Consider the following 113,346-nt stretch of genomic DNA (forward strand, 5'->3'; position numbering starts at 1 on the left):
CGCATTAGGCTGCTTTCGCGCCAGCTCCTGGGCTTCCAGCTTCTTCACCTGCCTGCTGACGGTGGTGTAGTCGCGCCCAAGGCTGTCCGCCAGTTCAACGACCCCGACGGGTCCCCTGCGCCCGACGGCCACCAGTAGCGGAAAGAGAGTCCGATCGAGCTGGACCTCGGCCGCCTGCAGTATCTGCTCATCGCGCATCGGTTGGTTCATCACGCTGATGATATCGAGCAGCGCGCCGTGGAAGTCGCTAATGTCGTAATTATTATGTGCATCTTGCATATATTAGTTAACCGAGTATAGTGCCGTTAGCTGATATGTGCATTTTACACATAACTATCCCAGAGGGGGAGAAGACAATGAAAGCAGCCGTGGTTTTTGACCTGCAGCAGGTGCCGGTTTGGTCCGATTTTAGCGATCCGCGCGCCGGTGAGAGTGAGGCGTTAGTCAAGGTTCGCGCCGCCGCCATCAGTCATGTGGTGAAAGGCCGGGCCTCCGGCAAACATTATAGTTTCGATGGTCGTCTGCCTTTTGTCCCGGGTATTGATGGCGCCGGCGTACTACCCGACGGGCGGCGCGTCTATTTCGCCTTCCCCGCCGCGCCCTGGGGCAGTATGGCGCAGTGGGCTCCCGTCGCCCTAAACCACTGTCTGCCGCTGCCGGATGAACTGGACGATATCACTGCCGCCGCAATGGCTAATCCGGGTATGTCGGCCTGGGCGGCGCTGGTCAAGCGCGGCGGGTTGAAAGCGGGCGAAACCGTATTGATCAACGGCGCCACGGGCAGCGCCGGTCAGCTGGCGGTGCAAATCGCCCGCTTTCTGGGCGCCAGAAAAGTGATAGCCTGCGGGCGAAACGGGGAGAAACTGGCCGCGCTCGAAGCCGATGCGATCGTGAACTTAAGTCAGGATGAGGCGAGCCTGCGGGCGCAGTTTGCCGAACTGGCGGCGCAGCAGATTGATGTCGTCGTCGATTATCTGTGGGGACGTAGCGCCGAACTTTTGCTGCCAGCGCTGGCAAAGCACAGCCCGGGAAATGCGCCGGTACGTTTTATTCAGGTCGGTTCCCTTTCCGCCGCCGATATCGCGCTCAGCGGCGCGGTACTGCGCTCCGCGCCGCTGCAGCTGATGGGCAGCGGTATTGGCAGCCTTTCAGTGTCCCAGCTGCTGGCCGCTACCGGGGAAATGCTGCAGGCTGCCGTTACTGGCGGGTTTACCATCGCCACCACTCCCCGGCCGCTTCGCGAGGTCGCCGCGGCATGGCCGCAGGATAACAGCCAGAAGCGCACCGTTTTTATCGTCGATTAAAAAAAACGCTTCCGCACAAAAGTTGGGGTTGATATCTTAAATGAGAAATATTATCTTTCTCATTACCGAGTAGTTGAGTAAACAACTCAGGTATTCGGTACGACATTGCTCACATTGCTTCCAGTATTTTTGCCCGCACTTGTGCGGGCTTTTTTTATGGCTGCCGACACTCTCTGCGCACCAGCTGCCTTAGCCAGCGATGCGCTAATTCATGCTCCTGGCGAGGATGCCACATTTGTGACACCGTTATCTCCGGCGTGCTCACCGGGAGGGGAAAACCGATCATCTCTTTTCCCGCCGCGCTCTGCAGGCAGGAGGCCGGGACAACGGCGATAAGTTCAGCATCCCGGGCAACGGCCAGCGCGGCGGAAAACGCAGGCACCACCGCGGCAATTCTGCGGCTCATTCCATATGTCGCCAGCGCTTCATCAACCGGCCCGCGGATCGCCCCGCGACGGGAGGCTATGACGTGCCCTACGGAAACAAATTGTTCTCGCGACAGTTCGGCAAAGGCGGCTAACGGGTGGTTTTTTGCCAGTGCGGCGACAAAGCGATCGCGAAACAGCGCCTGCAGGCGGATCTCAGGCCCCATGTTTTCCAGTACGCCAATTTCCAGGTCCACCCGCCCCTCGCGTAAAAATCGGGCATCTTTCTCCGGCTTCGCGACAAACTCGAGCGTCACGCCCGGCGCTTCTCGTGCGACAGCGTTCACCAGCGCCGGACCAAAAACGTCTATAAATCCCTCATTGGTACGTAACGTAAATCGCTTCTCAAGGGTCGATAAACTCAGCGGCGCAGGCGAAGCGTTGAGCACCGCGCGCATCTCAGTGACGACGTTTTTTGCCCGCGCCTGCAGACTTTCCGCATGGGGAGTCAGCACCATTTTTCGCCCGGCCCTGACCAGTAGCGGGTCGCCGGTTACCTGCCGTAAGCGCGCCAGCGCGCGGCTCATCGCCGACGCGCTAAGCTCAAGCCGCTTTGCCGCCCCGGCAACGCTCTTCTCGCTCAACAGTACATCCAGCGCAGTCAGTAAATTAAAATCGGGATCGGTCATCTTTTCTCCACTCCGGGATAGGGCGTCTGATGCACTTTATTATTGCAAATGCTGCGCCTTCCGCCTGCTACAGCACCGGCCTATATTTATCCCATCATTTATTTACGCCGGAGTGATACCCATGGCCGCTTCCACTAAAACAGTATTGATCGCGGGCGCTTCACGCGGGCTTGGGCACGCCATGGCTGAACAGTTTCTGCTGCATGGCTGGCAGGTCATCGGCACCGTGCGCGATCTCTCGCAAACCACGCCGCTGCATCATCTGGCCCGGGCGTATCCTGGACGGGTTCGTATTGAGGCGCTGGATATTTGTGATAATGACGGGATCGCGGCGCTGCGCGAAACGCTTAGCGATAACGTACTGGATATGCTGTTCGTCAACGCGGGCACCACCAACCGCGATCCGACACAAACCATCGGCGAAATCGCGACGGAAGAGTTTATTCATGTCATGTTGACCAACGCGCTCGCGCCGATGCGGGTAATAGAAAGCCTGCAAGATGTCGTGTTGCCGCAGGGGCTGATTGGCGTTATGTCTTCAGGACAAGGCAGTTTGAGCAATAATACCGGCGGACAGCGCGAGCTGTATCGCGGGAGTAAAGCCGCGCTGAATATGTTTATGCGCAGTTTTGCCGCCCGCCCTGCCTGCGTATCGCATCCCCTGGTGGTCATGGCGCCGGGCTGGATCCGCACGGCCCTCGGCGGCGAGAATGCCCCACTCACCATTGCCGAGACCATCCCCTCGCTGGTGAACGTCCTGCTGGAAAAACAAAACCGCCCCGGATTAGAGTATCTGGATTATCGAGGATGTCGCGTGCCGTGGTGATAAGTCTATGCGTATTGACGGCCTGCAGACGGGTTCATGGCAGTCAATTTTGGCTTTTTACGCTATTACCCCCGATGACGGGGAGTTTCCGCGCCCGTTGCGTATGGTGTGGGCTCGGCATGCGTTTTTCTGGTCGTTCCTGAGCTAAAGCCCGGCAGGAGTGATATTATTCAGGCCAGAAAATGCAGGCACAACGTCAATCGGGGAGCGATTTATGCACGAGGAAGTACCACTGAAATATTACGACATTGCGGATGAGTATTCGACCGAGTCCGCTGAGCCCGTCAGCGAGTCGGAACGCGATCCTCTGGCGCGCTATTTCCAGCTGTTGATTACTCGCCTGATGAATAACGAAGAAATCAGCGAGCAAGCGCAGGGAGAGATGGCCGTACAAGCGGGCATCGATCGCCAGCGCATTGATGATATCGCGGTATTTCTGAATAAATGGGGTAATGAGTAGCCGTTACTGCAGCCGCTCCGGGGGAGGCTTAAGCAAATCCGCCACGCGTCAGAAAGCGTAATAAAGCTGGTCATTGCGACCAGCTTTATCCGGGACTTTAGAACCGGTATCCCGCAGAGAACATAAACACCCACGGATCCAGACGAATACTGTCGTGCTGCTGCGCGCCCGCCAGCTTATAGTTGGCGGTGGTGTCGATATCCATGTACCACACCGACATGTTAATCAGCCAGTCGCGGTTAATCAGATAGTCCATCCCCACCTGCCCTGCCGCTCCCCAGGAGTCTTTCAGGCTCAGGTCAGAGATACCGGTTTTTTTACCCGTATCGTTCACGCTCTCATCGAAGAAGGTCGTGTAGTTGATACCCGCGCCAATGTAAGGACGCAGTTTGCTGCTCGAATCGCCAAAGTACCACTGCGCCATTAACGTCGGCGGTAAATGGTGAACGGTCGCAATATTGCCGGTTGCCGCGGTCCCGACTTTATGCCGGAACGGCGTGGCGGCCAGCAGTTCAACGCCTATGTTATCGGTTGCCATATAGGTGAATGTCAGACCCAGTTGCGTATTGTTGCTGACGTTAAAGCCCCCCAGGCTGCCTAACGTACCGCCCGCGCCTTCGGTCGGCCTGACCGTGGCCGAACCCGCGCGAATAAAAAATTCACCGGCTTCATGCGCCCAGACGCTGCTGCCGGAAAGACTGCTCAGAATAACAACCGCCGCTGCTAACTTTTTCATACCCACTTCCTCATTATGGTTATTCAGCGCAAGAATATACATACAAAGAGGTATGTTTGATCCAACATAGATCACATTAAGTCGGCAAATTTAACATTTATTGATCCAGATTAATTTTCACTTTCTCAATACAATCAGTGATAAGCGTGTGGTATCAAGTTTCTTCCATTATGGTCCTCCAGACAGCGCTTCGCTGATTTCCTCTTCTATTTACAAAGATATACTTAGCGCGCAGCAGCAGAGACTGCTACCCAGCCGCGATTTGCGGTACAATCGCCGGCTAGTTAACACCTGCAATACTCAAGGAGAATGCATGTCTATCACGGCAAAGTCCGTCTACCGTGACACCGGGAACTTTTTCCGCAATCAGTTCGTTACTATCCTACTGATTGCGCTGCTATGCGCGTTCATTACGGTAGTACTTGGCCATGCCTTTTCACCCAGTGAAGAACAGCTGTCGATATTAAGCCAGGGCGATAGCCTGGCGGGTAGCGGCGGGCTGTTTGAACTGGTTCAGAGCATGACGCCTGAGCAGCAGCAAATCCTGCTGCGAGCCTCCGCGGCCTCCACTTTCTCCGGTCTTGTAGGCAACGCCATCCTTGCCGGCGGCGTTCTGCTCATGATTCAAATGATCTCCGCCGGTCAGCGGGTCAGCGCCCTTCGCGCGATCGGCGCTTCCGCGCCGGTGCTGCCAAAGCTGCTGCTGCTGATCCTGCTGACGACGTTTATCGTGCAGATGGGGATGATGCTGGTGGTGGTGCCTGGCGTCCTGCTGGCTATCGTGCTCTCTTTCGCACCGGTTATGCTGGTGCAGGATAAAATCGGCATTTTCAGCGCCATGCGTGGCAGTATGCGTCTGGCCTGGGCCAACGTGCGTCTGGTGGCGCCGGCGATTATCGGCTGGCTGCTGGCGAAAACGCTGCTGCTGCTGTTTGCATCGAGCTTCGCGGTCCTGACGCCGAACGTTGGCGCGGTGGTAATAAATACCCTCAGTAATCTGATCTCTGCATTGTTGCTGATCTATTTATTCCGCTTGTATATGCTTATTCGCAACTAACTTAATCCGGGGCGGGCTATTTCTGCCCCGATCTGAACGACGGAATCGATGTATGAAGCAGTTTCTGGATTTTTTACCGCTGGTAGTCTTCTTCGCATTCTACAAGCTATATGATATTTACGCCGCGACAACCGCGCTGATTATCGCCACCGCCATCGTGCTGATCTACAGCTGGGTACGCTATCGCAAAGTCGAAAAAATGGCGCTCATTACCTTCGTCCTGGTCGCCGTATTCGGCGGATTGACTATCTTCTTCCATAACGACGAGTTTATTAAATGGAAGGTAACGGTTATCTACGTGCTGTTCGCCAGCGCGCTGCTGTTTAGCCAGTGGGTGATGAAAAAACCGCTGATCCAGCGCATGCTGGGGAAAGAGCTGACGCTGCCGCAGCAGGTGTGGTCGCGGCTCAATCTGGCCTGGGCGGTATTTTTTATTCTTTGCGGGCTGGCGAATATCTACATCGCTTTCTGGCTGCCGCAGAATATCTGGGTCAACTTCAAGGTCTTCGGCCTGACCGCGCTGACGCTGGTCTTCACCCTGCTGAGCGGCGTTTATATCTATCGCCATATGCCGCAGGACGACAATCACTAAGCTGCCATTCTCCCGGCACGCAGCTCTGCGTGCCGTCTCCCCCCTTGATCTACTGTTATGCTCTCTGAACAGGATTAAAAAACCGTTTTCTTCATGATATCTGCCGGATCACGGAAAGTTGCGGCAAATGTGAGGATTTTGTGGAGATTAACGCAGTGTTATTGTAATGATAATTATTATCATTGATATTCTCGATCTCAATTTCACCCGCTTTTATAGGGATATTTATCATGAGACCGCAGAAACAGCACATAACCACTCCCCTCGCTCTGGCCATCGCAGGCTTGTTCAGTCCGGCTGGCTTTGCCGAAGAAGTGGAGCAGGATACCGAAACCATGGTGGTACGGGGAACCGCCGAAGAGGCGCTGAAGCAGCAGCCGGGCGTCTCGATCATCACCGCGGAAGATATCGCCAAAGATCCGCCGGTTAACGACCTCTCAGAAATTATTCGTAAAATGCCCGGCGTAAACCTGACCGGCAACAGCGCCAGCGGCAGCCGCGGCAACAATCGTCAAATAGATATTCGCGGTATGGGGCCGGAAAACACGCTGATCCTTATTGATGGCGTGCCCGTCACTTCCCGCAATTCTGTGCGCTATAGCTGGCGCGGCGAGCGCGATACCCGCGGCGACAGCAACTGGGTGCCGCCGGAAATGGTGGAACGCATTGAAGTTCTGCGCGGCCCTGCCGCAGCGCGCTACGGCTCAGGCGCCGCGGGCGGCGTGGTCAATATCATCACCAAACGCCCCACCAACGACTGGCACGGCTCGCTCTCGCTCTATACCAATCAGCCGGAAAATAACAAAGAAGGCTCCACTAACCGGGCTAATTTCAACCTCAACGGACCGCTGGCCGGGGATGCCCTGACCATGCGTTTATACGGCAACATTAACAAAACCGAACCCGACGCCTGGGATATTAACCGCGCGCAAAATGGATCTTATGCCGCGGGCCGCGAAGGTGTGCGCAACAAAGATATTAACGCCCTGCTGTCGTGGAAAGTCACGCCGCAGCAGATTATCGATTTTAGCTACGCCTATAGCCGGCAGGGCAATATCTATGCCGGCGATACCCAGTATAGCAACAGTAATATGAGCCCCAATGGCCTGGTGGATACCCTCTACGGTCAGGAAACAAACCGGATGTATCGACAGACCTGGGGGCTGACCTATAACGGGATCTGGGACTGGGGCCAGTCGAAGGCGGGCGTCTACTACGAAAAAACCAACAATACCCGCCTGCAGGAGGGTACTACCGGTCGCGTGGAAGGGATGATCAATAGCGATGTTTATGACACCAGCCGCCTGGAGTCGTGGCGCTCAACCGCCGAGGTGAATCTCCCCTTCAACTGGCTCGCTGAACAGACCCTGACGCTGGGCATGGAGTGGAATCGCGATGAGCTGAACGATCCGGCGTCCATGCAGGCCACCACCACCACGGATGCGCTCCCCGGGGTGTCCGGCGATCCTTCACAACGCAGCCCCAAGAACAGCGCCACGCTGACCGGTATCTATCTCGAAGACAATATTGAGGCAACGCCGGGCACCAATATTATCCCGGGTCTGCGCTTCGACTACCATAACGACTTCGGCAGCAACTGGAGCCCGAGTCTGAACCTGTCGCAGGATCTGGGGGATATGTTTAAGGTCAAAGCAGGTATTGCCCGCGAGTTTAAAGCGCCGAATCTGTATCAGTCGAGCGAAGGCTACCTGCTTTCTACGCGCGGAAACGGCTGCCCGATAAGTATTGCCGATGGCAACTGCTATCTTTTGGGTAACCCGGATCTCGACCCGGAAATCAGTATCAATAAAGAGATTGGTCTTGAGTTTAATCTCAACGGTTACAACGCTGGCGTCACCTGGTTCCGCAACGATTACAAAAACAAGATTGTCTCCGGCACCGAGGTGCTGGGTAATACCGCCAGCGGAGCGAATATCCTGCAGTGGGAGAACGGCGGGAAAGCGGTCGTCGAAGGCCTTGAAGGCACGCTGCTGGTTCCGGTTATTGCCGATACGCTCAGCTGGCGCACCAACGCCACTTATATGATCAAATCGGAAAACAAAGATACCGGAAACCCGCTGTCCGTAATTCCGAAATACACCATCAATACCCTGCTTGACTGGCAGGTGACCAGTAAGTTTTCGGCGAACGTCAACTGGACCCTGTACGGTCGGCAGAAACCGCGCGAATATGCGGAAATTCGTAATGAAAACGGGGTGCTGGCCACCAATGAAGTTGGATCTTATTCCGTGGTGGGTATCGGCGGCAACTATCAGCTAATGAAAGATCTGCGCCTGAACGCCGGGATTAGCAACCTGTTCGATAAGCAAATTTATCGTGAAAACGAAGGGGCTTCGACCTATAACGAACCAGGCCGCGCCTACTACGCTGGCGTCACGATCTCCTTCTGACCCTTCACGCCCGCTATCGCGGGCGTATTCCCTATTCTCTCGACGCCATTTTCATAGTAGCATCGCGCCTGATCATCTTTGACTAGTACAGAGTATAGAATGACAACAACAGATCTTGCGCCGAAGGGCGAATTGGTTTTACGCACCCTGGCGATGCCGGCGGACACCAACGCTAACGGCGATATTTTCGGCGGCTGGCTGATGTCGCAGATGGATATTGGCGGCGCCATTATGGCCAAAGAGATTGCCCACGGCCGCGTCGTGACCGTCCGCGTCGACGGCATGACCTTTTTACGCCCGGTGGCGGTTGGCGATGTCGTATGCTGCTACGCCAACTGCGTGAAGCGCGGCAACACGTCGATAACCATTAATATGGAAGTGTGGGTCAAGAAAGTATCGTCTGAGCCTATCGGCCAGCGCTATAAAGCGACCGAAGCGCTGTTTATCTACGTCGCGGTGGATAATCAGGGCAAGCCTCGCGCCCTGCCCGCCCTGTAATGCAGCCGGCCCGGCACAACCGGGCCGATCGTTTACAGAAAACCGAGTAAAGAGAAGAAGAAGTAGCCCAGTACAATAATGACCACCGGCAAAACGTAAAGCGGAAAATACTGCACCAGGATGGTATGACGCGGCACCACCACGCGTTCGGAGATTTGCTCGCGCGTCAGCCCTTCGGCCCCTTTCGCCTGCTCCAGAATCAGCTGATCCTCCACGCCTTCGCGCAGAAATTTCGCCTGGCGCCCCATCCGCGCCCCGGACGCCTGCAGCGCCATGCCGACAAACACCAGAATATAGATGACCCAGAAGCCAATGTTCATACCGTGCTTAAAGTCCGGCAGCGGCGAGTTGTACCAGAAGAAATTGAGGAACGGCGTATTAAAACGCATCATCTCAATCATCACATGAGCGAAGTCCATCATCACCGCGTCAATGCCCGGTTTTTTCTCACTGTGCTCGTACATAAACTTCAGCACGGAAATCAGCGTCGAGATAACCGCCGGGATAAATACCACCCACCCCAAAATACGTTTAAGTACTGCAACGCGTCCAGCTTGTTGATACGTCATGGGTTCCCCTTGTTAAGACGCCTATCCACTCTAAGTCTACCTTCGTCGGCGAATTTCGCCCAATAATGCGCGGTATGATATACCATGAGTGCCGATTCGTTATCTATTTACGCTACAAGGAGAGGGACTTATGTCAGCCAGGCGCCAGATTCACGCCGCGATTTTTGATATGGATGGTTTACTGATTGATTCCGAGCCGCTGTGGGATAAAGCAGAGCTGGAGGTGATGGCAAGCCTGGGGGTGGATATCAGACGCCGCCATGAAATGCCGGATATTCTGGGGCTACGCATCGATTTAGTCGTCGACCTGTGGTTTGCCCAGCAGCCGTGGAAAGGCCCGGATCGCGCGGAAGTCACCGCGCGGATCATCAATCGCGCCATCCAGCTGGTGGAAGAAGCGCGTCCGCTTCTCCCCGGCGCGCGCCAGGCGGTGGCATTGTGCAAAGCCCAGGGGCTAAAAATCGGCCTCGCGTCGGCATCGCCGCTGCGGATGCTGGAAAAAGTCCTCACCATGTTTGAACTGCGCGACCAGTTTGACGCCCTCGCTTCCGCCGAAATGCTGCCGTTCAGCAAACCGCATCCGCAGGTGTATCTGAACTGCGCCGCCAGTCTTGGCGTCAGCCCAATGAACTGCGTGGCGCTGGAAGACTCGGTCAACGGTATGATTGCCAGCAAAGCAGCGCGGATGCGGTCTATCGTGGTACCGGAAGCGGAAAACAGCCGCGACCCGCGCTTCGTGCTGGCTGACGTGAAGCTTGCTACGCTTGAGTCCCTCACGCCGGGCGACCTGCTCGGTTAATCCTGCCGGTGATGATGGGAGAGCGGCATCATCCCATCCTCACAAAAATAAAACACCGTTTCATTTTTAATTGTTTTTTCCTCTTCCGCCCTCTATGCTTATCTCAACGGCGTTATTTGACGCATGAAATCAGCATACAGAGGTGCATATGGTACTGAACGCCTTTGACCTTGCGGGCAAGGTCGCCATCGTGACGGGTTGTGATACCGGGCTGGGCCAGGGAATGACGTTAGGCCTTGCGCAGGCCGGGTGCGATATCGTCGGCGTGAATCGCCGGATCCCCCATGAAACCGCAGAAAAGGTCCAGGCGCTGGGCCGCCGCTTTACCGCTATCCAGGCCGATCTGAGCCGGCAGGATGAGATTGAAGACATAGTGACTCAGGCCGTGGCCGCCATGGGCCGGATCGATATTCTGGTCAACAATGCGGGAACCATCCGTCGCGCCGATGCGCTCTCCTTTAGCGAAAAGGACTGGGACGACGTGATGAATCTGAATCTGAAGTCGGTGTTCTTCCTTTCGCAGGCGGTCGCCCGGCAGTTTATCCAGCAGGGTGACGGCGGGAAAATCGTGAACATTGCCTCAATGCTCTCGTTTCAGGGCGGTATTCGGGTGCCATCCTACACCGCGTCAAAAAGCGGCGTACTGGGCATTACCCGCCTGATGGCCAACGAATGGGCCGGGCATCGCATCAACGTTAACGCGATTGCGCCGGGGTATATGGCGACCAATAATACCCAACAGCTGCGCGATGACGCCGAGCGTAGCAAAGCGATCCTCGACCGTATTCCGGCCGGGCGCTGGGGGGTTGCGGATGATCTCCAGGGGCCGGTCGTCTTCCTCGCCTCCAGGGCGGCGGATTACATCAGCGGCTATACCCTGGCGGTGGATGGCGGCTGGCTGGCGCGCTGATGATTTTGTGACAAAGAGTTACACCGTCACCTCTTTCGCACACTGTATAAAAACCCTATACTGTATGAATTGACAGTTTAGGGTTTTTATCATGACGGCGGAAGGCCACCTCCTCTTTTCTATCGCCTGCGCGGTATTTGCGAAAAATGCGGAATTAACGCCCGTGCTGGCCCAGGGCGACTGGTGGCATATTGTTCCTTCCGCCATCCTGACCTGTCTGCTGCCGGATATCGATCACCCGAAGTCATTTCTCGGCCAGCGCTTAAGCTGGATATCAAAACCGATAGCGCGCGCCTTCGGCCATCGCGGCTTCACCCATAGCCTGCTGGTGGTTTTTGGCGCGGTCGCGATTTTCTCATTGAAAGTGCCGGAAAGCTGGATAGTTCCGGCAGATGCGGTTCAGGGTCTGGTTCTGGGCTATCTCAGCCATATTCTCGCCGACATGCTCACCCCAGCGGGCGTTCCGCTGCTCTGGCCCTGCCGCTGGCGTTTTCGTCTGCCCCTCCTCGCGCCGCGCAAGGGCAACCAGCTGGAGCGCGCGCTGTGCATGGCGCTGTTCATCTATGCCGTGTGGATGCCGCAAAACGTTGCCGAAAACAGCGCCGTTCGCTGGTCATCGGATATGATTAATTCGCTGCAAACTACCTTTAATCGCTTTATTAGCCACCAGTCTGGGCGATAAACCAGCGAATTAATCAATTAGTTATAATCAATTCCATTTGAATATAAGTAACGAATTACGCCTTCTGCTACCCTTGCCGTCATAAGAGTTGGTTATTGACCAACCCGGTTATAAAAGTTATCAGGAGAACGGGGATGAACTTTCCATTAATAGCGAACGTTGTCGTGTTCGCGGTTTTACTGTTGGCGCTGGCCCAAACCCGGCATAAACAGTGGAGCCTCGCTAAAAAAGTGCTGGTCGGTCTGGTTATCGGCGTGGTTTTCGGCCTGGCGCTACAGCTTATCTATGGTTCCGACAGCCAGGTGCTGAAGGACTCTATCCAGTGGTTCAATATCGTCGGTAACGGCTATGTTCAGCTGCTACAGATGATCGTCATGCCGCTGGTTTTCGCCTCGATTTTGAGCGCGGTGGCCCGTCTGCACAATGCTTCGCAGCTGGGTAAAATCAGCTTCCTCAGCATCGGTACCCTGCTGTTCACTACGCTGATTGCGGCGCTGGTCGGGGTACTGGTGACCAATATGTTTGGCCTCACCGCCGAAGGTCTGGTTCAGGGCAGCGCGGAAACCGCCCGCCTCAACGCCATTCAGAGCAACTACGCCGGTAAAGTCGCGGACCTGAGCGTCCCGCAGCTGATCCTCTCTTTTGTGCCGAAAAACCCGTTTGCCGATCTGACCGGCGCGAACCCGACATCGATTATCAGCGTCGTTATCTTCGCTGCGTTCCTCGGCGTCGCGGCGCTGAAGCTGCTGAAAGATGACGTAGCGAAAGGCCAGCGCGTACTCACCGCCATCGACACGCTGCAGAGCTGGGTGATGAAGCTGGTACGCCTGGTGATGCAGTTAACGCCGTACGGCGTACTAGCGCTGATGACCAAGGTGGTTGCGGGCTCTAACCTGCAGGACATCATCAAGCTCGGCAGCTTCGTTATCGCCTCTTATATTGGTCTGGGCATCATGTTCGTGGTGCACGGTCTGCTGCTGGCGGTGAACGGCGTGAGCCCGCTGAAGTACTTCCGTAAAGTCTGGCCGGTGCTGACCTTCGCCTTTACCAGCCGCTCCAGCGCCGCGTCGATTCCGCTGAACGTGGAAGCGCAAACGCGTCGTCTGGGCGTGCCGGAGTCTATCGCCAGCTTCTCCGCCTCGTTCGGCGCCACCATCGGCCAGAACGGCTGCGCGGGTCTTTATCCGGCGATGCTGGCGGTAATGGTCGCGCCAACCGTCGGTATCAACCCGCTCGATCCGCTGTGGATTGCAACGCTGGTAGGCATCGTGACCGTCAGCTCCGCCGGCGTCGCGGGCGTAGGCGGCGGCGCGACCTTTGCCGCCCTGATCGTCCTGCCAGCGATGGGCCTGCCTGTCACGCTGGTGGCGCTGCTGATCTCGGTGGAGCCGCTCATCGATATGGGCCGTACCGCGCTGAACGTGAGCGGGTCTATGACCGCCGGTACCCTGACCAGCCAGTGGCTGCGTCAAACCGATAAAACTATTCTCGATAGCGAAGAAGATGCCGAGCTGGCGCACCGCTAAGCTGATGCCATCTTCAGGTTATCAAAACAAAAAACCGCTGAAATATCAGCGGTTTTTTTATTTCCCCTGCAGCCTCAGTCGTCAATTTCGCCTTCCTGCCTCATTTGCGTCGCCCAGCGCTGCGCCGCTTCCGGCACGTTAAACGGTGGGGAACGGCGAAAGTGTTCATCGATCAGCACAAAGGCAACGTACTTACCCCGCAGAGCCCAGACGTCGCGAAAACCATCCATTTTGACGGCGTGTTCCGGCGGCGCAGGCTCCACTCGAGGCACGTAGCTAATGACCTGACGATTTTGTTGGCGAAGTGGTTTCATCACAAATAAATTCACTAAACACAACGGGAAACGGAAACCCTTATCATAGCCGAAAGCGCCCCCTTTCGTCGCCCCCTGCTTGCGGCCCTTTAGTAGCAAAACTCTTATAAAAATATGTTCTTGAAATGATGTTCTACAATTAGAAGGGTTTTGGTTTAGCAATGACCATTTTCAGTAATGAAAGCAGGAGCACGCAATGTCTGATAAACACCCTAACCCACAACCCCATCAATCACCGGTTCACGATGACCGGGAAGCAAAACCTGGTCTGGATGCCCTGGCCCCCGAAGACCAGAACTGGCGGCCCACGCCGCATCCCACCGCCCCAGGCGAAGAGCCGACCGCGCCGGGCAGTATGAAAGCCCCGGATACGCACAGCGAAAAGCTTGATGCCCTCGAAAAGCATCGCAAAGGCGGTGAGGATTTTGCCCTCACCACCAACCAGGGCGTTCGCATCGCTGACGATCAAAACTCGCTGCGCGCGGGTAAACGCGGCCCCACGCTGCTGGAAGATTTTATCCTGCGTGAAAAAATCACCCACTTCGACCACGAGCGCATTCCGGAAAGGATCGTCCATGCCCGCGGCTCCGCTGCGCACGGCTATTTCCAGGCGTACAGCGATTTAAGCGACATCACCAAAGCCGATTTCCTCTCCAGCCCGGAGAAAAAAACGCCGGTCTTCGTCCGCTTTTCAACCGTTCAGGGCGGCGCAGGCTCCGCCGATACGGTCCGCGACATCCGCGGTTTTGCCACCAAGTTTTATACCGACGAAGGGATTTTCGACCTGGTCGGCAACAATACGCCGATCTTTTTTATCCAGGATGCGCTCAAATTCCCTGATTTTGTTCATGCGGTGAAACCTGAGCCACACTGGGCCGTCCCGCAGGGGCAAAGCGCGCACGACACGTTCTGGGATTATGTCTCGCTACAGCCGGAAACGCTGCATAACGTGATGTGGGCGATGTCCGACCGCGGACTGCCCCGCAGCTACCGCACGATGGAGGGCTTCGGCATCCACACCTTCCGCCTGATTAACGCGCAAGGCAAAGCCACCTTCGTACGTTTTCACTGGAAACCCGTGGCAGGCAAAGCGTCTCTGGTTTGGGACGAGTCGCAAAAGCTGACCGGTCGCGATCCTGATTTCCACCGCCGTGATTTATGGGAAGCAATTGAAGCCGGCGATTATCCTGAGTACGAACTGGGCTTACAGCTGATCCCGGAAGAGGACGAGTTTGCTTTTGATTTCGATCTGTTGGATCCCACCAAGCTGATTCCGGAAGCGCTGGTCCCGGTGCAGCGCGTCGGTAAGATGGTCCTCAATCGCAACCCGGATAACTTTTTTGCCGAAAACGAACAGGCGGCGTTCCATCCTGGGCATATCGTTCCGGGGATAGACTTCAGCAACGACCCGCTGCTTCAGGGCCGACTCTTCTCCTATACCGATACGCAGATTAGCCGCCTCGGCGGGCCGAATTTCCATGAAATCCCGATCAATAAGCCCACCTGCCCGTACCATAACTTCCAGCGCGACGGCATGCACCGGATGGATATTGATACCAACCCGGCAAACTACGAGCCCAACTCCATTAACGATAACTGGCCGCGGGAGACGCCGCCGGCCGCTAAACGCGGCGGCTTTGAATCCTATGCCGAGCGGGTTGACGGAGAAAAAATTCGCCAGCGCAGCCCCTCGTTTGGCGAGTACTACTCTCATCCCCTGCTGTTCTGGCGTAGCCAGACGCCTATTGAGCAGCAGCATATTATCGACGGCTTTAGTTTCGAACTGAGCAAGGTCGTCAGGGAGTGGATCCGCGAGCGGGTGGTCGATCAGCTGGCGCATATCGACCTGCAGCTGGCTCAGGCGGTGGGCAAAAATCTGGGGATTGAGCTCACCGACGAGCAGCGCAGCATCACCCCGCCGCCGGATGTTAACGGCCTGAAGAAAGATCCGACCTTAAGCCTGTACGCCATTCCCAGCGGCGACGTTAAAGGCCGGGTGGTAGCGGTACTGCTTAACGATCGGCCGGTCGCGAAAGAGCTGCTGGCGCTGCTGAAGACGCTGAAGGCGCACGGAGTACATGCCAAACTGCTCTATTCCCGAATGGGTAAAGTGAAGGCCGATGACGGTAGCGAGCTGCCGGTGGCCGGAACCTTTGCCGGGTCGCCCTCGTTAACCGTCGATGCGGTTATCGTTCCCGGCGGCGATCTGCAAAGCCTGAGCAACAACGGCGATTTCCACTATTACCTGCTGGAAGCCTACAAACACCTGAAACCGATTCTTCTGGCAGGCGATGCCCGGCAGTGTAAAGCGCCACTGCAGATTGCCAGCCAGGGTGAAGAAGGCGTTGTTGAGACGGATGCCATTGATAGCCAGGCGCTGGATGAGCTGATTACCCTGATGGCGGCGCATCGGGTGTGGTCAAGAAGCGCCAAAATCGCCGCGATCCCGGCATAAAAAAGATGCCCGGCAGAAATGCCGGGCTTTTGACTTGCCTTTATACATCGCGATAGGTTCCGAGCCGGTAACCGCGCTCGGTAATCGCCGATTTTAGCGACTCGCTCGTCAGCACATCCAGCTCGGTCAGACGCGGATAGCAATAGGCGCTGCCCATAATCGTGTTATCCACGAACGCCGGATGGCACATTACCTCCAGCGACGTCTCACCGCGGCGGATAGAGGCATCCAGGGTTTGCAGAAACAGCGCTTCCGAAACCCCTTCCCCGTAAAACTCGCTGGCGAACCCTTCGCTGCTGCGCGCCGCATCCTGCGCCAGGCCTGACAGCGTCGCCAGCTGGCGGTCGATCCGCAGCGCCACGCCCTTCTCGCGGGCGAACGCCGCGACGATGGGGTAGATCTGCGCGATCATATGCACATGGTGATGGCTGTCGATATGCGTCGGTTCATGGCCAAACAGCTCGACAAAGCGCTGATACTGCTGCTCCAGTTCGTGGGCGATTTCGTCCAGCGGCAGGCTGTCCTCTTCCGCCATCTGCCAAATCCACTTACCGAGACGCCCTTCGCGGGTTAGCCCCGGCATCGCCGATAGCGGTTCGCCCAGCGTCAGGACAAAATGCATCCCCACCGCCAGTTCGGGGACGCAGCGGCTAAGCTGGGCAGCGTGGCTAATCGCCGCGCCGTTGACCAGCGCCGTCGTGGAGGTGACCACACCGTTCTTGCAAGCTTCGATAATGCCGTAGTTTTGCCCCCTGCTGAGGCCAAAATCATCAGCATTGACGATTAACACGCGTTCCATGAGCCGCTCCCGTTACTGTTTCAGTTTTTCGATAGTCGCCGCAAAGTTTGGCAGCCACTGCTCGTGCGCGAGGATCATCTCCCGCGCCAGCTTTTCAGCATCGCGATCGGAGTGGATCAGCGGGCTTAGATTAAGCGCCAGCAGCACATCGTCCAGTTTACCGCTGATAGCCGCTTCGCTTGCCGCGACTTCAAAACCTTTAATGGTGTAAATCAGACCCAGCACCTTCTCATCGAAGTGCGTAATGCGCGGCGTCGGTTTGGCGCCATCGCGACCCAGCGTACAGGTCATCTCTACCGCCCAGTCGGCCGGGATATTATCGACGTGGCCGTGATGCGGCACGTTAACGTAATGCTCGGCCTGCTTATCATTGTAAATGGCGTTAATCACTTCACAGGCGGCGTCGGAGTAATAGGCCCCGCCGCGCTGCTCCAGCTCTTTCGGTTTCACGTTCAGATCCGGATCCTTATAGAGCTCGAAAAGCTGTTTCTCAACTTTCTGCACTACCTGCGCGCGCGCGCCGCCTTTGTAGTACTCGCCCATTTCAATCGCCAGCATCTCTTTTGGCTTAAAGTAGTAGAGCAGATAGGAGCAAGGGATCAGGCGCAGCGACCGGAGCAGCCCTTCGCTAAACGGCAAATCAAAGATATTTTTCACCGAGTTTGCGCTCAATCGACCCGACGCTACGCCGTCAAGCAGCTCGTCAAAGCGTGAAACGCCGTTGACCAGCACATCGCGAACAAACACCAGATGGTTGAGACCAAACAGATCGATATTGAGCTCATCGCTCGGAGCCAGCTTCAGCACGTCGGTGATAAACATCTTCATGCCGATAGGAATATTGCACACGCCGATAAAGCGCTTAAAGCCGGTATGCCGATACACCGCTTCGGTTACCATGCCCGCCGGGTTGGTAAAGTTAATCACCCAGGCGTTCGGACAGACTTCCTGAACATCTTTCACAATGTCAAAAATGACCGGAATGGTGCGCAGACCTTTAAACAATCCGCCCGCGCCGTTGGTTTCCTGGCCTAAATAGCCGTGGCTCAGCGGGATACGCTCGTCCTTCTCGCGCGCCTTAAGCTGGCCAACGCGCAGCTGGGTGGTGACGAAATCGGCGCCTGCCAGCGCCGCGCGGCGATCCAGGGTCTTGTAGACTTTCATCGGAACGCCGGCTTTTTCCACCATGCGCTGGCACAGCGCGTGGATAATATCGAGCTTTTCCTGCCCTTCAGCGACATCCACCAGCCACAGTTCGCTAATTGGCAGTTCATGATAACGCTTCAGGAATCCTTCCAGTAATTCCGGGGTATAGCTGCTGCCGCCGCCGATTGTCACTACTTTCAATTTCTGGCTCATTATTTTCTCCCTTGCGGATAGCGCATATGCGGCACCCGCTCTCCGCGTAAATACGGACAGTTAATTTGAATATTTAGACCGCGCGGACTATTCCGCGCCCGGTTAATTAATACTGGTGAGGTGTTTCCGATAGCTGCTGGGGGTAAAGGAAGTCAGCTTCTTGAATGTTTTAATAAACAGACTTGGGCTACTGTACCCCGACTCATAGGCGATATCGGTCACCGAGTAGTTGGTTATCTCTAACTGTTTCTTCGCGAAGTTGATGCGAATATCGTTAATCATCTGCATCGGCGTTTTGCCATAATATCGCTGGGTTGCGCGGGTTAAGTACTCCTGCGTTTTACCGGAAAGCTCAACCATATTTTCCAGCGCCCCCTCGCCAAATTTAAGCTTATCGTGCATACCCTCGACGGTATTTTTCAACCACTGCGGAATAACATCTTCGGTAGGCTCTTCACGATAGTGCCGCAAACGATTCAGGGTGTAAAAAGACACCAGTTCGATAAATTCGTCAAATTCAGTTTCGCGAAAATTCAGTGATGCAATAACCGACTCAATATAACTGAGAAAAGTACTTTTAACGGCATAGACCTGAGAGGCGACGAGACCAAACGGCAGCAGCGGCAGATAGTGTTTCTCAAAGAAACTTTTGCTGATACCGACGTTAAGAATGCGCGTCGCGCCAAATTCATAAAAACTCTGGTGATGCGACCCCATTGGGATAAAGACAAAATCCCCGCGCTCCAGCAGCACCCGCTTGCCATTAATAACCTGATAATAGCGCCCGGTTAAAACGATGGTGTATTCGTAGTAATCATGCTGGTGAAGCCCGCTTACGCTCTCCGTTTTGTTGTAGATGACCACATGAAAGTTCTTGCCGTTAAAGAGTTGTTGCTCCCGGGCGGTACTGATTTCAGTGGTCATCATCTTTGGCTGCCTCATCGTGTCGATGACCTATTGTACCTTCTCGTGCAGCTCAATCAATTCGGCAACCAGCTCACGAGCCAGCATTGAGGTCATCAGATGATCCTGCGCATGAACCAGCACCAGACTCACCTTCATTTTGCCCTCGCCCTCATCGCTCTCAATCAGCTGCGTCTGCACAAGGTGCGCTTCGCTCAGCGCCATGCGCGACTGTTCCATCATCGCTTTGGCCGCCGCGAAATCTCCCTGCTTTGCCTGCTTCAGCGCGGCATAAGCCAGGCTACGCGCTTGTCCGGAGTTGATAATCAGCCCCATCACCACCTCTTCGAGGTCGTTTACCGCGCTCTCTTCTGCTGCGATGTTATCCAGATCAAACATAATGACTCCCTTATTTCCTGGACGGTACGGGAAACCTCCCGTACCGCTTAATATTAGAATTTCAGTGCGTTAGCGATATCTTCTTCGCTCTCTTCCTGCTCAATAACGCCCTGCGCTTTGTTAGAGATCACCACAAACGGCAGGTAGACCAGGGTGGATACGGCAAGGTTAAACAGGGCCAGCAGCAGGGCCGCGACGCTACCGTTGGTGTTAAAGAAGGCGCCTAAACCGGTCGGCATGGTCCACGGCGCGATATTGGTAATCGGCGGGATGATGCCCAGGGTGTAAGCCGTCATGGTGATGGCCGCCAGCAGAGGCTGAATCAGAATGAACGGGATAAACATCACCGGGTTCATAATAATCGGCAGGCCGAACAGGATGGGTTCGTTAATCTGGAAGATGCCTGATGGCAGCGCCAGTTTGGCCACCTGACGATGATCCTCACGACGTGAAGCGATAAAGATGGCGATGATTAAGCCCAGAGTCGCGCCGGTACCACCAAGGAAGATGTAGGAATCAAGCATCGGCTTGGCCCACATATGGAAGCTCTTACCCGCGGCCAGCGCGGCCTCGACGGAACCGTACTGCTGGTAGGTTGCGATGTTTTCCAGCGCCCACGGCGTCATGATCCCGCTATCCAGCGCCGACAGCGCCAGCGACCCGTGTACGCCGAAGAACCACAGCAGCGAGGTGAAAATAACGTATGCCCAGCCTACGACGGCGCCCATTGAGGCCAGCGGCGTGGAGATCGTGTCCATGATGATCTGGTGGAAGTTAGTCCCCCAGTGGGTCAACGCCCAGGAGATAATCCCCATTATCGAGAGGATAATGAATGCCGGGATAACCGCCGAGAATGAACGGGAAACCGAAGCCGGCACGCTGGACGGCAGCGTAATCACCCAATTGCGATGTACGATAAAGGTGAACATCTCGGCAACGACCAGACCGATCACAATACCGGAAATAATATTGGCGCCGCCTAACCAGTTAGCGCCAACGGCGTAGGCTTCACCGACGCTATAAGGCGTGACGGTCATAAATGCCGCCACGGCCAATAAACCGGCGGCCATCGGGTCCACTTTACGCTCTTCAGCTAACGCGGAACCGATGAAGAAAGGCGCCATTAGCGACATAATGCCGAGCGTACCGTTATAAACGTTACCGCCAATAGCTTTAAAACCGTTGAGCGTTTCTATGGTGGAGGCATCCAGACGGATACCCATTGAATAAAAGAAGGAGCCGTCGCCGAAACTCAAAAATACGTTGTTAATTAAAACAAACATTGCCCCAGCTAGCGTCAATGGCATTAACTTAATAAAGCCGTTTTTAATTGCGTTGACGTGGGGCTGCCTTCCTATTTTGACGGCAAAAGGAAGGAGTACCTTTTCAAGCGAGTCAATCACTTTACTCATAATAAATACCCTTTAAGGCCGCAATATAATCATTGCGGCAATGATAGATGAAATTACTCTTTGACGGGAAAATAAACTCTGGGTATTTCGGACAGCAAACAGCTAAAACACACCCTCACGAAATTTTAACCGCTGCTATCCGAAATATGTCGAGTTTTAAAATAAAAATTATTGTGCAGCAGCTTTCTTAATGGCCGCAACGGCCGCTTTCAGAACACCTAATCCATCGATCTTACCGTACAAAACAGAATCAATGACTTCTACGGGTTTATTGGGTAGTAAACGCTGAATATCCGGCAACATATAGGAAATTTGTGGGCCTAATAATACGACATCGGCATCAGGACCTTTTTCACCGGCCAGGGTCTCCGGAAATGCTTCAATAATCACCGGCACTTCATACTTCTCGGCCTGGGCGCGCATTTTCGATACCAGCAGTGATGTCGACATCCCAGCAGAACAGAACAGGTAGATATGTTTCTTTTCCATGAACGCTTCCTCAATTTGTGTGACCCGGTCCTCCCGGCATCATGGATGCCTGAGAGGCGGTAAGAGATGTTTCTTTGAATTAGTATTGTTTATGCATTGAGTATACGGCATCGTTCAGCGCCAGGATAATTCCTCCTTGAACAGAATTGTCTCTCATTGACCTCGCGTTTTGACTGCCTTCACATTTCCCTCAAATAATTCGCGCAATTAAATAAGCATCAGAGTTCACAAAAAAGCCCGACCAATGGTCGGGCTTACGTAGAAATCAGCGTTACGGCTGGGGTATTACTTACTGTTGCGCGGATCGGTATCGTACTCGGCGCAGGTCTGATAACCGGAATTTATCACGTGGCCAGTATCGTCCAGGGCGACAAAGTAGGTTTCAATTTTACCATCGCGTTGACCCAGGATGTATGTCTGGCAGGTACCGCGCGCGTGGATCATGGTAACTTCTGATGAAGGTTTACCGGCAATCTGCGCAACCTGGGCGCGGCTCATGCCTTTTTTAACGTCTTTGACCACCGGTTGAGTGAACTGATCTTTGGTACGGTCATAGGCCGTACAGCCTGCCAGCATGGTCAATACAGCTGCTGCGCCCAGAAATCCTGCAAAATGCTTGTTCATGTTCCGTCCTCTTTTTTTTGGCGTGTTAATAAGCCTGGAATAAATATCGTTATTTTTCAAGCCGAAGGTGGAAATGAAACGAAATTAAGAGCTTTCCAATAATAAATCCCCTCTTGTTGCGGTTGCCTGCTTTTGCTTCACTCAAAATTGTGATCCTTGTCGTTTTACCGGCAAAGAGGTAGGTTAAACCTCTGCTGATTGGCAAACAGATTTACTTCCCGGAGGGCGCAATGACGCTACAACAAGAGATTATTCAGGCGCTGGGCGCAAAACCCCAGATCGATGTCGAAGCCGAGATACGCCGCAGCGTAGATTTTTTGAAGTCCTACCTGCAAAAATACCCCTTTATTAAATCGCTGGTCCTCGGCATCAGCGGCGGCCAGGACTCTACGCTCACCGGTAAATTGTGTCAGTTGGCCATCAACGAACTGCGCGCCGAAACCGGCGACAGCAGCCTGCAGTTTATTGCCGTGCGCCTCCCGTACGGCGTGCAGGCGGATGAACAGGACTGCCAGGACGCTATCGCATTTATTCAGCCGGATCGCGTATTAACGGTCAATATTAAGGGCGCCGTGCTGGCCAGCGAGCAGGCGCTGCGCGAGGCCGGGATCGAACTTAGCGACTTTGTTCGCGGTAATGAAAAAGCCCGCGAACGCATGAAGGCGCAGTACAGCATCGCCGGAATGACCCACGGCGTAGTGGTAGGCACCGACCATGCGGCGGAAGCGATCACCGGGTTCTTCACCAAATACGGCGACGGCGGTACCGATATTAACCCCATCTTTCGCCTCAACAAACGCCAGGGCAAACAGCTGCTGGCCCATTTAGGCTGTCCGGAGCATCTGTATAAAAAGCTGCCGACCGCCGATCTGGAGGACGACCGCCCTTCACTGCCCGACGAAGTGGCGCTGGGCGTGACCTACGAAAATATCGATGACTATCTGGAAGGCAAAACGCTGGACGAGAAAATCGCGAAAACGATTGAGGGCTGGTATCTGAAAACCGAACATAAACGCAGACCGCCGATTACCGTCTTCGACGACTTCTGGAAAAAGTAATCCCCCTCTCCCCTCGCCCCGACGCCTCGGGGCGATTTTTTATCCTTTTCGCCTCTCCCTCCGGCTGCTATACTGGATAAATAAACAGCATCAGGAGCAAAAGTGGCAAGAAGGCAATCCGCCCCGCGTCTCGAATTTGAAGCGGCGGCAATTTATGCGTATCCCGAACATCTGCGTCCGTGGCTTGAGGCGCTGCCTAAACAGCCGGGCGTCTATCTCTTCCACGGCGAAAGCGACACCCTGCCGCTGTATATTGGTAAAAGCGTGAACATCCGCAGCCGGGTGCTGTCGCATCTGCGCACGCCCGACGAAGCGGCCATGCTGCGCCAGGCGCGGCGTATTACCTGGCAGCGGACGGCTGGCGAACTCGGCGCGCTGTTATTAGAAGCGCAGCTGATTAAAGAACAGCAGCCGCTATTCAATAAACGACTGCGGCAAAACAGGCAGCTGTGCTCATTACGCCTTGCTGACGACCGTCCTCAGGTGGTTTACGCCAGCGAGCTGGATTTCTCACAGCAAAGCGATCTCTATGGCCTGTTTGCAAATCGCCGCGCGGCGCTGCAGGCGCTGCAAAAAATCGCCGATGAGCATCGCCTTTGTTACGGATTAATGGGCCTTGAACCGCTCAACCGCGGGCGCGCCTGCTTTCGCTCCGCCCTGGGCCGCTGCGCGGGGGCCTGCTGCGGGAAAGAGAGCGTTGAAACGCACCATCAGCGGCTGCGCGAGAACATGCAAAAGATGCAGCTAGTGTGCTGGCCGTGGGCCGGAGCGATCGCGCTGGAAGAGAGCAGCGATGATATGACGCAATACCACATTATTCAAAACTGGCTGTGGCTCGGCGCGGTAGCGTCCCTGTCACAGGCATCATCGCTCACGCGCCTGTCGGCCAAATTTGACCATGACGGTTATAAAATATTGTGCAAGCCGCTGCTCAGCGGCCGCTATAAGCTCCATCCCCTGTGAAGCGAATGTAAGCCCCGATTCGCTATCGGGGCAATTACCAGCCGCCCCCGCCGCCCCCGCCCGAGCCGCCTCCGGATGAACCACCTCCAGAGGAACCGGATCCGCTATAACCTGAACCTGATGATGAACCGCTCCCTGAACCGCTATCCGGCGTTGACATAGAGGCGGTTCGGCAGGCTTCGCTGAAGTGTTCGACGCTTCCCCAATCGGCGGCGGCAAACGCATGCGACATGGCGCCTGTACTACTCAGGTAGTGGGCAAAGGTATTTGCCCATGTTTTCCCTACGTCCAGCGCCAGGGCAACCGGCAGCAGCGCTTCAAAATGGGAAATCATCTGCTCAGGCGGATAGATAATCTGATAACGATGCTTTTCGGCGGTGCCCAGATAGAGCATCAATCCTTTCGCGATAGCCAGTTCATCAAGCCCGTGCTGCGTATAGCGAGGCGTTTTCCAGGCAACGAAAACGCACAGCGCGAACGCGGCCATAAGCGCGCCAATGTATCCTGACGGAAGCTGGGTGATGGGCAGTATACCAAAGAGAAAAATCCCGCCTCCCAGCGTCGCGAAGGGGCCGAAGAACGCCAATAAAAAGAGCGGTACCGGCCCCCAGGCACGCCACATTTCCCGTGGGCGGCATATAAAGCGCAGCAAACAGGTGAGCATCGCTCCGCCAATCAGCATAAAAACCGCGGCCGGTATCGTCAGCAGCGCGGCCTGCGTATTAACCCAAATGCCGCAAACCACCGGCACCAGCAGCGCGATATAGATGCAGCGCCGCAGCGGCTGCCCCCACTTGCGAAACACCTTAGTCCGCTGCGCCACACAACGTTTCTCCAGCTGTTCACGCGCATTTTGCATGGGGCGTTGATGGGCCTTGCTGAGATCGATATTCTTTTGTTTATCTTTAAAAAGCGTGCTTAACAGCTTCAGGTCATCACTGTTTAATCGCCTGTTTCCCTCAACGGGCAAACGGGTTAACCGCTGTTTTACGCCGGAGTCAGCAAGCCACGGGTTATGAGTGTGATGACTGTCCCCGCTGACCGCCATTCCGCGTTTAGCCACCAGCGCTAATAAATCGCTACTAAAAGCCACATCATCATATTTACGCCGGGTGATAAAACGCAGGTATCCCGGAGACATGCCGGGGGGCAGCGAATAAAGCGCAACGACCGGCGGCATTTTTAGCCCGGCTTTGGTGACGTTTTTTCGCCACCACATCAGGTAATAAGCGGCCATAAGCAGCAAAGGTAGCCAGACCACGCCGGTTTTTAAGGTGGGGATAAGGAGATGTACCAGCGGCAAAGCGGCCTCCGGCGCCGGAGCGTCGGCAAGGATCGACCGAGGCCAGGTATAGACCACGGTCAGCCCCTCCCCCCGCGCCAGAGGCCGCAGGGTGCGGACGCTACCGTCAGGAAGAACTTGCGCATTGTGTTCTTTCGCCCCTGCGACACCGGTATAAACATCAAGCGATCGCAGTCTGGCGTCCTTAGCGTCAGCGTTGAGATTTCCAACGGCGTCCGGGAGTTCAAGATGAAAGCTGGCCTTGCTGATAGGCCACGCCCAGTCGTTGCCCGTCACGTTCCAGTAAAGCTCATCCCACTCGGGGAAGCGGCTGAAATGGTTGCTGATTTGATAGCGAATTTCGTAGTTATAGATCCCGGGTTTCAGGACCCGTTCGCCGCTGCCAATGCGTACCGTCAGTTTTTTTTCTGCTTCGTCAAGGCTAAAAGGCTCAGGCACGCCATCGCGCGACACCAACTCGATCGCGTAATACACGCGAAAGATCTTGCCGTCCTGACGGTTCCAGGTCAGCGGCAGCGTACGGAAAATCCCCCGCCGAATCTGCCTGCCCAGAGAAAGTACTTTGATATTTTCTCGCATCTCCATACTACCGTCCGGGTTAAAGCGCGCCCGAGCATCGAAAGAGAGGATATGTTCATACGCTGGAATAGCGTCAGCGGGAAGCTGGGAGGCATCCTTGATGATGATCATGTCGTCGGCGGCAAAAGCCGCACTGATGTTCAAAAGCAGCAGCAGGACGAGGGTGCGCCCCCCCTGAAAAAGTAAATTCGCCATTTAATCACGCCATCCGTGGTGATTTAGCTTCTTCCGGTGAGTCCAGTTCAAAGAAAGCTTCTGCTTTAAAATTAAATAACCGCGCCAGCAGCAGGCTAGGGAAAGACTCGACCAGAATATTGAAATCGCGCACCGTGCCATTGAAGTAGCGGCGAGCCATCTGCAGCTGCTCTTCTATTTCATTGAGCGATTGTTGTAAGGCAAGGTAGTTTTCGCTGGCTTTAAGTTCCGGGTACGCTTCGCCAAGCGCGAAAACGCGCCCTAGCGTGCCAGAGTACTGGCGCTCGTTGTCGGCGATCTGTCGGGTACTGCCGACCAGTTCGCCACGCTGGCGGGAAATCTCTTCCAGCAGTTCTTTTTCATGCTGCGCGTAGCGTTTCACCAGGCTCAGCAGATTCGGCGCCAGGTCGTGGCGACGCTTAAGCTGTACGGCAATGCCGCTCCAGGCTTCGTCTTTGAAACGTCGCAGGGAGATAAAGCGGTTATAGGTCATTACGACCCAGATGAGGACGACAACGAGGACGGCGAGGCCGATATACATTTCCATATGCAAGATCCATGAGCAGAATAGGCTTTACACCAGGACACTTGAGTCCGTGGCGATCGTTAAGGCATTCATACTGGCACATTCGCCCCTGCCGGGTAAATCAGGTTTCACGATGGATTTTTAGCAGACAAAGAAAAAACCGCCGGCCCTGCCCAAAGCCTGTTGGCGTTATTGGGCAAGACCGGCGGTCTTAAGTCAGCGCGCTGAGTTATTCAGCTGGTGCAGGCATTTTACCTTCCGGCGCTTTACGATCTGTCAGATGCTTCTCAAAATTCGCATTGAACTGTTTTTTCTGTTCCGGCGTCAGGATGTTGTAAATCTTGTTCTGGGTTTCCAGACGCGCCAGCGCCATCTCTTTATGCTGGGCCTCCATCTTATCAATCTGCGCTTCCGCTTTCGCCTTATCGAAGGTATCGCTGGCTACCAGTTCATGCATCGCGCGGCGCTCATCCAGGGATGGACGTTTCATATTGTCGCGCTGGCTCTTCATGATGTCGCGGATTTGCGTTTTCTGCGCCTCGGTCAGGTTCAGACCTTTAAACATCATTTCGTGTGGGCCGCCAGGTCCGCGCTTATGATGCATCATCGGAGCGTTATCGGTTGGGGTAGCCGTAGCGTCAGCCGCGTGGGCCAGGTTAGCCGCGCCCAGAGCCAGAGTAGAGGCAACAAACAGTGCTGTAATCTTCTTCATCGTTCAATCCTTACTTTGCGTTATTCTTACGGCGCGTTGCCGTGTTGACGAGATTAACTTTACGACGTTTATCGTCAATTAATCAGAGCAAGCGTAAAACATTGAAAGTGTAAAAAACAATTTCTCGCCAATTATGGAGAAAATAAGGAAAATGAGGAGGTAAGTGCAATAAAAAATAAATAAGCAACTGTTTTAGTGGGAAATCATGAAGATTATAAATCAGCAGAGATTAAAAACAAAGCATTTAACCAGGAATAATCTGCAATCAAAGAGCAGAGCACGAAAAAATAAGATGGCAGCGGAAAAATAAACGCCGAAATAAACGCCGCCGCCCGGACGGGCGACGGATTCACTGGAAGCGCTGCAGCATCAGCCCGGCGCGCTGGCCGAAAGCGACGCTGGGATTGGGAAACAAAACGTACTCTTGCTCCCCTTCCACCACGTAGCGGGTGTCGCCATCCTCGGCAAGCAACGTTCCGGACGAAAACGGCGTAAAGTTCAGCGTCTGCGCCGACATATGCAGCTGGAACCTGTCGCTGCTGCGGGTGATTTGCTGTACCACCCTGTAGCGCAGCGGCGTGTGCTCATCCTCCAGCGTCAACTCCCCCGCCAGCAGCAGCGACAGCGCGCGTTGGGTGGCCGCAAACAGGCGCAGATCGTTATCGCCAAAAGGTAGCGCCTTGCCGAGCTCCAGCGTGCAGGAGAGCGCGCCGAAACGTTCGCTGCTGAAATGGGTAAAGGTCCCGCCAGGCTGCTGATGAAACACCAGCGCTTCCAGCCCTGCCGCCGCCAGCCAACGCAAAAAACCTTCATCCCATGGTTTTTCTCTCGCCGGAAGAACACCAAAGCGGGTATGCAGCGAACCGCGTATGGCGGTATGTAAATCCAGGTGCCAGCGCTCGCCAGCCGTCGCGGCATAAAACCGCGCCAGGGCATGCTCCAGCTGCCGGGCGCGAACGGTTTCATCGCTGGCGCTAAAGGCCCGCCAGCGCTCGCCAAACATCCGGTTGATATCGCTATGCAGATAACGCTTGTTGGCCCTTAACGCCTGAGGGTTACCGAAGATAACCAGCAGCCGCCAGCGGAGCGGCGTTTCCCCACGAAACAGCTGACGCAGCAGGAGATCGGCGATTTCGACCGGCGCGGTTTCATTGCCGTGAAGCCCGGATGACAAAACCAGCGACCGATCGCAGGGCTCATGGGGAACGAGCTGCAGAATGCCGCAGTCAATCCAGTGCCAGCGGAACTGCGCGGTTTGGCCATGAAAATGGTGGGGCAAACGCCCCGCCAGAGTGAGTGCCAGAAAGTCGTCCACGACGCCTCCTTATTATTGCTGGAACGGATACACTGAGCCCAGGCGCAAGATCTGCGTTAAACGGTCGAGCGCTTCGCGGCCTTCGCGCAGCAGCTGCGGATCCGCGAGATCGGCCTGGGTCAGACGATCGCGGTAGTAGCGGTCCACCCAGTCATTCAGGGTGGCGAACAGCGCATCGTTCATCATTACCGCCGGGTTCACCGCCCGTCGCTCATTTTCATTCAGCACCACCCGCAGACGCAGGCAGGCCGGTCCGCCGCCGTTGGCCATGCTTTCGCGCAGATCGTAAACCTGCAGCTCATCGATCGGGTTATCGCCTTCCACCAGCCGGTTCAGGTAGCGCCAGACGCCCGGATGCTCCTGCGCCTCCAGCGGCAGAATCAGCCGCATCCCGCCCTCCCGTTTGCTCAACAGCTGACTGTTGAACAGATAGGTCGCCACCGCGTCTTCTACCGAAACCTGGCTTGCCGGTACGACGAGCGGCGTAAATCCGGGAACCTGCTGCGCCAGCTGCTGCAGGAGCTGCGGCTGGTCAACAAACGCCTGCTCGTGACAAAACAGCACCTGCTGATTACTTACCGCAATGACATCGTTATGAAACACGCCTTTATCAATCACCGCCGGGTTTTGACGGGCGAAAATCACCTGCCGGGGATTGACCTGATTTAGCCGGGCGACCGCCTGGCTGGCCTCCAGCGTCTGCCGCGCCGGGTAGCGCTGCGGGTTATCCTCGCCTCCCTGCTGGCGACCGTAAATAAACAGCTGCACGCCAGGGGCGCCGTAGTCGCCGCCGAGACGGTTATGGTTTGCCGCCCCTTCGTCGCCGAACAGCGATACCTGGGGCAGCGCGGCGTGGACGGCAAACCGCTGCGCATCGGGGAAAATCGCCTTCAGCAGCGCTTCAGTGGTCGGCGCTTCGCTGGCGCGGTGGAATTTATCGTTCAGGTTGGCGACGGTCAGATGCACCCGGCCGTCCAGCGAATCCGCCGATGGCGAGACTGTAGCGGCGTTGGCCACCCACATTGATGAGGCTGAACTGGCCGCCGAGAGGAGCTCCGGCGCCTGGCGCGCCGCCTTTTCCAGTACCTGCTCATCGCTGCCGTCAAAACCAATCTGGCGCAACAGCGGAATGTTTGGCCGCTCCTGCGGCGGGATCAGCGCCTGCGGATAGCCCGCATCCGCCAGGGCTTTCATTTTCTTCAGCCCCTGCTTTGCCGCCAGCTGCGGGTTCGACACCCGATAGCGGTGTTTTGTCGAGGCTTCGTTGCCGAAGGATAATCCCGCATAGTGGTGGGTCAGGCCCGGCAGCCCGTCAAAGTTCACTTCCCAGGCTTTCATTGGGATGTCTCCTGACGAAAATTCAGCCCCGGGCTGAGGGTAGCCGGTAGCGACAGCTCCGGCGATTCCAGGCTGGCCATCGGCCAGGCGCAATAGTCCGCGGCGTACCAGGCCCCCGGGCGATGGTTGCCGGAAGCGCCGGTACCGCCGAACGGCGCGGTGCTGGCGGCGCCGGTCAACGGTTTATTCCAGTTAACGATACCGGCCCGCGCCTCCAGCAGCAGCTGGTCGAACTTATCGCGTTCGGCGGAGATCAGCCCGCAGGACAGTCCGAAACGGGTCGCGTTAGCGAGGGCAATCGCCTCATCGAAATGGTCATAGCGCCAGACGCAGAGCAGCGGGCCGAAGACCTCTTCGTCAGCCACCTGCGCCACCGCGCTCATCTCGATAATGCCCGGCGTCAGCAGCGAGGTTCCGGCCTGCAGCAGGCGCGGCTCCAGCAGCGTTTTGCCGCCGCTGGCCACGTGGGCCAGCCAGGCCTGATGCACCTTTTGCGCGGCCTGCGCTGAAATTAACCCACCGATGAACGGCTGAGGCTCAGCGTCCCACGCCGCGGGAATCAGCGTTTGTGACACCGTCACAAGACGTTGAAGAAAGGCATCGCCCGCCTCGCCCCGTTTTACCAGCAGCCGGCGCGCGCAGGTACAGCGCTGTCCGGCGGTAATAAAGGCCGACTGAATTGTCAGATGCACGGCGGCATCAATATCCTGAGGATCATCAACGATCAGCGGGTTGTTGCCGCCCATCTCGAGGGCGAGAATTTTTTCCGGCTGCCCGGCAAGCTGACGATGTAGCTGAAAACCGGTGGCAGAGCTGCCGGTAAACAGCAGGCCGTCGATATCCGCCTGGCCGCTCAGCGCCTCGCCGGTTTCCCGCCCGCCCTGGAGCAGGTTAAGCACGCCCGGCGGCAGGCCGGCTTCGGCCCATAGCTTCACTACCGCCTCGCCGCTTTGCGGCGTCAGCTCGCTGGGTTTGAATACCACGGTATTCCCCGCCAGCAGCGCCGGAACGATATGACCGTTAGGCAGGTGCCCGGGAAAATTGTAGGGACCAAATACCGCCAGCACGCCGTGCGGCCGGTGGCGTAGCGTCGCCTCACCGTCCGCCATCGCGGTCTGCGCTTCTCCGGTACGACTATGGTAAGCGTTCACCGAAATGGCGATTTTATTGATCATCGCGGTAATTTCCGTTGCCGCTTCCCAGCGCGGTTTGCCGGTCTCCCGGGCGATAACCGCGGTTAATTCGCTTTTGTTCGCTTCCAGTAAAGAAGCAAACTTTTCCGCGATCGCTTTCCGGGCGGCAAACGGCTGACGCGCCCAGGCGGGAAACGCCGCGCGCGCCGCGCTGACCGCCAGCGCAACCTGATCGGCATCGGCATCGTTGCCCTGCCACAGCAGCGTCTGGCTTACCGGGTTATGTTTACTACGGGCCGGTCCGCGACCGCTTTGCCAGTCGCCGTTAATCCATAAACTCATGATTTTTTCTCCTCGGGGCACAGGCGCACCAGGCGGATTTGGTCGCCGGGGTGGCATTTCAGGGCATCCAGCTCGCGCGCGCTTAGCACCAGGCGGTCGCTCTCCGGGTCGGCGTGAACGAGCATGGCGCGAAACTGCTGGTACTGCTCATTGGCAACCAGGCACGCCGGCCACTCGCCCTGGACGGGCTGGCCTTCGGCGACGGTGACCAGCCGGCTTTTGCGAATAGCCCGCACCCGGTCAATTTCGCACTCCAGCGTCGGGCCGCCGTCAAAAATATCGACGTAGTTGAGATAGCGGAACCCCTCTTTCTCCAGCACCGCGCGGGCCGGGGCGGTTTGCGGATGGACCTCGCCAATGACCGCTCGCGCCTCGTCGCTTAAAAAGTCGATATACAGCGGATGCTTCGGCATCAGGGCGGCGATAAACGCTTTTTGCCCGGTACCGCACAGATAGTCGGCGCGGGAGAACTCCATCGCGAAAAAGCGTTTCCCGAGACTCTCCCAGAACGGCGAGTAGCCGTGTTCGTCAATGACGCCGCGCATTTCCGCCACCACCTTTTCGTTGAAACGTTCGCGAAAGGCGGCCATAAACAGAAAGCGCGACTTCGACAGCAGATAGCCGTTGCCCTCTTTACGCCATTTCGGATCGAGGAACAGCGTGCATAGCTCGCTGCTGCCGGTATGATCGTTACTCAGGAACAGCGTCGGCAGGGCGTTGTAGACGTTAAGCTCTTTCGACGCGTGTACCTGGGTACCAACGCGATAGTTGTACCAGGGGTCGTTAAGCCCCACGGCCACCTCAATGGCGCATATTCCCGCCACCGCGCCGCTGGCGCAGTCTTCAAGCACGAACACATACCCCTGCTCGCTTTTCGGCAGCTCGCCGCGCCAGGTCATCTGCGAACGTTCAATGCGCGCGGCCAGCGTGGCTTCATCGGCCGGCAGCGACGTCAGGCCGCCGCCGGTCTCGCCCGCCAGGGTCAGTAGCCCCGGCAGATCGCCTTTTTCTACCGGACGGATCACCATCATGATGAGACCCCCGCGAGAAAGCGTTTGCAGGCCAGCTCGAAGCGATCCAGCCCGCTGTTGACCTCGTCTTCGCTGATAATCAGCGCCGGAGCGAAGCGCACCACGTTGGCGCCGGCAATCAAAATCATCAGTCCCTCTTCCGCCGCCTGATTGCTGATAGCCTTAGCCTTGCCAGCATATTCATCCTTCAGCACGCAGCCAATGAGCAGCCCCAGGCCGCGGATCTCTTTAAATAGGCCGTACCGGGCGTTGATCGCGTTGAGCCGTTCGCAGAACCACTGATGGCGCTGCTTAACGCCGTTGAGAACCTCGCGGGTGTTGATGGTGGCAAACACTTCCCCCGCCACCGCGCAGGCCAGCGGGTTACCGCCGTAGGTGGTGCCGTGGGTACCGACGGTCATCACGCTGGCGCAGCGCTCGCTTGCCAGCAGCGCGCCGATCGGGAAACCGCCGCCCAGCGCTTTGGCGGTGGAAAGCAGGTCTGGCGTCACGCCGTAGTGCATATAGGCGTACAGCTCGCCGGTACGGCCGACGCCGGTCTGGACTTCGTCGAAAATCAGCAGCGCGTTGTGCGCATCGCACAGTTCGCGCAGGCCGCGCAGGAAGTCCGCATCCGCAGGCACCACGCCGCCTTCACCCTGCATCGGTTCCACGATCACCGCGCAGGTATTGTCGTCGATCAGCGCTTTTGCCGAGTCGAGATCGTTATAGATAGCATGCTGAATCTGCGGCGGCAGCGGCGCAAAATCCTGCGAATAGGCCGGCTGGCCGCCCGCGGAAACGGTAAACAGCGTGCGGCCGTGGAAGGCATTCTTGAACGCCACGATGCCGCTTTTCTCACTGCCGAAACGATCGTGGGCATATTTGCGCGCCAGTTTTAGCGCTGCTTCGTTGGCTTCCGCTCCCGAGTTACAGAAAAAGACCCGGTCAGCGAAAGTGGCGTCAATCAGTTGCTTCGCCAGACGCAGTACCGGTTCGTTGGTGTAGCCGTTGCCGGTATGCCAGAATTTCCCCGCCTGTTCGGTCAGCGCCTTAACCAGCCGCGGGTGCGCATGGCCGAGGGCGTTCACCGCTATGCCCCCCGCAAAGTCGATATACTCTTTTCCCTGCTGATCCCACAGGCGTGAACCCTCGCCGCGTACCGGAATAAAAGCCGCTGGCGCGTATACAGGCATCATCCATTCATCAAAGTTGCTACGCGTAATTGACTGAGACATATCGACCTCTTCCGGTAAATAAAAAGTTTAAATAATGTTAATGAATATGGTTATTACGCTGTAAATGTAGATTGCACGGTTCGTGCCAGCCAGAGGTAAAAATGCATAAATCGAGGTCGATAACGAAATATCAATAAGTTACGAAAGCCCACTATTCACATAAAATGCATAGAAAGTGAATAAAAACGCTAAAAGCGGCTTTGGCAGTCGAATAAAAAGAAAGGTTATGCAGAGGTAAGATATAATTCTGTAATTGTGATCCTTGACGAAATTTATCGGTAATAAGCGCCCTTTTTTGGCGCAGCGCGTTCCATAATGGTGCACAGTTTGTGCAAACAGGCTACCAACCGCTGCAATCGGCAGAATAAACCGCCTTACCGCAGCCAGCCCGGCGAATTTCTGCTACCATCCCTGCACTATTCACCTTGCACAGTGGCAGCGACTATGAAATTTGTCTCTTTTAATATCAACGGCCTGCGTGCCCGCCCGCATCAGCTGGCCGCCATCATCGATAAACACCAGCCCGACGTCATCGGCCTACAGGAAACCAAAGTCCACGACGACATGTTTCCCCTCGAAGAGGTGGCGAAGCTGGGCTATAACGTCTTTTATCACGGGCAGAAAGGCCACTACGGCGTCGCGCTGCTGACCAAAGAGACGCCGATCGCCGTGCGTCGCGGTTTCCCGAACGATGGGGAAGAGGCCCAGCGCCGCATCATTATGGCGGAAATCCCTTCTCCGTTTGGCAACCTGACGGTGATTAACGGCTATTTCCCGCAGGGCGAAAGCCGCGATCATGAAACCAAATTCCCGGCGAAGGCGGCGTTTTACCAGAACCTGCAAAACTACCTCGAGACCGAACTGAATAAAGAGAATCCGGTGCTGATCATGGGCGACATGAATATCAGCCCCACCGACCTTGATATCGGCATCGGCGAAGAGAACCGCAAGCGCTGGCTGCGTACCGGCAAATGCTCATTCCTGCCGGAAGAGCGCGAATGGATGGAGCGCCTGCTGGGCTGGGGCCTGGTGGATACTTACCGCCATGCGAACCCGCAGGATAACGAGCATTTCTCGTGGTTCGATTATCGTTCTAAGGGCTTTGACGATAACCGCGGGCTGCGCATCGACCTGCTGCTGGCAAGCACCCCGCTGGCGCAGCGCTGCGTCGAAACCGGCATCGACTACGAAATTCGTGGAATGGAAAAACCCTCCGACCACGCGCCGGTATGGGCGAGCTTTAAGGCCTAAACCGCCCCGCCATCAGGCTCTCTGGCCCGCAGAGCCTGAGCCATATCAAAAAAGCCGCCGTCAGCGATTGTGAACGGCGGCAAACTATTATACTGTCGCGCGCACTTTTGACCGCCGCGCAATACAGGAGAACCCAATGCAAAAGAAGCCGTCATAAAGCAGAGTATAAGCTGCTTTTTGTTGTCGTCGTATTGAGCATTGTCGCCTGTATTATTCAGCAGTCGGGTTTTGCCGAGCTGGTTACCCATTTTGATCGTCTGCGCGAGGCCATCCGCCAGAGCGGCGCCTTCGGCTATACGCTCTATATTCTGCTGTTTATTGTCGCCACCCTGTTTTTAATACCGGGCTCTATTTTGGTGATTGCCGGCGGCGTCATTTTTGGTCCGCTCGCGGGGACCTTGCTGTCGCTGCTGGCGGCGACGTTCGCCTCTTCCCTGTCGTTTCTGTTCGCCCGCTGGCTGGGCCGCGAGCTGCTGATCAAATACGTCGGGCAGACGGCGATATTTCAGACTATTGAACACGGTATCGCCCGTAGCGGCAGCGATTTTTTAATTCTGACCCGGCTCATCCCGCTGTTTCCCTATAATATCCAGAATTACGCCTATGGCCTGACGGCGATTCCGTTCTGGACGTTTACCTTTATTTCCGCCCTCACCACCTTACCCGGCATATTTATTTACACGCTGCTGGCCAGTGAGCTTATTCGCGACGGGATCACCTCTCTGTTTATGCTCAAGCTGACGCTCGCGGGGCTGGCCTTATTTGCCCTGATTCAGGCGGCGAAAAGATATGCCCGCTATCGGCGGATCGCGACGCCACGGTTACTGTCTAACGATGAAAAATAGCCACGCGCGCTCGCGGATAGCCATTGGCATTACGCTGCTTGCGCTTTTGCTGGCATGGTGGCTGATACCCGGCGTACATGGGTTTATGCAGCGCAGCCTCGCGGCCTTCGCTACGCTCGATCAGCAGGCTGTTGAGCGTTTTATCGATTCCTGGGGCCCGCAGGCGGCGCTGGTCTCCTTCGCGCTGATGATTCTGCAGGCGATTATCGCCCCGCTTCCCGCCTTTCTGATCACCTTTGCCAACGCCTCCCTGTTCGGGGCTTTTTGGGGCGGCGCGCTGTCGTGGGTAAGCGCCATGGCCGGGGCGGCGCTGTGCTTTTTTATCGCCAGAGCGCTTGGCCGAGACGCGGTGGAAAAACTCACCGGCAAAAGCGTATTGCAGAGTATGGATGGCTTTTTTACCCGCTACGGCAAACACACCCTATTAATCTGCCGCCTGCTGCCCTTCGTGCCATTCGATCCGGTGAGCTACGCCGCCGGACTGACGTCAATGCGCTTTCGCCACTTTATGCTGGCCACCGGCCTCGGCCAGCTGCCGGCGACGATAGTCTATTCGTGGACCGGCAGCCTGCTGACCGGCGGCACCTTCTGGCTGGTCACCGGTTTATCGATCCTGTTTGCGCTGGCCATTGTGGTGGCGGTCGCGAAAGCGCTCTATCTTGAACAACAAAAGAGGCGTTCACGATGAGTTTACCCCCTCTGAAGTCCATTCCGCTGATTCTTCGCCCGCAGGCCTGGCTGCATCGCCGCCACTACGGCGAGGTGCTCAGCCCTATCCGCTGGTGGGGGCGTATTCCGCTGGTGTTTTACCTGGTGTCGATGTTCGTCGGCTATCTGGAACGCAAGCGTTCGCCCCTCGATCCGGTGCTGCGCTCGCTGGTCAGCGCCCGCGTCGCGCAGCTGTGCTTATGCGAGTTTTGCATTGATATCACCAATATGAAGCTGGCGGAACGCAGCGGCGGCAGCGATAAGCTACTGGCGGTCGCCGAATGGCGGGACAGCGCGTTATTCAGCGAACGCGAGCGGCTGGCGCTGGAGTATGCCGAAGCGGCCAGCATGACGCCGCCGATGGTCGACGACGCGCTGCGCGACAGGCTGGCAGGTCAGTTTGACGCCCGCGCGCTCACCGAACTCACGGCGCTGATCGGTTTACAAAACCTGTCGGCGCGCTTTAATTCAGCCATGGCGATCCCCGCCCAGGGATTGTGCCGGATCCCAACCGATTCAAAACCATAAGGAGCGGTTATGCGCAGTATGTTGGTCTTCGCTTTACTGCTGCTCTCCCCGCTGGCCGCCAGCGCGGGATGGCAATCCACGCAACAAGAAGCCCGCGACCAGACGGTGTGGTTCAACGCCTGGGGCGGCGACCCGGCGGTTAACCGCTATCTCGACTGGGTCAGCGACGAGGTGAAGCGCGACTACGCTATCGACCTGCGCATCGTGCATATTGCCGATGCCGCCGATGCGGTCAAGCGTATCCAGAGCGAAGCCCGCGCCGGACGCAGTCAAGGTGGTTCCATCGACCTGCTGTGGGTGAACGGCGAAAACTTCCGCACCCTGAAAAACGCCAGGCTGCTGCAAACCCGCTGGGCGGAAACCCTGCCTAACTGGCGCTTCGTCGATACGCAAAAGCCGGTGCGCGAGGATTTCTCCCTTCCGACCGACGGCGCGGAGTCTCCGTGGGGCGGCGCGCAGCTCACCTTTATCGCCCGTCGTTCACAAACGCCCGACGCGCCGCAAAATCCGCAGGCGCTGCTGGCTTTCGCCGCCGCGCATCCCGGCAGCGTCACCTATCCGCGTCCGCCGGATTTTACCGGTACCGCGTTTCTTGAACAGCTGCTGCTGACGCTGACCCCGCAGCCCGACGCCCTGCGCCAGCCGCCTGAGGAGGCCACCTTCGCCGCCGTGACCGCGCCGCTGTGGCGCTATCTTGACCAGCTTCACCCTCTGCTGTGGCGACAGGGCCGCGACTTCCCGGCTTCGCCCGCCCGCATGGATGCCATGCTGAAGAGTGGAACCCTCAGGCTTTCCATCACCTTTAATCCATTGCACGCGCAGCAAAAAGCGGCCAGCGGCGAGCTGCCGAAAGACAGCTACGGCTTCGGCTTCAGCGAGGGGATGCTCGGCAACGTCCATTTTGTGGCGATCCCGGCCAATGCCCGGGCGACGGCGGGAGCGAAAGTAGTCGCTAATTTCCTGCTCTCGCCGCAGGCCCAGCTGCGCAAGGCCGACCCGACGGTATGGGGCGACCCCAGCGTGCTGGATCCGGCGAAATTAACGGAGAAGGAGCGGCAGGCCTTTAATGCCGTTGTGCCGCAGGATATACCGCCGATGCAGGGTGAACCGCACGCGGCCTGGGTTGACGCGCTGGAGCAGGAATGGCTGCGCCGCTACGGCACGCACTAAGGCTGCTGACCTGGGCCGCCGTCGCGCTGATCTATCTGCCGCTGCTGCCGGCCGCGGCGCTGATGGCGCTTCCGGCTCTTCGCCTCTCCCTCTGGCAATCGCTATTTGCCGACCCGCAGTTTGGCCAGGCGCTGGCGGCGACTCTCGTCTCAACCCTGCTGTCGGTGGGCGGCGCGCTGATCATCACGCTCACCGTCGTGGCCGCGCTCTGGCCGTCGGGCGGCTGGCGACGGCTGGCGGCCAGGCTTCCGCTGCTGCTGGCGGTGCCCCACGTGGCCTTCGCTACCGCCGCTCTGCTGCTGTTTGCCGAAAGCGGCTGGCTCTCTCGCCTTTTCCCACTCTTTTCCCCGCCGATCGACCGCTACGGCATCGGCCTGGGCCTGACTATGGCGATGAAAGAGAGCGCGTTCCTGCTGTGGGTGGTTTACGGTCTGCTGGGTGAAAAACGCCTGGCCGAACAGGCAACGGTATTAAAAAGCCTCGGCTACGGACGCTGGCAGTGCCTGACGTGGTTGGTGTTACCCACCCTGCTTCCGGCGCTGTCGGTAGTGCTGCTGGCGACTGCCGCCTGGAGCCTTTCGGCGGTCGACGTCGCGCTGGTGATCGGGCCCGGCAACCCGCCGACCCTGGCGGTGCTGGCCTGGCAATGGTTAAGCCAGGGCGATGAGCGCCAGCAGGCGAAAGGCGCCCTCGCCAGTCTGATACTGCTGCTGGCCCTCGCCATGATGGCGCTGGCGGCATGGGGAGTCTGGCGTCTCTGGCGACGACGGATCCCGCCGGTTGAGGGGATCCGTCGCCCGCAGCCGCGGGCGCTCGCCGGGAAAAGCTTCGCCCTTCTTCTGCCGCTGTGCGGGGTGGCCTGCGCCCTGCTGCTTGCCGCGGCGGCGCAGAATAGCCAGCCGGTCCACGATAGCGTCGGCAACAGCCTGTGGCTTGGGCTATGCTCAGCAGCGATCGGCGCGGTCATCTGTCTGCTATGGCTGGCGCTGGGCCCCTCCCGCTTCGGCGAATGGATCTGGCTGCCGCTGATTTTACCGGCGCTGCCGCTGGTGGACGGCCAATATCAGCTGGCGCTGTATACGTGGCTGGACGGCGAGCGGCTCACCGTTTTATGGGGGCATCTGCTGTGGGTCGTACCGTGGATGCTGTTTATTCTGCGTCCCGCGTGGCGCGCTCGCGATCCGCGCGCGGAGCTGGTCGCCCGCACCCTCGGCTGGCAACGAGGCCGCATCTTCTGGCTGGTCACCTTACCTGCCCTGACCCGTCCGCTGCTGACGGCGCTGGCGGTGGGCTTTTCGGTAAGCATCGCACAATATCTGCCGACGTTATGGCTGGGAGGCGGACGGGTTGCGACCCTGACCAGCGAAGCGGTGGCGCTGAGCAGCGGCGGCGATACCTCCACCCTCGCCGCGCAGGCGCTGTGGCAGCTGCTGTTACCGGCGCTGTTTTTTGCCGCCACCGCGCTGCTGGCCTGGCTGATCGGCCGCTATCGACAAGGATTACGCTAATGTTGATCGTCAAAAAACTCACCCTGCGCCTCAACGGAGAGCCGCTGCTGCGCAACGTCGATTTTTCCGTTGCTCCCGGCGAGGTCCTGACCCTGATGGGGTCATCCGGTAGCGGCAAATCAACGCTCTTCTCCTGGATGGTCGGTGCGCTGGAAGAGAGTTTCTGCGCCGCCGGCGAGCTGTGGCTGGATAACCAGCGCTGCGACAGTTTACCCACCGAGCGGCGGCGTATCGGCATTCTGTTGCAGGACGCGCTGCTGTTCGACCACTTCAGCGTCGGGCAAAATCTGCTGCTGGCGCTGCCCGCTGACGTCCAGCGTTCCCAGCGTAAACCCCGGGTAGAACAGGCGCTGGAGCGTGCCGGGTTAGCGGGGTTCTACAGGCGAGATCCGGCAACCCTTTCCGGCGGCCAGCGGGCGCGGGTCAGCCTGCTGCGCGCCCTGCTGGCCCGGCCGCGGGCGCTGCTGCTGGATGAGCCGTTTAATCGTCTCGACGTGGCGCTGCGCGCCGATTTTCGCCGCTGGGTGTTCAACGAACTGGCGCGGCAGGCGATCCCCGCGGTGCTGGTCACGCATGATGACCAGGATACGCCCGTCGGAGGACGCTGCTTGCATATGAGGCTCTGGCAATGAAAGCCTGCGCTATCGCAAAGAATTATCCGCTAATAACGCGGAGAATTGCCGCTCAATTTTCTACTGCCGGGCATTTCGATGAAACGTGTTTCTCAACTGACCGCACTCGCCCTGCTGATGGGGCTTGCTGCCGCTGCCACCTCCGCCGCTGACGCCATGCCGACGCTAACGCTCTCCACGCTGCAACAGCACAACGGCGTCGCCATTGATACGCGTCTTAGCGCTTTCTATAACGGTTGGCCGCAAGGCGCCAACGGCCCTCAGGGCCATGAACCGCAGGCGCTCAACCTCGCCGCCGGCTGGCTTGGCGCGATGACCGACGAACAGCTGGGCGCCTGGGCTAAGCTGCACAATCTGCAGGCCTCAACGCCGATTGCGCTGTACGGCGACGCCGACGACAACGCGAAAGTCGCGGCGCGCCTTAAGGCCGCAGGTTTCACTCATCTCAGCTCGCTTGGCGATGCCCTGAGCCAGGCGGAGCGCCTGCAGAAGCTGCCGCATTTTGAGCAGTTGGTGTATCCGCAGTGGTTGCACGATCTTCAGCAAGGTAAAGCGGTGGCCGCCGCCCCTGCCGGGAAATGGAAAGTGTTTGAAGCCGCCTGGGGCGCGCCGAAGCTGTATCTGCTGAGCCATATTCCGGGCGCCGGGTATATCGATACCAACGAGGTGGAGAGCGAGCCGCTGTGGAATAAAGTCTCCGACGCGCAGCTTAAAGCGATGCTGGCAAAACACGGTATTCGCCACGATACCACGGTGATTTTGTACGGTCGCGACGTGTATGCCGCCGCCCGCGTGGCGCAGATCATGCTTTACGCCGGAGTGAAGGATGTGCGCCTGCTCGACGGCGGCTGGAAAACCTGGTCCGACGCCGGACTGCCGGTCGAGCGCGGAACGCCGCCGAAGCAAAAACCCGAGCCGGAGTTCGGCGCGGCGATCCCGGGCCAGCCGCAGCTGATGCTCAATACCGAGCAGGCTCGCGCCCTGCTGCACCGTCAGGACGCCTCGCTGGTGAGCATTCGTTCCTGGCCGGAGTTTATCGGCACCACCAGCGGCTACAGCTATATCAAGCCGATGGGGGAAATTGCCGGCGCCCGCTGGGGCCATGCCGGAAGCGACTCCACCCATATGGAAGATTTCCATAATCCGGACGGCACCATGCGCAGCGCAGATGATATCGCCACGATGTGGAAATCATGGAATATTCTGCCGAGCCAGCAGGTCGCTTTCTACTGCGGTACCGGCTGGCGCGCTTCAGAAACCTTTATGTACGCCCGGGCGATGGGCTGGAACAACGTCTCGGTCTACGACGGCGGCTGGTACGAGTGGAGCAGCAACCCGAAAAACCCGGTCTCTCGTGGAGAACGCGGCCCGGAGAGCAGCAAGTAATTCGCTAATTGGCAACATGCGCTACGTGGAAGCATCAGGCCCGGCGCGTTTCCCGGAGGCGGCGCGCGGGCTACCGCGTTCCGCAGACGGCTGTGACCCCGTAGCCCGGCTAAGCGCAGCGCGAGCCGGGAAAAACCGGCTCATCAATCTCTGACCTGCTTCAGGGTCAGGTATCCGCTCCACACCCGTGTAAAGGTCGTCAGCCAGCACAGCGCGCCAAACATCCACGCCAGCCACGCAAAGCACGCCGGGAACAGACAGCTCAGCACAAACAGCGCGATAGTTTCCGTCCCTTCCGTCAGCCCGCCAAGGTAATAAAACGATTTGTGGGCGTAGCCCGGGTTATCGATCTGATGCTTTGCCGCCAGCACGGCAAAGGCAAGAAAGCTGCTGCCGGTGCCGATAAAAGCGAACAGCAGCCAACCGCCCGCCAGCGCGTTGTGGGCCGGATCGGCTAGAATAAAACCAAACGGCACCAGGGCGTAAAACAGGAAATCGAGCGAAATATCGAGAAAACCGCCCGCATCGGTCAATCCGCGTCGCCGGGCCAGCGCGCCGTCTAAGCCGTCCAGCAGGCGATTGAGCACAATCGCCGCCAGGGCCGCCTGATACCAGCCCAGGGCTAAAAACGGCAGCGCCAGCACGCCAATCGCAAAGCCAAATAGCGTCAGGCCGTCGGGGGAAATAGCCGGACGATCCAGCAGGGCGGCGGCGGCGTTGAGGACAGGTTTTAGACGAGGATGCAAATGACGGTCAAGCACAAAGTCTCTCCAGCGGATTCAGGGTTGTTTGATGGGGACAAGGACGGTGATAATAGGCCATTATCCCGTACAGAACGATGATTCACATGCCAAAAAACCTTGATGTTGTTGCCGCCATTATCGAACGCGATGGGCACATTCTGCTGGCGCAGCGGCCGCCCCACGCGGATCAGCCGGGAATGTGGGAGTTTGCCGGCGGAAAAGTCGAACCTGGCGAAACCCAGGCCCAGGCGCTGGCGCGTGAGCTGCAGGAGGAGCTGGCGATCGACGCCCGGCCGGAATGCTACATCGCCAGCCACCTGCGCGAAGTGTCCGCCCGCCTGATTCATCTTCACGCCTGGTGGGTTCCACATTTTCACGGCGAACCCATCGCCCGCTACCACAGCCAGCTGCGCTGGTGTTCACCCCAGGAGGCGTTTACCTTCAACCTTGCGCCAGCCGATATTCCCCTGCTCGAAGCCTTTATCGCCCGGCGCGCCGCTCTCCCTTCCCGCTAATTTTGTCTGGCGGCAGTCATCGCTTTTGATTATGAGCACCGCCTGATTATAAATTTTGCTTTCTGAACAATTTTTCCTTGCTTAACTAACGATTTCCGATGGTATAGTCGGAAAATCGGCTTTTTCAAGGGCCGAATCATAATAAATAGACGCAACCACAACCATAAGGGGAACTTATATCTATGGATCAGACGTGCACTCTGGAAGGTTTTCTCGCCCGCGTTCAACAGCGCGATCCAAATCAAACTGAATTTGCTCAGGCGGTCCGCGAGGTGATGACCACCCTGTGGCCATTTCTTGAGGAAAATCCGCGCTATCGTCAGATGAATTTGCTGGAACGTCTGGTTGAACCGGAGCGTGCCATCCAGTTCCGCGTCGTTTGGGTTGATGACCGCAATCAGGTTCAGGTTAACCGCGCCTGGCGCGTGCAGTTCAACTCCGCCATCGGCCCTTATAAGGGCGGTATGCGTTTCCACCCCTCCGTAAACCTGTCGATTCTGAAATTCCTCGGTTTTGAACAAACCTTCAAAAACGCTCTGACCACCCTGCCAATGGGCGGCGGTAAAGGCGGCAGCGACTTCGATCCTAAAGGCAAAAGCGATGGCGAAGTGATGCGTTTCTGCCAGGCGCTGATGACCGAACTGTATCGCCACCTCGGCCCGGATACCGACGTGCCGGCCGGTGATATCGGCGTAGGCGGGCGTGAAGTGGGCTTTATGGCCGGGATGATGCGTAAGCTCTCCAACAACAGCGCCTGCGTATTCACCGGTAAAGGCCTCTCCTTCGGCGGCAGCCTGATTCGTCCGGAAGCCACCGGTTACGGTCTGATTTACTTCACCGAAGCGATGCTTAAGCGCCACGGTTTAGGCTTTGAAGGGGCTCGCGTCGCGGTGTCCGGCTCGGGCAACGTGGCGCAGTACGCGATTGAAAAAGCCATGGAGCTCGGCGCGCGGGTGATTACGGCTTCCGACTCCAACGGTACCGTGGTTGACGAAGCCGGCTTCACCAAAGAAAAACTGGCGCGCCTGATCGACATTAAAGAGCGCAGCCACGGCCGCGTGGCGGATTACGCGCGCGAGTTCGGCCTGACCTATCTTGAAGGCAAACAGCCGTGGTCCGTGCCGGTGGATATCGCGCTGCCGTGCGCCACGCAAAACGAGCTGGACGTCGACGCTGCCCGTCAGCTGATCGCCAACGGCGTGAAGGCCGTCGCCGAAGGCGCCAATATGCCAACCACTATCGCAGCGACCGATCTGTTCCTCGAAGCGGGCGTGCTTTTTGCGCCGGGTAAAGCGGCGAACGCCGGCGGCGTAGCCACCTCGGGCCTGGAAATGGCGCAGAACGCCGCGCGCATGGGCTGGAAAGCGGAGAAAGTGGACGCTCGTCTGCACCACATCATGCTGGATATCCACCACGCCTGCGTTGAGTACGGCGGCGAAGCGAAGCAGACCAACTACGTACGCGGCGCGAACATCGCCGGTTTCGTGAAGGTCGCCGACGCGATGCTGGCGCAGGGCGTGATTTAAGACGGATATTTCTTCGAACCCGGCGCAAGTTCGGATGATATCGAGATAAACCCCGGTTTCCCGGGGTTTTTTATTGCGGGCTTTCCGCCGCGGGGCCGGAGGCGGATTTTTTATCTTTCGCTTTGGCTCGGCCTTTCCCCTTACTAAAGCTTTTCTTGCCGTCGCCCGGCGCCACAATTCCGCGGAAGCGGCGTACCGGCGTGCTCCTGGCCTGGTCGATAAGCTGGAACAGGGTACCGACCAGCGGCTGCATAAAGTCCTGATAGCGGCACTGCTTCTCGCTGATTTGCGTCAGAATCGACTCCCAGTGGGCGGTCATATCCGGGCGCGTCGCCATTTCAGGCAGCGAATGGAACAGCGCCTTCCCGGCGTCGGTTGAGTGGATATAGCGCCCTTTCTTGGTTAAGAAGCCGCGCTTGAACAACAGTTCGATAATGCCGGCGCGGGTCGCCTCCGTACCGAGGCCGTCCGTTGCGCGCAGGATCTTCTTCAGGTCTTTATCCTGCACAAAGCGGGCGATGCCGGTCATCGCCGACAGCAGCGTGGCGTCGGTAAAGTGACGCGGCGGCTGGGTCTGCCGCTCCACCACTTCGCCTTTTTCGCACAGCAGCTCGTCATCTTTTGCCACCACCGGCAGCGGCATGCCGTCGTTCTCTTCGTCGCGCTCTTTATTGCCCAGCAGGGTTCGCCAGCCCGCTTCCGCCAGAAAACGCGCTTTGGCAACGAACTTGCCGTTGGCGATGTCGAGATCGATCTGACATTTGCGGAACACCGCATCCGGGCAGAACTGCATCAGATACTGGCGGGCAATCAGGCCGTAAACCTTCTCTTCGTTGTCACTGAGCTTCACCTGCGAGCTGCGGGCGGTCGGAATAATCGCGTGGTGGGCATCAACCTTTTTATCGTCCCAGCAGCGGTTGCGGATCTCCGGATCCACCACCGGCTGCGGCAGCAGATCCGCCGCGTGCACGCTGATGGCGTTCAGCACCGCATGGCGCCCGGCAAAATGCTCTTCCGGCAGGTAGCGGCTATCCGAACGCGGATAGGTAATCAGTTTATGGGTTTCATACAGCTTCTGGCAGATATCCAGCACGTTCTGCGCGCTAAAGCCGAAGCGCTTCGCGGCTTCAATCTGCAGCGCCGAGAGGGAGAACGGCAGCGGCGCTGGCTCAGAGTCCCGCTTATCGTTATAAGCGGTGACCGTCGCCGGCTGGCCCTCAATGCGCTTGACGACGTGCTCGGCAAGCGAGCGATGCAGCAACCGTCCCTCTTCATCCTGATACGGTTCACAGGCCTCGCTGGGCACCCAGGTGGCGACAAAACGTTCATCCTTGGGGGTAACGATATGCGCCTTTACGTCGAAGAAATCTTTAGCGACGAAGTTTTCAATCTCTTCATCGCGGCGTACCACCAGCCCCAGCACCGGCGTTTGCACGCGTCCGACCGATAGCACCCCTTGATAACCGGCGTTACGGCCAAGGATGGTGTACGCGCGGGTCATATTGATCCCGTACAACCAGTCGGCGCGGGCGCGGGCCAGCGCCGAGACGCACAGGGGTACAAATTCGCTGTTGGCGCGCAGGCGGTTAATCGCCCGCTCCACCGCCTGCGGGTTAAGATCGTTGATCAGACAGCGCTGCACCTGCTGACGCTTTTCCGGCGCCAGCTGCAGATAGTCAAGTACCTCATCCACCAGCAGTTGACCCTCTCTGTCCGGGTCACCGGCATGAATGACTTCCTGCGCATCGCCGAGCAGACGCTTAATCACGTTAAGCTGTTTGGTCACCGATGGCTTAGGCTGGAGCTGCCACTTTTCCGGCACGATCGGCAGGTCGAGCAGGTTCCAGCGCGCATAGCGCGCATCATAGACATCGGGCTGGGCCTGCTCCAGCAGGTGGCCGATGCACCAGGTGACCACCTGCCCGTTACCGCACTCAATATAGCCGTCACCTTTGCGATGCGGTTTTGGCAGCACCTCGGCGATGGCGCGGCCGAGACTCGGTTTTTCTGCAATAAACAGCCGCATGAAATCAACGGATCTCAATCATGGGGCGTCCGCCGCGGGCGGTTACCAGCTCGCCGATAGCGCTAAGCGTGATACCAAACTCAGCGGCGGCTGCCTGCACCTCAGCCTCGGCTTCCGGCGCTACCGCCAGCAGCAGACCGCCGGAGGTTTGCGGATCGCACAGCAGATCGCGCCACTCTGGCGGCATATCGCCCATCAGATGACCGTAGCTGGCGAAATTACGCCCGGTACCGCCCGGCACCGCGCCCGCCGCGATGTAGGCTTCCACGCCGGGCAGTTTCGGGATATCCGCATAGGTAAGCTGCGCCTGTACGCCCGCGCCGCGGCACACTTCGCTGAGATGGCCCAGCAGCCCGAAGCCGGTCACATCGGTCATCGCCTTCACGCCGTCGATATGGGCAAATGCCGAGCCAACGAGGTTCATCTGGCACATGGTTTCCGTCGCCAGCCCCTGGTGCTCTGGCTTCAGCAGCGACTTTTTCTCCGCGGTGGTCAGCACGCCAATACCCAGCGGTTTAGTGAGATACAGCTTGCAGCCGGCCTGCGCGGTGCTGTTTTTCTTCACCCGCTCGGTCGGAACCACGCCGGTCACCGCAAGACCGAAGATGGGTTCAGGCGCATCAATCGAGTGGCCCCCGGCCAGCGCGATCCCCGCCTGCTGGCAGGCAAAACGACCGCCCTCAACCACCTGACGGGCAATTTCCGGCGCCAGGGTATTGATGGGCCAGCCGAGAATAGCGATCGCCATAATCGGCTTACCGCCCATGGCGAAAATATCGCTGATGGCGTTGGTCGCCGCGATGCGCCCAAAGTCGAACGGATTGTCGACGATCGGCATAAAAAAGTCGGTGGTGCTGACGATCGACGTACCGTTGCCGAGATCGTAGACGGCGGCATCATCGCTGGTTTCGTTGCCCACCAGCAGATTTGGGTCGATAAATTTGGCCTGGTCGCTTTGCAGGATAGTTTCCAGCACTTTAGGGGAAATTTTACACCCGCAACCGGCTCCGTGGCTGTATTGCGTTAAACGAATGGTTTGCTCGCTCATGGACATCTCCTGTCATTGCAATCCCGCTATGGTAGCGCCCAAACGGCGGAGTGGTAAGTGCGACAGTCCGAAATCGCGTATGGTTGCTCATTAAGCAGACAAAAAACCGATTTTGCGATGCGGGCCCGCTTTTTCAACGTGATTTTACCCTTTACTAAAAAATGACAGAAATATGACAAGCATAAATTCTGTTTTCTCTGGACATATAACAACGTAAGGAAATTTTAATGAAAAAGCGTGTTCTCGCCGTTTGCCTGGCCAGTTTCTTCTCCATCAACGCTTTCGCCCTGGTTCCCGCCGGTAACGACGTCACCACCAAGCCCGATCTCTACTATCTGACCAATGCGCAGGCTATCGACAGCCTCGCGCTGCTACCGCCGCCGCCGGAGGTGGGCAGTATCGCGTTTTTAAACGATCAGGCAATGTATGAGAAAGGACGCCTGCTGCGCGGCACCGAGCGCGGCAAACTGGCGGCGGAAGACGCAAACCTGAGCGGCGGCGGCGTCGCCAACGCCTTCTCCGGTGCCTTCGGCTCGCCTATTACCGCCAAAGATGCGCCGGAGCTGCACAAGCTGCTCACCAACATGATTGAAGATGCCGGCGACCTGGCGACGCGTGGGGCGAAGGAGAAATACATGCGCATTCGCCCCTTTGCGTTTTATGGCGTCGCCACCTGTAACACCAAGGAACAGGATACGCTATCGAAAAACGGCTCCTACCCTTCCGGCCACACCTCTATCGGCTGGGCCACCGCGCTGGTGCTGGCTGAGATTAATCCCCAGCGGCAAAACGAAATCCTTAAGCGCGGCTTTGAGCTGGGCGAAAGCCGGGTGATCTGCGGCTATCACTGGCAGAGCGACGTCGACGCGGCGCGTATCGTCGGTTCGGCAGTGGTTGCCACGCTGCATACCAATCCGGCCTTCCAGCAGCAGCTGCAGAAAGCGAAAGACGAATTCGCGAAACGACAGAAGTAACGTCGTCCGCGGTTTGGTAGATACTGTGAACGCCTGCAACTCTTTTCACCACTGTCATCTTCTCCGGCTCCCGGATGACAGGCACAACAAACGACAGCGACATCCCGCGCTGTCGTTTCATCCGGCACGCTTTCTTACGCTATCAACAGCTCATGCTGTGACGCATCGAACGCCTTTCCTGACTTCAGTACACCGTACGCCACCTGCGCCAGCTTTCGCATCATCGCCCCTATGATGACTTTCGCACGCTTACCATTCCCTTCCAGCCTTTTCCTGAACGCTTTTCCCCACGCCGTATGGTACAGCGCCGATAACGCTGGCATGTATAGCGCTTTGCGCAGATGAACCGGTCCCGCTTTGCTCATCCGGCTCGCCCGCATCACGCTGCTGCCTGACTCATGCTGCACCGGCGTCAGTCCTGCATACGCCGCGAACTGCCGCCCTGTACCGAACTTCAGCTTCAGGCCCGTATACGCCAGCAGAACCGCCGCCGTTTTCTCTCCGATGCCCGGGATACTGTTCAGCAGCTTCCGCCGTTGTTTCATATCCGGGTCATTATCCGTCAGGTCTTTTATCTGTTTTTCGATACGCGCCAGCTCCGCGCTCAGACACCCCAGCAGGATATCAATGCTGGTCAGCTGAACTTCCGGCGCGGTTTCCCGCCGGTTTTTCTCCTGTGTCTGCATCTCTGTCAGCGCCTGATGGCGTAACACCAGGGCTTTCAGTGCCCGCTCTGTCGGATGGGGGGCCTCCCAGGCTGGCGGGCGTTTTTCCCGGCAGAAGTGAGCCAGCATACGGGCGTCCACTTTGTCGGTTTTACTGCGCAACCCCTCACTCTGTGCGAAAGCTTTACTGAGGGCGGGGTTGATGACGGACACGGTATACCCGGCATCACTCAGATGCGCGGCCGCGTCTTCCATGTAGGTGCTGGTGGATTCCATGCAGACATGGGCACGGTTCACATCATGGCCGCGAAGCCAGCGGACCAGCGCTTCGTGCCCGGAGAGGGTATTGTCAAATTTTTTACAACGATGCCGGCCATCAGGGCGAAGAATATCGACATCCAGTTTAGCTTTGGCGACATCAATACCGATGAAGTGGAGTTCATTTTCCATAGTGAAACCAACCTTGCGAATACGGGTTACCGGTGAAAGCCGGTCCATGATACTGTCCGGTTTATCACATGAGAAAGAACGGCGGTCCGGTGCAAAGGATCTACGGAACAGGCGCGAAAGCCTAAGCCCGGACACGGCATCCGGACCGCCATCAGAGAGAACTGGCCGGTTCTTTCTGACGGGTTAATCATACAAGCCCGGACAGGCGCGCCAGCACCGCCTCCGGGAAAGGCGTCGAGTCTGATACGCTGGCACTACTTCCAGCCGGCTCGCGCTGCGCTTAGCCGGGCTACAACCCGAGGCGGCGGTGAGCCGGGCCCGCCCGGCATAAAGAACGAACTCAGAAGCGCGTCACGAACGGCGCGGTATCCGGCAAAGCGATCGTTGTTGAAGCTTTGAGCTGCGGGGTCCCCAGATAGAGAAATCCCACGATTTTATCCTGCTCGCGGCAGGCAAACCCTTCGCGTACAACCGGGCTTTCGGTTAACGCGCCGCTGCGCCAGATGCCGTTATACCCCTGCGCCACGGCCGCCATCTGCATGGCCATCACCGCGCAGCCTGCCGACATCTCCTGTTCCCATTTGGGTACTTTCGGATGTTCTTCACAGCGCGCCACCACCGCAATGATCAGCGGCGCGCGAAACGGCGCGCTGCGGGCTTTTTCAATCGCTTTTTCATCTCCGCCTGCCGCCACCGCGCCTTTTTCCAGCAGTTGGCTGAAGCGCTCGCGCCCTTCATCAGCGATAATGAAGAAGCGCCACGGCTGTAGCGTCCCGTGGTCCGGCGCGCGCAGGCCGGCGCGCAGGATGTTTTCCAGCTGTTCGCCCGCCGGCGCCGGGTCGGTCAGACGTGAAGCGCTGCGGCGATTAACCAGTAGTTCGAGAGCATCCATCTGTATAACTCCTGTGATGTGATTTTTCACAAAATTAACATGAGCAAGGATTTTGTTACAGCCCAACGGGTGATTCCTGCTGACAACCGACGGCACTCTCATTAGGATAGCCAGACGCGGCGGCCCCTGCGGCTCGCCCATTTTTGATTATGGTTAGGGAGAATACATGCGAACTCTTTGGCGACTGCTCGCCGGATTTTTTAAATGGACATGGCGCGTGCTCAATTTCATTCGCCAGCTCGCACTGAACGTGGTTTTCCTGGTGCTGGTGCTGGCCTGCGTCGGCATCTGGGCCCAGTTCAGCAGCACAACGACAGAGCACAGTACCCGCGGCGCGCTGCTGCTGGATATCACCGGCGTGGTGGTCGATAAACCCTCGGCCAGCAGCAAGCTTGGCGTAATTGGCCGCCAGCTGTTTGGCGCCAGCTCCGATCGCCTGCAGGAAAACTCGCTGTTCGATATTGTGCAGACCATTCGCCAGGCGAAAGACGACCGCAATATCACCGGTATCGTGCTGGATCTGAAGAACTTTGCCGGCGGCGATCAGCCATCGATGCAGTATATCGGTAAAGCGCTGCGCGAATTCCGCGATAGCGGCAAGCCGGTATATGCCATCGGCAGCAGCTACAGCCAGGGTCAGTACTATCTCGCCAGCTTCGCCAATAAGATCTGGCTTTCGCCGCAGGGCGAAGTAGACCTGCACGGCTTCGCGACCAACGGCCTGTACTATAAATCGCTGCTCGACAAGCTCAAGGTATCGACCCATGTGTTCCGCGTCGGCACCTATAAGTCAGCGGTAGAACCGTTTATCCGCGACGATATGTCCCCGGCGGCGCGCGAAGCGGATAGCCGCTGGATCGGCGAGCTGTGGCAAAACTACCTCAACACCATTGCCGCCAACCGCCAGATCACCGCACAGCAGCTGTTCCCCGGCGCTCAGGGCGTGATTGACGGCCTGCGTAAAGTCGATGGCGACACGGCTAAATACGCGCTGGATAACAAGCTGGTTGACGAGCTGGGCACCTCCACCGAGGTCGAGAAAGCGCTGACTAAGCAGTTTGGCTGGAGTAAAGCGGATAACAACTACAGCGCGATCAGCTATTACGATTACAGCGTCAAAACGCCTGCCGACCAGGGTTCCGCGATTGCGGTTATCTTTGCTAACGGCGCGATTATGGATGGCGAAGAAACGCCGGGTAACGTCGGCGGCGACACCACCGCCGCGCAGATCCGCGACGCGCGCCTCGATCCGAAAGTGAAAGCGATCGTGCTGCGGGTAAACAGCCCGGGCGGCAGCGTCAGCGCCTCAGAAATGATTCGCGAAGAGCTGGCGGCAGCGAAAGCGGCCGGAAAACCGGTTGTGGTATCAATGGGCGGCATGGCGGCCTCCGGCGGTTACTGGATCTCCACCCCGGCGGATTATATCGTCGCGAACCCCAGCACCCTTACCGGCTCTATCGGTATCTTTGGGGTGATCAATACCGTCGAAAATACCCTCGGCTCGATTGGCGTCCATACCGACGGCGTGGCCACCTCGCCGCTGGCCGATGTCTCCACCACCAAAGCACTACCGCCGGAAGTGCAGCAGCTGATGCAGCTCAGCATCGAAAACGGCTACAAGCGCTTTATCACCCTGGTGGCGAACGCGCGTAAGAGCACGCCGGAGAAAGTCGACCAAATCGCTCAGGGCCACGTCTGGACCGGTGAAGATGCGAAAGCGAACGGCCTGGTCGACAGCCTTGGCGACTTTGACGACGCGGTGGCAAAAGCCGCCGAGCTGGCGAAGCTGAAACAGTGGCATATCAACTACTATCAGGAAGAGCCGACTTTCTTCTCGATGGTCGTCGATAGCCTGACGGGTTCCGTTCGCGCGGCGCTGCCGGCAGCGGTACAGGCGTATCTGCCCGCACCGGTCGCCGCGGCGGCCAATGCGGTGAAAACCGAGAGCGATAAGCTGGCGGCATTCAACGATCCGCAGAACCGCTACGCGTTCTGCTTAACCTGCGCCAATATTCGTTAATCCTCTGCCGCCCCATCCCGTGGGGCGGCATTTACTTTATTTTTTCTTCCGCCCCTCTATACTGCGCCTGTCTACGTTTAACCTAAGCGATGCTATGCAGAAGAAATCTATTTACGTTGCCTATACCGGCGGCACCATTGGTATGCAGCGTTCTGAACACGGCTATATCCCCGTTTCCGGCCATTTACAGCGCCAGCTGGCGTTGATGCCCGAGTTTCACCGCCCAGAGATGCCGGACTTCACCATTCATGAATACGCCCCGTTGATGGACTCTTCCGATATGACGCCGGAAGACTGGCAGCATATCGCCGACGATATTCGCGATCATTATGACCAGTACGACGGTTTCGTGATCCTCCACGGCACGGATACCATGGCGTTTACCGCCTCGGCGCTCTCCTTCATGCTGGAAAATCTGGGGAAACCGGTTATTGTGACAGGGTCACAAATTCCGCTCGCCGAGCTGCGCTCTGATGGCCAGATTAACCTGCTCAACGCGCTGTACGTCGCCGCCAACTACCCGATTAACGAAGTGTCGCTGTTCTTCAATAACCGCCTCTACCGCGGCAACCGCACGACGAAGGCCCATGCCGATGGCTTTAACGCCTTCGCCTCGCCCAACCTGGCGCCGCTGCTGGAAGCCGGCATCCACATTCGCCGGCTCGGCACGCCTCCCGCTCCGCACGGTAGCGGCGAACTGGTGGTTCATCCCATTACGCCGCAGCCGATTGGCGTGGTGACGATTTATCCCGGCATTTCCGCCGACGTGGTGCGCAACTTCCTGCGCCAGCCGGTCAAAGCGCTGATCCTGCGCTCCTATGGCGTTGGCAACGCGCCGCAGAACGGCGAATTTATTCAGGTCCTGACCGAGGCCAGCCAGCGCGGTATCGTGGTGGTTAATTTGACCCAGTGTATGTCTGGCAAGGTCAATATGGGCGGCTACGCCACCGGTAACGCGCTGGCGCAGGCTGGCGTAATTAGCGGTTTTGACATGACCGTCGAAGCCACGCTGACCAAGCTACACTATTTGCTGAGCCAGGATCTGGACGTGGCGGCTATCCGTCACGCCATGCAGGAGAATCTGCGCGGCGAACTGACACCCGATGAGTAAGGAGAAGCACATGACCCAGCGCGCGCTGCTACTGGTCGACTTACAAAATGATTTTTGCGCCGGCGGCGCACTTGCCGTCCCGCAGGGCGACAGTACGGTGGACGTCGCCAACCGGCTTATCGACTGGAGCCTGCAACGAGGCGAAACGGTGGTTGCCAGCCAGGACTGGCATCCGGCGAATCACGGCAGCTTTGCCAGCCAGCATCAGGTTGAGCCCTATACCCAGGGCGAGCTTGACGGCCTGAAGCAAACGTTCTGGCCGGATCACTGCGTGCAAAATAGCGAAGGCGCGGCGCTGCATCCGCTGCTCAAACAGCAAGATATTGCCGCCGTATTCCATAAAGGCGAAAATCCGTCCATTGACAGCTACAGCGCCTTTTTCGATAACGGTCACCGGCAGAAAACGCGGCTCGATGCGTGGCTGCGCGAGCGCGGCATTAACGAGCTAACGGTGCTGGGGCTCGCCACCGACTACTGCGTCAAGTTTACCGTGCTCGACGCCCTCAATCTGGGCTATACCGTCAACGTGATTACCGACGGCTGCCGCGGGGTGAATATTCAGCCGCAGGATAGCAATCTGGCGTTTATGGAGATGGCCGCCGCGGGGGCAACGCTGTATACGTTGGCGGACTGGGAAGAAACCCAGGTGTAAAATCCGCCGACAGGACGCCGTGCGGTCTTCCTCCCTGGGCGGCATAAAACGCCTTGCCCGGGCGACAGGTCCGCGCGGTTTCGTATCCTGGACAGACGCGCAGCATCGCCTCCGGGACTCCGCAAAAGCATCACCCAAGGCTTGAAATCTCTTCCAGCGAAACTTTGCGCGTTTCGATGCCAAAGCAAAACAGAATCAGCGCGCAAAGTACCAGCATGACGCCCAGGACGATAAAAACTCGAATCGAACCGTAGCGCGTCAGCAGGAGCGCGACGCCGTAAGGGGTAAATACCGCGACAATTCTTCCTATCGCGTTAACAAATCCCGAACCGCGTAGCCTGAGGTGCGTTGGCCACAGCTCCGGTACATACACCGCGGAAGCAAAGCAGACGTACATATACAGGAAAAAGATCATCACCAGACCATAGCTTAGAATGGCCCACTCCGCGGTCTGAATAGAGTAGACGTAACCGAGCAGTGCGATAATCATCAGCAGTGAGGAGCCAAATAATCGGCGCGGAAAACGATCGATAATCAGCGCGGCGATAAATATCCCCACCGGCGCGCCAATCATAATAATCGCGGTCATCAAGATAGATTTCGTCACGTCGATCCCCGAGTTGACGAAAATCGTTGGGATCCACACCGTGATGGTATAGAGCGAAATGTTCATAGCGATAAGGACCGTGATCGCCACCAGCGTCCGCCGCAGCATCTGGCCTTTAAAAAGTAGCCAGAACGAACCGCTCTCCGCGCACGGCTCCGCCGGGCCAGCCCCCTGCCAGGGCGGTAAGGTGATGCTTTTCTCTTTCTCGATTTGCAACTCCACCTGCAGGAGATGTTTTTCAGCGGCGTTTCGTTGCCCCTTGCCTGCGAGCCAGCGGGGCGACTCAATAAAATATTTCCCCGACAGATACCATGCCAGCAGCATTGCCGCGCCGCCGAGCAGAAACATCATCCGCCAGCTTAAAAAGGCGATCACCACGACGCCGATGGCCGCCGACAGCATGGGCGACCAGTTGCCGACAAACGACAGCCGGGCGGACCATTTTCCGCGCACCGCGGGCGGAATAAATTCGGTAAATGAGGCATAGCCCACCATGATCAGCGCTCCCATTCCGCAGCCCATCAGACAGCGGAAAAAGATAAGCCAGTACATGTTGGGGACAAATGTCGCCGCACAGGCAGAGATTCCAACGATAAGTAAATTCACGCGAAAGGCTTTGCGACGGCCAAGATAATCGCCCATAAAACCGCCGGTCAGCGATCCGATGAAGTAGCCAAACATCAGCGCTGAGGTGAATGTCGCATTCAGGTAATTATTTGACCAGCCGTTACTGACTAATTTTGCCAATACTATGTTGCCGGAATAGCTGAGAAAACCGGTGATTAATAAGCTGAAACTAATAATGCCGAAAATACGAAAATGAAATCGTGATAAGGGTAAGCGATCTAATCTTGCGCCGATAGGGTCACATTGTTCCATCTGGATGCCTCAAATTCAGCTAAAATTATTAAGTATGGCGTTCGCGGCAGAGTTAATTTTGCCGCGCGATCCATCATCATTAATTTTTTATGGCATTACCCAGGTGCAAACTAAAACAATATCGACACGACCAACGGTGACGTTAATAAACGAGTTGAATATTATTTTCTTTACAGAATGCAATCCACTGTGCACCCGGCGCCTTATTGGTAATAAGGTAATTAATATGACTAAAATCCACGAGCTGGACGAAAGCTTTACGATCGAACTTTGAATGGTCGACCAGCAGCGCCACTTCCGTTGCCTGGCGGATCATGGTTTTCTTGATTTCCGCTTCCGCTTCGTTAGAGTCCAGCGCCCCGCTTTGCATATCGAGACCCTTGCAGCTCATCACCATAATATCAACATGATAACGACTGATAATTTCCTTGGTGATCCGCCCCTGCAGCGACAGCGTATTTTTATTCAGCTCTCCGCCGGTGGAAACAACGTTTATTTCCGACTGCGCCAGTTCATGGAAGGCTTCCGCGGAATTGGTCAGCAGCGTGAGATCATTTCTTTCCTTCAGCAGTTTTAATAACTCCATCGCGGTACTGCTGGAATCAGCGGCCATAGTGGTCTTATTTTTAATAAACGGCAAGGCGTTACGGGCAATGACCTGTTTCTCTTCAAAATGAGACTTTGCGCGTTTATAAAAATGAACATTATCGGACAACGCGCTGGTATTTAATACTGCGCCGCCGTACGTGCGAGTCAAAAAACCTTCATCTTCAAGCTTTTCCAGATCGCGGCGAATCGTTTCCTCTGTGACCTGAAAAATTGCGCTTAAATTAGAAACCGCTACTTTCTTATCATTAGCCACCATTTGCTTAATGGCCTGAATTCTGTCTTTTGCCGCCACGGTAACACCTCTGTTTCCTGCAAAGTCATAATAAACCCCTGGTATCCGCCAGGTCATGTTTGTTTTAAAAATAACATGTCCGAATCACAGATTCCAATATTCTTTTACACAGAAACAGAGGTCAGTCACGCCGCGCTTATTGGGTCTCCAGCGCTTGCGCCATTTGTCTCATCAGTAATGAATCATCATCCGTCAGAGCGATGGTCAGCGCGTCGATATTCTCGCGCACCTGTTCGGGCGCCGTAGCGCCGCTAAGTAAGGTGATTAAATCGCTTTGCTTTAGGATCCACGCCAGCGCCAGGGCGGGGATGGCGCAGCGATATTTCTCGCACAGCGGCTGCCACTGCTCGAGCATATCAATCACGCGCAGCATATTTTCCCGCTGGAACCAGACTTTGTTGGCCCGCGCGCCGCCGGGAACATAATCCCGTGTGATAGTACCGGACAGCAGCCCCTGCTCGAGCGGCGAGTAGACCTGCACCACGATGCCGTTCTGCTGGCACAACGGCAGCAGCTCGGCTTCCAGCGCCCGGTCAAGGATGCTGTATTTGGCCTGCACGATATCCAGCTCGCCGTGTTTGAGATATTCCCTGATATGTCCGGCATCGACGTTCGCTGCGCCGATAGCGCGGATCTTTCCCTCTTTCTTTAGCGCGTTCAGCGTCGCTACGGTCTCCGCAATTGGCGTAAAGCAGGGTTCGACTGACTGCCAGTGGGTCATATAGATATCAATGGTGTCGATACCCAGCCTTTGCAGGCTGGCATCCACCTCTTCGCGAATCGACTCGGGCGTCAGGTTTTTATACAGCTGGCGATCCCCCACTTTATTAAACAGGCTTCCCGTCCGCTCCCAGACGATGCCGCATTTGGTCTCAACCACTATATCGCGGCGCGGCAGCTGCTTTAGCGCCTGACCAACAATCACTTCGCTATTGCCGAAGTTGTAGCCCGGCGCGGTATCAATCAGATTAATTCCGCAGCGATGCGCCTCAATAATGGTGTCGATGCAAATCCGCAGGTCGAGATCACCGTTCCATGCCGGGCCGCCGCCGATGGCCCATGTTCCTAATCCCATGCGGGAAAGCCTAATATCCGTACTGCCTAAAGGAATCATTTTCATCTGTCGCTATTACCCTTCGTATTCATCAAGAAGTTGTTCAACCAGCTTTCTGTTTTTTACGCCCGTCGTGGCGCCCACGCTGAGGACCGATATCGCCGCCGTGGCGTTTGCAAACAGCGCGCATTCGCGCAGCGGTTTGCCTTCAAGCAGCGCGGAGATAAATCCCGCGGCAAAATTATCCCCGGCGCCGATGGTATCGATGGCGGTAATCCCTGAAACCGCCGGAACCGCCATCTTCATATCGGCCCGCTTAATAAAACAGCCCCTCTTGCCGGTCTTAATGACGACCGTTTTCACGCCGCAGTTCAGGAAACTATCGGCAATCTCATCCAGCGTCTCTTTCCCGGTGAGCTGTTTTGCCTCGGCAAAATTGGGAAACAGATAATCGACATAGCCCAGCGCCTGGCGAATTTCATCCAGGGTTTCGTTAAGCCGCGGCTTAATCATATCGGCACAAATAATCAGCCCGTACGCTTGCGCCTGAGTGAAAATCTCCGTTAACGCTTTGCCGTCGAGCAGCGGACTATTAAAAATACTCGCCAGCGACAGCAGTCTTGCCTGTGAGAAGCGCTTAAAATCGACATCGTTAATATTCAGCTGCCACAGGCTGCCGTTGCGATTAGTGACGAAAGTACGTTCGCCATCAGCGGTCACTAAACCTACGTTGATGGAGGTATCTATATTGGCATCCTGCTTCAGGCTCAGAATATCAATCTTCTCTCGACGACAGTGGTCAAGAATAAAATGACCCGCCGCGTCATTCCCTACTCGACTGATTAATGCCGTCCGATGTCCAAGGCGAGAAATAATCGTCGCCTCATTAATTGCATCCCCCCCAGTGGTCATCGCAATGCGTTCTAATGGATAAGAGTCGACATCAAAGATATTTTTACTCACCGGCTGCAGGGGAATATCCACGATGGCCGCCCCCAGACAAATAACCTCGATATTATCCATAGTGTCATTCCGCTTTCCCGTCAGAGCCAAACAGTTTGATTTTCTCCAGCGCGCGGGCTTTTACCGCATTGCGGACTTCACGCTCAACGTGCAGGAACGGCTGATTCTGGTTCTCCTGGACCGCCGCCATCGCCGCCTGGCACAGTTCGGTGTGGATATTGATTTTCGCAATGCCTAATGAAATGGCCTTCTTGATATCCGCATCGCTAATGCCGGACGCGCCGTGCAGCACCAGCGGAACGGCCACCGCCTCGCGCACGCGCTTAACCACGTCAAAATTCAGTTTCGGTTCTGAGGTATAGACACCATGCTGGTTGCCAATCGCCACCGCCAGTGAATCACAGCCGGTACGTTCGACGAATTCCGCCGCCTGATCCGGATCGGTATAGTGATAGTCGGCCAGCGCTTCTTCGTAGACCGTTTCGTTCCCCACGTGCCCCAGCTCCGCCTCAACCGGAATACCCAGCGGATGGAAGAAATCCACCGCCTCTTTGGTCAGGCGAATATTCTCTTCGAAGTCAAAGGCCGAGGCGTCGCGCATCAGCGAATTCATGCCGTGGACCCAGGCGTTATGGATAATCTCCATGCTGCGGCCATGATCCCAGTGAGCAATCACCGGTACCGATGCCTTTTTCGCCATCGAAACCATCATATGCGAAAAATCTTCAAACGAGGTATTGCCCACAAATCCGGTACCGAAAGAGATAATCACCGGCGACTTAGCCTCTTCCGCCGCATCAATCACCCCCATTAACATTTCTGCATTCCACACGTTAAAGTGGGCAATCGCATAATGTTTATTCCGGGCATCATTTTCCCAATATTTAATATCTGCCAGCATGGTTGTTTCTCCCTTTGCAATAAATTAATGGTTAACTTTAATAACGCCTTTAATGATTTCACGTTTGTTATTAACGGATTCGTCAAACGCGCGCTGAACATCCTCAAAATCGTAAATATGCGTCACCATCGACTTCACATCGAAACGCCCGGAGGAAATAGCTTCAATGGTGACCGGATAGCGGTTGGCATAGCGGAAAACGGTCTGAATCGACACTTCACGGTTAATCTTGAGGAAATTGATCGCTGAATCCCCGGGAACCGTACCGACGATCATGATTTTCCCTCCGCGCATGACCAGATACGGAGCCTGCTTAACGGTGACGGCCGAACCGGCGGTTTCGAATACGATATCGGCCCCCATATCACCGGAGAACTGCTGGCAGCGCGCGACGGTGTCCTCTTTCGCGCCGTTGATAACGACGTTGGTGCCAAGCTTCCTGGCCATGGCAAGGCGTTTTTCTAGCACATCCACCACCGCAATATCGGTTGCCCCCAGGCAAAGGCATGCCTGCAGAGTCATTAAGCCAATACAGCCTGCGCCAAGAATGACGATTTTCTTGCCCGGCTTTACGTCCGCCAGCATCGCGGCATGCATGCCGACCGCCGCAGGCTCCACCAGCGCGCCTTCCATCGTGTCCATATTGTCGGGCAGCTTATAGGTGAAGCTCTCCGGATGGCACAGGTAGTGGGTTAACGCGCCGCGATAATTTGGCTGCGTGGCCATGAAATCAACGTCAGGACAGATATTGTATTTTCCCTCCAGGCAGTAGCGGCAGTGGCCGCACGGTACGCCGGGCTCAATATTCACCCGGTCGCCGGGTTTAAATTTGCTCACGCGGTTGCCCACCGCCACCACCGTACCGGCGCATTCGTGCCCCAGACCAATTTCCTGACTGGGATCTTTCGGGGGAATAAAGGGACCCGATTCAAAACCGTGGACGTCTGAGCCGCAAATACCGACGTATTCAATTTTTATCAGCACTTCATGCTCTTTCGGCACCGGGATATCGGCGGCAATAATTTTCATCGTGCCCGGCGTTTTTAATATTGCTTTTACATTTTTCATATTATTTCCCGTCAATATTATTTGCTGGTAACGGCATCAATACCGAGGCTTTCGACAGAGACGCCTTTAGTTTCAATTCCGATGGTCGCAATAGCGATGGCGACAATGATGGAGACGGCCCCCAGCAGCACAAACACCCCGGTAACGCCGTAACTGTTAAGCAGTATCGCCACCGCATAAGGCGCGGCGATGCCGCTGATTCGCCCTACCGCGTTTGCAAGCCCCGATCCGCGAAGCTTCGCTTCGGTCGGCCATATTTCCGGCACATATACCGCTGAGGCATAGCACACGTACATATAGACAAACGTAATCAGGAAGAAGCCAATTAAGGTAATCAGCAGCATGCTGGTTTGCAGCGAATAGATATATCCCAGTACGGCAATTAACACTAACAGGCCTACGCCCATCGTTTTTCTGGGAATTTTATCCATCACCAGCATGGCGATAAAAATCCCGAACGGCGCGCCGAACATACTCATGGTATTTAAAACAATCGAGTCTTTCAGATTAATTCCCTGGGTCATAAATATCGTCGGCAGCCAGTTAATTAAGGTGTACTGGACGACATTCATGGCTATCAGCACGAAGGAGCCTAAAATTACCCGCTTCAGTAATACACCTGTTAATAACGCTGAATAAGGCACGGCGCGCGGCGGTTTACCGTCATCGGCGATAACTACCGGCGGCAGCGGCTTGCCGGTCTGCTGAATCACCCGTTCTTCGATAGCCCGCATCACCTCTTCGGCTTCCGCATAGCGTCCACGAGACTCCAGCCAGCGGGGCGATTCAGGAAAACTGCGCCAGGCAATCACGGTGGCTATCAGCGACAGCACGGCGGGGATCAGCAGTTGAACGCGCCAGTTCCATTCCGCACTAATTAACGGTGTTAATCCCATCGCGATCAGCGAACAGAGCGGATAGGACCAGTTGCCGATAAACGAGACCCGGCTGGACCAGGTGCCGCGATTTCTGCCGGGCATATATTCGGTAAAACCGGCGAATAAGGTGACCAGCAGCGCGCCTAATCCGACCCCCATAACAAAACGACTGGCGATCAGGAAGGTCATGTTCGGGGAAAATGCCCCGACGACCATCGCAACGATATGAATCGCTTCATACAGAATGAAGGCGTTTTTACGCCCAATTTTATCGCCGATGATGCCGCCGCCGAGCGCGCCAAGAAACATGCCCGCCGTGGTAATGGCGGAGAACGTGGCGGTGGTCGAATTATCGGTCCAGCCGAGCACCTTTAACTGCGCGAGAATTAATCCGCCAACGGCATTGCTCCAGCAGACCAGTAACCCGAAAGCGACCATGGCAAACATTGCCGAGTGCCAGCGGCAGTCAGGCAGGCGATCCAGCCTGGCGCCGCAGTGCGGTTTTGCTATCTGTTCCATCGGATAACGTTCCTTTCATAAAGGGGTTATTCATCAAAGTCGTAAGTCATAATGACTTTGATCGCGGTTTTATCGACCATGGCGTCAAACCCTTCACGCCATTGCGACAGGCCAATACGGTGCGTGATCATCGGTTTGACTTTGATCGCGCCGCTGGCGAGCAGGCGAATGGCGTTACGCCAGGAAGTGGAGTCATAGGCCATATGCCCGATGATGCTTTTGTTCCACGCGGTGATATCGTTGATGGAGAAGTCCAGCGGTTGGAAGCCCATGCCCACGCGCACCACTTCACCGTTAGGACGCAGCATTTCGATGGATTGTTTGAGGGCGATATTGGCGCCGGAACATTCGATAACCAGCCCCAGATTATCTTTGCCGCAAATCGCCTGACAGCGGGCGACCACATCCTCAGTAGAAGCGTTGACTACCGCCGTCGCGCCGAGCGCTTTGGCAATAGGGAAACGTACCGCGACATCCTCTTCCAGCCCGACCATGACGATATTCACGGCCCCCATAATGCGCGCCATCTGTACGGAAAAGAGCCCAAGTGGACCGGTACCGAAAACCACGACGTCCTGACCGGGAAGAAATTTGGATTGCTGGGCGAGCGACTTATAGGCATTACAGATAGGATCCAGCACCGCCGCGTCTTCATAATCAACGCCCGGCGGAATCTCCCACAGCGCATGACGATGGATTTTGAGGATCTCTCCCGGCACCAGGCAGTATTTTGAAAATCCGCCGCCCCAGGTATTGTTGTCCAGACCCAAATTCACTTTTTCTGCACAACACAGAAAATCGCCCTGTTCGCAGGCCGGACAAACGCCGCAGACGTGCCCGCTATTATCCGAGACTACCCGCTGGCCGACTTTCCAGTCCTTGACCTTGTCACCCACCCGAACAATGGCACCGGCAAATTCATGGCCGCGTATGGAGTTAAATTGATCGGAACCGCTGTCGACATTGTAGTGTTTCATATCCGCGCCGCAGATGGCGGCGGCTTTGATTTCAATCACCACGTCATCCGGGCCGCACACCGGTTCCGGTACGTCAATCATCTTATAGCCGCCAAAGGCCTTACCAAATCTTGCCAGTGCTTTCATTGTGTCTTCCTTTGTTTAATGGTTTTGCTTCAGTGGAGGCAATACTTAACCACAAAATCTTTGAGGTCAATATCAAATCTTTAAAACGCAGATATTGATCTGCATTTCACAACTCAGATCACAAATACGGCAACATTCGTCGAGGGAGGTGATTGAAGTGAAGACATGGCGTGGTCACGCGACCGCTTCGCTAATGCAGCCGTGAACCGCTTCGCATTTTTGCGCGACGGAAGATGCTAGCCTGCACGGGCTGTTTTTTCGCCACGCCATTTACGTGGCGTGTTTGCTTTTCGAGTCACTTTTAAGTCAAAGAGGATTTGCTATGAAAATTTTGCCTTTGCTGGCAGCTTTACCCCTGCTCTGCGCGAGCGTTGTTTCCGCTAACACGCTGATGTCCGTCGGCTACTTTAACGGCGGCGGCGACGTCACTGCCGGTCCCGGCGGCGATATTGATAAACTGGACGTACGCCAGATCACCCATCTCAACTACTCGTTTGGTCTGGTCTATAACGACGAGAAAGACGAAACCAACGCGGCCCTGAAAGACCCGAGCAAGCTGCATCAGATTTGGCTGTCGCCGAAAGTACAGGCGGATTTGCAGAAAATCCCCAGCTTGCGCCAGCAGAACCCAAGCCTGAAAGTGTTGCTTTCCGTCGGCGGCTGGGGGGCGCGCGGATTCTCCGGCGCAGCGGCGACGAAAGAGACCCGGGCGGTGTTTATCCAGTCGGCGCTGGCGATTATTGAAAAATATGGCCTCGATGGCATCGACCTCGACTGGGAGTATCCGGTCAACGGCGCGTGGGGGCTGGTCGCCAGCCAACCGGCCGATCGCGATAATTTTACCGCCCTGCTGAAAGAGCTGCGCGCGGCGGTAGGGAACAAAAAACTGGTGACCATCGCCGTAGGCGCAAACGCGGAGAGCCCAAAAAGCTGGGTTGACGTCAAAGCGATAGCGCCATCGCTCGACTACATCAACCTGATGACCTATGACCTGGCCTACGGCACCCAGTACTTCAATTCCAACCTGTATGATTCGACCCGCTGGCCGACGGTCGCTGAAGCAGATAAGTACAGCGCGGACTTTGTGGTGAACAACTACCTTGCCGCCGGTCTAAAGCCGAGCCAGATGAACCTGGGGATTGGTTTCTATGGCCGGATACCAAAACGCGCCATCGAACCGGGTATTGACTGGAGCCAGCCGGACGCGCAGAAAAACCCGGCCACCCGTCCCTACTTTGCGGCTCAACAGATTGAGCTGTTCGAATCGCTGGGCGTCGATCTGACCAAAGACACCTATGTGAAATATAACGATATCGTGGCGAAGTTAATCAACGATCCGCAGAAGCGCTTTACTCAGCATTGGGATGATGAAGCGAAGGTGCCGTGGCTATCGGTGCAGTCCGCCGACGGTCAAGCCCTCTTTGCGCTTTCCTATGAGAACCCGCGCTCGGTGGCCATCAAGGCTGACTATATCAAGAGCAAGGGTCTGGCAGGCGCGATGTTCTGGGAGTACGGCGCGGATGACCAGAACCAGTTGGCGAAACAGCTGGCCGAGTCATTAGGGATCAAACGCTGAACTGCGCGGTGTCAGCGCATGCACAATAGGTTATGATAACTGCATTCCGCTGCGCCAGCTCAGGCGCAGCTTTTCATTTGCAACAGAAGGCATGGGTATTATGGCTTATATCCCGAAAAACTACGCCCGTCTGGAAGTCGGTTACCGCGAAAAAGCGCTGAAGCTCTTCCCCTGGGTCTGCGGACGCTGCTCGCGTGAGTTTGTCTATTCAAACCTGCGTGAGCTGACGGTGCACCATATCGATCACGACCACTCCAATAACCCGGAAGATGGTAGCAACTGGGAGATGCTGTGCCTGTACTGTCACGATCATGAGCACTCAAAATACACCGAAGCCGATCTGTACGGCTCGACGGTGGTCGCCGGCGAAGATGCGCAGAAAAGCGTCGGCGAAGCGAAATATAACCCCTTCGCCGATCTTAAGGCGATGATGAACAAGAAATAACGCTGTGACGCATCAAAGCCCGGCGCACACCTGGCCGGGCTGACGCAGGCCTTTTCAGGCTCAGGATTTAAAGGTCGCGATAGGCTGCGGCGTAATGCCGAAGTCAACTTTCAGCTGCTGTTTACTTTTCATCACCATCTGCCCGTTGGTATCGATGGTCATATGCTGCGCGTCAACGTTGTAGCGCGCCTGCCAAAGCATCACCAGCTGCAGGCAGTTCTCTTTCTGTTCGTCAGTCAACGCCACGCCGTCCGGCCATTTACCCAACTCCACCGCCGTGGCCAGGCGCTGATAAACTTCCGGCGTCATACCGTCAATAATCCGATCGATTTCCATCTTCCGATATCCCCGTTTGGAATAATTTGCTGAATCGTTTTTTCAACCCTTAATTTGCTCACCGTTTTCGTCATTGGTGAAGCTTAACGAGGCCGAATTAACGCAAAAACGTTCTCCGGTGGGCTGAGGGCCATCCGGGAATACGTGCCCAAGGTGAGCATCGCAGTTTCCGCAGCGAATTTCCGTGCGCTGCATACCGTGGGAGTAATCATTAAGGTAGCGAATTGCGTCATCGCTGACGGGCTCATAAAAGCTCGGCCAGCCGCAGCCGGAATCATACTTGGTTTGCGAGTGAAACAGCGCGGCATCGCACACCAGGCAGTGGTAGACGCCATCGCGTTTGTTGTGCAGCAACCGCCCGGTGAACGGCGGCTCAGTACCGTGATTCTGCGTCACGTAAAACTGCATCTCGCTCAAATTTTTTTTGAGCTCGTCCGAAGAGGGTTTATTCGACATTGACTTGCTTCTCGCTGTGAAAGGACAACTTTTCACGTCAATTCTAACAAAATATTAACAATGAAGCGTGCACTTTTGTTCTAAACTTAGGCGACGCCAAAAGGCAGCCACACAATTGTGATGAATATCACATTTTTATCTTCAATGACCTTTAAAATTCCGGGCGCAGCCCCCATATGGAATTGGGCTCAAAGGGAAAGTGGGATAAATCGACCGCGCAAAGGCATGCTCTGGATTGATTTGTCGCAATGATTGACACGATTCCGCTTGACGCTGCGTAAGGTTTTTGTAATTTTACAGGCAACCTTTTATTCACTAACAAATAGCTGGTGGAATATATGACTATCAAAGTAGGTATCAACGGTTTTGGCCGTATCGGTCGCATTGTTTTCCGTGCTGCTCAGGAACGTTCTGACATCGAGATCGTTGCAATCAACGACCTGTTAGACGCTGACTACATGGCTTACATGCTGAAGTATGACTCCACTCACGGCCGTTTCAACGGTACCGTTGAAGTGAAAGACGGTCATCTGATCGTTAACGGTAAAAAAATCCGTGTTACCGCTGAGCGTGACCCGGCTAACCTGAAGTGGGACGAAGTGGGTGTTGACGTTGTTGCTGAAGCAACCGGTATCTTCCTGACCGACGAAACCGCTCGTAAACACATCACCGCTGGCGCGAAAAAAGTCGTACTGACTGGCCCGTCCAAAGACAACACCCCGATGTTTGTTAAAGGCGCTAACTTTGACAAATACGAAGGCCAGGACATCGTTTCCAACGCATCCTGCACCACCAACTGCCTGGCTCCGCTGGCAAAAGTTATCAACGACAACTTCGGCATCATCGAAGGTCTGATGACTACCGTTCACGCAACCACCGCAACTCAGAAAACCGTTGATGGCCCGTCTCACAAAGACTGGCGCGGCGGCCGCGGCGCAGCTCAGAACATCATCCCGTCCTCTACCGGCGCTGCTAAAGCTGTAGGTAAAGTCCTGCCAGAACTGAATGGCAAACTGACCGGTATGGCGTTCCGCGTTCCGACTCCGAACGTATCCGTTGTTGACCTGACCGTTCGTCTGGAAAAAGCTGCTTCTTATGAAGAAATTAAGAAAGCAATCAAAGCTGCTTCTGAAGGCGCAATGAAAGGCGTTCTGGGCTACACCGAAGACGACGTTGTATCCACCGATTTCAACGGTGAAATCTGCACTTCCGTATTCGACGCCAAAGCGGGTATCGCTCTGAACGACAACTTTGTGAAACTGGTTTCCTGGTACGATAACGAAACTGGTTACTCCAACAAGGTTCTGGACCTGATTGCTCACATCTCCAAATAAGTTGAGATGAGACAGTAATCTGTAAGAGCGACTTCGGTCGCTCTTTTTTTTGTCTGAAGATAAAGGATTGCGTAATGATTAATAAAATTTTTGCCCTCCCGGTTATCGAACAACTTACCCCTGTCCTTTCCCGCCGCCAGCTTGATGACCTCGAGCTGATCGTCGTTGACCATCCGCAGGTGAAAGCCTCCGTGGCTTTGCAGGGCGCTCACCTGCTCTCCTGGAAGCCCGCGGGCGAAGAAGAAGTCCTGTGGCTCAGCGGCAATACGCCGTTTAAAAACGGCGTTGCCCTGCGCGGCGGCGTGCCGATTTGCTGGCCGTGGTTCGGCCCTTCTGCGCAGCCGGGTCTGCCCTCCCACGGCTTCGCCCGCAATCTGCCCTGGGCTCTGAAAGGGCACGATGAAGATGACAAAGGCGCGGTGCTGACCTTTGAACTGAAAAGCAGCGAGGCTACCCGCCAGTACTGGCCGCACGAGTTCACCCTGCTGGCGCGTTTCAAGCTGGGCAAAACCTGCGAAATTGAGCTGGAAGCGCACGGCGAATTTGAAACCACTTCCGCCCTGCACACCTATTTCAACGTCGGCGACATTGCGGCTGTGAAGGTCAGCGGTCTGGGGGAGCGTTATATTGATAAAGTGAAAAACGCGGAAGAAGGCGTTTTGAGCAATGGCACAGAGACCTTTCCCGATCGTACCGACCGCGTGTATCTGAATGCCGAAACCTGCAGCGTGATTCACGACGATGCGCTGAACCGCAATATCGACGTTACGCATCATCACAACAGCAACGTGGTGGCCTGGAACCCGGGTCCGGCGCTTTCCGTCAGCATGGGCGACATGCCGGATGATGGCTACAAAACCTTCGTCTGCGTAGAAACCTGCTGCGTGACCGAAACCCAGAAGGCCAGCGAAGAGAAACCTTCGCGCCTGGCGCAAACCCTCCGCGTGGTGAAACGCTAACGCAAAGCAGGATGGCGCGCGGGTTAACATCGTTCTGCCGGGCGGCGGCTTACGCCTTGCCCGGCCTACTCGACTGATTGTACGCGTATTTTGCCGATCGCAGAGTTGGGCTTTGCTTTACACCATATCCAGCGGCGTTTTTCTGGCCGGCGCCGGGTAAGCTTTATCGAGAAGCGCAAGCTCCTCATCGTTCAGCACAATATCCAGCGCCGCGGCATTCTGCGCGACATGCTCAATGCTCGACGCTTTCGGGATCGCCAGTACCTCCCGGCGGCTAATCACCCACGCCAGCAGAATCTGCGCCGCGGTCACGCCCCGCTCCTGCGCAATATTTTTCACAACGGTATGATTTAAAAGTCCATTGCGCAGGCGACCGGCCTGAGCCAGCGGACAATAGGCCATTACCGGCAGCCGCCGCTGCTGGCACCACGGCAGCAGGTCATACTCAATGCCGCGGGAAGCCAGATGATAGAGCACCTGATTGGTCGCGCACCGTTCGCCGCCCTCCACCTGCCAGAGCTGTTGCATATCATCCTCATCGAGATTCGACACGCCCCAGCGGCGAATTTTACCCTGCGCAACCAGCGCTTCCATGCCGGCAACCGTCTCCTGTAGAGAATAATCTCCGCGCCAGTGCAGCAGATAAAGATCCAGATAGTCGGTATTGAGGCGGCGCAGGCTGGCCTCGCATGCGCGGGCTATTTTGCGTCCACCGGCATTCCATGGATAGACTTTAGACACCAGCACCACCCGATCGCGTTGCCCGCGAATCGCCTCGCCGACGACCTCTTCAGCGCCGCCGTCAGCATACATTTCCGCCGTATCGATAACCGTCAGGCCAAGATCGATGCCCGCGCGCAGTGCAGCCGCCTCCTGCGCGCGCAGCGCCGGGTTTTCACCCATATACCAGGTCCCCTGCCCGATAACGGGAACCGCCGGATGCTCGCCAAAACGAATGGTCCTTTCTACCATCGCTACCTCCTGCAAATGATTGCACCACCATAATGCAAAACAGGGCGAGACGCCCTGTTTTGATGCACAAAATGCCCTGTAATAAAGCACTATCAGAAGGAGTAAGTGACCCCGGTAGAAATCAGGCCGCTCCAGGATTTGTCCACCATCGGGCTATCGGTGATTTCATCGGACAGACGGGTATAGCGCGCAACGCCGTATACGCTCCAGTCGCCGAGGAAACGATAGTTTGCCGACAGCTCGAGGTACGGGTTCCAGCTGCTGTCCGGATCGTAGCTGCGCATGCCGCTGCGATTCGACTCATGTTTCGAAACACCATAGTAGTACTCGTTCTGGTTGTCGCTGTTCCACTCCACGCCAATACCCGGCGTAAGCGTCAGGTTGCCGTTGGTATAGCGATACAGCCAGGCCAGATCCCATACGATACCGTTGCTGTTATCCAGGGTGTCCCCTGACAGCGCGGTGCGCAGGAAGCCGTACTGCGTATAGTGTTCGTAGGAGAGCCCCGCCATCACCGTGGACTTACGTTTATCCAGGCGACGCATCTGCTGGCCATCGCTGTCGCCAGGCTTAAAGTACATCGGCGACCAGTACGCGGTCACAGAGAGCTTATCGTTGGTATCATTCCACAGGTAGTAACCACCACCCAAGCCGCGAAACCAGAAGTTATCGCTCTCATAATTAATAACGGGCACCGGGTAAACATCAGCATCATATTGCTTGTAGGGATGTTCGACCACACCCACACCCGCCCCTAAAGTGAACTTCCCTTCAGCGTGTACGGCGGATGCTGAACTCGCAATCAACACACCAAGTGCCAGAAGTTTGATTTTAGTCACGATCCATATTCCTGTTGTCAAATAATCAGCGCAGGCAGTTTAACGTTGTATACGTCATGCCTCAAATTCTTTACCAGTCATTACACTGAACTCATCATTTTCTCATCGTCAGATGACCACAAGCTGACACCTGAATGACAGCGCCATGACGCCGCAGGACAAGAGGTGCAAAAAAGAGACCGTTTTTCGGATGAGTTATTGATATGTCATTGAAATTGATTTTCTACGCCATGCAAGTTTTCCAAATGCATCTACGCTTAAATTTAGAAGAAGTAAATGCGGGGCACGTTATCCCGATATTTCGCCAACCTGGCATAAGGGTTGCTGGAGTATCAGAGAGCGCTATGCAGCTTACCTCTTCCGGGGGCTCCCACTATTCATATGAACGGCTCTCAACCTGTGCTAAAAACGAAAGGACGGCATGCCATGAATATATTCGATCACTATCGCCAGCGCTATGAAGCTGCCAAGGACGAAGAGTTCACACTGCAGGAGTTTCTTACCATCTGTCGGCAAGATCGCAGTGCTTATGCTAACGCAGCAGAAAGATTGCTGATGGCCATCGGTGAGCCGGTCATGGTCGATACGGCCCTCGAACCCAGGCTATCCCGTCTCTTTTCAAACCGGGTTGTCGCACGCTATCCGGCCTTTGAAGAGTTTTACGGGATGGAAGATGCCATTGAGCAAATTGTTTCTTACCTGAAGCACGCCGCTCAAGGGCTGGAAGAGAAGAAACAGATTCTGTATCTGCTGGGGCCCGTGGGCGGCGGTAAATCATCGCTTGCCGAACGCCTGAAGTCCTTAATGCAGCGCGTCCCTATCTATGTGCTCAGCGCAAACGGAGAGCGCAGCCCGGTCAACGACCATCCGCTGTGTCTGTTCAACCCGCAGGAGGATGCGCAAATCCTCGAAAAAGAGTACGGCATTCCAAACCGCTATCTGGGGACGATTATGTCGCCGTGGGCGGCCAAGCGTCTGCATGAATTCGGCGGCGACATCACTAAGTTCCGCGTGGTGAAAGTGTGGCCATCAATTCTGGCGCAGATCGCCATCGCCAAAACCGAGCCCGGCGACGAGAACAACCAGGACATCTCCGCGCTGGTCGGTAAAGTGGATATTCGTAAACTGGAGCACTACGCGCAGAATGACCCGGATGCCTACGGCTACTCCGGCGCCCTGTGCCGCGCCAACCAGGGGCTGATGGAATTCGTCGAGATGTTTAAAGCGCCTATCAAGGTGCTGCACCCGCTGCTGACCGCCACGCAGGAAGGCAACTATAACGGTACCGAAGGGATCTCCGCCCTGCCGTTCAACGGGATCATCCTCGCCCACTCCAACGAATCGGAATGGGTGACCTTCCGGAATAACAAAAACAATGAGGCCTTCCTCGACCGCGTGTATATCGTCAAGGTGCCTTATTGCCTGCGTATCTCGGAAGAGATCCGCATCTATGAAAAACTGCTTAATAACAGCGAACTGACCCATGCGCCGTGCGCGCCGGGCACGCTGGAAACGCTGTCGCGCTTCTCGATTCTGTCGCGGCTGAAAGAGCCGGAAAACTCGAGCATTTACTCAAAAATGCGCGTCTATGACGGCGAAAGCCTGAAAGACACCGACCCGAAAGCGAAATCCTATCAGGAGTATCGCGATTATGCCGGCGTTGATGAAGGGATGAACGGCCTGTCTACCCGCTTCGCGTTCAAAATCCTGTCGCGGGTATTTAACTTTGACCATGCCGAAGTCGCCGCCAACCCGGTGCATCTGTTCTACGTCCTCGAGCAGCAGATCGAGCGCGAGCAGTTCCCGCAGGAGCAGTCAGAGCGTTATCTTGAGTTCCTCAAAGGCTATCTGATCCCGAAATACGCCGAGTTTATCGGCAAAGAGATCCAGACCGCCTACCTTGAATCCTACTCTGAGTACGGGCAGAACATTTTTGACCGTTATGTCACCTACGCCGACTTCTGGATTCAGGATCAGGAATACCGCGACCCGGATACCGGCCAGCTGTTTGACCGCGAGTCGCTGAACGCTGAGCTGGAAAAAATCGAGAAGCCCGCCGGGATCAGTAACCCGAAAGACTTCCGCAACGAGATAGTCAACTTCGTGCTGCGCGCCAGAGCGCACAACAGCGGGCGTAATCCAAACTGGACCAGCTACGAGAAACTGCGCACGGTTATCGAGAAGAAAATGTTCTCCAATACCGAAGAGCTGTTGCCGGTGATTTCCTTCAACACCAAAACGTCAACCGATGAGCAGAAAAAACACGATGACTTTGTCGACCGCATGATGGAGAAAGGCTATACCCGTAAGCAGGTTCGTCTGCTGTGCGAATGGTATCTGCGGGTACGTAAATCATCCTGATAGACCGGCCCGGCAGCTCACCGCTGTCGGGTTAATAATAACTGCGAAGACCCAATAACATTCAGCGATGGGCTGTTTTCCGCGCCTGAATGGCCGGGGCATAGTTGGCAAATGCAGTACAGGAGGGCATATGACCTGGTTCATAGACCGACGCCTGAACGGGAAAAATAAAAGCGCCGTCAACCGGCAGCGCTTTCTGCGCCGCTATAAAGCGCAGATAAAGCAGTCGATCTCCGAGGCCATCAACAAGCGCTCGGTGACCGATATTCAGAGCGGAGAGTCCGTCTCCATCCCAACGGACGATATTAACGAACCGATGTTTCATCAGGGACGCGGCGGCCTGCGCAATCGCGTACACCCCGGTAACGATCACTTTGTACAAAATGACCGTATCGAACGCCCTCAGGGCGGCGGTGGCGGTGGAGGCAGCGGTCAGGGGCAAGCCAGCGCCGACGGCGAAGGCCAGGACGAGTTTGTCTTTCAGATTTCGAAAGATGAATATCTCGATCTATTGTTCGAGGATCTCGCCCTGCCAAATTTGAAGAAAAACCAGCAGCGTCAGCTGACGGAGTATAAAACCCATCGCGCGGGCTATACCGCTAACGGCGTTCCCGCCAATATCAGCGTCGTTCGCTCGTTGCAAAACTCGCTGGCGCGGCGCACGGCGATGACCGCCGGTAAACGCCGGGAACTGCACGCGCTGGAAGAAGACCTTGATACCATTAGCAAAAGCGAACCGGCACAGCTGCTGGAAGAGGAGCGGCTGCGCAAAGAGATAGCCGAACTGCGGGCGAAAATCGACCGCGTCCCGTTTATTGATACTTTCGATCTACGTTACAAGAACTACGAAAAACGGCCAGAACCGTCAAGCCAGGCAGTCATGTTCTGCCTGATGGACGTCTCGGGCTCCATGGACCAGGCGACCAAGGACATGGCAAAACGCTTTTACATCCTGCTGTATCTGTTCCTCAGCCGGACCTATAAAAACGTCGATGTCGTTTATATCCGCCACCATACGCAGGCTAAAGAGGTCGACGAACACGAATTCTTTTATTCGCAGGAAACCGGCGGCACGATTGTCTCCAGCGCCCTGAAGCTGATGGATGAAGTGGTCAAAGAGCGCTACGACCCGGCGCAGTGGAATATCTACGCCGCGCAGGCCTCGGATGGGGATAACTGGGCGGACGACTCACCGCTGTGTCATGAACTGCTGGCGAAGAAGATCCTGCCCGTGGTGCGCTACTATAGCTATATTGAGATAACCCGTCGGGCGCACCAGACGCTGTGGCGGGAGTATGAACACCTGCAGTCGACCTTCGAAAACTTTGCTATGCAGCATATTCGCGACCCGGAAGATATTTATCCGGTATTTCGCGAACTGTTTCACAAGCAGACCTCAAAAGCGGACGGTTAAACTTTTCCCGACAGCCAGCACAGACGCTGGCTGTTTTTTATCCCGCCTTACCCGGCCCGCCCCTGTTGCAAAGTACCGGGATCAATCTCCGACATAATCAGGTCGGGCAAGCTCTCCAGCTGGTGCACCTTGCCGCACTTAACGATGATCTGCCGCGCCTTGTCGTATCCCGGCGCCCAGAGTCGATTATTCATCCGCACATCTTTGTAGACCGCGATAAGCGGTTTTTTCCACGCCGCCGCCATATGGACCACCGAAGTATCCGGTGAGATAACTAAATCGGCCTGGGCAATAAGCGCCATGCAGTGATGCAGCGTTTTAAACGGATTCACGCAGACCTTTTCCGCCAGGGGAATGCGGATTTCATCGCGGTGATCGAGCAGGATGATGTTGACATCGGGATAATCCTGACACAGCCTGGCGATAAGCGCAGCCAGCTGCGTCTGCGACATACTACGGTCCTGATGCCCGGCAAAAATATTAATCACCACGTTACGCCCGTTCAGCGCCGCCAGATATTCACGAACCTGATGATTAACATCCTGCGGGATATGCAGGTCATAAGAGTGCAGATATTTCTTATCCAGCTGCAGATAATCAGCGATGATCGAAAATGTCTTGCTGACGTGCCAGTTTTCACAGTCAAAATCAAAAGACCGGGTATAGTGATTGATGGAGGGCCATTTATTAAATCCCAGTACCGACCTGGGTTTTATCTGCCGTAAAAGCAGCATGCGGTGAACCGGAATATCAAACAGCGACGGGTCAATTACAATATCGTACTTATTATTCGCAAGCTCATTAATAACGGAGCGAGGAACGTTATGGGTAAACTTACGCAGATAAGCCGCCGAGTCGACATTCTCAGCTTCATAAATATGGCGAATATGTGGATTATCACGCATGACCTGGCTGTTTGATTTCGTTAACAGAAAATCAACGGTCATACCTGCCTTATGGAGGCATTTAACCAGCGCTGAATCTACTACCACGTCGCCGATCGCCCCTTCATTACGCATTAGCAACACCGTTTTAACAGAGGTTAAATCAGCTTCGCGGCGCACACGACTATCCCAGAACGCTTTAGCGATATAGACTCGAATGACATTGCGTATTTTCTTAAATAAATAATTACGACGCCTGTTTAGCTCCCTTATTTTTTTAAACTTTCGGGGGGATGCCTGCACCGCTGCGTTTTCCATCATCATAACCTCATTACCGCTATCAATAGTACCGCCTGTTACCCTGCTAAGGACTGGTGAAAATAAGAAAAGTTCGCTTGATAATTAACATTATTTCATTTTTAGCGACGGCAGGATAGCCGCAGCGCGGTTATTGCAGCATATTTTATTGAGAACAAAATGAGTGAAAAATGAATTTAGTCGAATATTTACGATAGCCACATAACTTAGCGTCCTTATATTTAATCAGCTATTTATCTTCATTGCCGTTCGGTGATGACGCATGATGATGCTGGACAGACGACCAGTATGCTTATCATCGGTCGTGGCGCCACCGGGCCGCCCATGGTAGAATCATCTTAATCGTGCTGGCGAAATTATCATCATGAAATTACAGAATAAATTACTCCGTTATTTCATTTCTGCGGGGGTAGTTGTCCTGACATCTTCGTTTCTGGTGTATGAATTAGTCGCCAGCCATCGGGATATGTCAGAATACATGCGATATATCATCGAAAAGGGCGAATCCGCCTTCCTGTACGATAAATATCAAAATCAGCTCGTGATCTCCCAGGTCGCGCGAAAGCTGGATACGCATCCGACTGCCGAAAAAGCCCAACAGGCCTGCGCCAGCGTCGAGAACAAGGGTAAAGTCTTCGGCCTGAATATCGCCGGGCATACCTTCCCCGGGCTTCACGGTACGCTCAGTACCACGCAGGCGTCGTGCGGGCCATGGATCAACGCTCTCCCGGCGCTGCAGGCATTTGATGCCGCTATCGCCCAAAGCGATATGAACTCAGCGCTGAATGCGGCAACATTCAAATCAGACAAACGTTTCCGCTACTATCTTGATTTAGATAATAAGTATGCCTATTTCTATTCACCAATTGAGATAAAAAGCAATCCAGTCGCCAACTGGGACTTTCTTCACGACAGCAAACTGGGTATCACTCAGAACAGCCTCAACGGTTTACTCCGCGGCCGCACGCTGATTTCCAGCATCTATGCTGACGCGTTAACCGGGCAGAATATTTTGTCATTTTTAACCCCGGTTTATCATCGGGATCGGCTGAAGGGCATCGTGATGGTGGATGTCACTCGCCATGATATTGAGAAACTTCTTTACACCGCCGACCGCCCTTTGGTCTGGCGCTATCTCGACATCACGTTAACGGACTCCGACTCAACATCTGAAATCCGCGTACACCGCAGCAACACGCATTTTTTCAGCTATGCCCACCATAGCCAAAAGGTAGCGGAAAACCTGCATATTGCGCTGTCGCTGGATATGACCTATTTTCTGCTTAGCTCCTGGAAGCTATTCCTGTTTTACCTGATATCTACCGGCGTTTTACTGCATCTGGTACGCATGCACTTTCGTCTGTATATCGACGTTTTCAAAGAGAACATTAGTGATTCTTTAACCGGTCTTTACAACCGTAAAATTCTCTCCTCGCTGCTGGAATCCCGCATGCAAAAGCTTACCGAGCAGGGGGTGAATATCGTGTTTATGGCGCTGGACTGCGACCGGCTTAAATACCTTAATGATACCTGGGGGCACGACGAAGGCGACCGCGCGATTGTGCTGCTCGCGCAATCCATTTCCGCCGCCATCCGTAAAAGCGATTACGGCATCCGTCTGGGCGGCGATGAGTTCTTCCTGATCCTGATCGATTATGAGGAACAAGAGGCGCAAAATATCCCCGAGCGTATTCGCCAGCACCTGAGGGCAATTGACATTCACCGGCGCGTTAATTTCTCATGGGGCGCCTGCAGCATGGCGCCGGGGGATAGCCTGGCCGATGTAATGAAAATCGCCGATGCCCGGCTGTACGAAAATAAAAAGCAAAAAAAGTATCCTTACCCGGGGCGAGAAGAAGAATCTTGAGGTTTTATTGTGAAGGAAAAAATCGACATGAACGCGCCTGTAAGAATCAGTATTCATCAGCAGCTGCTAGCGCTGCTTAACCGCTCCCACGCCCGCTATCGGGTCGTTGAACATGAGGCCGTCGGGAAATGTGAAGCCGTGTCGAAGATTCGCGGCACCGCGCTGGGCCAGGGAGCCAAGGCGCTGGTGTGTAAAGTGAAAGGGCATGGCGTTAATCAGCACGTTCTGGCTATCCTCGCCGCCGATCTTCAGGCGGATTTAGCCCGGCTGGCCGAATACATCGGCGGCAGTAAAGCCTCGCTGGCCAGCCCGGCGGAAGTGGACGCCCTGACCGCCTGCGCGTTTGGCGCCATTCCCCCCTTCACTTTCCATCCGGACCTGCGGCTGGTCGCCGATCCGCTGCTGTTTGCGCGTTTCCCGGAAATCGCCTTCAACGCCGGGCAGCTTGATAAGTCCATCATCCTTGATACCGCCGACTATCTGCGCATTGCCCGTCCGGAACTGACCGCGTTTCATCGCCTGGCCTGATTGCCCCCCTGCTACGCTAAGGCCGCGGGTAGCAATCGATCGTGCAGATGCCTCAAATCGCGAGTCTGCGATAAAAAACCTGTTTACTTACGCGATTATGCGTAGAGTAAACGGGTTTTTCTTTTTTTATTTTTTGGCAAGGACCTCTGCACATGCTCGACACCACCCTGTTAATACTGCTGGGCCTGGCGGCGCTCGGCTTTATTAGCCACAACACCACCGTTGCTATTTCAATCCTGGTTTTAATTATCGTCCGCGTCACCCCGCTCAACGCTTTCTTTCCATGGATTGAAAAGCAGGGGCTGACCATCGGTATTATTATCCTCACCATCGGCGTGATGGCCCCCATTGCCAGCGGTACGCTGCCGCCCTCAACGCTGCTGCACTCCTTTGTGAACTGGAAGTCGCTGCTGGCGATTGCCGTGGGGGTATTTGTTTCCTGGCTTGGCGGACGCGGCGTGGCGCTGATGGGCTCGCAGCCGCAGCTGGTGGCCGGACTGCTGGTCGGCACCGTCCTCGGCGTCGCCCTCTTCCGCGGCGTTCCGGTTGGCCCGCTGATCGCCGCCGGGATCATTTCGCTGTTTATTGGGAAGTCGTAGCCAGGCTGGCAAGATAGCGGCCCGGCGTTTGCCCGAGGCCCTTTTTAAACATGGTAATAAAGGCGGTGGTAGAGTCATAGCCCAGGCTCTGCGCCGTCTGCTGTACCGTCTGCCCGCGGACCAGCATCTGCAGGGCGAGGATCAGCTGCAGCTGATGTCGCCAGCGGCGAAAGCTTAAGCCCGTCTCACGCACCACCAGCCGCGCCAGATTGCGTTCGCTCATGGCGAATTCCGCCGCCCACTGCGCCAACGTTTGCCAGCGGGCCGGGTCGACGGCCATCGTGTCCACCATCTGACGAATTTTTGGATGCCCGGAGACCGGCAGCTGCAGGTGCTCCTGCGGCTGCTGCGGGAGTTCATCGAACAGCACCTGCACCAGGCGGTTCATTGCCGGTTTAGCGAGTTCTGCCCTGCCGCGCTCGGCCATGACGAGGATAAGCTCGCGCACCAGCGGTGAAATTTTTAACGTACAGCAGAAAGCCGGCATCGCCGCCGCGTCGGGTTCAATAAACAAAAAGCAGACCTGCGCCTCCGGCGTCGCCCGATTGCTGTGCGGCACCTGTCCGGGCACCCACACCACGTACTGCGGCGGCACCATCCACATCGCGTTCTCCACTTCGCAGGTCAGCGCCCCGTGAAGCGCGAGAATAAGCTGCCCTTTGCGGTGCTGATGGCGCGGAATGTACTGCTCGTCCGCGACAACCTGAATACGAAAAGCCGCCGCCGCTTCGTGACCGCTGTCCGGGTCGTAGCCGTCAAGGCCCAGTCCGATCATAAAAATGTCCGATTTTAGCGATAATCTGTCATTTTAGCTTGATTTAAACAGAGGACAAACAGGCTATTGTAACCGCCTCGTATTCTAGTTTGAGATAGCCATGAATTCTGCTTCACCTTCTGCCGATCGCCGTCATCTTGTGTTGATTGCCGGTATTCTGCTTATCGCCACCACCTTACGCGTGGCTTTTACCGGCGCCGCGCCGCTGCTTGATGCCATTCGCAGCGAATATGGCCTCACCACCGCGCAAACCGGTCTGTTAACCACTCTGCCGCTGCTGGCCTTTGGCCTGGTCTCGCCGCTGGCGGCGGCTGTCGCCCGCCGCTTCGGCATTGAACGCAGCCTGCTGCTGGCGCTGATCCTGATTTGCCTCGGTATTGCACTGCGCTCCCTGCCCGTGGTCACGCTGCTGTTTATCGGCACCGCGATTATCGGCTGCGGCATCGCGCTGGGGAACGTTCTGTTACCAGGACTCATTAAGCGTGACTTCCCGCAGCACGTCGCCAAAATGACCGGCGCTTACTCTCTCACCATGGGGGGCGCGGCGGCGCTGGGTTCGGCAATGGTCGTTCCCTTGGCCTTCGCCGGGCTGGGCTGGCGCGGCGCGCTGTTGATGCTGATGGTATTTCCGCTGCTGGCGCTGTTTGTCTGGCTGCCGCAGTCGCGCAGGCAAGCCGCCGCGCCGCTGACCGGCTCCGGCGCCATCCACAACCGCGGGATCTGGCGATCGGCGCTGGCCTGGCAGGTGACGCTGTTTCTCGGGATTAACTCGCTGGTCTACTACGTCATTATCGGCTGGCTGCCCGCCATTCTGCAAAGCATTGGCTACAGCGAAGCGCAGGCGGGCTCCCTGCACGGGCTGCTCCAGCTGGCAACTGCCGCGCCGGGGCTGGCGATACCGTTAATACTTCATCGGCTGAAAGATCAGCGCGGTATCGCAGTTCTGGTCGCCCTGATGTGCGCAGTCAGCGCGCTCGGATTATGGTTTTTACCCGGTCAGGCGGTGCTATGGACGCTTATCTTCGGCTTCGGGTCCGGCGCGACCATGATTCTCGGCTTGACCTTTATCGGTCTGCGGGCCAGCTCAGCGCACCAGGCCGCCGCGCTGTCCGGCATGGCGCAGACGGTGGGCTATCTGCTGGCCGCCTGCGGGCCGCCGGTGATGGGGAAAATTCATGATGCCAACGGCGACTGGCATATCCCGCTGATCGCCGTGGCGTTGATCTCAATTGCGATGGCGGTATTTGGCGCGCTGGCCGGGCGCGATCGGGAGATTAACGGCTAGCGCTAGCGATGCCCGGCGACCGCCGCCGGGCGTTCGCTCACTGACTTGCCGCGCGTAAAAACGCGTGAACCAGCGGCGCAGGTCTGCCTTCCAGCGCGTTGCGCTCGTGCTGGAATAACGTGGCGACAAAGAACGGATGGGTCACCAGTTCTACCGCCCGAATCTCGCCGTCATCATCCCAGCCCGTGACCCGCAGGTCGCCCTGCTCCAGTTCGCGGGCAAAATCGTCGGCAATCCCGTAGCTGCAGTGATAACCCTCTTCAATGCTGTCGCGGCCATAGGCGCGGGAGATAAGCGTATGGGCGCGCAGTTCAATATTGTCCGACTTTTCCACCAGCGAGCAGCTTAACGGCGCAATCACCATCCGCCCTTCGGTATCGGTTTCGGCATGCGCGGCATCCTGCCAGCCCATAACGTTGCGCGCGTATTCAATAATCGCGTGCTGGAAGCCGCCGCAGGTGCCAAGGAACGGAATACCGTTTTCCCGGGCGTGGCGAATGGCGATAAAGGCGCCTTCGGCATTTTTATAGGGGCTGGCGGGAACCACCCAGATAGCATCGTAATCGGCGAGGTCATCAGCGGATTTTATCTCACTGGTGGACAGCCAGTCATAGCGCAGCGGCAGCTCCAGTACGGCAGCGGCATCATCAATCGCCAGCGGAATCGCTTTATGGGCAACGACGTCGGGGTTGTAATCACCGACCAGAGCAATACGCAGGGGGGAGTTCATAGCAGGATCCTTATGTCATAGCGATTATCAGGCAACACAAGGAGCCTCAGGTTAGCGATCTCCACGGCAGAACACAATCCTTATTTTGTCTGCCCTTGAACGCGGGTAATTTACTCTAACTGGCGTTATGGTATTGGGCAAACAAACGGCTATGGATGCACGATGAAGGACAAAATTCTGGTTAGCGCCTGCCTGATGGGCTTTCAGGTTCGCTATAACGGCAGTCACAAAGCCCAACTGGCTAACGCGCTGTCTCGCTGGCAGAGCGAGGGGCGGCTGGTCACCCACTGCCCGGAGCTGGCTGCGGGGTTGCCCATCCCCAGACTACCGGCGGAGATCCTGGACGCACAGGGAGCGGACGTTATGCGAAATCGTGCTCAAATTGTCGAAAGCGACGGCCAGGACGTCACCGCGCACTATCAGCTGGCCGCCTGGCTGGCACTAAAAGCCGCGCAGGAGGAAGGCTGTACCGCGGCGCTGCTCACCGACGGCAGCCCAACCTGCGGCAGTCAGTTTATCTATGATGGTACCTTTAACGGACGGCGCAAACCCGGAGCCGGCGTTGCCGCCGCCCTGCTTCGCGAGAACGGGATTACGGTATTTTCCGAGCAGCAACTGCCGCAGCTGCTTGCCTGGATGAAACAAAGGGAGAGTGACGATGATTCAATGTAAACGCGTTTATGACCCGCAGGAAGAGAGCGACGGCTACCGTATACTGGTAGACCGCCTGTGGCCGCGAGGAATAAAAAAAGAGGCGCTCAATTACGCTGAGTGGTGCAAAACCCTGGCGCCATCGACAGATTTACGCAAGGCTTTTCACGGCGAGACGCTCGATTTCGCCCACTTTAGCCAGCGCTATCGCCAGGAGCTTGAGGCCCATCGTGATGAAGGCGAGCGCCTGGCCGCGCTGGCCCACCGGCAGACGCTGACGCTGCTCTACGCGGCGAAAAACACCCGGCATAACCATGCCCAGGTGCTGGCTGACTGGCTGAAAGCGCTATGACTTAGCCGGATGATCGCGGCGCCAGAGCTCCCATTCATCTAACGTTTCACCACCGGGTAGCTTGCACTCGGTGCGCACGCCCTGCGGGCTTTGAATGGGAACCTGTTTCCCGCCCAGCTGCTGACAGTAAACCGAAGCCGGGTTAGCCATCCCTACCGGATGTGCTTGCTGTGTCGGCTGAGTCTGCGCGCATCCGGCAAGCGCCAGTGGCAGCATCAGTATCATCCCCTTCATTTCTGCTCCTTAATTGATGAAAACGGTCTTTGGTCCCGAATCTCCACGGTTTCTCCATTTTAGCTGCACTTTTGCGTCGTAGAGTACCCCTGTTCTCGAACTGACCAGAGAACAGATCATTCCATAATCAATGAGTTTTTCCCCGTCGCCCCCGACGGGGCTTTTTTTTGTGATTTAATAAATTGAAATAAAAGGATTTATTTCAAAAATGTCCACATATCGACCACATTGACAAGAATAGCCCCCTTTCCAGGGGGCTATTTTTATACTGCAAGACTAAGTTGACTGTTCCCGTAATGAGAAGCCGGGAAAGCATCGCCGGGGATAAATCCTGGCGGCAAAGGATCTGCGTTGGTTGAGCGCTTCGTTACTCTGCGCTCTACGGTGTTAAGTGTCGTGAATGACTCGCTGCATTCAAGGTTCTGGCATTGATGATATTGCCGGATGGTGAACTCGCTTAACCGGCGGCTGGTGCGGGTGCGGGCGTTTGCGCCGCAGTAGGGACAAACAAACATGATGATCTCCCATAGGGAGTTGAACTCACGCCTATTATGGCCGCTACTGTTCAGTTTCTGCAATCCAGTCGCTTATTTTCGCCTCAAGCTCCATTTTCGTGGTAAATCCGTTATCACCGATCACATGTTCCGCTCTGGCAATTATCCAATCCTGAGTATCGATTTCAGGCTTAAAGCCCGACATGGTCAGATGCATACCCGGATATAAATCGGCGCGGCCGCGCGCCAGGGTTATCGAAAACTGTGCTGCGCCTTTCTGGAGCTGTATCCATTTTGCCGCAGCTGCGCGCCTGGCCGCCGTTTCGTTCTGATAGGTTTTACGCAAAACATACACGTTACCTTCAGCGCCTTCCATGTAATCCCCCTCCGGCCTGCTGCTTTTCTCCTCAGCCTTTTTTCTGGCAGTATTTGTTTTGCGCTTAGTGACCTTGACCGGTTTTTTCTTGCCGAAATTAAGATCCAGCCAGTACGCCCGCACGCCGGTGTAAGCATCGCGATCGGCAATGCGGAACCTGTGACGATCTCCGCTGGCACGGGTTATCTCAGCCGATGGCAGCGCCCTGCCGGATGCACTGACGCCGCCCCCAGGCTGGATAAACAGCAGACAGCCATTTTTCACGGTGGCAATGGCCCCCAACATCTCCGCCATGCGCGTTAAAAACGACATGTCACTCTCTTCGGTCTGATCCGCATGGTCAATCTCAATGTCGATCAGGGCCTCGCTAATCATGGGCTTCAGGTCATAGCGCCGGGCTATGGCCGATACCACCCGCTCTACCGCCACATCATGCCAGGACACCTCCCGCCTGACGTTCATCTCTTCGCGAAAATCAGCGCTGTGTGCGGTGATGTCAATAACATCCGGCGGCCCGCTATGCCCCACCTCGTCAACGGTGTAGAGGCCTTTGTAGATCAACGCCTCACCCAGCCAGCCGATGGACACCGCCAGCTCCGCACCGCGTGGGGGTAAATCCGTTACTCCGTCAGAGTCATCTACTGACAGAGTTAGCTGGTCAGCATCAAAACCGTTGTTATCTGTAACAGATAGCGAGGTGATTCGGTCGGCCAGTTCAGTCAGGGCAACCCCACCCAGCGTGATACTAAAATCCGGAGTCTTTACGACCTCACTTAATTTTTCTACATACGCTTCGGCTGCTGTTGTCAGCGTGTCTGCTATCGACATAACTCCCCCGTTTTTTGCTGATGATTCCATGCCCGCGCGCGGGGCTGAATCCCTTTTTGTTGTCAGCGAACGGGCAGACCGGCAACCAGGCGACGCCAGCAGACTTAACGTTGAATATTGCCCTGAACTCAAAGAGCAACATGATGGTGAACTTATGTCTGAAACTCGTTTTCACGGCGTCCGCTCTCGTGAAAATACCGACCTACAGCAGGCAATCAATGACATTGATTCCAGCGTGATCGGTATTGTTGCGGTTGCTGATGATGCCGATCCGGAAACTTTCCCGCTCAATACGCCGGTTCTGCTGACACGGGTGCGTAATGTCCTCGGCAAGGCAGGTAAAACCGGGTCACTTTACAAAGCCCTCAAAGCCATTTCCGATCAGTGCAGCCCGCGCGTTGTGATTGTCCGGGTGAAAGAGGCTTCCGGTAACGGCGCCAGCCAGTCCCAGGCCGTTATTGGCGGAACAGACGGCGACAGCTATACGGGAATGTATGCCCTGCTGACGGCGGAAGCCAAAACCGGCTATCGTCCGCGCATCCTGGCGGTACCGGACTACGACACCGAGGAGGTAACGTCACAGCTTTGCGTGATTGCCCAGAATCTTCGGGCTTTTGTTTATGCCGGTTGTAACGGCTGCGCGACCATGGCGGAGGCTATTGCTTATCGCAAAACCTTCGCTTACCGCGAGCTGATGCTGATCTGGCCTGACTTTATCGCTTACAACCCCCTGACGGATGATCACGAAACGTTTCCCGCCCCGGCTTACGCCTGCGGCCTGCGCGCCGCTATCGATAACAGCCAGGGCTGGCACAAATCGCTGTCGAATGTTGTGGTGAATAACGTTCTCGGTATTTCGAAGGATGTTTTCTGGGCATTACAGGCAGAAGACAGCGACGCGAACGAGCTTAACAACAACGAAATCACGACGCTTATCAAGCGTGACGGTTTCCGCTTCTGGGGCAACCGCACCACGGATACCGAAACCTACACTTTCGAGGTGTTCACCCGTACCGCGCAGATCCTGGCGGACAGTATCGCGGAGGCGCAATTTACCTCTGTTGACAGCCCGCTCACTCCGGCCAACGTGAAAGATGTGGTAAGCGGCATCCGCTCTGCGCTCAGCAAAAAAGTCACTGCCGGCCAGCTTATCGGCGCTGACTGCTGGTATGACACGCTGGACAACGGCACCACGGATTTGCGCCAGGGAAAACTGATTGTGCGCTATAGCTACAGCCCGGTCCCGCCGCTTGAAGATCTGACGCTATACCAGACCTTTACTGATGATTTTTACGAACCGGCGTTCGCGTCGCTCGGGGGTGAATAATGGCTGTTCCTCACAAACTGCGGCTTTTTAGCTGCTTTGTTAACGGCGACAACTATCTGGGAAAAGTGACCTCATTCACTCGCCCCAAACTGTCACGAAAGATAGAGGACTATCAGGGCGGTGGCATGCTGGGTGCGGTCGGTGTTGATCTCGGCCTTGAGGCTGGCGCGCTGGATTCCACCATTGTATTTGGTGGTGTCATCAAAGCACTGTTTCTCGAATACGGAGCAGAAATTGACGGCACGCGGCTGCGCTTTGCGGGTGAATATTTCACTGATGGCGAAAGCCAGCTTGTCGAGGTAGAGCTGCGCGGGCGATTTACTGAACTCGACGGTGGAGACTCAAAACAGGGAGAAGACACGGAGGAAAGCTACACCTTTAAATCCACCTACTACAAATTCTCCATTGATGATCAGCCCATTATCGAAATCGATCTGCTGAATTTCATCTACAAAAAGAACGGTCAGAACATGTTCCCGGACCGCATCACCTCCGCCCTTGGCATGGGCAATTAATAACCTTTCAGAGGGTGGCAAAGATGCCGCCCGGAGATTTTTAACATGGCTAAAAAAACTAAAAACCTGTTCACGCTGATGCAGCCGGTAGTTCGTAAAGACAGTGAGATCGGTCAGGTGGAAATCACCGGCGCCATCAGTCAGGCCGGATCGTTGCGCGGCCTGAATCTTATCCGCGTTGCCAATATGGATGCAGACTCAATTGCCACGCTGTTGACGCGGGTCACCGCGCCTGCGCTGACACAAAAAGAAATCAACGAAATGCACACTCTGGACTTTATCGGGCTGGCAGAGCTTCTGGTCCCTTTCTTGAATCCGCCGGAGCCTGGAGCGTCGAACGTGGCGGAGACGGAGAGCGAGTAATCACCGTTGCGTTTGACCAGATCGACGATCTGGTCGCTGATATTGCCGTAATTTTTAACTGGCCGCCCTCCGAGGTCTTCGGCATGGATCTTGGCGAGGTGATAGCCTGGCGCAAGCGGGCGGCGCTTCGAAGTGGTGCCAGTGATGAAGAATCTTGATATCCGCGTTGCATTCAGCGCTATCGACAGATTTACCCGCCCCGTTAATGCTGCCCGCCAGAGTGCGGGCGGCCTTTCCGACTCCCTCAAAAAAACACAATCCGCCCTGAAAGGCCTCGATAAAAGCTCTGCTACCTTTCAGCGTATGACTGCCGCCGTGAGCAAAACAGATCGCTCTATCTCACGTGCGCGCACTCGCTTTGAAGGACTGTCAGAGACGCAGCGCAAAAACGGGACGCTGACGGAAAGGCAGCAAACACTGATGACGCGGCTGGGTGAGCGCCTCGACAGGTTGAGCGCAAAGCGCGTGACGGAGGTGGCCCGCCTGCGTGAGAGCGCATCAGCATTGCGCCAGCATGGCGTTATGCTTTCCGGTAGTAGCGCCACCATCGGCAACGCGATACGCCGCACAGAACAATACAACCAATCCCTTGAACGGGAAAAACGGCAACTTGCTGCGGTCACTCAGGCTCGTAAACGTTACGAGGGTGCGCAGCAGATGGCCGGGAAGTTGCGCTCTGGCGGTGCCATAGCATTAGGTACAGCAACCGCTGCCGGGTACGGTGCCGGGCGCTTCCTGTCGCCTGCGGTTGGTTTTGATGAGGAAATGTCAAACGTTCAGGCGCTGACACGGCTTGATAAGGGCGATTCTCAGCTGGCCGCCCTGCGTGCTCAGGCTAAAAAACTTGGCGCTGAAACCGCCTTCACCACACGTGACGCCGCCAGCGGCCAGGCCTTTCTGGCAATGGCGGGCTTCACGCCAGATGCTATTCGTGACGCCCTGCCCGGCGTGCTTAATATGGCACTGGCGGGAGGGATGGACCTGGGCGCCAGCGCTGATATCGGTTCTAACATTCTTTCTCAGTTTTCTCTTGATGCCGGAGAGATGGACCGCGTCAGCGATGTGCTGACTGGTACCTTTACCCGCACCAATACCACGCTAAGCAGCCTGGGCGAAACAATGAAAGTTGTCGGCCCCGTAGCGGCAGGGCTTGGAATTAACCTGGAAGAAGCAGCAGCCATGACCGGCACGCTGGCGCGCGTGGGTATTCGTGGTAGCGAGGCGGGTACTGCAATGCGCCGCGCCCTCTCCCGGCTGGCCTCCCCCACTACAGCAGCAAAAAAAGCACTCAAAGAGCTGGGAGTGGAAACTGCCGACGCCAGCGGAAAAATGCGCCGCCCGTTCGATATTCTTCTGGATCTTCAGAAAAAGGCTTCCAGATTTGGCGATGTTGATCAGATTTCATTCTTTAAAGACATTGCGGGTGAGGAAGGCTTCACCGGCCTTCAGTCTCTGGTTAGTGGCGCAGGTGATGGCTATCTCCAGTCACTCTATGAGCAAATCGCTCAAGCGCACAAAAATCAGGAAGCAAACACAGTCGCAAAGGTCAAAACGAATAACCTTGGCGGCGATCTGAAGGAGCTGGACAGCGCCTGGGAGGCGTTTCGCATTTCTGTCGCTGAAACGGTGGACGGGCCTTTGCGCCGACTGACGCAGGGACTCAGCCATGTTATTGGCAATATAAAAAGCTGGGTGGAAGAAAACCCGCGACTGGCTAAGACGCTGTTTGTTGCCGGTGGTGTTGCGCTGGCGCTGACTGCCGCAGTCGGCGGGCTGTCTCTTGCTGCTGGCTTACTGCTGGGGCCGCTGGCAAAGCTCAGGCTCGGCTTTGCGCTGCTGTCTGGCGGGAGTGGTATTGGTGGCACGCTGTCCGCGTTCCGGGCGCTGTCTGCTGTGGGTGGCAGCTCGCTCGCGAAATTCAGCGGCTGGCGCATCGTGTTGGGGAGTATTTCCGCGCACGCCAGCGCCATGGTTAAAAGTGTCGGCGCACTCGGCGGACGCTTCGCCGCCCTTCGTAGCACGTTACTCGCGGCCTTTATCTCCCCTGGCGCTGCGCTTGGCTCCCTGGTTAAAGGGGTTGGCGGGCTGGCCTTCCGGCTGACTGGCCTTCCGGCGCTGCTTGGTGTGGCTAAGGCAGGGATCGCTGCCCTGGGTGGGGGGTTGTCACTGCTGTTGAGTCCGATTGGTCTGCTGGGTGCTGCGTTTGTGGCGGCGGCAGTGCTGATCTGGAAATACTGGGGACCAATTAAGGCATTTTTTGCGGGTGTCTTCACGGGGCTGATGCAGGGGCTGGCACCGCTTCGCGCCGCATTTGCAGGTTTTGCGCCTGTCTTTGGTTTGATTGGTGGTGGCGTAAAACAGGTCTGGAACTGGTTTAAGACATTACTCACTCCCATGGAGCAAAGCCGCGAATCGTTGAATAAATGCGCCAGCGCTGGAAAGACCTTTGGAGAGGTTCTGGGGACCGCGCTTAGCGTACTGCTTTGGCCGCTTCAGAAGTTGATGGAAGGCGTTGGCTGGTTACTGGAGAAGCTCGATCTCATCCCCGATGGTATTGAAAGAGCCAGGCTGGAAGCGGCCAGGCTCAGGGCAATTCCGGTTATGTGGGAATGGGATGAAAAATCCGGGCGCATGGTTAAAAGGGAGTGGCAATGGTCAACCGAAAAGCCTGCAAGCAAAGGCAGCGCGCCGCCTGATGTGCTCGGGGGTAACTCCGGGACAGAGCGACGGCTGGGCCAAATCGCGGATAACACAAAAGGCCTTTTAGATGAGGAAAAGCGCAAGCGTGTCGGGCCAGGGGATATCGTATTTAAAAATCTGCCGCCTGCACTGGCGGTGCGGGGTGAATGGCAGGAGTCGCGGCTTGTCCGCCAGTCCGTCAGCGCCCGCCCGATCATTGCGGCCGGTGAGCCGGTGGTATTGCAGGCGCCAGCCCTGAAAGCGGTACGCCGGGATGAAGTTAAACGCGCAGCAGCTGCGGCGCAGGGCGGAGTTTTTTCTGGTGAGATCCACGTCCATTTGCATGATGTGCGGAGTGATAACCCGCGCGAGCTGGCGCGGCTGGTTGGCGAAGCTGTCCGCGCGGAAATGGATAAACGGCGGCGCGCTGACCGGGGTTCGTTCCGGGATAATGATTAATGGGGAGTCATAACTATGATGATGGTATTCGGGCTTTTTGTCTTTGAACTCAGGACGCTGCCCTATCAGCAGTTGCAGCTGTCCCGTAACTGGCGGCACGTCAAAAATGATCGTGTTGGCCGTAGCGCAAAATGGCAGTACGTGGGCGCGGGTGAAAATCAGCTGACGCTGGGCGGGCTGCTCTATCCAGAAATTACCGGCGGCAACCTGTCGCTGGGTGCCGTCTCCACGATGGCGTATACCGGGCTGGCCTGGCCTTTAATTGATGGGGTTGGCTCGATTTACGGGATGTATGTCATCACGGGGTTACAGGAAACGCATCAGGAATTTGATCGTTATGGTAAGGCCAAAAAAATTGAGTTCACGCTTTCACTGCAAAGGGTTGATGAGGATATCCGGGAGAGGCTGCAAAGCGCCTCTGTAAGCGATCTGATGGCCACACTTAAAGAAGGGGCGGAAACGGGATTGAATAGAACGCAGGAGTAAGTTGGTAAATTACATTAAGGATTTTAGCTTGCGGATTTTGATGCACATCTCTCAATTGGCTAAAGTTGAGGGACTCAATTTTACACTCTAATTTGTGGTCTAAAAGCGTACAAATCCTTAAAGTTGAGATAATCATTTTCCGCTGTTGCAAGTAGACAACAGACTCATAGTTACGCTAATCTTTCAAGCATACAACTACCTCATAATAGGGCATAAAATGCGAAGCAACTTTGACGGCTTTTATGGAATTACTGAAGATACTGTTGGTGAAGTATTTACCAGTAACGAAACTGTATTTATCTTCGATACAAATATTCTATTGACTTTATATCGATGTGAAGAAGAAACACGCAATCAGTTCTTTGCTATTTGGAGAAAAATAAAAGATCAGTGTTGGTTCCCTCATCATGTATGCCTTGAGTATCAGCGAAACAGGCTTAATGTTGTTAAAGGAAGCAGAGATTCTTTAACTGCCGTTCAAAAAAAAATAGACAACGCGATTACAAGTCTTAGAAAAGATTTAAGTACTGATGAATTCAACAAAACTATATCGAGATACTCAAACCTTCGTGGTGAACTGGATATTTTTTTAGAGAAAGTCACAAATCTTGCTAACGAATTTGAAAGTAACTCTATTAACATTAGAAATAATAAAATTGATTTTTTTTCGAGTCATGATGTCATTCGCGATCAAATAGACGAGCTTACCGAAGGTCATATAGGTCCTGAACCAGAGAGCCAAGACATCATCAATCAAATAAACCATCTTGGCAAGACCAGATATAAATATAATATTGGACCTGGTTTTGAGGATGCTAAAGATAAAAAAAACGTATTTTACTCCTATAAAAATATAAATTATGATGGAGAATATGGTGATTATTACGTTTGGCATCAAATGTTGGACTATGTTACATCCAACCAAAATAAAAATGTAGTTTACGTTACAAACGACGCAAAATCAGACTTTTTTTTCAAAATAGATGGCAAAGTTAGGGGGCCCAATGAGTCATTAATAACAGAAATGAAATCAAGAGGTGCACAGAAATTCCTCCTGCAAAACATAAACACTTTCCTTCATCATGCTAACGCTCATCTTAATGCACGTATTGATGACACAACTATTTCAGAATTAACAAACGCAAGCCCGCTAAACAAAGGAAGCGTGGATGTTCTAAAGTTATTAACCCGACAAATCATCCGAAAGAATATACATGAACTCTCGAGAGGCTCGATTTCAAAAAGCCATTGCGAAGATTTGGAGAAAACATATTCTAAAAACTTAGAAATATTAGACTCTTCCCTAAAGCAACTATGTAACCTCGATCTCACCTCAACAACCAACTTAAATGAAGTCGAGCTAGCTCAATTAGAAGAGCAAAGACAGAAGCTTCTGTCAAAAATCGAATTTTCTAAAATGTTATTGAAAAACATTGATGCATCATTAAATGACAATTGGATTAATAATTCACTAAACATTGACGATATAGAAAATTCTAATGAAGATAGTTAGAGGCCTTCTGATACTATCTAAATTATAACCTCAGTAATCAAGATAAATATGGCGGATAAAATATGCATCCGCCAATTAACCCCCTAATACTTCCTTAGATAATCCCCCCTCCCCTCAACACATGCCGTTTCATCCACTTCACATTTAGTGATCAAACATTAGATGAGTTACACTTTAATAATAAAGCCACACCTCCCCTTCCATGAGTTAATTTAAACTTCTTAAAACATGCACTTAAATAATTAAAATATTTCATAAGGATTTATTCAACACCTTTTAAGCTGTACGCTTCCACATATAAAAAGTCACATATTCATTAGTTACATCTATATCTTCATTTGTGGACTCTGTAAGGCCCGAAGCATCAATGTAAGTTCCCTCCGTAAGCGCCAGTGGGCCACTTTTCTGGTTATCTGTTCCGTGGGTAGTGTTAGGATCCCAGGTTGCCCCGGGGGATCTGTCACCCGAACGGTGCCAGTGTGGGGGCAGATTATCAGCTTCGAGTTTTACCTTGTTACTGCCGCCGGTCACGCCATACTGAGAACCAATTCTGACAACCCTGTCAATAAAAGTCTCGCTTAAATCCGTCCATGTCTGCCAGGGAAAGCGCTCCACTGGGCTTTTCTCACCTGCCACAATGATTCCGACGTAAAAAATGGCGTCAACAATTGCTCTGTAGGCCGCTCCATCACTGTTGAGTCCCAGCACCCTTAGGGCTTCGGATGTATCGCTCAGATCGGAAAGATTATTTTCTTTCTGAAGGGAGCCGGTGATGCGTGAGTCATCCCCCGCAGCTACCATTCCCGCCTCGGTGCCCACGTCCCGCGTGGCTGAACTCCCCAGCTCCAGATTATCCCGGGCCTCTTCGGTATCGTTTAAATCAGCAAGATTTTGTGCTCGCCGCAGATAGCGTTTATCGCCCGTTTCCTGCGTGAGAGTGGCAAGCGCCGGATCGATAACAAGCTGCACGCTTGAAGTATGGGTCAACGTCAGCACCAGCGTCAGAATGATCTCTTTAATAATGGAATCAGATTGCGCCGGGAGATACGTCGCCGGATATGCGCCGTAAGCGATGAGCGTACCCTTAGCGCTAACCAGTCCCGCCTCTCTGAGCGTCTTACCCGGATAATCCCTGCAGTTGATAACGATCTGACCGCTGATAAACCCCTCATTGCTTGAATCAGAGTCAAAGGTCTCTCGGCCAAACTGACCAAAAAGCGCCGTCACCGCCGCTAGGTCATCGGGATCGGTCGGCAATGTCACGCCGCCACCATCACCGATCAGTACGGCGGTAATATCCACAACCTCCCCCGCCTGATACGCGGCCTCGATTTCAGCGGCGCCCGCCGTGGTTAGTGTCAGTCCCGCGGCCATTATGCCTCCTCACTTTTTATTTCTGACTCAATACCGTACACGCTGGCAAGGCGATCATAAAAATCATCACTCACGGTCTTGCGGTCAGCATCGATATCGCCTTCATCAAGATAAATCACGCCAGCGTTCTGAAGCCGGTTCAGGTGCTCCAGGAAAAATGCATCGGTCTGGCAAAAGTCGATCAGGCTTTTTAATTGATTGAATGTTTTCATAATTTATTCGTTATCCAGTTGCCGGGTAAAACGTCGTAATCTTCCAGGCTAGTGCATTTATTGAACGTGTAATAATGCGCAGTAACGTTTGGTACTTTGCCCATAAATAACTCGCCTTTTCCGGTCAGCAATGCGCAGCCCCTGAATAATGCCGTAGTGGTGATAATGTCCGGGTAACTCGCAAGATTAAATATCGTGTTAACGTCGCTCCGTAATGACTCGCAGCCGTCAAACGTATAGCCAACCGTGGTTGCTGCCGTGCTATTAAATAAACCCGCTCCAGCCGTTTCAAGGGCCGGGCAATCCGCAAACACGTTAGTGAATGAAGTCACATTTACACTGGCGGCAAAAAGGCCGGCAGGCACTGAGCGCAGTTTTTTACAGCCTCTGAACGTCTGGCCGTAAGCTGTAACCAGCGGATTGCTGCTGAACAGGTTTTCCGGTATTTCCTCCACGCCAGTATTCTGGAACGTCGCGCCAAACGAGGTGATAAGCGAGCAGGACGCAAACAGCGTCGGCGGAATATCCACCAGTGCCGCACAGCCGAGGAACGTCGAGGCGGCACTGGTCAGCAGAGTGTTGTTTTTCAGTAAATCGCCGGGCAATACTGCCAGCGAGGTACAGCCTGAGAATGTCAGCGTTAACGAAGTAAGATTAGGACAGCCGTCAAACAATCCCGAAGGAAGAGCGGCTAACGCTGTACAGTCCTGGAAAGTGGCTTGCAGCCCTGCCAGGGCTACCATATCGCTAAACAGCGCATCTGGCAGCGTAGATAACGAGGAGCATCGATTGAATAAGAAATGAACGGCGGTCATCTTGGCGCAACCGGCAAACATATCTCCCGCGAGAGAAACCAGAGAGCTACAGCCGGAAAATGCATAGCCCAGGCTGGTTAACGAGCTGCAACCCCGGAATGCCCCTGCCCCCACTGAAACCAGCGAAATACAGTTCATAAACGCGTAGACAAATGTCGTCACCAGCGCTTTATCAGCAAAAGCATCTGCATCTATTTTCGTGAGCGATTCACAGTTAGCAAAAGCGTATGAAAAAGTAGTGACTTTCGCGCAGTCTGCAAATGACGGGAGCGCTGTCAGGCTGCTGCAACCATAAAACGTACTGGCAAAAGTTGTCGCCGCTGCGCAGCCTGTGAAAATATCTTTCGCTACAGTTTCAAGTGAGCGGCACGCATAAAATGCGGAGGAAAATGTTTGCGCCAGAGCGCACCCGGAAAATACCCCCGCACCGACTGTTTTTAATTTATTGCATCCAGAAAAAACCGTCCCGAAATAGGTTACTTTCGACAGTCCAGCAAACAGGCCGGCAGGAACAGAAAGCAGCGCGGTACAGCCGTTAAACGCGCCGCCAAAATGATTCGCATCAGAACAATTTGAAAATAATGTAGCGGGTAATTCAGTGAGCGCCGCGCATTTCTGGAATACTCCCGTAAATGCGCCGCCCGGAACGTCCGTGAACATATCAGCAGGCAATGCAAGAAGATTTATGCACGTTCTGAAAGTATAAGAGAATGCCGCCGCTAATATACAGCCTTTAAATATACCCGTGCCGATATTTTCAAGCTTAGAGCAACCATCAAATGCGTAATTGAAATTCACAGCAGATACACAGCCGTTGAATAGATTATTGCCGATGCTGAGCAAGCCAGTACAGCCCGCAAATACAGATGAAAAGTCAGTCGCACTGGATTGATTTGCAAATAACCCCACAGGAATTTCAGTAAGCGAGGTGCAACTCTTGAACGCGTTTGTAAAGGATACTACTTTCATTCGAGCAAATAGCGAAGCCGGGATACTTGTCAGTGATGAGCAGCCGGAAAAAATATTTGTACAATCCGTCACGTTTGGTAGATCGTCAAATGCCCCCGAACGAATAGCCATCAGACCAGTGGTATCCAGCGCAAACCCCGAAAGGTTATCTCTATCACCCGTCACGCTAATCAGCTCTACAACAGTGTTTAGTTTTGAGGACACGTTAGATAAACGGGTTCGCAGACAGGCCGTTTCCGTGTTCTTAATCGTGATGGTGTACTCTTCTCCCTCCACCACGTCACGCGTCGGAATAACCCAGCCGTACACAGCACTGGCAGCATCAAAACGGTATTCCCGGCTGTCTGTTCCGTCGCCATAGTCAATAGTGAAATCTTCGTCCATACGAGCAAAGAATATTGGTCTGGTTGCACTGTCGATGCGGGTGATGAACTTCATCACCGCGACCACTTTCACACTGATCATCGCGCTGACGCCGTTAGTCGTCGTGACGGTGACCGAACTGGTGCCCCGCTTCACGCCCGTAACCAGAATAGCGCCGTTGACTATTCGGGCAGTCGCGATTGTTTTATCCGACGTGGTTACCGTAAAGGTTTTATCTTCCGCGTATTCAGGGAGGATGGTCACCGTGACCGTTTCCGAGTCACCGGGGGCCAGATTCAGCTCGTAGCGGGATAAAACCACCTGCAACGGGACAAAGCGCGGCGTGATTTTCTCCGTGGCGTACATGTAACCGGCCGCATACGAGGCTCCCTGAAGTCGGCCAAATACATGAACGGAAAACCAGCTGCGCAGATTCCTGGCGCGCAGCACCGCCAGTTTCAGATCCTGCTGGTCGTATTCCGTCACCGGTAGATCGTTCTGATACACGTTCAGGCGAAAGGTATACGGATCGCCTTTAGGATTCTGGTTAAACCATTCGACAATATTTGTACCAAACGGACTATCAACCAGCGCACGGCGCACGGCGGCAACCGTCCCGCGATGGCGGTGGATGTAGTGCGCGCGTTTAATCGCATCGCGTTTCTTCTGTTCTGACCAGTTAATATTCCAGGTATCAACCTGGTATTCCCACGCCAGCCACGGCAGGAGCGCCAGCGGGCAGCTGTCGGGATCTTTCACCCAACGGATCAGATATACAGGCAACTTCGCCAGTGCTGCAGCGCTGGCCCTGTCAATGGCCCGCTCCACGGCAGTGGCGTTGGGTGGCAGAATGCTGGCGGGATAATTAGCGGTCATAGTCCATTACCACAAGGTTGATTTTAACAGAGGTGCAATGCGGGGCTTCGCCCATCGTCGCAACGACGTCGGCGGCCGGCGAATGCAAATCGACAGTGACAACGCCGTCCTGATGCAGCGCCCCGTCTATGCCCGACCGTGCAACCGTGGCGTTGATGAGATGCACAGAGGCGGTGTATTCGTTCAGTGCAGCCGTTGCTTTTTCCAGCACCGTGGCGGTGTCCACGCCGTAAGGGACGTAAATGTCAGCAACCACCTGATAATTCACAATCACAGCGGAACGAACATAGTCGGCCACATAATCTGTAATCGGACGCACGTCCTCCGGGTTCACCGCTTCCAGGACTTTATCGAGCAGAGCCTGCGGGGCGGTTCCATCCCCGGTGCGTGACAGCACGTAGAGGAAAACGCGGCCTTCCTGGTTATGCGTCTCCGGGCCATAGGCGCGCACGTCGAGCACATCCGCATCAGCCCCGCGCGCAAAATAGTGATAGGCATTACGGGCGCCCGCCGTGCTCAGGCGCGCCCATGAGAGCAGCGTGCGGGCGCGCAGCGCTTCATCGCTTTCGTATACGGCGTCCGCCTCGTCGGTGGCTTCGGTAATCAGCAGGCGTTCAGTGTCAAAATTCCCCGCGACCTGATCGAGATCCGCCCCCAGGGCGCTGGAAAGCAGCACCGCGCGCACGGCTTCATTGATACGTTGCAGCAGATGGATCTCGCGATAGGTGAAGGCCTGAGCCAGCGCGGCCATCGGTTCAGATTCCAGCAGTAACGCAGCAGACACAGAAGCCTGAAGTTCCGCAGGCATGGCCGCCACGATAAGCGCCCGGATATCAGTCAGCACCGTTTCAAAATCGGGCACCTCGACGACGTCAGGCTGCGGGATCTGAGATAAATCGACGGACGTTTGCACACTAGCTCCTTAGCCTGATGGTGTTACTGGTTTCTGTCATGGTTTCCGTGATGGTGCCGCTCAGCTCGGCGGTCACTGCGCCTGTTTCTGAAAACACCACGTTGACGGTAGTCAGGCTGATCCGCGGCTCCCACTGCGCCAGCGCGATAGCGGCGGCGGCCATCAGCTGCATGCGGGTGACGGCGTTCTGCGGCGCATCGAGCAAATCAGGGATCGCGCTGCCAAAGTCCCGGCGCATCACACGGGAGCCGGTTGGCGTGGTCAGGATTTTTGTCACGGACTGCCAGAGCTGATCGTGATCGGTCAGCGCGCCGGTGCCTTCCGGGTTCATCCCGGTATAACTGGCTGTCATTGCGGGCCTCCCGTGGTACTCCCGCCAGACTGCACGCCACCGTGTTTATGTTCGTGCACGGTGATCCCGTTTGACTGCAACACGCCGCCGGAGTGGATCACATCACCGGCCATCGTGCCGCCGTGGGTCAGTTCGAAAGTGCGCGCTTTAAGTTTTTCTGTGCATTCCACCTCGGGCGCGTCCAGCGTGACGCGGGTTTCCGCCTGGATATGCGCGGTTTTAATGCCGGTCACGGACAGCGCTCCGGCATCGTCGGCAGCGTCATAATGCACGCGCGCGCCATCCGGTGCGGTGATGCTGATTTCCAGCAGGCTGCTGCCCGTTGGCGGGTTATCTGCGCTGTATGCTGAACCAATCACAAACGCGTTTTCAGGGTTGCCGCCCGGGCAACCGATCCAGACCTGCTCCCCTGTCGAGGGCGGCAGCCAGATGCTGAATGCCCCGGCGCGGGTCACGTTCCAGCGGATCCAGGTGGTCAGCAACCTGCCGGAGCGAACGCGCACCGCTTGCTTGTCGGCGCTGATTTGCTCCACGACGCCCTGGCGCAGAATGTTTTCCAGCAGGCGCATCAGCTCAGCATTCATGACGCACCTCCCAGACTGCTGAGAACGGCGTTTTCCGTAGCGATCAGGTCTGCCGGAGTCATGCCCAGTAGTTCGCGCGCCGGGTACTGCGCGTAAGCGCCCGGACCAACTTCATCCTGGAGGCCGTACTGGTGAATACGGGCAATACGCGCGGCGATACCATCAAACCCTACGGAGACGCCGCCCGCGTCCGGTCTGACCTTCATAAAACGCAGGGTGCGCAGGCGGGTAAACATCGGCGCTTTTTTTGTCTCCGTCTGCGTCGCTGATTGCGTTTTGATTTCCAGATAGCGCTCGATATCGGCCCGGTAGAAGGTGCGTATACCGCTGCGCTTCTCATCAAAGCCCGTGATTGTCCGGCCATATTTACCGCGCCCGCCACGCCAGTTTTTCAGCGCCCGCACCTCGTTATTCCAGACGAACTTGATCCCCTGCTGGGTGCGGTAAACTTTGCGGCGGCGTGCCGTGTAGCTGCTGCCGTCCGGGTTTTTCTGTGACGCGATGCGGCGCTGCTGACTGCGGCGCACTGCCAGGCCAATTTTGCGCGCGGTACGGGTGCGCCCCGCCGGGCTGACGCCGTCGAGAATGTCCTGAAAGACCTGATCCAGCTCGCTGAACATGCGATCGCTCACGCTCCGGCCTCCTGAAGCATGCCTTCAAATACCAGCCCCCAGCCAGAGGCGTGAGGGACCAGCACGCGCGGGCGCGGCTCCGGCAAATGCTCGGCATACGGCGCGCCGTTTTCATCCAGCTGCACCAGTACCCGCTGACGCACCGGCAGCTCAAACATCAGATCGGCGGTGTCGTCGCTGTTAATCAGCGTGGTGAATTTAATCTGCTGGTTTTTATCGGGGTTCAGCAGCAGATCGGGCTGATTAAACCAGAGCCAGGCCATCAGCGGCAGCGTGAAGTCGTCAATGCTCCCGGCATAGTTCATGACGAACAGCACCAGAGAATAGCGGTACATGAATGACGGCGTTTCACCGGTAGTTTCAATGCCACCCTCTTCAACAAACACCGTCCAGGCCTCCGGGTTCGCCCGGCACCAGGTGTTTGCTTTCTCTATGGCGGCGCGGAGTGTGTTTATCTTCAGCATTTATGGCTCCTTATGGGTGTTCTGACGCAGGTTGTCCCACTGGCGGATCGCCGCTTTGTCAGCATTGCAGGCATCAAGCGCATCCATCAGCCTGTCGCTGAATATCGCCACCGCGCCCCAGGTCACTGGCTGATCCAGCGCCGGGCGTGGCGTTTCTTCGGTCAGGCTTTCCGGGACGGGGTCACGGACCAGCTGAATGATCGGCGCGGGCGGTGCGTTTTTGCAGGCTGCGGCTGACAGCGTCAGGCACAGGAGTAACAGCGCACGTGTCACCATTGAACGCGGCCTGCATTGCTTCACGTCGGCGCTCCCCTTCTGCATTACGCTGTTGCTCACGGACTTTCACCTCTGCCAGTAATTTGTGGGTCTGTATGGCGGTCGTCTTCACTTCCTGAATAACCTGCTCGTAACCGGTCGCCGTTTCGGTCAGCAGCTTGTTGCGGGTCCGGGCCTCGCTCAGCTGGTCGGTCTGCCACCAGACAGCAGCCAGAAGGACAAGCATCACAATCACACTGCCCGCCCTCATGACGGCGTACTCAGGCCCAGCAGACACCAGGCTTTAAAATCGTTGCGCCGGTTAACCAGCCCGGGGGAGCGCTTACCGCCCGCATTGACAAAATCAGTCAGCCTGTTGCACATCTGCGGCCATTGTCTGGCCTGGGCATGCTTCCAGATCGTGGTCCTCTGCTTGCGTCCGTTTTTATCGGTGAACCACATCAGCCCGGTGCAGCCCAGATTCAGGGCGGCATCCGTCATGGCCTCAAAGGTGAGCTGGGGCATGTCGGCGCCGTGGAAATTGTTATTGATGCAGTTTTCTGCCCGTTGCAGATCGTTGATCCAGCGCCGCGCTATTTCCTGGTTGCTGTATTCGCGGTTTTCCACGCCGCCCGTGGAGCCGATACCAATGGTCAGAGCACCCGCCGTGCAGTAATAAGGCGTGCTGCGGCAGTCTTCCCAACCGGCAATTTTCTGCTGCCCTTCTTTCGTCGTTCTGACGCTTCCGGGTGCCAGTGAAATGCCCAGGGCCACAATCACCGCAATCGAACATTTTTTGATGATGTTCTTCATGTCGAGTTATCCCCGTGCAGTTGCTCCAGCAGTTGCCGTTCGCGGTCCGACAGGTTGCGGGTTTCCGCCTGGCGGAGAATCTGCTCTATCAGGTCGTTACGGCGCTGGCTGGCCTGCTCAATGCGGCGGCGATGAATCGCCAGCCGGACGGCGGAAACAATCCCCAGAAGAAGGCCAGCCAGCGCTAGCTTTTCACTGACGGTCATGACGCCCACGCCGGTCACCAGGGCGGATGTTGCAAACGCAAAATATTCGTTAATACGATCCAGAGTCATTCCCATAACTGGACGGTTACCCGTTCCACCTCGCTGGTTATCACGGGCATTTCGATCTCCTGCCCGGCATTCAAAAATATCTGGTTGCTCAGTCCAGGATTGGCTTCGAGCACCTTCTCCGTGACACCTGCGGTTTTGCCGTAATGACGCCAGCAGAGCTGATCAACCGTGTCGTTTTGCAGCGCCCTGACTTTCATCAGAAAAGCTCCGAGTAAATACGGGGTTCTTCCCGGATATCTGAAATACTCCAGCGCCCGTCCCGCCAGAGGTCGTCTATTTGCCTGTCCAGAGCCTCCGCGTCCTTGTCGCCCTTTGGCGTGGTGCCGACGTCCCTGTAACCTTCCAGTACGCTGGCGCGCGTGAAGGAGTAGACCGCACGCCGGAAGCGGTAAACTTTTGCGCTTTCGCCGTTAATCAGCTCGACGGGTTCACCGGCTGAAGTCAGCAGTACAGAAGCCAGCGATTCCGCGCCTTCCGCCTCCCTTTGCTTCCGCCAGTCCTTCAGTTGATCCGCGACGTGCAGCGCGGCCTCCGTAGCCATATGCATCAATCGGGAAGTCGTAATATCACCGGCGATGCGGGCAGCGAGGCGCAGATCGTGGAGTTTCACTGTCGGCCAGAAGGTGCCAACGACAACCTCCGCGCCGCCGTCGTCCATGTCGGTCACGTCACTGTCGGCGGGTCTGACGGGGCGCTGCGCAATAATACTCATCGTCGTTTCTCCGGTAGGTCAGGCGGTGGGTGCCCGGTGAAAAGACCGCATCACGGGCAGATCACCGGGCGCGCCGCCTGTGGCGCGGGGCCAGTTCATTACGCTCAGGCGTTTACTTTGTGGCGGTTTTCGTTGTCTTTTTTGCCGCCGTTTTGCGGGTGGCTTTTTGGATCCCGGCCGCCGTTTTCGTCTGCTTGCGTGTTCGTGTTGTTTTTTCTGCTGCGGGTGTTTCGGTTGCCGCTGTATCGCTGGATGAAGTCTCATCTTCCGCATCACCACACGCCGCGCTGGTCTGTGGCGCCTTCTTCAAGGCGCTGACCAGAGAGGCGATCTCCCGTTTCACGCCTGCGCCCGGGTTCAGGCTCATGGCTTCCCGAAAGAGTTTCAGCGCTTCGCCTTTGGTTTCCGCGTCTTCCGTGTCGCGACGGCAAAACGCCCTCACCTTGCACAGCTTCGCGCGGACCTCATCCGGCATGTCACTGTCAGCCACAATGTCGGCCAGCTCGTCCAGCATGGCGATATAGCCTGACAAATCGGCTCCGGCGTCCGTGGTGGCGAGGTTCAGAATGGGATTGCAGATTTCTTCGGTCAGCACCGTGGGTGCCGGGCGGCGATAGTTGTCATCCGGCATGCTCAGGTCATGCTTAACGACATAGCGCCCGATACGCAGCGCCAGCGCATAGTCGGAGCAGTCCACCGCCCACACCATCAGCGTGGTGATGACCGGATCCGCGCGCCCGTTGTCGCCCTCGATCGTGCCGTCAATCCATCCCTGAAACTCAGGAAGGATGCTGGCCTTTACAGCGGCCTTCGCCTGGCGGGACTGGATTTGGCTTAGCGAGGATTTATGCATATGCAGGCGAAAGAGGATCTGCTCATGCGCGGTGCGCGTCTCCGCGTCACGCTCATCACTGATGCCCCGCCTCTCTGCCATGACCTTCTGAAAATGTCTTTGTGCCGGTGTCAGCATGGGTTCATTCTCCGGGGCGGGCTTGCTGCCCGCCATGTGATGGGGATTATCAGGCGAATGTCACGCCGTCGATCATGGCAATCATGCCGTACTCTTCAATGACATAGTCATCATTGCTGGACTGGTAAGTCGCCACGCGGTTGTAGTGCGGCTCTTCCCGGATAGAGCGACGCAGGGAGCCTTTCTGGTAGTACACAGAGAGATTTTTCAGGTTGGTGATGAGCACGACATCTTCAGGAATACCCGGGACAAAGACCGTCGGCAGACCGCCGATCTTTTCCTGGCTGACAATGAGCTGCGCGGCCAGCAGTTCAGTATTCGGATTGGTCTGGCTGAGCGCGTTCACTTTCGGCAGGTTCACTTTCAGCAGCAGATCGGACGAGAGCACAGTGACCAGACCGGGAGCACGGCGGAACCAGGGATCCATAAGGCTGTGACGCGCATCGAGCACGGCGGCGTCAATATTGCCGTAGGTGCCTGACGCAATTACCGCGTTATTCTCATCGCGGGAGGTCAGCGTGATACCCGGCATAATGCGCTGCGGCGCTTCATTGCGGATTTTTTGCAGCCAGCCAACGCCGCAATCCTGCAATAACGGATAGGTCGTGCGGTCGGAGTTTTCAGAGTAATGCGTGCCATTAAAGCCAATCATCTGACGATCCAGCCCCAGCTGACGAGCCATCGCATTACTGATTAATGACTGAAATTCAGGGTGACCGGCCCACGCATCCAGCTCCGCATACGAAAGCGCATAGTCATAGTTGGTTTTGCGGCAGTGGTAGTTCTGCGGCTCTTTGTTATGGTTCGGTGCCGGGTTGCGGCGGTTGGTACCGTCCGAGCTGTTATTGGTGTTCGCCATCGGCCCCTTACTGCCAATTTTTACTTTCTGCCCTTCCTGCTCTTTAACCCCGAAGTGGTTAACCTGCCTCATGAAGTCATCCGACTCCATGGCAGCCTGTTCCAGTTTTTGCTGGATTGTCGGATCAACGCTAAAGCGGTTCGCAACGGCAGAAGGTGAAACGCCGTTCAGCTGCGCCTGTCGCACAATGTAATTATCAAATAGTTCGCGGGTCTGGTTTTCCATGGTTACCTCTTAAAAGTCTGCAAGCTGCGCGCTGCTGTTGCCAGTTGCCGCCGGTCGTGCGCTGTAATTTTCTGCGGGCTGGAGCTGAAGCTGACCGCGCAGCTCGTTAAGTTCGCTGGTCAGTTGCTGAATGGTGGCTTTATCCTGTTGGCGGTCCTGTTCCAGGGCACTGAATCGGTCAATCTGGTCTGCCTGAGATTGAGCAACAGCTTCAACAACCTGATGTAGCTGACTGAAACGCTGATCGTCGGTTTTCTGGCCTTTACCAAGGATGCCCATCACGCGGTTGAACCAGTTGACGCCCTCCTCGCTGCGATGAGCGGCCAGTTCGATCACTTCAGCTTCAAGCGCATCAGAGAACAGCGGCGCCTCGATCTGCTGGTTATTGAAGGCCATCACCTGCGCGCGCTGCTGCGCGGCAAATTTAAGGCGCTCAGTCCCCAGACTTGCCGGAGTGTCGGTCATCGCCAGGCCGACCACATACGCCTTGCCGTTAAGGGCAAACTGCGGATGCAGCTCAATACTGGAGTAGATTTTTTTTCCTTCATCGGTGAGCTGCTTCATTCGTGCCGATGCGTCGATCTCGGCATAGAGCGCCGTACGACCGGCCAGCGGCCCTTCGGTGATATCCTCCGCGCTTAATGCCACAACATCCCCCATGGCGCCAAAATTGCTGTCAGGAAGTATGGAGAGATAGTGCTCCACGTTTACGCGGGCGCCGTAAACGTCCGGGTTGTAGCTCGCCGCCGCATCGCGGAGGTGCTGCGGCTGGATCTCGCGCCCGTCAACGGTGGCGCCGGAAACCGCAACGCGAAACTTTTTGCGGGCGGGTTTAGTCGTGCTGGCCATGTCGTTTTATCCTGTTGATTTATGTCAGTCGCTGCATCATCGCAGAGCCTAAAAGCCCGGCGCCACGCGGTTTTGTTGTCGGAGAACGGTCAGACCTGAAAGCCCGAGCCGCCGGGATCGCGCGCAGGTAATCTCCCTGCTCAAAAGGGGGAAGTGATGATTCAGGATGCGTTTATTCGATTGAGGGCAAAGCAGCTCTACTGGCAGGGTTACCCGCCCGCCGAAATTTCGCGACTAATGGGTATCAACTCAAACACGGTTTATTCGTGGAAAAAGCGCGACGCATGGGATGACACAACGCCCATCAAACGGGTGACGCAATCCATTGATACCCGTCTCTGCCAGCTGAGCGCGAAAGACAATAAAACCAGTGGCGATTTCAAAGAGATTGATCTGTTAACCCGGCAATTGAAAAAGCTAGATACCGGGCAGGCCTCCACTACCACCGACGTTAAAAAAACCAGCCGTCGCAAGAAGAAAAATCACTTCTCCGAGGAGCAGATCGAGGCATTGCGCTCAAAAATTCTCGACTCTCTCGCATGGCACCAGCGCGGCTGGTACGAACAGCGCGATCAGCGTAACCGGATGATCCTCAAATCGCGGCAGATTGGGGCTACCTGGTACTTTGCCCGCGAGGCATTGCTGGGCGCACTGAGAACGGACGTTAAGCACGACTACCAGCGCAACCAAATTTTTCTGTCAGCATCCCGCAAGCAGGCGCTCCAGTTCCGCAACTTCATCCGCAAAGCGGCTGAGGAGGTGGACGTCGAACTTAAAGGCGGTGAGCAAATCACGCTGTCAAACGGAGCGGAGCTGCATTTTCTCGGGACATCAGCTGCGACCGCGCAGTCCTACACGGGGCACCTGCGATTTGATGAGTTTTTCTGGACAGGAAACTTTATCAACCTGCGTAAGGTCGCCGGCGCCATGGCAACACTTAAAGGCTTAACGCGTACTTACTTCTCTACTCCATCCAGCGAAAGCCATGAAGCCTATCAGTTCTGGACCGGGGATCGATGGAATGCGAAACGGCCTAAAGCGCAGCGCGTTGATTTTGACGTGTCATGGAAGAAAACGCATAGCGGCGTGCTTTACCCGGACAAAACGTGGCGGCAGATCGTCACTATTCAGGACGCTATCAACAACGGCTGGGACTACACCGACATTGATGAAATCAGGGACGAAAACAGTCCTGATGAATTTGAAAACCTGTACATGTGCGAGTTCGTCAAAGACGGCGAAAGCGCGTTCAATCTTAGCCAGTTACTGGGGTGCGGCGCTGACGGGTATGACGACTGGCCCGACTGGAAACCGTTCGCCAGTCGCCCTATGGGCCAACGTGAAGTGTGGCTGGGCTATGACGCCAACGGCGGCAGCGGCAATGGTGATGCCGGTGCTCTGTCCGTAACGGTCCCTCCCCTTGTGGCCGGCGGCCGGTTTCGCACGGTTGAATTGAAGCAACTGCGGGGACTTGAGTTTGAACAGCAGGCGGCGGTCATCAAAGAGGCTGCCGAGCGCTACAACGTCACTCACATCGCCATTGACGGGCAAGGCGTCGGGGAGGCGGTCTGGCAAATTGTTAAAAACTGGTTCCCGGCGGCTATTTGCTATCAGATGAGCCTCTCTTCCAAGCGCGCCCTTGTCCTCAAAATGTTGCAGGTCATACGCGCCGGCCGCTGGGAATATGACCGCAGCGAGCAGGGTCTGGTCAGAGCCTTTAATGCTGTTCGCAAAGTCGTTACGCCCGGCGGTTTCATCACTTACGAAACCGACCGTTCGCGCGGCGTAAGCCACGGTGATATGGCATGGGCAACCATGCTTTCGATTATTAATGAACCGTTGGGCCAGGAAAGTGGCGGCGGTGGTTTCGCAATGGGATGGTAACTGTGAAAAAGAAATACGGTAAAAAGCCGATAGCCAGCACCGCCGGTTCTGACATTGCAGAGTCACTGAAGGCCGATCCCGCGTTGACAGCGTTTAGCTTTGACGGCCCTTATCCCGTACGTGATATGGCCGATTTGCTGGACAATCTCTATTGCATGGACAACGGGCGATACTATGAGACTCCAGTAGACTTTTACGGGCTGGCTAAAGCTCCGCGTCAGAGCGCCTGGCATGAGTCGGCGTTGTATTTCAAACGTAATGTGCTCACCGGCTGTTTTATCCCGCACAAGCTGCTCAATCGCCAGACCTTTTCCGCGTTTGCGCTGGACTGGTTCACGTTTGGCAATGCCTATCTCGAATTGCCGCGTAATCGTCTGGGCGGCCCGCTTCCCTTCAAACACTCTCTTGCGAAGTACACCCGGCGTGGGAGCACAGATCTCGATCAATACTGGTTTATCCGGCGCTGGAAAGAAGAGCACACGTTCAAATCAGGAACGGTTTGTCACGTTCTGAACCCTGATATCAATCAGGAGGTCTACGGCATGCCGGAATATATGGCAGCGCTGCTGGCCGCCAGCCTGGCCCACTCCGCTGACATGTTCCGTAAGCTGTACTACGACAACGGATCTCACGCCGGATGCATTGTCTATATTGGTGCCGGACAGGTTGACGATAAAAGCATGAAGGCAGTCAAGGAGACGCTGACAGGCGCGCGCGGTAAAGGCGCATTTAAAAACCTGCTGCTGCATGCGCCAGGCGGCGGCAAAGACGGCGTGCAAATCCTCCCCTTCCAGCAGATCACGGCGAAAGATGAGTTTATCAACATTAAGAACGCCACACGTGACGACATACTCGCAGCGCACCGTATCCCGCCGCAGCTGATGGGCGCCATGCCAGAGGGAAACGGCTCATTTGGGGATATCGAGAAAGCCGCCCGGGTGTACGCTATCAACGAACTGACACCCGTGATGGAGGCGCTGAAGGTGGTGAACGAGTGGATCGGAGAAGAAGTGATCCGCTTTAACCCTTACGCTTTGCTTACCCCTGAGAAGTAACCGCCAGAAAATTCAGTTTCTTTAAACAACATCAGCCATTTATAACAGGCCAGCGTTTTCGCTGGCCTCATCTTTTCTGCTTAAAAAATCCCGCATCAGCAGCCCTCTACGCATCGCTGCTTTTTTACTGTGCGAGGCATGCCTCCACCCAAAACGATCGCTCACCGTGACGCAGAATCCATGAGATCGCGCATTCTGCCGCCTTCCCTACCCTGACCCGCTTGCGGGGGCTTGCCCCCCGTCACCTGCGCGCAGTTATCCTTTCATTTTTCGTGCATGCTCAAAATGCGCCTTTGACCATGTCCTGACCGACCATATAGAGAGTGTAAAAAACTAAAAAACATTGCATAATCATGCGTACTTTCGCATGTTTAGTGAGGTATTCATCATAATCAAATCCGAATTGCCAACTAACACTTAAGACATGCTGCTGTTATCGATACTGTCTACACGGCTAGCCTTTAATAACTGCTCCATTTCCCTCTCTTCTTTTTGATTTAAAAACCTGCATTTATCCTCAGAAAGATAATATAATTTAAATATTCCCTTAGGGTTTGCCAATATTTTGAATAGCACGCTCATCATTGCATATAGTAAAGGATTTTCATCTCCATCACCCAAGAGTTCTTTTGCCTTTCTTAAGTTGTCTTCATCTATTTTCCCGATACTAATCGATAAAATATCGGCCTCTCTTTTAAACTCAAAATTATCCAACAAGTCAATATAATACATACCTGACCCATTTAAACCCAAATACCCTTCCTTATCATTAACTTTCAATCCCTTAGTATATTTATAAACATTCAACCCACTTTCAACCTTATATTCTATAGTTATTAATTTGTCTGTTTTCAAATCTTGTAAAGAATCAATTCCCACTATGTCATGAGGATTGTCACGAATGCTATCAATATTTTCCCTTACCCAATAATAAGCCAACCAATTACTATGATTATGTGAGTCCATCATATAGGCGCTATTATCCACAGAAGGGATAACTTCTCTCTTATAAACCAATAAATTAGCTTCAACCCCAAGCAATTCTTTAGTTATTTCAAGCTTATCCAAGGGGATGACAAGTCCAATTAACTTTTCAACTGAAAGACGAACCTCTTGAATATATTTACCAACCAACTCGGGTGCTAACTCTGAAGCAATCACTTCATTTAATATTGATGCATTCATCGATGACAATATTGATTCTAATTTTGATATGATTTGAGCTCTGTTATTTATTACATCCTCACCTTCCGAAACAACATTAATAAGATTTAAAAAACCATCTCCTTTCAAATAATTAATTACGTCCTTAATTTTATGCGTACTTAATTTCGTAACCTCATAGAAATCATTATCATCCCTAATAAAAACAACATTGAGATTATTATTATTGAAAGAACTCTGCGTTAGCATTAAGGCTATCATTTTATAAGTATCGCTAGAAATTGAACGCCAAGTTGCTTCACCCTCAGGAATTTCACGCAACTTATTTTGTGCATCAAAAACCGAATAATCATTTGGGATCGTAAACAAGAGGTCATAGAGCTCTTTCTTAAAATATAACTCTTCTAAGAATTCAGCATTCACCCAACTCTTCAATAAAAACCGAAGGTTTCCTAACTCATCCTCATTATCTTTTTTATTTTTATCTACATATTCTATTCTCATAATCAGCAAAGTGATAATCTCAAATAAACAACGTAGCATTTTTCTTTGTAATTCGTTCAAACAATCATTTTCGTTCTGGTTATATAAATCCAAGTATCTTAATTTGGTTGTTATGAAATTCGTATCAATTTTAAATGCAGCGTGGTTACCATAAACAAAATGACGAATAACAAGGGATATATACAGGTCAACATATGCATAATTTGATTCCTCCGCTTGATACTTAACCATATATTCAAAATGATGGAAAATAACCTCATAAAATTTATTATAATTTTCTTTAGAGTAAATATATTGCGCAAGATCCATCAATGACCGCAGAATATCAGCAGCTTTATTTATATCACGTTGATTTAAAGCTTCCGCAGTCATTTTATCTAAAAAGCTAGCCAAGACTGATATTTCAACAATATCCTTTTTACTGGATGAAGTAATTGAGAGGTCGATATTTTTCAAAGTTAAAATATAGTTATCACTTGATGTGAGTTTATTGAACGCTTTTACACCAAAACTCAGTGACCATTCATCATTAAACAACAAACTATTTCTAACATTATTTACTAATGCTTCTTCGAATTTCTTGAATTCATTATATACAGAAGGTACTGAACTATAAACAAAACACTTTTTTAAAAGAGATGTAATTTCAGAAATATCCGACTCCAATAATTCCTCCCCAGAACTCGGGGTAATTTTTATTGATGCGCTAGATAATGGAGATAGAAAAGAGAATAAGAAATATAATTTTGGTGGAGTATTGTATTTCATCGAAATTATTTTGTCAGAGAGTTTAGATAAAAATTCAGAATCAAATCCCGAAACTATTTTAGCTGACTGATTAGGAAATACATTTAATATAATAGCTTTCTCATCCCAATAAACACCACTACGGTCTGTGCTATAGAATTCATGTTTAAAAATTATTGTACGGAATTCATTTTCTATAGCTAAACCTTGTTCGTTGATATTATCATATTTATGTCCTACATCCTCTATCGCATCAAACAAAAAAGATTTAATTATTTCGGGCTTCTCAGTGAGATTATATAACTTATAATACATGACCCCATACTGGATTATGAAGTGTAATGAAAGGAAGGTTGAAATCATATATCCCAACAAACCACTGCCGACAAGCAATAAGAAAACACCACATAAAAGGCTACATACAGAGTGAATACTAAAACTTAAAAAATTATGTTTTCTTAGCAGAAGCTCTTTGGATATAGATTCGAAACCATACTCTGATGACGTAGATACTTGGCCTACAAACATACTCATAAATGTTATAGATAAAGCGGCTATGGTACCATGTATACCTAATATACTTCCCCAGACGCTACCAATCCAATTAAGATATGCATAATTATAGAAAGAGGGACTGACAAAAAGATATTTGTAGGGCACATCAAAAAAACGTTCCCAATAAATACCAGAAAGAACAGTGAATGAAACTACGACATAAAATGTAATTGTAAATCTTATGTTATTATATTTAGATAGCCTTTCCGACCTGCACACAACTTCATTCTTCAAAATATATCTCCCTTATGTGATTACTGACACACTTTGAGCATACAAATAGGTGCGACAATTATCTTATTTAACTAAATTGCTCCTATAAATTTTTGTATAAAGACTGAAAAAATCCATTCCCGAGCTACGATGATGGTAATCATCATACATGTTTCCCACCTTTTATTTTCCCAGAGAGCAATTGCCATGTGCGAAGATCTATCTTCTTTAACCGATGCAGGTAATGCCCTAGAGGATCTCTGATAATTTTTGAATGGTCAATTTTAATATGTTTCTCCAAGGTCTTCCACAGCTTTCTAATCTGAACATCTGAATTATCCAGATCAAAACTGCGCAGTTCTCCATCATGAGTCGCGTAGTAAATGCGATCACCGTAACGTATGCGTTTACCATTAAGTAAATGATTAACCATGGATTCACTGAGTTGGATGCCAACAGACGAAGCAAAATCGCTCAACAAGACCTCAAGCGGAGAGTAATTGCGTGATTGTACGTGGGCCTGCGCTTTTTTCTTGTTATAGCTCACTTCTGTAACTCTTCTCAGTATAGCCCGGCGCTCTTTAGCGGGTAGTTTACTCACATCAAGCGCTCCCGTTCTTTCTCCAGGGGTCATTATCTCGGGTGTAGCAATGTCAGTTAACATCTCTTTTTTGCTGATTTTTTGGTTTGGGGGACAGTTATTGCCACGAGTCCAAGGGGCGACGGGGTCGCCCTGGGCGGCGCTTTCAGCGCCTGGGTTAGCGGGAGCCTTCTTCACCATCTTCCAGGTATGGACATGCGTGCATATTTTGTTTTCCTTACCGGTGATTGGCGACCAAATGCCATAAATACGAATCCCGTGATCGCCATAGGTTCCTGGTTCGACTGTCGGCTCGTAGGCGGTATGAATGAGGTAATTTTTGCGGGGAACAAGTACACCGCCCTGCTTCATGATGTAAGTGGCAAAACAGCCAACATCAGCAGCAGCGAGCACAGCGTCCAGTTTTGGATCCATAAGTACCGGAGCGCCCGGTTTGCTGGTTTTCATTGCACGAGTTGCCTGCGATGCGAACAATCGTAACTCGCGGTACGCCTGGCGGCCTGGAATCCCAAAAAAACGAAATTGTTGAACACGGTGCAACGATGCCCATGCAGTGACGTACTCGGCACTATCACGTAGTGATTTACCCGTCTCCTTGCTGACGGTGTCACCCAGCCCACGCCCATCGATGTTTTTACTGACGTACTTTGCAATATAACTGGCCGGAGTCCCCTTTCGCGGGTCTATCAGCTTTGACTTGAAACGAGCGCCAGTGTTATTGCCAAGTTCGGCGCGATCTTCTCGGATAGCGAAACGACGCAGCAGCTCTGTGATTGCACGTCGATGTTTTTTGCGCATAAAACACAATAAATGCCAGTGCACAGTTCCATCGTGATGTGGTTCGGCTACGCGGACGCCGTACCAGCGCAGCTCTTTTTTGTGCATTGCCTTACGGAATGCCGCAAACGTATCAACCAGATAGTCGCTGCTTTTCCTAACTGTCGAGTGATCCCATGTAGGGTTAGGCTTCCCGTTCATCAGTGTGGCGTGGTACTTAGAAGGACAGGTGATGGTATAGAACATGGCGCAGTCGCCACGCATTTCAGCTATCAATTCCAAGCCTTTGACACAGGCCATCATCTCATTACGACGGTGCGCTGGATTGCTGGCACTTGCAAGCACCACATCCTCCATGCTGAGCGTGTCGCCATCTTCGTTAATCAGATCATGGTTGCGGAAAAAATCCATCGCCTTACGGCGTTGTTCCCGCTTCTGCAACAGAATGTCATGGCTGACATAAGGTGATGCGTGCCGATGAACAAGGCACGCAGCCCGAAGTAACTCTTCTCGCCATTCGTTGCGGAGTTGCCACAGCTTACGTTGCCACCAGTCAGCACAACGCATACGGGCAAGCGCGCCCGGTATCAGCTCGTAATTAATCGGGTTGCGGCGATTATGTTTGCTGCGGAGCGCTTCATAACCCGGCGGGATAACATCAAGGCGTGACACTTCGGCCGCCACACGACGATAGAGCTCCAGTATTACGATGGGAGAAGCTAATTCATCGGTCAGCATCTCACCGCAAAGCTGGATAAAAATCATATCAATGTGCGCTGCGACCAGCGTTGAAAGCCGCTTAACCTCCCGCTGATTCAGTTCAGCAAGTCGAAGGAGTTGATCAAGGCTATCCCTGCCAGCCATGGCCTGGAATGACAGCGACGCCTGGTTAGCACGGACCTTGTCAATTCTCACTAATGAGGGAGTAATGACCTCATTCAGATAGGTAGGCAAATGGCGCGGATCTTCTGATTTTTCCAAATACTTAATCCTTGTTTCCAGCGGCTTACGCAGGAAACCAGGCAAGCTGGCGACGTCATCACGAATCAGGGTAAGAGGATCAACACGATGGAGTTCTGCATGTCGCTTAGCCTTCTCAATCAGCGCATCATTCAATTCGTCATAGTGCCAGGGATCGCAATGTGCAACAGAAAAGAGGTACTCTTCTGCTGCACGACTCATTGCTTCAGCCTGCTCGCGTTGATCGCTTTTATCCTGCTCATAAAGCGCAATCCAGACGGCCAGCGCAGAGGGTTTCCGTGCAGGCACATCAACAGCATAAGGGTTTACTGGCTGCTTTCTGGCATTCCAGCTCCATGCCAGGGATGTGGAGTCAGGCATAACTCACCTTCGAATCTTATTTTGCAAAGCCAACGCTTTAACAAGCCGGCGCGCCAAACATTTCGGCATATGTCGCATCACCCATCACCGCCCCACAGTCCGGGCAACCTCCACCACCAGAACGACCGCAACCACCACACACGCGAAGAACGCCAATCACTTCACCGGCCATATCGCGGGTTTTGGCGCTAACGGAACGTCGAACTCTGAAGGCGTGGAGATTGAAAGCGGAGTAGATCTGGCGTGTTTCTGGTGTGTCGCTATTCGAGATGGCCGATCGCGTTCCATGCTGGCGATTAACGTCCAGCAACGCCGTAACCAAAGCGCGGTGATCATCCAGGGTAAATGGCTTGCCGTAAGCGGTAAAATTGGCTGTTTTGCTAGTCGGGATGTACGGTGGATCGCAGTAAATCACGGAGTCCAGGCGATTCCTGGCGACGTACGGAATGGAAGTACGAAAATCATTACAAAGAAAGAGCGTGTGAGTATCCCGCGCCTTTTCGGCAAATAGGCGTATTTCTGCTTCTGGTAAATAAGGCGCCTTATAGCTGCCAAATGGAACATTGAAACCGCCATCCCTGTTGGTGCGATAAAGCCCGTTAAAGCAGTGGCGGTTCAGGTATAA

The 113,346-nt window shown here is 55.0% G+C and carries 111 protein-coding genes (2 of these 111 only partly in view); 49 read left to right on the forward strand and 62 right to left on the reverse strand.

Annotation, left to right across the window (positions count from 1 at the left end):
* Positions 1-279: the 5' portion of a MarR family winged helix-turn-helix transcriptional regulator gene (locus ACE3MN_RS15285; RefSeq protein ID WP_082237252.1), read on the reverse strand. 177 nt of this gene lie to the left of the window's left edge; only the first 279 of its 456 coding nucleotides appear in the window; its start codon is at positions 277-279; its stop codon lies beyond the left edge, outside the window.
* A 77-nt stretch (positions 280-356) separates the two neighbouring features.
* Here ACE3MN_RS15285 and ACE3MN_RS15290 point away from each other — a divergent pair, with 77 nt between their 5' ends.
* Positions 357-1,304, forward strand: a complete 948-nt coding sequence (locus ACE3MN_RS15290; protein ID WP_154975584.1) for a zinc-binding alcohol dehydrogenase family protein — start codon at positions 357-359, stop codon at positions 1,302-1,304.
* A gap of 154 nt (positions 1,305-1,458) precedes the next feature.
* On the opposite strand, the gene ACE3MN_RS15295 is transcribed toward ACE3MN_RS15290, so the two are convergent.
* Positions 1,459-2,358 carry a LysR family transcriptional regulator gene (locus ACE3MN_RS15295; protein ID WP_154975583.1) on the reverse strand — a complete coding sequence of 300 codons (900 nt, stop codon included), beginning with the start codon at positions 2,356-2,358 and terminating at the stop codon, positions 1,459-1,461.
* A gap of 121 nt (positions 2,359-2,479) precedes the next feature.
* On the opposite strand from ACE3MN_RS15295, the gene ACE3MN_RS15300 reads away from it, so the two are divergent.
* A complete protein-coding gene (locus ACE3MN_RS15300) occupies positions 2,480-3,184 on the forward strand; it encodes an SDR family NAD(P)-dependent oxidoreductase (RefSeq protein WP_004139565.1) in 705 nt (234 codons plus the stop codon).
* 214 nt (positions 3,185-3,398) lie between these two features.
* On the forward strand, positions 3,399-3,644 hold the full coding sequence (locus ACE3MN_RS15305) for a YmjA family protein (RefSeq protein ID WP_004139568.1): 246 nt from the start codon (positions 3,399-3,401) through the stop codon (positions 3,642-3,644).
* A 97-nt stretch (positions 3,645-3,741) separates the two neighbouring features.
* Here the strand turns inward: ACE3MN_RS15305 and ompW are convergent, their stop codons facing one another.
* The gene (ompW, locus tag ACE3MN_RS15310; RefSeq protein WP_004121296.1) at positions 3,742-4,380 is read right to left on the reverse strand and encodes an outer membrane protein OmpW; all 639 of its coding nucleotides are present in this window, start codon (positions 4,378-4,380) and stop codon (positions 3,742-3,744) included.
* Between the two features lie 313 nt (positions 4,381-4,693).
* On the opposite strand from ompW, the gene ACE3MN_RS15315 reads away from it, so the two are divergent.
* The 4 genes from ACE3MN_RS15315 (at position 4,694) to yciA (ending at position 8,938) form a co-directional block, all read left to right on the forward strand.
* Entirely contained in the window at positions 4,694-5,437 is a 744-nt protein-coding gene (locus tag ACE3MN_RS15315) for a YciC family protein (RefSeq protein WP_004121298.1), read from the forward strand.
* Between the two features lie 52 nt (positions 5,438-5,489).
* Positions 5,490-6,029, forward strand: coding sequence for a septation protein A (locus ACE3MN_RS15320; protein WP_004101360.1), 540 nt, complete (start codon positions 5,490-5,492; stop codon positions 6,027-6,029).
* A gap of 230 nt (positions 6,030-6,259) precedes the next feature.
* Positions 6,260-8,440 carry a TonB-dependent siderophore receptor gene (locus ACE3MN_RS15325; RefSeq protein ID WP_004138183.1) on the forward strand — a complete coding sequence of 727 codons (2,181 nt, stop codon included), beginning with the start codon at positions 6,260-6,262 and terminating at the stop codon, positions 8,438-8,440.
* Between the two features lie 99 nt (positions 8,441-8,539).
* A complete protein-coding gene (yciA, locus tag ACE3MN_RS15330; RefSeq protein WP_004121302.1) occupies positions 8,540-8,938 on the forward strand; it encodes an acyl-CoA thioester hydrolase YciA in 399 nt (132 codons plus the stop codon).
* Positions 8,939-8,970: 32 nt separating this feature from the next.
* Here the strand turns inward: yciA and ACE3MN_RS15335 are convergent, their stop codons facing one another.
* The gene (locus tag ACE3MN_RS15335) at positions 8,971-9,507 is read right to left on the reverse strand and encodes a YniB family protein (protein WP_064342501.1); all 537 of its coding nucleotides are present in this window, start codon (positions 9,505-9,507) and stop codon (positions 8,971-8,973) included.
* A 130-nt stretch (positions 9,508-9,637) separates the two neighbouring features.
* Between ACE3MN_RS15335 and hxpB the strand changes: the two genes are divergently transcribed.
* The 4 genes from hxpB (at position 9,638) to ACE3MN_RS15355 (ending at position 13,424) form a co-directional block, all read left to right on the forward strand.
* A complete protein-coding gene (gene hxpB, locus ACE3MN_RS15340) occupies positions 9,638-10,306 on the forward strand; it encodes a hexitol phosphatase HxpB (RefSeq protein ID WP_134878491.1) in 669 nt (222 codons plus the stop codon).
* Between the two features lie 148 nt (positions 10,307-10,454).
* The gene (gene kduD / locus ACE3MN_RS15345; RefSeq protein ID WP_024359439.1) at positions 10,455-11,216 is read left to right on the forward strand and encodes a 2-dehydro-3-deoxy-D-gluconate 5-dehydrogenase KduD; all 762 of its coding nucleotides are present in this window, start codon (positions 10,455-10,457) and stop codon (positions 11,214-11,216) included.
* A 91-nt stretch (positions 11,217-11,307) separates the two neighbouring features.
* Entirely contained in the window at positions 11,308-11,898 is a 591-nt protein-coding gene (locus ACE3MN_RS15350; RefSeq protein WP_004138197.1) for a metal-dependent hydrolase, read from the forward strand.
* Positions 11,899-12,032: 134 nt separating this feature from the next.
* Complete coding sequence (locus ACE3MN_RS15355) at positions 12,033-13,424, forward strand: L-cystine transporter (RefSeq protein ID WP_004138198.1); 1,392 nt, start codon at positions 12,033-12,035, stop codon at positions 13,422-13,424.
* Positions 13,425-13,498: 74 nt separating this feature from the next.
* Here the strand turns inward: ACE3MN_RS15355 and cedA are convergent, their stop codons facing one another.
* Entirely contained in the window at positions 13,499-13,738 is a 240-nt protein-coding gene (cedA, locus tag ACE3MN_RS15360; protein ID WP_251883762.1) for a cell division activator CedA, read from the reverse strand.
* Positions 13,739-13,934: 196 nt separating this feature from the next.
* On the opposite strand from cedA, the gene katE reads away from it, so the two are divergent.
* A complete protein-coding gene (gene katE, locus ACE3MN_RS15365) occupies positions 13,935-16,193 on the forward strand; it encodes a catalase HPII (protein ID WP_024359441.1) in 2,259 nt (752 codons plus the stop codon).
* Positions 16,194-16,233: 40 nt separating this feature from the next.
* Here the strand turns inward: katE and chbG are convergent, their stop codons facing one another.
* The 7 genes from chbG to osmE all read right to left on the reverse strand — a co-directional run bounded on the left by chbG (position 16,234) and on the right by osmE (position 22,178).
* On the reverse strand, positions 16,234-16,992 hold the full coding sequence (gene chbG / locus ACE3MN_RS15370) for a chitin disaccharide deacetylase (RefSeq protein ID WP_004138201.1): 759 nt from the start codon (positions 16,990-16,992) through the stop codon (positions 16,234-16,236).
* 12 nt (positions 16,993-17,004) lie between these two features.
* Positions 17,005-18,351 (reverse strand): 6-phospho-beta-glucosidase, encoded by a 1,347-nt coding sequence (locus tag ACE3MN_RS15375; RefSeq protein ID WP_102650156.1) that lies wholly within the window; start codon positions 18,349-18,351, stop codon positions 17,005-17,007.
* 102 nt (positions 18,352-18,453) lie between these two features.
* Positions 18,454-19,278, reverse strand: a complete 825-nt coding sequence (gene chbR, locus ACE3MN_RS15380) for a transcriptional regulator ChbR (protein ID WP_004138205.1) — start codon at positions 19,276-19,278, stop codon at positions 18,454-18,456.
* 27 nt (positions 19,279-19,305) lie between these two features.
* Positions 19,306-19,653 carry a PTS N,N'-diacetylchitobiose transporter subunit IIA gene (chbA, locus tag ACE3MN_RS15385; protein WP_004138207.1) on the reverse strand — a complete coding sequence of 116 codons (348 nt, stop codon included), beginning with the start codon at positions 19,651-19,653 and terminating at the stop codon, positions 19,306-19,308.
* 53 nt (positions 19,654-19,706) lie between these two features.
* Positions 19,707-21,065: a PTS N,N'-diacetylchitobiose transporter subunit IIC gene (gene chbC, locus ACE3MN_RS15390; RefSeq protein ID WP_004121341.1), complete on the reverse strand. Its 1,359-nt coding sequence runs from the start codon at positions 21,063-21,065 to the stop codon at positions 19,707-19,709.
* Positions 21,066-21,233: 168 nt separating this feature from the next.
* Complete coding sequence (chbB, locus tag ACE3MN_RS15395; protein ID WP_004101340.1) at positions 21,234-21,554, reverse strand: PTS N,N'-diacetylchitobiose transporter subunit IIB; 321 nt, start codon at positions 21,552-21,554, stop codon at positions 21,234-21,236.
* A gap of 285 nt (positions 21,555-21,839) precedes the next feature.
* Positions 21,840-22,178 (reverse strand): osmotically-inducible lipoprotein OsmE, encoded by a 339-nt coding sequence (gene osmE / locus ACE3MN_RS15400; RefSeq protein ID WP_004121344.1) that lies wholly within the window; start codon positions 22,176-22,178, stop codon positions 21,840-21,842.
* Positions 22,179-22,408: 230 nt separating this feature from the next.
* Between osmE and nadE the strand changes: the two genes are divergently transcribed.
* Both nadE and cho read left to right on the forward strand, forming a co-directional pair.
* The gene (gene nadE, locus ACE3MN_RS15405; RefSeq protein WP_024359442.1) at positions 22,409-23,236 is read left to right on the forward strand and encodes an ammonia-dependent NAD(+) synthetase; all 828 of its coding nucleotides are present in this window, start codon (positions 22,409-22,411) and stop codon (positions 23,234-23,236) included.
* Between the two features lie 102 nt (positions 23,237-23,338).
* Positions 23,339-24,199 (forward strand): excinuclease Cho, encoded by an 861-nt coding sequence (gene cho / locus ACE3MN_RS15410; protein ID WP_004138213.1) that lies wholly within the window; start codon positions 23,339-23,341, stop codon positions 24,197-24,199.
* Between the two features lie 34 nt (positions 24,200-24,233).
* Here cho and ACE3MN_RS15415 read toward each other — a convergent pair whose 3' ends face one another.
* The 8 genes from ACE3MN_RS15415 to ACE3MN_RS15450 form a co-directional block, all read right to left on the reverse strand.
* Positions 24,234-26,276, reverse strand: a complete 2,043-nt coding sequence (locus tag ACE3MN_RS15415; protein WP_102650155.1) for a DUF2207 domain-containing protein — start codon at positions 26,274-26,276, stop codon at positions 24,234-24,236.
* Between the two features lie 4 nt (positions 26,277-26,280).
* Positions 26,281-26,823: a LemA family protein gene (locus ACE3MN_RS15420; protein WP_004138218.1), complete on the reverse strand. Its 543-nt coding sequence runs from the start codon at positions 26,821-26,823 to the stop codon at positions 26,281-26,283.
* Positions 26,824-27,031: 208 nt separating this feature from the next.
* Positions 27,032-27,514, reverse strand: coding sequence for an ATP-independent periplasmic protein-refolding chaperone Spy (spy, locus tag ACE3MN_RS15425; protein WP_004138219.1), 483 nt, complete (start codon positions 27,512-27,514; stop codon positions 27,032-27,034).
* 349 nt (positions 27,515-27,863) lie between these two features.
* A complete protein-coding gene (gene astE, locus ACE3MN_RS15430; RefSeq protein WP_098363392.1) occupies positions 27,864-28,829 on the reverse strand; it encodes a succinylglutamate desuccinylase in 966 nt (321 codons plus the stop codon).
* A gap of 12 nt (positions 28,830-28,841) precedes the next feature.
* Positions 28,842-30,167, reverse strand: a complete 1,326-nt coding sequence (astB, locus tag ACE3MN_RS15435) for an N-succinylarginine dihydrolase (RefSeq protein WP_098363393.1) — start codon at positions 30,165-30,167, stop codon at positions 28,842-28,844.
* Positions 30,164-31,642 carry a succinylglutamate-semialdehyde dehydrogenase gene (astD, locus tag ACE3MN_RS15440; protein ID WP_049131825.1) on the reverse strand — a complete coding sequence of 493 codons (1,479 nt, stop codon included), beginning with the start codon at positions 31,640-31,642 and terminating at the stop codon, positions 30,164-30,166. Before astD ends, astB begins: the two co-directional genes overlap by 4 nt.
* Positions 31,639-32,673, reverse strand: coding sequence for an arginine N-succinyltransferase (gene astA / locus ACE3MN_RS15445; protein ID WP_024359447.1), 1,035 nt, complete (start codon positions 32,671-32,673; stop codon positions 31,639-31,641). Before astA ends, astD begins: the two co-directional genes overlap by 4 nt.
* Positions 32,670-33,890 carry an aspartate aminotransferase family protein gene (locus tag ACE3MN_RS15450; protein WP_049086182.1) on the reverse strand — a complete coding sequence of 407 codons (1,221 nt, stop codon included), beginning with the start codon at positions 33,888-33,890 and terminating at the stop codon, positions 32,670-32,672. The genes astA and ACE3MN_RS15450 overlap by 4 nt, the downstream gene beginning before the upstream one ends.
* Before the next feature lie 444 nt (positions 33,891-34,334).
* Here ACE3MN_RS15450 and xthA point away from each other — a divergent pair, with 444 nt between their 5' ends.
* From xthA to ACE3MN_RS15490, 8 genes are all read left to right on the forward strand, one after another.
* Positions 34,335-35,141 carry an exodeoxyribonuclease III gene (xthA, locus tag ACE3MN_RS15455; RefSeq protein WP_024359449.1) on the forward strand — a complete coding sequence of 269 codons (807 nt, stop codon included), beginning with the start codon at positions 34,335-34,337 and terminating at the stop codon, positions 35,139-35,141.
* A 191-nt stretch (positions 35,142-35,332) separates the two neighbouring features.
* Positions 35,333-35,986, forward strand: a complete 654-nt coding sequence (locus tag ACE3MN_RS15460; RefSeq protein WP_049089998.1) for a TVP38/TMEM64 family protein — start codon at positions 35,333-35,335, stop codon at positions 35,984-35,986.
* On the forward strand, positions 35,976-36,674 hold the full coding sequence (locus ACE3MN_RS15465; RefSeq protein ID WP_004138228.1) for a TVP38/TMEM64 family protein: 699 nt from the start codon (positions 35,976-35,978) through the stop codon (positions 36,672-36,674). The genes ACE3MN_RS15460 and ACE3MN_RS15465 overlap by 11 nt, the downstream gene beginning before the upstream one ends.
* Positions 36,671-37,222 carry a carboxymuconolactone decarboxylase family protein gene (locus ACE3MN_RS15470; protein ID WP_024359451.1) on the forward strand — a complete coding sequence of 184 codons (552 nt, stop codon included), beginning with the start codon at positions 36,671-36,673 and terminating at the stop codon, positions 37,220-37,222. Before ACE3MN_RS15465 ends, ACE3MN_RS15470 begins: the two co-directional genes overlap by 4 nt.
* A gap of 9 nt (positions 37,223-37,231) precedes the next feature.
* On the forward strand, positions 37,232-38,392 hold the full coding sequence (locus ACE3MN_RS15475; protein WP_102650153.1) for an ABC transporter substrate-binding protein: 1,161 nt from the start codon (positions 37,232-37,234) through the stop codon (positions 38,390-38,392).
* Positions 38,365-39,900, forward strand: coding sequence for an ABC transporter permease subunit (locus ACE3MN_RS15480; protein WP_064342494.1), 1,536 nt, complete (start codon positions 38,365-38,367; stop codon positions 39,898-39,900). Before ACE3MN_RS15475 ends, ACE3MN_RS15480 begins: the two co-directional genes overlap by 28 nt.
* On the forward strand, positions 39,900-40,532 hold the full coding sequence (locus ACE3MN_RS15485) for an ATP-binding cassette domain-containing protein (RefSeq protein WP_049131828.1): 633 nt from the start codon (positions 39,900-39,902) through the stop codon (positions 40,530-40,532). Before ACE3MN_RS15480 ends, ACE3MN_RS15485 begins: the two co-directional genes overlap by 1 nt.
* Before the next feature lie 78 nt (positions 40,533-40,610).
* Positions 40,611-41,918: a sulfurtransferase gene (locus tag ACE3MN_RS15490; RefSeq protein WP_024359454.1), complete on the forward strand. Its 1,308-nt coding sequence runs from the start codon at positions 40,611-40,613 to the stop codon at positions 41,916-41,918.
* A 143-nt stretch (positions 41,919-42,061) separates the two neighbouring features.
* Here the strand turns inward: ACE3MN_RS15490 and ACE3MN_RS15495 are convergent, their stop codons facing one another.
* On the reverse strand, positions 42,062-42,679 hold the full coding sequence (locus ACE3MN_RS15495) for a CDP-alcohol phosphatidyltransferase family protein (RefSeq protein WP_102650152.1): 618 nt from the start codon (positions 42,677-42,679) through the stop codon (positions 42,062-42,064).
* Positions 42,680-42,765: 86 nt separating this feature from the next.
* Between ACE3MN_RS15495 and ACE3MN_RS15500 the strand changes: the two genes are divergently transcribed.
* Complete coding sequence (locus tag ACE3MN_RS15500) at positions 42,766-43,176, forward strand: pyrimidine (deoxy)nucleoside triphosphate diphosphatase (RefSeq protein ID WP_102650190.1); 411 nt, start codon at positions 42,766-42,768, stop codon at positions 43,174-43,176.
* Positions 43,177-43,358: 182 nt separating this feature from the next.
* The gene (gene gdhA, locus ACE3MN_RS15505; protein ID WP_004138255.1) at positions 43,359-44,702 is read left to right on the forward strand and encodes an NADP-specific glutamate dehydrogenase; all 1,344 of its coding nucleotides are present in this window, start codon (positions 43,359-43,361) and stop codon (positions 44,700-44,702) included.
* Positions 44,703-44,772: 70 nt separating this feature from the next.
* On the opposite strand, the gene ACE3MN_RS15510 is transcribed toward gdhA, so the two are convergent.
* Both ACE3MN_RS15510 and selD read right to left on the reverse strand, forming a co-directional pair.
* The gene (locus ACE3MN_RS15510) at positions 44,773-46,728 is read right to left on the reverse strand and encodes a DNA topoisomerase III (RefSeq protein WP_004121401.1); all 1,956 of its coding nucleotides are present in this window, start codon (positions 46,726-46,728) and stop codon (positions 44,773-44,775) included.
* 4 nt (positions 46,729-46,732) lie between these two features.
* Complete coding sequence (gene selD, locus ACE3MN_RS15515) at positions 46,733-47,776, reverse strand: selenide, water dikinase SelD (protein WP_024359457.1); 1,044 nt, start codon at positions 47,774-47,776, stop codon at positions 46,733-46,735.
* Between the two features lie 227 nt (positions 47,777-48,003).
* Here selD and phoC point away from each other — a divergent pair, with 227 nt between their 5' ends.
* Positions 48,004-48,750 carry an acid phosphatase PhoC gene (gene phoC / locus ACE3MN_RS15520; RefSeq protein ID WP_004138262.1) on the forward strand — a complete coding sequence of 249 codons (747 nt, stop codon included), beginning with the start codon at positions 48,004-48,006 and terminating at the stop codon, positions 48,748-48,750.
* 134 nt (positions 48,751-48,884) lie between these two features.
* On the opposite strand, the gene ACE3MN_RS15525 is transcribed toward phoC, so the two are convergent.
* Entirely contained in the window at positions 48,885-49,865 is a 981-nt protein-coding gene (locus ACE3MN_RS15525; protein ID WP_049130515.1) for an IS110 family transposase, read from the reverse strand.
* A 340-nt stretch (positions 49,866-50,205) separates the two neighbouring features.
* Complete coding sequence (locus ACE3MN_RS15530; RefSeq protein WP_049087343.1) at positions 50,206-50,757, reverse strand: NAD(P)H nitroreductase; 552 nt, start codon at positions 50,755-50,757, stop codon at positions 50,206-50,208.
* 166 nt (positions 50,758-50,923) lie between these two features.
* On the opposite strand from ACE3MN_RS15530, the gene sppA reads away from it, so the two are divergent.
* From sppA to pncA, 3 genes are all read left to right on the forward strand, one after another.
* On the forward strand, positions 50,924-52,777 hold the full coding sequence (sppA, locus tag ACE3MN_RS15535) for a signal peptide peptidase SppA (protein WP_024359458.1): 1,854 nt from the start codon (positions 50,924-50,926) through the stop codon (positions 52,775-52,777).
* Positions 52,778-52,871: 94 nt separating this feature from the next.
* Entirely contained in the window at positions 52,872-53,888 is a 1,017-nt protein-coding gene (gene ansA / locus ACE3MN_RS15540) for an asparaginase (protein WP_004138269.1), read from the forward strand.
* A 10-nt stretch (positions 53,889-53,898) separates the two neighbouring features.
* Complete coding sequence (gene pncA, locus ACE3MN_RS15545) at positions 53,899-54,540, forward strand: bifunctional nicotinamidase/pyrazinamidase (protein WP_004138271.1); 642 nt, start codon at positions 53,899-53,901, stop codon at positions 54,538-54,540.
* A 130-nt stretch (positions 54,541-54,670) separates the two neighbouring features.
* Here the strand turns inward: pncA and ACE3MN_RS15550 are convergent, their stop codons facing one another.
* The 8 genes from ACE3MN_RS15550 to ACE3MN_RS15585 form a co-directional block, all read right to left on the reverse strand.
* Positions 54,671-56,026 (reverse strand): MFS transporter, encoded by a 1,356-nt coding sequence (locus ACE3MN_RS15550; protein ID WP_004138273.1) that lies wholly within the window; start codon positions 56,024-56,026, stop codon positions 54,671-54,673.
* Between the two features lie 142 nt (positions 56,027-56,168).
* Positions 56,169-56,927 (reverse strand): DeoR/GlpR family DNA-binding transcription regulator, encoded by a 759-nt coding sequence (locus ACE3MN_RS15555; protein WP_004138274.1) that lies wholly within the window; start codon positions 56,925-56,927, stop codon positions 56,169-56,171.
* A 136-nt stretch (positions 56,928-57,063) separates the two neighbouring features.
* Positions 57,064-58,047, reverse strand: a complete 984-nt coding sequence (locus ACE3MN_RS15560; protein ID WP_004138276.1) for an aldo/keto reductase — start codon at positions 58,045-58,047, stop codon at positions 57,064-57,066.
* A gap of 9 nt (positions 58,048-58,056) precedes the next feature.
* On the reverse strand, positions 58,057-59,004 hold the full coding sequence (locus ACE3MN_RS15565; protein ID WP_102650235.1) for a carbohydrate kinase family protein: 948 nt from the start codon (positions 59,002-59,004) through the stop codon (positions 58,057-58,059).
* A 4-nt stretch (positions 59,005-59,008) separates the two neighbouring features.
* On the reverse strand, positions 59,009-59,845 hold the full coding sequence (locus tag ACE3MN_RS15570; protein ID WP_024359460.1) for a ketose-bisphosphate aldolase: 837 nt from the start codon (positions 59,843-59,845) through the stop codon (positions 59,009-59,011).
* Between the two features lie 24 nt (positions 59,846-59,869).
* Positions 59,870-60,913, reverse strand: a complete 1,044-nt coding sequence (locus ACE3MN_RS15575; protein WP_102650236.1) for an NAD(P)-dependent alcohol dehydrogenase — start codon at positions 60,911-60,913, stop codon at positions 59,870-59,872.
* 17 nt (positions 60,914-60,930) lie between these two features.
* Positions 60,931-62,310, reverse strand: coding sequence for an MFS transporter (locus ACE3MN_RS15580; protein WP_102650237.1), 1,380 nt, complete (start codon positions 62,308-62,310; stop codon positions 60,931-60,933).
* A gap of 26 nt (positions 62,311-62,336) precedes the next feature.
* A complete protein-coding gene (locus ACE3MN_RS15585; protein ID WP_024359462.1) occupies positions 62,337-63,413 on the reverse strand; it encodes a zinc-binding dehydrogenase in 1,077 nt (358 codons plus the stop codon).
* 322 nt (positions 63,414-63,735) lie between these two features.
* Between ACE3MN_RS15585 and ACE3MN_RS15590 the strand changes: the two genes are divergently transcribed.
* Both ACE3MN_RS15590 and yajD read left to right on the forward strand, forming a co-directional pair.
* Positions 63,736-64,989 carry a glycoside hydrolase family 18 protein gene (locus ACE3MN_RS15590; RefSeq protein ID WP_049099751.1) on the forward strand — a complete coding sequence of 418 codons (1,254 nt, stop codon included), beginning with the start codon at positions 63,736-63,738 and terminating at the stop codon, positions 64,987-64,989.
* 100 nt (positions 64,990-65,089) lie between these two features.
* Entirely contained in the window at positions 65,090-65,434 is a 345-nt protein-coding gene (yajD, locus tag ACE3MN_RS15595) for an HNH nuclease YajD (protein ID WP_004138290.1), read from the forward strand.
* Positions 65,435-65,494: 60 nt separating this feature from the next.
* Here yajD and ACE3MN_RS15600 read toward each other — a convergent pair whose 3' ends face one another.
* Together ACE3MN_RS15600 and msrB are read right to left on the reverse strand one after the other, a co-directional pair.
* Entirely contained in the window at positions 65,495-65,770 is a 276-nt protein-coding gene (locus ACE3MN_RS15600) for a YeaC family protein (RefSeq protein WP_004138292.1), read from the reverse strand.
* Positions 65,771-65,812: 42 nt separating this feature from the next.
* Positions 65,813-66,226, reverse strand: a complete 414-nt coding sequence (msrB, locus tag ACE3MN_RS15605; RefSeq protein WP_004121465.1) for a peptide-methionine (R)-S-oxide reductase MsrB — start codon at positions 66,224-66,226, stop codon at positions 65,813-65,815.
* Between the two features lie 338 nt (positions 66,227-66,564).
* Between msrB and gapA the strand changes: the two genes are divergently transcribed.
* Positions 66,565-67,560 carry a glyceraldehyde-3-phosphate dehydrogenase gene (gapA, locus tag ACE3MN_RS15610; RefSeq protein ID WP_004138295.1) on the forward strand — a complete coding sequence of 332 codons (996 nt, stop codon included), beginning with the start codon at positions 66,565-66,567 and terminating at the stop codon, positions 67,558-67,560.
* Positions 67,561-67,634: 74 nt separating this feature from the next.
* A complete protein-coding gene (locus tag ACE3MN_RS15615) occupies positions 67,635-68,519 on the forward strand; it encodes a D-hexose-6-phosphate mutarotase (protein WP_004138297.1) in 885 nt (294 codons plus the stop codon).
* Positions 68,520-68,636: 117 nt separating this feature from the next.
* On the opposite strand, the gene ACE3MN_RS15620 is transcribed toward ACE3MN_RS15615, so the two are convergent.
* Together ACE3MN_RS15620 and ACE3MN_RS15625 are read right to left on the reverse strand one after the other, a co-directional pair.
* Entirely contained in the window at positions 68,637-69,491 is an 855-nt protein-coding gene (locus ACE3MN_RS15620) for an aldo/keto reductase (protein WP_049089991.1), read from the reverse strand.
* A gap of 92 nt (positions 69,492-69,583) precedes the next feature.
* On the reverse strand, positions 69,584-70,330 hold the full coding sequence (locus ACE3MN_RS15625) for a MipA/OmpV family protein (RefSeq protein WP_375364092.1): 747 nt from the start codon (positions 70,328-70,330) through the stop codon (positions 69,584-69,586).
* Between the two features lie 426 nt (positions 70,331-70,756).
* Here ACE3MN_RS15625 and yeaG point away from each other — a divergent pair, with 426 nt between their 5' ends.
* Both yeaG and ACE3MN_RS15635 read left to right on the forward strand, forming a co-directional pair.
* Positions 70,757-72,691 (forward strand): protein kinase YeaG, encoded by a 1,935-nt coding sequence (yeaG, locus tag ACE3MN_RS15630; RefSeq protein WP_004121478.1) that lies wholly within the window; start codon positions 70,757-70,759, stop codon positions 72,689-72,691.
* A gap of 130 nt (positions 72,692-72,821) precedes the next feature.
* Entirely contained in the window at positions 72,822-74,105 is a 1,284-nt protein-coding gene (locus tag ACE3MN_RS15635) for a YeaH/YhbH family protein (protein WP_004138302.1), read from the forward strand.
* A 47-nt stretch (positions 74,106-74,152) separates the two neighbouring features.
* Here the strand turns inward: ACE3MN_RS15635 and ACE3MN_RS15640 are convergent, their stop codons facing one another.
* A complete protein-coding gene (locus ACE3MN_RS15640) occupies positions 74,153-75,310 on the reverse strand; it encodes a glycosyltransferase family 9 protein (RefSeq protein WP_064342480.1) in 1,158 nt (385 codons plus the stop codon).
* Between the two features lie 361 nt (positions 75,311-75,671).
* Between ACE3MN_RS15640 and dgcJ the strand changes: the two genes are divergently transcribed.
* The 3 genes from dgcJ to ACE3MN_RS15655 all read left to right on the forward strand — a co-directional run bounded on the left by dgcJ (position 75,672) and on the right by ACE3MN_RS15655 (position 78,301).
* On the forward strand, positions 75,672-77,174 hold the full coding sequence (dgcJ, locus tag ACE3MN_RS15645; RefSeq protein ID WP_049131835.1) for a diguanylate cyclase DgcJ: 1,503 nt from the start codon (positions 75,672-75,674) through the stop codon (positions 77,172-77,174).
* A gap of 27 nt (positions 77,175-77,201) precedes the next feature.
* The gene (locus tag ACE3MN_RS15650) at positions 77,202-77,702 is read left to right on the forward strand and encodes a YbaK/prolyl-tRNA synthetase associated domain-containing protein (RefSeq protein WP_024359470.1); all 501 of its coding nucleotides are present in this window, start codon (positions 77,202-77,204) and stop codon (positions 77,700-77,702) included.
* Positions 77,703-77,854: 152 nt separating this feature from the next.
* Positions 77,855-78,301 (forward strand): DUF441 domain-containing protein, encoded by a 447-nt coding sequence (locus tag ACE3MN_RS15655; protein ID WP_004138309.1) that lies wholly within the window; start codon positions 77,855-77,857, stop codon positions 78,299-78,301.
* Here ACE3MN_RS15655 and ACE3MN_RS15660 read toward each other — a convergent pair.
* Entirely contained in the window at positions 78,285-79,076 is a 792-nt protein-coding gene (locus ACE3MN_RS15660; RefSeq protein ID WP_375364093.1) for a helix-turn-helix transcriptional regulator, read from the reverse strand. The two genes, ACE3MN_RS15655 and ACE3MN_RS15660, sit on opposite strands and share 17 nt — an antisense overlap.
* Before the next feature lie 100 nt (positions 79,077-79,176).
* On the opposite strand from ACE3MN_RS15660, the gene ACE3MN_RS15665 reads away from it, so the two are divergent.
* Positions 79,177-80,361, forward strand: a complete 1,185-nt coding sequence (locus ACE3MN_RS15665; RefSeq protein ID WP_024359472.1) for a CynX/NimT family MFS transporter — start codon at positions 79,177-79,179, stop codon at positions 80,359-80,361.
* Positions 80,362-80,398: 37 nt separating this feature from the next.
* Here the strand turns inward: ACE3MN_RS15665 and ACE3MN_RS15670 are convergent, their stop codons facing one another.
* Positions 80,399-81,091, reverse strand: coding sequence for a CTP synthase (locus ACE3MN_RS15670; protein WP_004138314.1), 693 nt, complete (start codon positions 81,089-81,091; stop codon positions 80,399-80,401).
* A 162-nt stretch (positions 81,092-81,253) separates the two neighbouring features.
* On the opposite strand from ACE3MN_RS15670, the gene ACE3MN_RS15675 reads away from it, so the two are divergent.
* Positions 81,254-81,763: a DUF523 domain-containing protein gene (locus ACE3MN_RS15675; protein WP_004138316.1), complete on the forward strand. Its 510-nt coding sequence runs from the start codon at positions 81,254-81,256 to the stop codon at positions 81,761-81,763.
* Entirely contained in the window at positions 81,750-82,094 is a 345-nt protein-coding gene (locus ACE3MN_RS15680; protein ID WP_004138318.1) for a DUF488 domain-containing protein, read from the forward strand. The genes ACE3MN_RS15675 and ACE3MN_RS15680 overlap by 14 nt, the downstream gene beginning before the upstream one ends.
* On the opposite strand, the gene ACE3MN_RS15685 is transcribed toward ACE3MN_RS15680, so the two are convergent.
* The 3 genes from ACE3MN_RS15685 to ACE3MN_RS15695 form a co-directional block, all read right to left on the reverse strand.
* Positions 82,089-82,328 (reverse strand): DUF333 domain-containing protein, encoded by a 240-nt coding sequence (locus ACE3MN_RS15685; RefSeq protein ID WP_004138321.1) that lies wholly within the window; start codon positions 82,326-82,328, stop codon positions 82,089-82,091. The two genes, ACE3MN_RS15680 and ACE3MN_RS15685, sit on opposite strands and share 6 nt — an antisense overlap.
* A gap of 263 nt (positions 82,329-82,591) precedes the next feature.
* Positions 82,592-82,843: an ogr/Delta-like zinc finger family protein gene (locus ACE3MN_RS15690; RefSeq protein WP_074177363.1), complete on the reverse strand. Its 252-nt coding sequence runs from the start codon at positions 82,841-82,843 to the stop codon at positions 82,592-82,594.
* A 43-nt stretch (positions 82,844-82,886) separates the two neighbouring features.
* The gene (locus tag ACE3MN_RS15695; RefSeq protein WP_102650239.1) at positions 82,887-84,026 is read right to left on the reverse strand and encodes a phage late control D family protein; all 1,140 of its coding nucleotides are present in this window, start codon (positions 84,024-84,026) and stop codon (positions 82,887-82,889) included.
* 154 nt (positions 84,027-84,180) lie between these two features.
* Between ACE3MN_RS15695 and ACE3MN_RS15700 the strand changes: the two genes are divergently transcribed.
* The 7 genes from ACE3MN_RS15700 (at position 84,181) to ACE3MN_RS15730 (ending at position 91,368) form a co-directional block, all read left to right on the forward strand.
* Entirely contained in the window at positions 84,181-85,353 is a 1,173-nt protein-coding gene (locus ACE3MN_RS15700) for a phage tail sheath family protein (protein ID WP_102650240.1), read from the forward strand.
* A complete protein-coding gene (locus ACE3MN_RS15705) occupies positions 85,353-85,868 on the forward strand; it encodes a phage major tail tube protein (protein WP_004131586.1) in 516 nt (171 codons plus the stop codon). Before ACE3MN_RS15700 ends, ACE3MN_RS15705 begins: the two co-directional genes overlap by 1 nt.
* 45 nt (positions 85,869-85,913) lie before the next feature.
* Positions 85,914-86,231 (forward strand): hypothetical protein, encoded by a 318-nt coding sequence (locus ACE3MN_RS15710; RefSeq protein WP_004131585.1) that lies wholly within the window; start codon positions 85,914-85,916, stop codon positions 86,229-86,231.
* A complete protein-coding gene (locus ACE3MN_RS15715) occupies positions 86,231-86,389 on the forward strand; it encodes a GpE family phage tail protein (RefSeq protein ID WP_032440702.1) in 159 nt (52 codons plus the stop codon). The genes ACE3MN_RS15710 and ACE3MN_RS15715 overlap by 1 nt, the downstream gene beginning before the upstream one ends.
* The gene (locus ACE3MN_RS15720; protein ID WP_375364094.1) at positions 86,376-89,369 is read left to right on the forward strand and encodes a phage tail tape measure protein; all 2,994 of its coding nucleotides are present in this window, start codon (positions 86,376-86,378) and stop codon (positions 89,367-89,369) included. Before ACE3MN_RS15715 ends, ACE3MN_RS15720 begins: the two co-directional genes overlap by 14 nt.
* Positions 89,370-89,384: 15 nt before the next feature.
* Positions 89,385-89,855 (forward strand): phage tail protein, encoded by a 471-nt coding sequence (locus ACE3MN_RS15725; RefSeq protein WP_375364095.1) that lies wholly within the window; start codon positions 89,385-89,387, stop codon positions 89,853-89,855.
* A 217-nt stretch (positions 89,856-90,072) separates the two neighbouring features.
* The gene (locus ACE3MN_RS15730) at positions 90,073-91,368 is read left to right on the forward strand and encodes a PIN-like domain-containing protein (protein ID WP_375364096.1); all 1,296 of its coding nucleotides are present in this window, start codon (positions 90,073-90,075) and stop codon (positions 91,366-91,368) included.
* Between the two features lie 276 nt (positions 91,369-91,644).
* Here the strand turns inward: ACE3MN_RS15730 and ACE3MN_RS15735 are convergent, their stop codons facing one another.
* The 16 genes from ACE3MN_RS15735 to ACE3MN_RS15810 all read right to left on the reverse strand — a co-directional run bounded on the left by ACE3MN_RS15735 (position 91,645) and on the right by ACE3MN_RS15810 (position 103,880).
* Positions 91,645-92,742 (reverse strand): phage tail protein, encoded by a 1,098-nt coding sequence (locus tag ACE3MN_RS15735; RefSeq protein WP_375364097.1) that lies wholly within the window; start codon positions 92,740-92,742, stop codon positions 91,645-91,647.
* Positions 92,742-92,954, reverse strand: a complete 213-nt coding sequence (locus ACE3MN_RS15740) for a hypothetical protein (protein ID WP_274491210.1) — start codon at positions 92,952-92,954, stop codon at positions 92,742-92,744. Before ACE3MN_RS15740 ends, ACE3MN_RS15735 begins: the two co-directional genes overlap by 1 nt.
* On the reverse strand, positions 92,951-95,977 hold the full coding sequence (locus ACE3MN_RS15745) for a phage tail protein I (protein ID WP_375364098.1): 3,027 nt from the start codon (positions 95,975-95,977) through the stop codon (positions 92,951-92,953). The genes ACE3MN_RS15740 and ACE3MN_RS15745 overlap by 4 nt, the downstream gene beginning before the upstream one ends.
* On the reverse strand, positions 95,967-96,890 hold the full coding sequence (locus ACE3MN_RS15750; RefSeq protein WP_375364099.1) for a baseplate J/gp47 family protein: 924 nt from the start codon (positions 96,888-96,890) through the stop codon (positions 95,967-95,969). Before ACE3MN_RS15750 ends, ACE3MN_RS15745 begins: the two co-directional genes overlap by 11 nt.
* 1 nt (position 96,891) lies before the next feature.
* A complete protein-coding gene (locus tag ACE3MN_RS15755) occupies positions 96,892-97,242 on the reverse strand; it encodes a GPW/gp25 family protein (protein ID WP_375364100.1) in 351 nt (116 codons plus the stop codon).
* On the reverse strand, positions 97,239-97,826 hold the full coding sequence (locus ACE3MN_RS15760) for a phage baseplate assembly protein V (RefSeq protein WP_375364101.1): 588 nt from the start codon (positions 97,824-97,826) through the stop codon (positions 97,239-97,241). The genes ACE3MN_RS15755 and ACE3MN_RS15760 overlap by 4 nt, the downstream gene beginning before the upstream one ends.
* On the reverse strand, positions 97,823-98,458 hold the full coding sequence (locus ACE3MN_RS15765) for a phage virion morphogenesis protein (RefSeq protein WP_375364102.1): 636 nt from the start codon (positions 98,456-98,458) through the stop codon (positions 97,823-97,825). Before ACE3MN_RS15765 ends, ACE3MN_RS15760 begins: the two co-directional genes overlap by 4 nt.
* Positions 98,455-98,922 (reverse strand): phage tail protein, encoded by a 468-nt coding sequence (locus ACE3MN_RS15770; RefSeq protein ID WP_375364103.1) that lies wholly within the window; start codon positions 98,920-98,922, stop codon positions 98,455-98,457. The genes ACE3MN_RS15765 and ACE3MN_RS15770 overlap by 4 nt, the downstream gene beginning before the upstream one ends.
* Positions 98,923-99,258, reverse strand: a complete 336-nt coding sequence (locus ACE3MN_RS15775; RefSeq protein ID WP_158656823.1) for a peptidase — start codon at positions 99,256-99,258, stop codon at positions 98,923-98,925.
* 186 nt (positions 99,259-99,444) lie between these two features.
* Positions 99,445-99,990, reverse strand: a complete 546-nt coding sequence (locus ACE3MN_RS15780; protein ID WP_103468830.1) for a lysozyme — start codon at positions 99,988-99,990, stop codon at positions 99,445-99,447.
* On the reverse strand, positions 99,987-100,271 hold the full coding sequence (locus ACE3MN_RS15785; protein ID WP_103468831.1) for a phage tail protein: 285 nt from the start codon (positions 100,269-100,271) through the stop codon (positions 99,987-99,989). Before ACE3MN_RS15785 ends, ACE3MN_RS15780 begins: the two co-directional genes overlap by 4 nt.
* Complete coding sequence (locus ACE3MN_RS15790) at positions 100,262-100,462, reverse strand: tail protein X (RefSeq protein WP_004131559.1); 201 nt, start codon at positions 100,460-100,462, stop codon at positions 100,262-100,264. Before ACE3MN_RS15790 ends, ACE3MN_RS15785 begins: the two co-directional genes overlap by 10 nt.
* Positions 100,462-100,977, reverse strand: coding sequence for a head completion/stabilization protein (locus ACE3MN_RS15795; protein WP_375364104.1), 516 nt, complete (start codon positions 100,975-100,977; stop codon positions 100,462-100,464). The genes ACE3MN_RS15790 and ACE3MN_RS15795 overlap by 1 nt, the downstream gene beginning before the upstream one ends.
* Before the next feature lie 112 nt (positions 100,978-101,089).
* Positions 101,090-101,947: a phage terminase small subunit gene (gene gpM / locus ACE3MN_RS15800; protein WP_375364105.1), complete on the reverse strand. Its 858-nt coding sequence runs from the start codon at positions 101,945-101,947 to the stop codon at positions 101,090-101,092.
* Between the two features lie 49 nt (positions 101,948-101,996).
* A complete protein-coding gene (locus ACE3MN_RS15805; RefSeq protein WP_251354278.1) occupies positions 101,997-103,031 on the reverse strand; it encodes a phage major capsid protein, P2 family in 1,035 nt (344 codons plus the stop codon).
* 9 nt (positions 103,032-103,040) lie between these two features.
* Positions 103,041-103,880 (reverse strand): GPO family capsid scaffolding protein, encoded by an 840-nt coding sequence (locus ACE3MN_RS15810; protein ID WP_375364106.1) that lies wholly within the window; start codon positions 103,878-103,880, stop codon positions 103,041-103,043.
* Between the two features lie 156 nt (positions 103,881-104,036).
* On the opposite strand from ACE3MN_RS15810, the gene ACE3MN_RS15815 reads away from it, so the two are divergent.
* Complete coding sequence (locus tag ACE3MN_RS15815) at positions 104,037-105,764, forward strand: terminase large subunit domain-containing protein (RefSeq protein WP_126488947.1); 1,728 nt, start codon at positions 104,037-104,039, stop codon at positions 105,762-105,764.
* Positions 105,758-106,819, forward strand: coding sequence for a phage portal protein (locus ACE3MN_RS15820; protein WP_117122673.1), 1,062 nt, complete (start codon positions 105,758-105,760; stop codon positions 106,817-106,819). The genes ACE3MN_RS15815 and ACE3MN_RS15820 overlap by 7 nt, the downstream gene beginning before the upstream one ends.
* Positions 106,820-107,236: 417 nt before the next feature.
* Here ACE3MN_RS15820 and ACE3MN_RS15825 read toward each other — a convergent pair whose 3' ends face one another.
* The 3 genes from ACE3MN_RS15825 to ACE3MN_RS15835 all read right to left on the reverse strand — a co-directional run.
* Positions 107,237-110,023 carry a hypothetical protein gene (locus ACE3MN_RS15825; RefSeq protein WP_375364107.1) on the reverse strand — a complete coding sequence of 929 codons (2,787 nt, stop codon included), beginning with the start codon at positions 110,021-110,023 and terminating at the stop codon, positions 107,237-107,239.
* A 142-nt stretch (positions 110,024-110,165) separates the two neighbouring features.
* Positions 110,166-112,721 (reverse strand): replication endonuclease, encoded by a 2,556-nt coding sequence (locus tag ACE3MN_RS15830; protein WP_032445035.1) that lies wholly within the window; start codon positions 112,719-112,721, stop codon positions 110,166-110,168.
* A gap of 37 nt (positions 112,722-112,758) precedes the next feature.
* Positions 112,759-113,346: the 3' portion of a Dam family site-specific DNA-(adenine-N6)-methyltransferase gene (locus ACE3MN_RS15835; protein ID WP_375364108.1), read on the reverse strand. The gene runs 348 nt beyond the window's last position; the window shows 588 of its 936 coding nt (coding positions 349-936); its start codon lies off the right edge, out of view; its stop codon occupies positions 112,759-112,761.

Origin of the sequence: Klebsiella grimontii, assembly GCF_042137965.1 — a bacterium.
Taxonomy (GTDB): Bacteria; Pseudomonadota; Gammaproteobacteria; order Enterobacterales; family Enterobacteriaceae; genus Klebsiella; species Klebsiella grimontii.

Bases quoted from the DNA above. Each gene is read 5' to 3' on its own strand.
- ACE3MN_RS15655 (WP_004138309.1), top strand. From the start codon at position 77,855: ATGCTCGACACCACCCTGTTAATACTGCTGGGCCTGGCGGCGCTCGGC.
- chbA (WP_004138207.1), bottom strand. From the start codon at position 19,653: ATGTTTGATCTGGATAACATCGCAGCAGAAGAGAGCGCGGTAAACGAC.
- ACE3MN_RS15300 (WP_004139565.1), top strand. From the start codon at position 2,480: ATGGCCGCTTCCACTAAAACAGTATTGATCGCGGGCGCTTCACGCGGG.
- ACE3MN_RS15590 (WP_049099751.1), top strand. From the start codon at position 63,736: ATGAAAATTTTGCCTTTGCTGGCAGCTTTACCCCTGCTCTGCGCGAGC.
- ACE3MN_RS15415 (WP_102650155.1), bottom strand. From the start codon at position 26,276: ATGGCGAATTTACTTTTTCAGGGGGGGCGCACCCTCGTCCTGCTGCTG.
- ACE3MN_RS15745 (WP_375364098.1), bottom strand. From the start codon at position 95,977: ATGACCGCTAATTATCCCGCCAGCATTCTGCCACCCAACGCCACTGCC.
- astB (WP_098363393.1), bottom strand. From the start codon at position 30,167: ATGAAAGCCTGGGAAGTGAACTTTGACGGGCTGCCGGGCCTGACCCAC.
- astD (WP_049131825.1), bottom strand. From the start codon at position 31,642: ATGAGTTTATGGATTAACGGCGACTGGCAAAGCGGTCGCGGACCGGCC.
- ACE3MN_RS15565 (WP_102650235.1), bottom strand. From the start codon at position 59,004: ATGGATAATATCGAGGTTATTTGTCTGGGGGCGGCCATCGTGGATATT.
- ACE3MN_RS15640 (WP_064342480.1), bottom strand. From the start codon at position 75,310: ATGATGGAAAACGCAGCGGTGCAGGCATCCCCCCGAAAGTTTAAAAAA.
- ACE3MN_RS15500 (WP_102650190.1), top strand. From the start codon at position 42,766: ATGCCAAAAAACCTTGATGTTGTTGCCGCCATTATCGAACGCGATGGG.
- yciA (WP_004121302.1), top strand. From the start codon at position 8,540: ATGACAACAACAGATCTTGCGCCGAAGGGCGAATTGGTTTTACGCACC.
- ACE3MN_RS15755 (WP_375364100.1), bottom strand. From the start codon at position 97,242: ATGACAGCCAGTTATACCGGGATGAACCCGGAAGGCACCGGCGCGCTG.
- ACE3MN_RS15350 (WP_004138197.1), top strand. From the start codon at position 11,308: ATGACGGCGGAAGGCCACCTCCTCTTTTCTATCGCCTGCGCGGTATTT.
- chbC (WP_004121341.1), bottom strand. From the start codon at position 21,065: ATGAGTAAAGTGATTGACTCGCTTGAAAAGGTACTCCTTCCTTTTGCC.
- ACE3MN_RS15620 (WP_049089991.1), bottom strand. From the start codon at position 69,491: ATGGTAGAAAGGACCATTCGTTTTGGCGAGCATCCGGCGGTTCCCGTT.
- ACE3MN_RS15615 (WP_004138297.1), top strand. From the start codon at position 67,635: ATGATTAATAAAATTTTTGCCCTCCCGGTTATCGAACAACTTACCCCT.
- ACE3MN_RS15320 (WP_004101360.1), top strand. From the start codon at position 5,490: ATGAAGCAGTTTCTGGATTTTTTACCGCTGGTAGTCTTCTTCGCATTC.
- ACE3MN_RS15570 (WP_024359460.1), bottom strand. From the start codon at position 59,845: ATGCTGGCAGATATTAAATATTGGGAAAATGATGCCCGGAATAAACAT.
- ACE3MN_RS15690 (WP_074177363.1), bottom strand. From the start codon at position 82,843: ATGTTTGTTTGTCCCTACTGCGGCGCAAACGCCCGCACCCGCACCAGC.
- ACE3MN_RS15335 (WP_064342501.1), bottom strand. From the start codon at position 9,507: ATGACGTATCAACAAGCTGGACGCGTTGCAGTACTTAAACGTATTTTG.
- gpM (WP_375364105.1), bottom strand. From the start codon at position 101,947: ATGCTGACACCGGCACAAAGACATTTTCAGAAGGTCATGGCAGAGAGG.
- ACE3MN_RS15660 (WP_375364093.1), bottom strand. From the start codon at position 79,076: ATGATCGGACTGGGCCTTGACGGCTACGACCCGGACAGCGGTCACGAA.
- ACE3MN_RS15795 (WP_375364104.1), bottom strand. From the start codon at position 100,977: ATGAGTATTATTGCGCAGCGCCCCGTCAGACCCGCCGACAGTGACGTG.
- phoC (WP_004138262.1), top strand. From the start codon at position 48,004: ATGAAAAAGCGTGTTCTCGCCGTTTGCCTGGCCAGTTTCTTCTCCATC.
- ACE3MN_RS15375 (WP_102650156.1), bottom strand. From the start codon at position 18,351: ATGAGCCAGAAATTGAAAGTAGTGACAATCGGCGGCGGCAGCAGCTAT.
- sppA (WP_024359458.1), top strand. From the start codon at position 50,924: ATGCGAACTCTTTGGCGACTGCTCGCCGGATTTTTTAAATGGACATGG.
- gdhA (WP_004138255.1), top strand. From the start codon at position 43,359: ATGGATCAGACGTGCACTCTGGAAGGTTTTCTCGCCCGCGTTCAACAG.
- pncA (WP_004138271.1), top strand. From the start codon at position 53,899: ATGACCCAGCGCGCGCTGCTACTGGTCGACTTACAAAATGATTTTTGC.
- ACE3MN_RS15820 (WP_117122673.1), top strand. From the start codon at position 105,758: ATGGTAACTGTGAAAAAGAAATACGGTAAAAAGCCGATAGCCAGCACC.
- ACE3MN_RS15730 (WP_375364096.1), top strand. From the start codon at position 90,073: ATGCGAAGCAACTTTGACGGCTTTTATGGAATTACTGAAGATACTGTT.
- ACE3MN_RS15780 (WP_103468830.1), bottom strand. From the start codon at position 99,990: ATGAAGAACATCATCAAAAAATGTTCGATTGCGGTGATTGTGGCCCTG.
- ACE3MN_RS15675 (WP_004138316.1), top strand. From the start codon at position 81,254: ATGAAGGACAAAATTCTGGTTAGCGCCTGCCTGATGGGCTTTCAGGTT.
- ACE3MN_RS15735 (WP_375364097.1), bottom strand. From the start codon at position 92,742: ATGGCCGCGGGACTGACACTAACCACGGCGGGCGCCGCTGAAATCGAG.
- dgcJ (WP_049131835.1), top strand. From the start codon at position 75,672: ATGAAATTACAGAATAAATTACTCCGTTATTTCATTTCTGCGGGGGTA.
- astA (WP_024359447.1), bottom strand. From the start codon at position 32,673: ATGATGGTGATCCGTCCGGTAGAAAAAGGCGATCTGCCGGGGCTACTG.
- cedA (WP_251883762.1), bottom strand. From the start codon at position 13,738: ATGAAACCACTTCGCCAACAAAATCGTCAGGTCATTAGCTACGTGCCT.
- hxpB (WP_134878491.1), top strand. From the start codon at position 9,638: ATGTCAGCCAGGCGCCAGATTCACGCCGCGATTTTTGATATGGATGGT.
- ACE3MN_RS15720 (WP_375364094.1), top strand. From the start codon at position 86,376: ATGAAGAATCTTGATATCCGCGTTGCATTCAGCGCTATCGACAGATTT.
- ACE3MN_RS15560 (WP_004138276.1), bottom strand. From the start codon at position 58,047: ATGAAAATGATTCCTTTAGGCAGTACGGATATTAGGCTTTCCCGCATG.
- kduD (WP_024359439.1), top strand. From the start codon at position 10,455: ATGGTACTGAACGCCTTTGACCTTGCGGGCAAGGTCGCCATCGTGACG.
- ACE3MN_RS15600 (WP_004138292.1), bottom strand. From the start codon at position 65,770: ATGGAAATCGATCGGATTATTGACGGTATGACGCCGGAAGTTTATCAG.
- ACE3MN_RS15725 (WP_375364095.1), top strand. From the start codon at position 89,385: ATGATGATGGTATTCGGGCTTTTTGTCTTTGAACTCAGGACGCTGCCC.
- katE (WP_024359441.1), top strand. From the start codon at position 13,935: ATGTCTGATAAACACCCTAACCCACAACCCCATCAATCACCGGTTCAC.
- ACE3MN_RS15575 (WP_102650236.1), bottom strand. From the start codon at position 60,913: ATGAAAAATGTAAAAGCAATATTAAAAACGCCGGGCACGATGAAAATT.
- ACE3MN_RS15470 (WP_024359451.1), top strand. From the start codon at position 36,671: ATGAGTTTACCCCCTCTGAAGTCCATTCCGCTGATTCTTCGCCCGCAG.
- ansA (WP_004138269.1), top strand. From the start codon at position 52,872: ATGCAGAAGAAATCTATTTACGTTGCCTATACCGGCGGCACCATTGGT.
- ACE3MN_RS15305 (WP_004139568.1), top strand. From the start codon at position 3,399: ATGCACGAGGAAGTACCACTGAAATATTACGACATTGCGGATGAGTAT.
- ACE3MN_RS15670 (WP_004138314.1), bottom strand. From the start codon at position 81,091: ATGAACTCCCCCCTGCGTATTGCTCTGGTCGGTGATTACAACCCCGAC.
- nadE (WP_024359442.1), top strand. From the start codon at position 22,409: ATGACGCTACAACAAGAGATTATTCAGGCGCTGGGCGCAAAACCCCAG.
- ACE3MN_RS15680 (WP_004138318.1), top strand. From the start codon at position 81,750: ATGATTCAATGTAAACGCGTTTATGACCCGCAGGAAGAGAGCGACGGC.
- chbG (WP_004138201.1), bottom strand. From the start codon at position 16,992: ATGGAACGCGTGTTAATCGTCAATGCTGATGATTTTGGCCTCAGCAGG.
- ACE3MN_RS15685 (WP_004138321.1), bottom strand. From the start codon at position 82,328: ATGAAGGGGATGATACTGATGCTGCCACTGGCGCTTGCCGGATGCGCG.
- spy (WP_004138219.1), bottom strand. From the start codon at position 27,514: ATGAAGAAGATTACAGCACTGTTTGTTGCCTCTACTCTGGCTCTGGGC.
- ACE3MN_RS15510 (WP_004121401.1), bottom strand. From the start codon at position 46,728: ATGCGGCTGTTTATTGCAGAAAAACCGAGTCTCGGCCGCGCCATCGCC.
- ACE3MN_RS15810 (WP_375364106.1), bottom strand. From the start codon at position 103,880: ATGGCCAGCACGACTAAACCCGCCCGCAAAAAGTTTCGCGTTGCGGTT.
- ACE3MN_RS15525 (WP_049130515.1), bottom strand. From the start codon at position 49,865: ATGGAAAATGAACTCCACTTCATCGGTATTGATGTCGCCAAAGCTAAA.
- ACE3MN_RS15695 (WP_102650239.1), bottom strand. From the start codon at position 84,026: ATGTCGATAGCAGACACGCTGACAACAGCAGCCGAAGCGTATGTAGAA.
- gapA (WP_004138295.1), top strand. From the start codon at position 66,565: ATGACTATCAAAGTAGGTATCAACGGTTTTGGCCGTATCGGTCGCATT.
- ACE3MN_RS15700 (WP_102650240.1), top strand. From the start codon at position 84,181: ATGTCTGAAACTCGTTTTCACGGCGTCCGCTCTCGTGAAAATACCGAC.
- ACE3MN_RS15450 (WP_049086182.1), bottom strand. From the start codon at position 33,890: ATGTCTCAGTCAATTACGCGTAGCAACTTTGATGAATGGATGATGCCT.
- ACE3MN_RS15705 (WP_004131586.1), top strand. From the start codon at position 85,353: ATGGCTGTTCCTCACAAACTGCGGCTTTTTAGCTGCTTTGTTAACGGC.
- ACE3MN_RS15485 (WP_049131828.1), top strand. From the start codon at position 39,900: ATGTTGATCGTCAAAAAACTCACCCTGCGCCTCAACGGAGAGCCGCTG.
- chbB (WP_004101340.1), bottom strand. From the start codon at position 21,554: ATGGAAAAGAAACATATCTACCTGTTCTGTTCTGCTGGGATGTCGACA.
- xthA (WP_024359449.1), top strand. From the start codon at position 34,335: ATGAAATTTGTCTCTTTTAATATCAACGGCCTGCGTGCCCGCCCGCAT.
- osmE (WP_004121344.1), bottom strand. From the start codon at position 22,178: ATGAACAAGCATTTTGCAGGATTTCTGGGCGCAGCAGCTGTATTGACC.
- ACE3MN_RS15665 (WP_024359472.1), top strand. From the start codon at position 79,177: ATGAATTCTGCTTCACCTTCTGCCGATCGCCGTCATCTTGTGTTGATT.
- ACE3MN_RS15420 (WP_004138218.1), bottom strand. From the start codon at position 26,823: ATGGAAATGTATATCGGCCTCGCCGTCCTCGTTGTCGTCCTCATCTGG.
- ACE3MN_RS15580 (WP_102650237.1), bottom strand. From the start codon at position 62,310: ATGGAACAGATAGCAAAACCGCACTGCGGCGCCAGGCTGGATCGCCTG.
- ACE3MN_RS15295 (WP_154975583.1), bottom strand. From the start codon at position 2,358: ATGACCGATCCCGATTTTAATTTACTGACTGCGCTGGATGTACTGTTG.
- ACE3MN_RS15325 (WP_004138183.1), top strand. From the start codon at position 6,260: ATGAGACCGCAGAAACAGCACATAACCACTCCCCTCGCTCTGGCCATC.
- ompW (WP_004121296.1), bottom strand. From the start codon at position 4,380: ATGAAAAAGTTAGCAGCGGCGGTTGTTATTCTGAGCAGTCTTTCCGGC.
- ACE3MN_RS15760 (WP_375364101.1), bottom strand. From the start codon at position 97,826: ATGAATGCTGAGCTGATGCGCCTGCTGGAAAACATTCTGCGCCAGGGC.
- chbR (WP_004138205.1), bottom strand. From the start codon at position 19,278: ATGATGACCACTGAAATCAGTACCGCCCGGGAGCAACAACTCTTTAAC.
- ACE3MN_RS15650 (WP_024359470.1), top strand. From the start codon at position 77,202: ATGAACGCGCCTGTAAGAATCAGTATTCATCAGCAGCTGCTAGCGCTG.
- ACE3MN_RS15315 (WP_004121298.1), top strand. From the start codon at position 4,694: ATGTCTATCACGGCAAAGTCCGTCTACCGTGACACCGGGAACTTTTTC.
- ACE3MN_RS15480 (WP_064342494.1), top strand. From the start codon at position 38,365: ATGGCTGCGCCGCTACGGCACGCACTAAGGCTGCTGACCTGGGCCGCC.
- ACE3MN_RS15475 (WP_102650153.1), top strand. From the start codon at position 37,232: ATGCGCAGTATGTTGGTCTTCGCTTTACTGCTGCTCTCCCCGCTGGCC.
- ACE3MN_RS15740 (WP_274491210.1), bottom strand. From the start codon at position 92,954: ATGAAAACATTCAATCAATTAAAAAGCCTGATCGACTTTTGCCAGACC.
- ACE3MN_RS15465 (WP_004138228.1), top strand. From the start codon at position 35,976: ATGAAAAATAGCCACGCGCGCTCGCGGATAGCCATTGGCATTACGCTG.
- selD (WP_024359457.1), bottom strand. From the start codon at position 47,776: ATGAGCGAGCAAACCATTCGTTTAACGCAATACAGCCACGGAGCCGGT.
- ACE3MN_RS15830 (WP_032445035.1), bottom strand. From the start codon at position 112,721: ATGCCTGACTCCACATCCCTGGCATGGAGCTGGAATGCCAGAAAGCAG.
- yeaG (WP_004121478.1), top strand. From the start codon at position 70,757: ATGAATATATTCGATCACTATCGCCAGCGCTATGAAGCTGCCAAGGAC.
- ACE3MN_RS15815 (WP_126488947.1), top strand. From the start codon at position 104,037: ATGATTCAGGATGCGTTTATTCGATTGAGGGCAAAGCAGCTCTACTGG.
- msrB (WP_004121465.1), bottom strand. From the start codon at position 66,226: ATGTCGAATAAACCCTCTTCGGACGAGCTCAAAAAAAATTTGAGCGAG.
- ACE3MN_RS15490 (WP_024359454.1), top strand. From the start codon at position 40,611: ATGAAACGTGTTTCTCAACTGACCGCACTCGCCCTGCTGATGGGGCTT.
- ACE3MN_RS15355 (WP_004138198.1), top strand. From the start codon at position 12,033: ATGAACTTTCCATTAATAGCGAACGTTGTCGTGTTCGCGGTTTTACTG.
- ACE3MN_RS15805 (WP_251354278.1), bottom strand. From the start codon at position 103,031: ATGGAAAACCAGACCCGCGAACTATTTGATAATTACATTGTGCGACAG.
- ACE3MN_RS15635 (WP_004138302.1), top strand. From the start codon at position 72,822: ATGACCTGGTTCATAGACCGACGCCTGAACGGGAAAAATAAAAGCGCC.
- ACE3MN_RS15550 (WP_004138273.1), bottom strand. From the start codon at position 56,026: ATGGAACAATGTGACCCTATCGGCGCAAGATTAGATCGCTTACCCTTA.
- ACE3MN_RS15770 (WP_375364103.1), bottom strand. From the start codon at position 98,922: ATGCTGAAGATAAACACACTCCGCGCCGCCATAGAGAAAGCAAACACC.
- ACE3MN_RS15585 (WP_024359462.1), bottom strand. From the start codon at position 63,413: ATGAAAGCACTGGCAAGATTTGGTAAGGCCTTTGGCGGCTATAAGATG.
- ACE3MN_RS15710 (WP_004131585.1), top strand. From the start codon at position 85,914: ATGGCTAAAAAAACTAAAAACCTGTTCACGCTGATGCAGCCGGTAGTT.
- ACE3MN_RS15785 (WP_103468831.1), bottom strand. From the start codon at position 100,271: ATGGGAATGACTCTGGATCGTATTAACGAATATTTTGCGTTTGCAACA.
- yajD (WP_004138290.1), top strand. From the start codon at position 65,090: ATGGCTTATATCCCGAAAAACTACGCCCGTCTGGAAGTCGGTTACCGC.
- ACE3MN_RS15290 (WP_154975584.1), top strand. From the start codon at position 357: ATGAAAGCAGCCGTGGTTTTTGACCTGCAGCAGGTGCCGGTTTGGTCC.
- ACE3MN_RS15790 (WP_004131559.1), bottom strand. From the start codon at position 100,462: ATGAAAGTCAGGGCGCTGCAAAACGACACGGTTGATCAGCTCTGCTGG.
- ACE3MN_RS15530 (WP_049087343.1), bottom strand. From the start codon at position 50,757: ATGGATGCTCTCGAACTACTGGTTAATCGCCGCAGCGCTTCACGTCTG.